Source organism: Flavobacterium sp. ZT3R18, from assembly GCF_007097385.1.
In the GTDB taxonomy this organism is placed as follows: domain Bacteria; phylum Bacteroidota; class Bacteroidia; order Flavobacteriales; family Flavobacteriaceae; genus Flavobacterium.
The window spans coordinates 212281-316785 of the sequence record NZ_VJZS01000003.1 but is presented as its reverse complement, the minus strand read 5'-3'; the positions used below and the strand labels follow the sequence as shown (position 1 = coordinate 316785).

General features: G+C 34.1%; 85 protein-coding genes. 38 read left to right on the top strand and 47 right to left on the bottom strand.

Features of this window, described 5'->3' with window-relative positions; genetic code table 11:
- The coding region (locus FNW52_RS05805) for a hypothetical protein (protein ID WP_143376518.1) at positions 1-1409 on the bottom strand (1409 nt) is incomplete at its 3' end.
- Positions 1410-2572: 1163 nt separating this feature from the next.
- On the opposite strand from FNW52_RS05805, the gene FNW52_RS21085 reads away from it, so the two are divergent.
- The gene (locus FNW52_RS21085) at positions 2573-2701 is read left to right on the top strand and encodes a hypothetical protein (RefSeq protein ID WP_255515506.1); all 129 of its coding nucleotides are present in this window, start codon (positions 2573-2575) and stop codon (positions 2699-2701) included.
- Positions 2702-2775: 74 nt separating this feature from the next.
- On the opposite strand, the gene FNW52_RS05800 is transcribed toward FNW52_RS21085, so the two are convergent.
- Complete coding sequence (locus FNW52_RS05800; protein ID WP_143376517.1) at positions 2776-3996, bottom strand: 3-oxoacyl-[acyl-carrier-protein] synthase III C-terminal domain-containing protein; 1221 nt, start codon at positions 3994-3996, stop codon at positions 2776-2778.
- A gap of 342 nt (positions 3997-4338) precedes the next feature.
- Here FNW52_RS05800 and FNW52_RS05795 point away from each other — a divergent pair, with 342 nt between their 5' ends.
- The 4 genes from FNW52_RS05795 to FNW52_RS05780 all read left to right on the top strand — a co-directional run bounded on the left by FNW52_RS05795 (position 4339) and on the right by FNW52_RS05780 (position 7786).
- Positions 4339-5223: an OmpA family protein gene (locus FNW52_RS05795; RefSeq protein WP_255515504.1), complete on the top strand. Its 885-nt coding sequence runs from the start codon at positions 4339-4341 to the stop codon at positions 5221-5223.
- 214 nt (positions 5224-5437) lie between these two features.
- Complete coding sequence (locus tag FNW52_RS05790) at positions 5438-6616, top strand: AIR synthase related protein (RefSeq protein WP_143376516.1); 1179 nt, start codon at positions 5438-5440, stop codon at positions 6614-6616.
- Between the two features lie 81 nt (positions 6617-6697).
- Positions 6698-7054, top strand: a complete 357-nt coding sequence (locus FNW52_RS05785; protein WP_143376515.1) for a hypothetical protein — start codon at positions 6698-6700, stop codon at positions 7052-7054.
- Positions 7055-7189: 135 nt separating this feature from the next.
- The gene (locus tag FNW52_RS05780; protein ID WP_143376514.1) at positions 7190-7786 is read left to right on the top strand and encodes a GNAT family N-acetyltransferase; all 597 of its coding nucleotides are present in this window, start codon (positions 7190-7192) and stop codon (positions 7784-7786) included.
- 146 nt (positions 7787-7932) lie between these two features.
- Here the strand turns inward: FNW52_RS05780 and FNW52_RS05775 are convergent, their stop codons facing one another.
- Together FNW52_RS05775 and FNW52_RS05770 are read right to left on the bottom strand one after the other, a co-directional pair.
- On the bottom strand, positions 7933-8328 hold the full coding sequence (locus FNW52_RS05775) for a hypothetical protein (protein WP_143376513.1): 396 nt from the start codon (positions 8326-8328) through the stop codon (positions 7933-7935).
- Positions 8329-8418: 90 nt separating this feature from the next.
- On the bottom strand, positions 8419-10332 hold the full coding sequence (locus tag FNW52_RS05770) for an ATP-binding protein (protein WP_143376512.1): 1914 nt from the start codon (positions 10330-10332) through the stop codon (positions 8419-8421).
- Positions 10333-11245: 913 nt separating this feature from the next.
- On the opposite strand from FNW52_RS05770, the gene FNW52_RS05765 reads away from it, so the two are divergent.
- On the top strand, positions 11246-11683 hold the full coding sequence (locus FNW52_RS05765; RefSeq protein WP_143376511.1) for a hypothetical protein: 438 nt from the start codon (positions 11246-11248) through the stop codon (positions 11681-11683).
- A 68-nt stretch (positions 11684-11751) separates the two neighbouring features.
- Here the strand turns inward: FNW52_RS05765 and FNW52_RS05760 are convergent, their stop codons facing one another.
- The 7 genes from FNW52_RS05760 to FNW52_RS05730 form a co-directional block, all read right to left on the bottom strand.
- The gene (locus FNW52_RS05760) at positions 11752-12945 is read right to left on the bottom strand and encodes a peptidylprolyl isomerase (RefSeq protein ID WP_143376510.1); all 1194 of its coding nucleotides are present in this window, start codon (positions 12943-12945) and stop codon (positions 11752-11754) included.
- Positions 12946-12977: 32 nt separating this feature from the next.
- The gene (locus FNW52_RS05755) at positions 12978-14102 is read right to left on the bottom strand and encodes a peptidylprolyl isomerase (protein ID WP_143376509.1); all 1125 of its coding nucleotides are present in this window, start codon (positions 14100-14102) and stop codon (positions 12978-12980) included.
- Positions 14103-14114: 12 nt separating this feature from the next.
- Positions 14115-14756, bottom strand: coding sequence for a gliding motility-associated peptidyl-prolyl isomerase GldI (gldI, locus tag FNW52_RS05750; protein ID WP_143376508.1), 642 nt, complete (start codon positions 14754-14756; stop codon positions 14115-14117).
- Positions 14757-14856: 100 nt separating this feature from the next.
- On the bottom strand, positions 14857-15861 hold the full coding sequence (locus FNW52_RS05745; RefSeq protein ID WP_143376507.1) for a bifunctional oligoribonuclease/PAP phosphatase NrnA: 1005 nt from the start codon (positions 15859-15861) through the stop codon (positions 14857-14859).
- 208 nt (positions 15862-16069) lie between these two features.
- Positions 16070-17326, bottom strand: coding sequence for a voltage-gated chloride channel family protein (locus FNW52_RS05740; RefSeq protein WP_143376506.1), 1257 nt, complete (start codon positions 17324-17326; stop codon positions 16070-16072).
- Positions 17327-17563: 237 nt separating this feature from the next.
- Positions 17564-17950, bottom strand: a complete 387-nt coding sequence (locus FNW52_RS05735; protein WP_143376505.1) for a RidA family protein — start codon at positions 17948-17950, stop codon at positions 17564-17566.
- 187 nt (positions 17951-18137) lie between these two features.
- Positions 18138-18713 (bottom strand): hypothetical protein, encoded by a 576-nt coding sequence (locus tag FNW52_RS05730; RefSeq protein WP_143376504.1) that lies wholly within the window; start codon positions 18711-18713, stop codon positions 18138-18140.
- 445 nt (positions 18714-19158) lie between these two features.
- Between FNW52_RS05730 and FNW52_RS05725 the strand changes: the two genes are divergently transcribed.
- Positions 19159-19833: a hypothetical protein gene (locus tag FNW52_RS05725; RefSeq protein WP_255515503.1), complete on the top strand. Its 675-nt coding sequence runs from the start codon at positions 19159-19161 to the stop codon at positions 19831-19833.
- A gap of 30 nt (positions 19834-19863) precedes the next feature.
- On the opposite strand, the gene FNW52_RS05720 is transcribed toward FNW52_RS05725, so the two are convergent.
- Complete coding sequence (locus FNW52_RS05720; RefSeq protein ID WP_143376503.1) at positions 19864-20391, bottom strand: hypothetical protein; 528 nt, start codon at positions 20389-20391, stop codon at positions 19864-19866.
- A gap of 323 nt (positions 20392-20714) precedes the next feature.
- Here FNW52_RS05720 and guaA point away from each other — a divergent pair, with 323 nt between their 5' ends.
- From guaA to FNW52_RS05645, 15 genes are all read left to right on the top strand, one after another.
- Entirely contained in the window at positions 20715-22244 is a 1530-nt protein-coding gene (guaA, locus tag FNW52_RS05715; RefSeq protein ID WP_143376502.1) for a glutamine-hydrolyzing GMP synthase, read from the top strand.
- A 59-nt stretch (positions 22245-22303) separates the two neighbouring features.
- A complete protein-coding gene (locus tag FNW52_RS05710; RefSeq protein WP_143376501.1) occupies positions 22304-24196 on the top strand; it encodes a LysM peptidoglycan-binding domain-containing protein in 1893 nt (630 codons plus the stop codon).
- A gap of 387 nt (positions 24197-24583) precedes the next feature.
- Complete coding sequence (locus FNW52_RS05705) at positions 24584-26524, top strand: LysM peptidoglycan-binding domain-containing protein (RefSeq protein ID WP_143376500.1); 1941 nt, start codon at positions 24584-24586, stop codon at positions 26522-26524.
- 155 nt (positions 26525-26679) lie between these two features.
- Positions 26680-27081: an OsmC family protein gene (locus FNW52_RS05700; RefSeq protein ID WP_143376499.1), complete on the top strand. Its 402-nt coding sequence runs from the start codon at positions 26680-26682 to the stop codon at positions 27079-27081.
- 79 nt (positions 27082-27160) lie between these two features.
- Positions 27161-28390, top strand: coding sequence for a hypothetical protein (locus tag FNW52_RS05695; protein WP_143376498.1), 1230 nt, complete (start codon positions 27161-27163; stop codon positions 28388-28390).
- Positions 28391-28395: 5 nt separating this feature from the next.
- Positions 28396-29211, top strand: a complete 816-nt coding sequence (locus FNW52_RS05690) for a hypothetical protein (RefSeq protein ID WP_143376497.1) — start codon at positions 28396-28398, stop codon at positions 29209-29211.
- The gene (locus FNW52_RS05685; protein WP_143376496.1) at positions 29208-29720 is read left to right on the top strand and encodes an endonuclease V; all 513 of its coding nucleotides are present in this window, start codon (positions 29208-29210) and stop codon (positions 29718-29720) included. Before FNW52_RS05690 ends, FNW52_RS05685 begins: the two co-directional genes overlap by 4 nt.
- Before the next feature lie 163 nt (positions 29721-29883).
- A complete protein-coding gene (locus tag FNW52_RS05680; protein ID WP_116764359.1) occupies positions 29884-30114 on the top strand; it encodes a DUF3820 family protein in 231 nt (76 codons plus the stop codon).
- 532 nt (positions 30115-30646) lie between these two features.
- Positions 30647-32260 (top strand): CTP synthase, encoded by a 1614-nt coding sequence (locus FNW52_RS05675; RefSeq protein ID WP_143376495.1) that lies wholly within the window; start codon positions 30647-30649, stop codon positions 32258-32260.
- Positions 32261-32418: 158 nt separating this feature from the next.
- Complete coding sequence (gene yidC, locus FNW52_RS05670; protein WP_143376494.1) at positions 32419-34317, top strand: membrane protein insertase YidC; 1899 nt, start codon at positions 32419-32421, stop codon at positions 34315-34317.
- Positions 34318-34506: 189 nt separating this feature from the next.
- Positions 34507-35175 carry a toxin-antitoxin system YwqK family antitoxin gene (locus FNW52_RS05665; protein ID WP_255515501.1) on the top strand — a complete coding sequence of 223 codons (669 nt, stop codon included), beginning with the start codon at positions 34507-34509 and terminating at the stop codon, positions 35173-35175.
- Positions 35176-35578: 403 nt separating this feature from the next.
- On the top strand, positions 35579-36766 hold the full coding sequence (gene mnmA / locus FNW52_RS05660) for a tRNA 2-thiouridine(34) synthase MnmA (RefSeq protein ID WP_143376492.1): 1188 nt from the start codon (positions 35579-35581) through the stop codon (positions 36764-36766).
- A gap of 284 nt (positions 36767-37050) precedes the next feature.
- A complete protein-coding gene (locus FNW52_RS05655; protein WP_143376491.1) occupies positions 37051-38664 on the top strand; it encodes a S8 family serine peptidase in 1614 nt (537 codons plus the stop codon).
- Between the two features lie 57 nt (positions 38665-38721).
- Positions 38722-39666, top strand: a complete 945-nt coding sequence (locus tag FNW52_RS05650; RefSeq protein WP_143376490.1) for a nitronate monooxygenase family protein — start codon at positions 38722-38724, stop codon at positions 39664-39666.
- A gap of 250 nt (positions 39667-39916) precedes the next feature.
- A complete protein-coding gene (locus FNW52_RS05645; protein WP_143376489.1) occupies positions 39917-40330 on the top strand; it encodes a hypothetical protein in 414 nt (137 codons plus the stop codon).
- Between the two features lie 12 nt (positions 40331-40342).
- Here FNW52_RS05645 and FNW52_RS05640 read toward each other — a convergent pair whose 3' ends face one another.
- The 10 genes from FNW52_RS05640 to FNW52_RS05595 form a co-directional block, all read right to left on the bottom strand.
- Positions 40343-41119 carry a class I SAM-dependent methyltransferase gene (locus tag FNW52_RS05640; protein ID WP_143376488.1) on the bottom strand — a complete coding sequence of 259 codons (777 nt, stop codon included), beginning with the start codon at positions 41117-41119 and terminating at the stop codon, positions 40343-40345.
- A 663-nt stretch (positions 41120-41782) separates the two neighbouring features.
- On the bottom strand, positions 41783-42100 hold the full coding sequence (locus FNW52_RS05635) for a hypothetical protein (RefSeq protein WP_143376487.1): 318 nt from the start codon (positions 42098-42100) through the stop codon (positions 41783-41785).
- Positions 42101-42169: 69 nt separating this feature from the next.
- Positions 42170-42418 carry a hypothetical protein gene (locus FNW52_RS05630; RefSeq protein ID WP_143376486.1) on the bottom strand — a complete coding sequence of 83 codons (249 nt, stop codon included), beginning with the start codon at positions 42416-42418 and terminating at the stop codon, positions 42170-42172.
- Complete coding sequence (locus FNW52_RS21280; protein ID WP_143376485.1) at positions 42415-42735, bottom strand: DUF2752 domain-containing protein; 321 nt, start codon at positions 42733-42735, stop codon at positions 42415-42417. Before FNW52_RS21280 ends, FNW52_RS05630 begins: the two co-directional genes overlap by 4 nt.
- A 133-nt stretch (positions 42736-42868) precedes the next feature.
- Positions 42869-43801 carry a hypothetical protein gene (locus FNW52_RS05620; protein ID WP_143376484.1) on the bottom strand — a complete coding sequence of 311 codons (933 nt, stop codon included), beginning with the start codon at positions 43799-43801 and terminating at the stop codon, positions 42869-42871.
- Between the two features lie 90 nt (positions 43802-43891).
- Complete coding sequence (locus tag FNW52_RS05615; protein ID WP_143376483.1) at positions 43892-44908, bottom strand: hypothetical protein; 1017 nt, start codon at positions 44906-44908, stop codon at positions 43892-43894.
- Positions 44909-44914: 6 nt separating this feature from the next.
- The gene (locus tag FNW52_RS05610) at positions 44915-45925 is read right to left on the bottom strand and encodes a hypothetical protein (protein WP_143376482.1); all 1011 of its coding nucleotides are present in this window, start codon (positions 45923-45925) and stop codon (positions 44915-44917) included.
- 3 nt (positions 45926-45928) lie between these two features.
- A complete protein-coding gene (locus FNW52_RS05605; protein ID WP_143376481.1) occupies positions 45929-48679 on the bottom strand; it encodes an OmpA family protein in 2751 nt (916 codons plus the stop codon).
- A 294-nt stretch (positions 48680-48973) separates the two neighbouring features.
- Entirely contained in the window at positions 48974-50167 is a 1194-nt protein-coding gene (locus FNW52_RS21275) for a DUF4280 domain-containing protein (protein WP_143376480.1), read from the bottom strand.
- 14 nt (positions 50168-50181) lie between these two features.
- Positions 50182-51390, bottom strand: a complete 1209-nt coding sequence (locus tag FNW52_RS05595; RefSeq protein WP_143376479.1) for a peptidoglycan-binding protein LysM — start codon at positions 51388-51390, stop codon at positions 50182-50184.
- A 425-nt stretch (positions 51391-51815) separates the two neighbouring features.
- On the opposite strand from FNW52_RS05595, the gene pafA reads away from it, so the two are divergent.
- Complete coding sequence (pafA, locus tag FNW52_RS05590; protein WP_143376478.1) at positions 51816-53432, top strand: alkaline phosphatase PafA; 1617 nt, start codon at positions 51816-51818, stop codon at positions 53430-53432.
- 136 nt (positions 53433-53568) lie between these two features.
- Here the strand turns inward: pafA and FNW52_RS05585 are convergent, their stop codons facing one another.
- From FNW52_RS05585 to FNW52_RS05565, 5 genes are all read right to left on the bottom strand, one after another.
- Positions 53569-54045, bottom strand: coding sequence for a nucleotidyltransferase (locus tag FNW52_RS05585; RefSeq protein WP_143376477.1), 477 nt, complete (start codon positions 54043-54045; stop codon positions 53569-53571).
- 1 nt (position 54046) lies between these two features.
- On the bottom strand, positions 54047-54229 hold the full coding sequence (locus FNW52_RS05580; protein ID WP_143376476.1) for a hypothetical protein: 183 nt from the start codon (positions 54227-54229) through the stop codon (positions 54047-54049).
- A gap of 154 nt (positions 54230-54383) precedes the next feature.
- Complete coding sequence (gene lysA / locus FNW52_RS05575; protein ID WP_143376475.1) at positions 54384-55601, bottom strand: diaminopimelate decarboxylase; 1218 nt, start codon at positions 55599-55601, stop codon at positions 54384-54386.
- 177 nt (positions 55602-55778) lie between these two features.
- Positions 55779-56348 (bottom strand): TetR/AcrR family transcriptional regulator, encoded by a 570-nt coding sequence (locus FNW52_RS05570; protein ID WP_143376474.1) that lies wholly within the window; start codon positions 56346-56348, stop codon positions 55779-55781.
- Entirely contained in the window at positions 56348-57004 is a 657-nt protein-coding gene (locus tag FNW52_RS05565) for a transglutaminase-like domain-containing protein (RefSeq protein WP_143376473.1), read from the bottom strand. Before FNW52_RS05565 ends, FNW52_RS05570 begins: the two co-directional genes overlap by 1 nt.
- Before the next feature lie 173 nt (positions 57005-57177).
- Here FNW52_RS05565 and FNW52_RS05560 point away from each other — a divergent pair, with 173 nt between their 5' ends.
- From FNW52_RS05560 to FNW52_RS05540, 5 genes are all read left to right on the top strand, one after another.
- Complete coding sequence (locus tag FNW52_RS05560; protein ID WP_143376472.1) at positions 57178-58377, top strand: acetyl-CoA C-acetyltransferase; 1200 nt, start codon at positions 57178-57180, stop codon at positions 58375-58377.
- A gap of 239 nt (positions 58378-58616) precedes the next feature.
- On the top strand, positions 58617-60767 hold the full coding sequence (locus FNW52_RS05555; protein WP_143376471.1) for a 3-hydroxyacyl-CoA dehydrogenase NAD-binding domain-containing protein: 2151 nt from the start codon (positions 58617-58619) through the stop codon (positions 60765-60767).
- A 28-nt stretch (positions 60768-60795) separates the two neighbouring features.
- Positions 60796-61968, top strand: coding sequence for an acyl-CoA dehydrogenase family protein (locus FNW52_RS05550; RefSeq protein ID WP_143376470.1), 1173 nt, complete (start codon positions 60796-60798; stop codon positions 61966-61968).
- On the top strand, positions 61968-62399 hold the full coding sequence (locus tag FNW52_RS05545; protein WP_143376469.1) for a thioesterase family protein: 432 nt from the start codon (positions 61968-61970) through the stop codon (positions 62397-62399). Before FNW52_RS05550 ends, FNW52_RS05545 begins: the two co-directional genes overlap by 1 nt.
- A 31-nt stretch (positions 62400-62430) precedes the next feature.
- Positions 62431-63495, top strand: coding sequence for a CaiB/BaiF CoA-transferase family protein (locus FNW52_RS05540; protein ID WP_143376468.1), 1065 nt, complete (start codon positions 62431-62433; stop codon positions 63493-63495).
- Between the two features lie 502 nt (positions 63496-63997).
- On the opposite strand, the gene FNW52_RS05535 is transcribed toward FNW52_RS05540, so the two are convergent.
- Together FNW52_RS05535 and gltB are read right to left on the bottom strand one after the other, a co-directional pair.
- Positions 63998-65452, bottom strand: coding sequence for a glutamate synthase subunit beta (locus FNW52_RS05535; protein ID WP_143376467.1), 1455 nt, complete (start codon positions 65450-65452; stop codon positions 63998-64000).
- Between the two features lie 2 nt (positions 65453-65454).
- On the bottom strand, positions 65455-69972 hold the full coding sequence (gltB, locus tag FNW52_RS05530) for a glutamate synthase large subunit (RefSeq protein WP_143376466.1): 4518 nt from the start codon (positions 69970-69972) through the stop codon (positions 65455-65457).
- 337 nt (positions 69973-70309) lie between these two features.
- Between gltB and FNW52_RS05525 the strand changes: the two genes are divergently transcribed.
- On the top strand, positions 70310-71857 hold the full coding sequence (locus FNW52_RS05525) for an FAD-dependent monooxygenase (RefSeq protein ID WP_143376465.1): 1548 nt from the start codon (positions 70310-70312) through the stop codon (positions 71855-71857).
- 133 nt (positions 71858-71990) lie between these two features.
- On the top strand, positions 71991-73184 hold the full coding sequence (gene sucC, locus FNW52_RS05520) for an ADP-forming succinate--CoA ligase subunit beta (protein WP_143376464.1): 1194 nt from the start codon (positions 71991-71993) through the stop codon (positions 73182-73184).
- A gap of 70 nt (positions 73185-73254) precedes the next feature.
- Here the strand turns inward: sucC and FNW52_RS05515 are convergent, their stop codons facing one another.
- Positions 73255-74058 (bottom strand): DUF5694 domain-containing protein, encoded by an 804-nt coding sequence (locus tag FNW52_RS05515; RefSeq protein WP_185965925.1) that lies wholly within the window; start codon positions 74056-74058, stop codon positions 73255-73257.
- Positions 74059-74309: 251 nt separating this feature from the next.
- Between FNW52_RS05515 and FNW52_RS20685 the strand changes: the two genes are divergently transcribed.
- From FNW52_RS20685 to FNW52_RS05505, 3 genes are read left to right on the top strand one after another with little or no spacing between them, the layout of a single operon-like run.
- Positions 74310-74537 carry a hypothetical protein gene (locus tag FNW52_RS20685; RefSeq protein WP_185965927.1) on the top strand — a complete coding sequence of 76 codons (228 nt, stop codon included), beginning with the start codon at positions 74310-74312 and terminating at the stop codon, positions 74535-74537.
- Positions 74473-75465 carry a sensor histidine kinase gene (locus tag FNW52_RS05510; protein ID WP_370511565.1) on the top strand — a complete coding sequence of 331 codons (993 nt, stop codon included), beginning with the start codon at positions 74473-74475 and terminating at the stop codon, positions 75463-75465. The genes FNW52_RS20685 and FNW52_RS05510 overlap by 65 nt, the downstream gene beginning before the upstream one ends.
- A 4-nt stretch (positions 75466-75469) precedes the next feature.
- Positions 75470-76174, top strand: a complete 705-nt coding sequence (locus tag FNW52_RS05505) for a LytTR family DNA-binding domain-containing protein (protein ID WP_143376461.1) — start codon at positions 75470-75472, stop codon at positions 76172-76174.
- A gap of 50 nt (positions 76175-76224) precedes the next feature.
- On the opposite strand, the gene FNW52_RS05500 is transcribed toward FNW52_RS05505, so the two are convergent.
- Complete coding sequence (locus tag FNW52_RS05500; RefSeq protein ID WP_143376460.1) at positions 76225-76593, bottom strand: type II toxin-antitoxin system HigA family antitoxin; 369 nt, start codon at positions 76591-76593, stop codon at positions 76225-76227.
- A gap of 412 nt (positions 76594-77005) precedes the next feature.
- Between FNW52_RS05500 and FNW52_RS05495 the strand changes: the two genes are divergently transcribed.
- Together FNW52_RS05495 and FNW52_RS05490 are read left to right on the top strand one after the other, a co-directional pair.
- A complete protein-coding gene (locus FNW52_RS05495) occupies positions 77006-78571 on the top strand; it encodes a YdiU family protein (protein ID WP_143376459.1) in 1566 nt (521 codons plus the stop codon).
- 258 nt (positions 78572-78829) lie between these two features.
- Complete coding sequence (locus FNW52_RS05490; protein WP_143376458.1) at positions 78830-79168, top strand: hypothetical protein; 339 nt, start codon at positions 78830-78832, stop codon at positions 79166-79168.
- Between the two features lie 219 nt (positions 79169-79387).
- Here FNW52_RS05490 and FNW52_RS05485 read toward each other — a convergent pair whose 3' ends face one another.
- The gene (locus tag FNW52_RS05485) at positions 79388-79852 is read right to left on the bottom strand and encodes a DUF1456 family protein (protein WP_143376457.1); all 465 of its coding nucleotides are present in this window, start codon (positions 79850-79852) and stop codon (positions 79388-79390) included.
- Positions 79853-80041: 189 nt separating this feature from the next.
- On the opposite strand from FNW52_RS05485, the gene FNW52_RS05480 reads away from it, so the two are divergent.
- Both FNW52_RS05480 and FNW52_RS20680 read left to right on the top strand, forming a co-directional pair.
- Complete coding sequence (locus FNW52_RS05480; protein ID WP_143376456.1) at positions 80042-81553, top strand: thioredoxin-like domain-containing protein; 1512 nt, start codon at positions 80042-80044, stop codon at positions 81551-81553.
- A gap of 166 nt (positions 81554-81719) precedes the next feature.
- On the top strand, positions 81720-81881 hold the full coding sequence (locus FNW52_RS20680; RefSeq protein ID WP_185965924.1) for a hypothetical protein: 162 nt from the start codon (positions 81720-81722) through the stop codon (positions 81879-81881).
- A gap of 94 nt (positions 81882-81975) precedes the next feature.
- Here the strand turns inward: FNW52_RS20680 and uvrB are convergent, their stop codons facing one another.
- From uvrB to FNW52_RS05420, 12 genes are all read right to left on the bottom strand, one after another.
- On the bottom strand, positions 81976-83964 hold the full coding sequence (gene uvrB, locus FNW52_RS05475; protein WP_143376455.1) for an excinuclease ABC subunit UvrB: 1989 nt from the start codon (positions 83962-83964) through the stop codon (positions 81976-81978).
- A 269-nt stretch (positions 83965-84233) separates the two neighbouring features.
- Positions 84234-87623 (bottom strand): TonB-dependent receptor domain-containing protein, encoded by a 3390-nt coding sequence (locus tag FNW52_RS05470; RefSeq protein WP_143376454.1) that lies wholly within the window; start codon positions 87621-87623, stop codon positions 84234-84236.
- A gap of 160 nt (positions 87624-87783) precedes the next feature.
- On the bottom strand, positions 87784-88884 hold the full coding sequence (locus FNW52_RS05465; protein ID WP_143376453.1) for a FecR family protein: 1101 nt from the start codon (positions 88882-88884) through the stop codon (positions 87784-87786).
- 77 nt (positions 88885-88961) lie between these two features.
- A complete protein-coding gene (locus FNW52_RS05460) occupies positions 88962-89570 on the bottom strand; it encodes an RNA polymerase sigma factor (RefSeq protein ID WP_143376452.1) in 609 nt (202 codons plus the stop codon).
- Positions 89571-90199: 629 nt separating this feature from the next.
- On the bottom strand, positions 90200-91153 hold the full coding sequence (rlmF, locus tag FNW52_RS05455) for a 23S rRNA (adenine(1618)-N(6))-methyltransferase RlmF (RefSeq protein WP_143376451.1): 954 nt from the start codon (positions 91151-91153) through the stop codon (positions 90200-90202).
- A gap of 76 nt (positions 91154-91229) precedes the next feature.
- Positions 91230-91892 (bottom strand): thiamine diphosphokinase, encoded by a 663-nt coding sequence (locus FNW52_RS05450; protein WP_143376450.1) that lies wholly within the window; start codon positions 91890-91892, stop codon positions 91230-91232.
- 138 nt (positions 91893-92030) lie between these two features.
- Positions 92031-92852 carry a DUF4249 domain-containing protein gene (locus FNW52_RS05445; protein WP_143376449.1) on the bottom strand — a complete coding sequence of 274 codons (822 nt, stop codon included), beginning with the start codon at positions 92850-92852 and terminating at the stop codon, positions 92031-92033.
- Positions 92853-92884: 32 nt separating this feature from the next.
- Positions 92885-95266 carry a TonB-dependent receptor gene (locus FNW52_RS05440; protein WP_143376528.1) on the bottom strand — a complete coding sequence of 794 codons (2382 nt, stop codon included), beginning with the start codon at positions 95264-95266 and terminating at the stop codon, positions 92885-92887.
- Positions 95267-95373: 107 nt separating this feature from the next.
- Positions 95374-96024, bottom strand: a complete 651-nt coding sequence (locus FNW52_RS05435; protein ID WP_143376448.1) for a DUF2306 domain-containing protein — start codon at positions 96022-96024, stop codon at positions 95374-95376.
- A 232-nt stretch (positions 96025-96256) separates the two neighbouring features.
- Complete coding sequence (locus FNW52_RS05430; protein ID WP_143376447.1) at positions 96257-97768, bottom strand: serine hydrolase; 1512 nt, start codon at positions 97766-97768, stop codon at positions 96257-96259.
- A 75-nt stretch (positions 97769-97843) separates the two neighbouring features.
- Positions 97844-98650 carry a helix-turn-helix domain-containing protein gene (locus FNW52_RS05425; protein WP_143376446.1) on the bottom strand — a complete coding sequence of 269 codons (807 nt, stop codon included), beginning with the start codon at positions 98648-98650 and terminating at the stop codon, positions 97844-97846.
- A 407-nt stretch (positions 98651-99057) separates the two neighbouring features.
- A complete protein-coding gene (locus FNW52_RS05420; protein ID WP_143376445.1) occupies positions 99058-99990 on the bottom strand; it encodes a peptidylprolyl isomerase in 933 nt (310 codons plus the stop codon).
- 273 nt (positions 99991-100263) lie between these two features.
- Between FNW52_RS05420 and FNW52_RS05415 the strand changes: the two genes are divergently transcribed.
- Positions 100264-100581: a panthothenate synthetase gene (locus FNW52_RS05415; RefSeq protein ID WP_143376444.1), complete on the top strand. Its 318-nt coding sequence runs from the start codon at positions 100264-100266 to the stop codon at positions 100579-100581.
- Positions 100582-100697: 116 nt separating this feature from the next.
- Here FNW52_RS05415 and FNW52_RS05410 read toward each other — a convergent pair whose 3' ends face one another.
- The 3 genes from FNW52_RS05410 to FNW52_RS05400 all read right to left on the bottom strand — a co-directional run bounded on the left by FNW52_RS05410 (position 100698) and on the right by FNW52_RS05400 (position 104256).
- Entirely contained in the window at positions 100698-102938 is a 2241-nt protein-coding gene (locus FNW52_RS05410) for an NADP-dependent isocitrate dehydrogenase (protein ID WP_143376443.1), read from the bottom strand.
- Between the two features lie 265 nt (positions 102939-103203).
- Positions 103204-103554 (bottom strand): 50S ribosomal protein L19, encoded by a 351-nt coding sequence (gene rplS, locus FNW52_RS05405; protein ID WP_111409294.1) that lies wholly within the window; start codon positions 103552-103554, stop codon positions 103204-103206.
- Positions 103555-103884: 330 nt separating this feature from the next.
- Positions 103885-104256, bottom strand: coding sequence for a four helix bundle protein (locus tag FNW52_RS05400; protein ID WP_143376442.1), 372 nt, complete (start codon positions 104254-104256; stop codon positions 103885-103887).
- Positions 104257-104505: the final 249 nt, after the last annotated feature.

The following is a 104505-nucleotide window of genomic DNA, read 5'->3' as shown; positions in this document are numbered from 1 at the left end:
TGCGCAAATACTGGCAAGGCTGGACAATCGATGGTTGTGGCTGCTGGTAAGGCTGCGATAACCGGTGCGGTAATGTCGTGAACATTGATGGTTTGCGTTGCTGAAGAATGGTTTCCACAATCATCAGTAGCAGTCCAAGTTCTGGTCACACTATAATTACCGGCACAGTTGCCATCGGTTCTTACATCGCCAAAGGTCAGTGATTTCACTTCACAATTGTCGGTTGCGGTTGGTGTTGCAAAAGACGGAATTGCAGGACATTCAACAGTTGTTGGACCTGGTAATTCTGAAATCACCGGAGGGATTCTATCCGAACACAAATTCAATTGAAAAGGTGCTCCAGGAAAATCCTTCAGTTCTGATTGACCGGAAGAACCAGAAGTTCTGGTTCTTACGAATAAGGTGCTAATTGTAAAACAAGGATCATTTTGAACTCCTAAAGCTTTAGTTATATTAACAGCTCCTTCTGCCCATTGATTTGCAGCATACGCCCACAAATTAGGATTGGTGGAAATAGGATCTTGATTGTAAACAGGATAAGGCACTATGGTTTGTCCTGTATTATTGGTACCAAAAACAGTCCCAGCAACAGGGGTAAAAGGATCACTATAAGCAGTTCCAAGCCATTTTCTAACAACAACATTTGCAGTTACCCCTCCTTGGGTAAACTCAATAGTTATTAAAAGATCATTAACTGTACGCCCGCTAGGAGTACCCGCCTCTGAGGTAAAGGTTCCAAAATTAAATCCTTTTGCGTCAGTTCCTGCCACGGTCATGGTTAACGATTTTTGCAAAATTTCAAAATCGATATAACTGCTCCCTTCCGTTACTTGACGGTCTGCAGCGAAAATCAACCATAAATCGTTAGCATCTCCACCCAAAGCAGGATCCCCATAAGTAAAATGAGCAATTGCATTTTGAATTTCATTTTTGTTTGGTGAAGATCCCACGCCCCACGTATAATCAGATACATTATCATTGATCTTATTGCTACTGGTGAAAGTAGTTGGATCATTATTTGTGATATTATCTCTGAAAAAGGTGGTGTTTGGATAAACATAGAATTCAGGTGGTAACGGCCCGTCCGGGTAAGTGTAAGGAGGTGGTACCGGTACAAATATTCCTCCTGGATTAGCTGTAATAGGGGCTGACTGATTCTCAAATAAAAAGTCTCCCCAAGTTGGATCATCTCCGGGAAACTTAACAAATGCATTTCCATCAATAGCAAACCCTCCTTTAGGGGCTATCACTGGCGCCCTTCCAAGAATGTTTTGAGCATTAGTAACATTCGTCGTCATAAGTAGTATCACTAATACAAGTGGTATCGCAAGTCTCAGGCACCAACAACAGGAAAAAGTGAAGCAATACTCTTGTACACTTTTTGTCGTATAAAAAATAATTTTTTTCATAATATTATGATTTTAAAACCATAATATTAATAAGAAAGGATTAGTAGAAAGTGGGTTTTCGAAAAACCAGAAGATGTTGTTTCATATGTTGCTATTTATATTTATTGTATTTATTTTTTTTTATTGGTTATATGTAATTGCTTCGCCTGTTCGCTACCGCTCGAGTCGCATATCATCATTGGTGTTTTCGACCAATTTTCGACCATGCTCATCTCATAGCGTGTAGTTTAACCATAAAATCAGAAATAATAGAAAATTTATAGACTTGGGCATCAAAATCAAGAAATCACAAGACCACCCTCATAAACACATTTATGAAGGACTCCATCTTTAAAAAGACATTCTATTGTGGGGAACAATAACGAATTCTTTCATTAACCCAAACGTTGCTTAAAGTGATCACTTAAAGCATTGAAATTAATAAAATGAGGTAAAAACAAAAGTTTTCAAACTCGGGGAGAAAACTTGCAGAAAAACGAAACACCTCCGTGAAATTAATTTCACGAAGTACTTGTCATCAAAAGGATATTCTATTGTGGGGAACAATAACTAAATTCTTTTATTAAACCAGATAGTTGCTAAAAAAAACAAACTTAAAAACTCTAATTAAAACAATTAGTATTGAAAATTATAAAAAGTAGGACAATACAAAAGTTTTCAGATTTGGAAAGAAAACTTAGAAAAAATAACACACCTCCTTAAAAATTAATTTTATGAAGTACCCCATCTCCAAAAGCAATTTTGTTAAGAAAAACAAAATAATAAATCCTTTTGTTAACTAAACTGTTGTTTTAAAAATAGCTTAAAAACAACTTAAAAATTAATCACTATTAAAAGTAATTTATTAACACAAGAGGGTGTAGAAATTAACAAAAAAAAACGACAATATTCAATTTTCATCGACTAACTACCTACTCTATAAGAATAGTATTATGCAGAAACAACAATTTCAAGATACTACTTTATTTGTTAATTTACTGGTTATCAAGTTATTAAGCATTGTATTACTAACGTTATCTAATAGCATTTTGTTAATTTAAGCACTATAAAATTAAATTTGAAGAGAAAAAAATCAATCCTTTAAGAAATAGAAAGAAAGATATATAACAACTAGTTGATACTAATCATTCTGCTTGTATGAACTTCTATAATTTATAGTTTGAATGAAAATTCATGAAAGAGATAAGCCAATGAATCTCTCTATTCATACAGATGAAGAATCTGCAAAAAAAGAAGAGATCAATTTTGTCTCATTCTCTTGTTCTATTTCTGCTTTGCAAAATAGTTTTTAAACAATACGAAACAAACTTGATAGTCAGTAGTTTAAAAAAAATAGCTATATTATGTAGATTAAAAAAAATAAAAACTACAACTTTTCCAGCAAGAGTCCAGTTGCGGTAAGACCTGGCCCAAATGCCATCGCTACAACTTTAGTTCCAGATTCTATGGCTGGATCATTAACAATTTCATTAAAAATATGTGGAATTGTAGCGGAAGACATGTTTCCATGAACACGTAAGACTTCATAAGACCAACGTGCCTGATCTTTTAACAGTCCTATTTCGCCTACTACATAATCAATAATTTTTGGCCCACCTGGATGAATGGCAAAATGCATCTTAGATTTCTGTTCTTCAAGATCAACACCTCCATTTTTACAAAGAGTTGTCAAAAAAGATTTGATGTTTTTACGAATAAAAACAGGAACCCGTTTAGAAAGAGTCATTAAAAAATTATACTCTCCTAAATCCCAGGACATATCTTCTAATGAATCCGGAATGATAACCTCATGAAAAGCTAAAATTCGTAATCCTTTTTTTTCTTGAATCGTATCATCAATCATAAATGCTTTTTCTTCATATAAAGAGTAGCCTATAAAGCCGTCTGCAAAAAGAGAACAAATCATGGTATTTGAAGGAGAGAACTCGGTCAAATTTAAGTGTGCAGTCAATAATTCCGTATGAACAACATCTGCTCTTCCGTTAATTAGACTGGCACATATTAAGCTACTAGCTGTCCGAATAGCAGGAAAAGCACCATAACATCCCATATGATATGAATGGGTTACTTGAACAGTATCCCAATTTCTTTCTATAACCGCTTTCTGGGCCACACTGGGAGAAGAATAGCCGGAACAAGTAACATGTACCAGGTTTTCGGGTCTAGTGACTGTATTGGAATAAAATTCATCAAAAACGTACCCCATTTTTCTTTTAAACCATTCCATTCGAACCTCAATTTTTGGTCCAAAAGAATTCCCTAACTTCACTTCAAAACCAAGAGGAAAATGATATTCTGAAGGAGATGTAACATCCATTATATTTTCAATAAAATCCTCAACTTCTTCAAAAATTATGCATTGTCTGCTATTAATGCTTTCAGAAGAAACAGAATACTTATCCACCTGATCCGATATAATCTTAAAATTAATTGATTCATCATCAATACTTTCAACATCTGCACTATTTAATTTTGGAAGATTCTGGAAATGATAATATAAAAACTTAGTGTACTGATTAAGCTTTGCTTGCTCAAATAATTTGCCAACTAGAATGGGATGAAAATTAGAAATAATAATACTTTTCATAACCTTTTAAATTAATTCCTTCAACAAAATTAAATTAAAAGATCTTAAAAAAAACAAGTCAAATAAAGAGAAAAAACAAACACGACATACATGTCTGATTTACAGCTATTTACGTATGTTGTTTTTTTGTTAAAATGCTAACAACCAGAACATTATGAGAAATAAACTACTTAAGTTTATTAACTGATATTCAGCGAATAACAAGACTTACCTGCCTTATTTTACTCCTCTACTATTTATTATTTTTTTTTAAATCAAAAAACAATATGTTGTTATTCCTGAAAAAGGTTTAGTTGCAATCCCTCTAGTTTTATTGTAGATTTGATAAAATAAAGCGACAATATGAAATTTTTAGCGACACTACTTTTTTTCTTTATGGTATCCTGTGTTTTTTCGCAAGAACAAGTCTCGTTTTATTTTGACAGTAATGCCTTTATCCTAAAAAAAGACGAATTGCTAAAGTTAAACCAATGGTTAGTGCAGCATAAAGAGACTAAAATTATAGGAGTTTATGGTTTTTGTGATGAAGAAGGATCTGTTGGTTATAATGATACTTTGGCTAGAAAACGCATAGATTATGTATTTAATGTCATAAAAGGGAAAGTGAAAATTAGGGAAGATTTTAAAACCAGAAGTTTTGGAGAGCTGCATACTTTGTCTAAAATAAAAGCCGAGAACAGAAAGGTAACGTTGTATTATATTCAGCCAAAAGATTTTGTCCATGAGGCAGAAATTATAAAGGAGAAGAAAGAAATTGAGGTTATAAAAAAAAAAGAAATTGTAAAATTCCCTGATAAATTAGCTTTTGAGAATCCAGATGGCTCCATTTCTGAGTTTAAAATGGATACCATTTTTATGAGAAAAGTAAGCGTGGCCAATGTAGGGGAGAAGCTAAAACTCCAAAACATGAATTTTTATGTTGATTCGTTTGGTATAATGCCGCAGTCCAGAGCAAAAATGTATGAATTGCTAACTGTGATGCAAAGTTATCCTGATTTAAAAATTCAAATTCAAGGGCATCTGTGCTGTGTGGGCATTGATATTAGAGATTTGTCTACCCAAAGAGCCAAAGCCATATATAAGTTTCTTGAATTTAATGGAATCGATAAAAGTAGAATGACTTTTAAAGGATATGGCAGTACAAAGCCACTATATCCATTACCTGAAAAATCTGAAGAAGAAAGAGAAGCAAACCGTCGGGTTGAAATTGAAATTATTTCGAATTAGAAAGGTTTAGAAAGTTTAGGGTTTAGAAAGTTTAGAGAGTTTAGAATTTAGAATTTTTTAGAATTTTGCATTTACCATTGAAATTGCCATTGCTATTGATATTGAAATTGCTATTGAATTTGCCATTGATATTGCCGTTGAAATTGATACCGTATATAATTGTATAATTGTTACATTAAAATTATCTTTGCCTAACATACACACAACTAAAAAAATGAGTTCAGATACTTCAAAAAGATATGCACAACGCGGTGTATCGGCATCCAAAGAAGATGTGCATAACGCCATTAAAAACATAGACAAAGGATTGTTTCCACAGGCATTTTGTAAAATTGTCCCAGATTATTTAACACAAGACGAAGACTATTGCCTCATTATGCACGCAGATGGTGCAGGTACAAAATCATCGTTGGCCTATATGTATTGGAAAGAAACTGGAGATATTTCGGTTTGGAAAGGAATTGCTCAGGATGCATTAATTATGAATATTGACGACTTATTGTGTGTAGGAGCTACAGATAATATCTTGCTTTCTTCTACAATTGGTAGAAACAAAAATTTGATTCCAGGCGAAGTTTTGTCTGCCATTATCAACGGAACCGAAGAACTCATAAAAGAACTAGATACATTTGGAGTAACCATACATTCTACAGGTGGCGAAACTGCCGACGTCGGCGATGTGGTAAGAACCATAATCGTAGATTCTACGGTAACAGCCAGAATGAAACGTTCTAAAGTAATTGATAATGCCAATATAAAAGCGGGCGATGTCATTGTGGGAATGGCCTCTTTTGGTCAGGCTACTTACGAGAAAAGTTACAATGGAGGAATGGGAAGCAACGGTTTGACCTCTGCTCGTCACGATGTTTTCGAAAAGTATTTGGCAACCAAATATCCAGAAAGTTTTGATTCCGCAGTGCCTCAAGAATTAATCTATTCTGGACAGGTAAAACTAACAGATCCCGTGGCCAATTCGCCTATAGATGCTGGGCAACTGGTGCTTTCGCCAACAAGAACCTATGCGCCAATTATCAAGAAAATTTTAGATAAATATACCTCTAGTGATATTCACGGAATGGTACATTGCAGTGGTGGAGCACAAACCAAAATTTTACATTTTGTGCAAAATCTGCATATTATAAAGGATAATTTATTTCCAGTACCACCATTATTTCAATTGATACAAGAGCAATCAAAAACCGATTGGAAAGAAATGTATCAAGTCTTCAATTGCGGACACCGTATGGAAGTGTATGTGTCCGAAGAGGTAGCTCAGGATATTATCGCCATTTCAAAGTCATTCAATGTCGATGCGCAAATTGTGGGTAGAGTAGAGGCTTCTGATATTAAAAAGTTAACAATTACTAGCGAATACGGTACTTTCGAGTATTAATTTTTTTATACCTGACGGGTTTTAAAAACCCGTCAGGTTTAAAAAAATACGGCTTCTCGTTAGGGTAAAATATAAACCATTATGTACGAATTAGTTTTTTGGAAATACCTAGACGAAATTTATTTAAACCACCACGAGGTTTACGAAGCCATAGACGAACAGCAAGAAGTCGAAGGTCTCGAAACGCTTCCTGTTGACGTAATCATGAATAGATTCAACACCGTGTTTTCAAAATGGGAAAAAGTAGATGAAAACAGTTGGAAAAACACCAATGGCAAAGGAGCTTTTCATATAAGAACCACTCCCCAAAGCATCAAAATTGACTGTTACGGCACCGAAGGAAAAACCATGAATTTATTGGTAGACACCATGGCCGAATTCAAATGCCCGCTGTATGACCCACAGGTTCCAGAGCGTTATGATGAAATGTGTGAGTAGTAGCATCAATTAAATTATTAATTCTATTTTTTACCATTAAGACATTAAGTTTATTGAGATATGGATCTTAATAAACTTAATGTCTTAATGGTTTTTATTTGTAAAACTTCGTTTCTTTGTAAAAAAAGACAGAAAATGAGTTTAGATTTCTCTAAAAATACAATCCTAGAAGACGAAATGGTTTTACTTCGTCCTTTGCAAGCAACCGATGTCGATAATCTATTGGATATTTCCCTCAATGAACCCGAAACTTGGGAATACTCCTTAGTTCGTGCCAACGGAAAGGAAAATCTAGAAAACTATATTCAGTTAGCTCTAAAAGGCAAAGAAAAGAAAACTGAATTTCCCTTTGTGGTTTTCGATAAGAAAACAGGAAAATACGCGGGAAGCACTCGTTTTTATGATATAAATGTTGCGTTTAAAACTTTGCAATTGGGCTACACTTGGTATGGAAAGGAGTTTAGAGGAACAGGACTCAATAAACATTGCAAGTATCTTTTATTGCAACATGCCTTCGAAACCCTTGGAATGGAGCGAGTAGAATTCCGTGCAGACAATAACAACCTCCGTAGCATAGCGGCCATGAAAAGTATTGGCTGTAAAGTTGAAGGTGTTTTGAGAAGTCACATGCCTACTTTAGGAAGTGAGGTACGTAGAGACAGTATTATTTTGAGTATCCTCAAAAACGAATGGTTTGATGAGGTAAAAGCAAAATTGAAAGCAAAATTATAATTCTTAAGCCAATCTCTATTAAATAATGTGAACAAAAAAAATAACTATATAAGTAATCAAGTTCATTTAAGTCTTGCGACCTTAACTTAAATGAACTTATATGGTTTAAATTTCATTCTAATATGTTTTGAAATTTTATTTTTTGTTTATTTTAATCTAGCGAATACAATTGTACCGTGTTTTCCTTGCTCATCTTGATAGGTTCCTCTAAGAGTATCCCCTTTTTTGTTTAAGGTTAGAAAGTGCTTTCCTTTGGTAGCCCAACCCGGAATAGCTTTGGTAACGATAACATCGTAGGAAATAGTGGTGTCTTTTATTTTTCCGATACCGTATTCAACCATTCCAATGCCTTTAAATTCAAGATAATGATTCATGATGATTTTATTTCCATCTTGAGCAATAATTACATAGCAATTTTTGAAATTACTGGAGTTTACATCAGTCCACAGTCCGCTTATATTGGTAACTGGACTATCTGTTTTAGAAGTGCATGAAGAAAGTGCTACAAAAAGCGTCAGAATAAAAAATGGTTTTTTAAGCATGGTTTTTGGTTTTGTATTAGAGACGCATAAAAATACAAAATGAATTGATTTTCGAACTATATGGATTAGAAATTGTTTTGTAACATGAATTTAAATAGAGCTGTATTTTTTGTTGGGGAAACTGATGTTAAACGTTGTTCCTTTTTCTTCCTCACTTTCTACCCAAATTTCTCCTCCATGTTTTTCTACAAATTCTTTGCAAAGAATCAATCCTAAACCAGTACTAGGTTCGTCATTGGTACCGTTTCTATTGGTTTCAACATCGAGTCTGAATAGGTTTTCGACCATTTTGGCACTCATTCCAATTCCTGTATCGGTTATAGAAATAGTGGTTTTTTTGTCGTCTTCCTTGGCCTTTATGCTTATGGTTCCTCTTTCGGGAGTGAATTTTACAGCGTTTGATACTAGGTTTCTTATCACAGAATGAATACTGTTGTTATCTGCAAAAACGGTAGTTTTTTCGGAAATTTCAATATTGATACTGATGTTTTTGTTGTTGGCTGCCTCTTGTATAGTGGTCATGCATTCGGCCACTATTGATACTACTAGTTTTTCCTGTGGTGCAAAGGGAATTAAACCTTGCTCCATTCTAGACCATTCCAGTAAGTTCTCTAATAGCTGAAATAAATTGGTAGCAGAACTTTTCATACTTACTGCAGCAAACTGAATTTCTTCTTTGGTCATATTGTCAAGATCCTCGGCTAATAATTCGGACAGACCAAGAAAACCGTTAAATGGGTCTCTTAAGTCGTGAGCAATAATAGAGAAGAACTTGTCTTTTTGACTGTTTATGGTAGAAATTATTTTGTTTTTATCATTCAGTAATTGGTTTGTTTTTCTTTTAGAAAGATAGAGCCATAAAAACAGTGCTAAAAGAATAAGTATTCCTATACTTATGGTAATTAATAAATATACTTTACGGGAAGCATTTTTTATTTTAAGGTCTTGAATCTCAATTTTTTTATCCCTTAATTCAATTTCTCTTTTTGACTCCAGTAGTGCTATTTGTATTTTATTTTTATTCGAAAAAATGGAGTCATTAAGATAGGTGTTTTTTTCAAAGAAGTATAGTGCATCCTCGTGTTTGCCTTGAGCTTTTTTTATTTTGGAGAGATACAAATAAGCATCTCTGATGTCTATTAAGGATTTGTGTTTTGTAAAGAGGAGCATCGCCTCATTTATATAATCTATTGATTTTTGTAATAACTTTTCTTTTTTTAATTTATTTTGTTCTTCTAAAGCCAGAAAATAATACGATTTTCCTAATTCTATTTTGTTAAAGCCATTAAATAAACTGGGATCATTTTTATTGATTAAAATCGATTTGGTGGTTGCTTTTATGGATTTTTCATATTGTTTTAAGTAGTTGTTTGTTATGCCAATATTAGTGTAGTTTAATCCAGATTCAAAACTGTTTTTCCTTATTCCGTTGGTAATCAAGGCTTTGTTGAAATAGAATAACGCTTTTGGATATTTTTTCATTTTTAAATAAACATCTCCAATGTTGTTTAGGTAAGTAGCAATAGATTCTTGGTCTTTTATTTCTTTACTTGTTTTTAATGCTTTGTTATAGCAGCTAAGAGCCAGTTTGTAATTTTTGAATTCTACATAGATGGTTCCAAGAGCGTTACTAGAACTAGCAATTCCATACTTGTTATTTCTATCTTCATGAATTTTTAGTGCTTTAAAAACATAATTCAAAGCCTTCGGGAAATCAGATTTTAACAAATAATATATTCCGATATTGTTGTAAGCATATGCTGTTCCTTTTTTATAACGCAGTTTTTGCGAAAGCAATAATGCTGATTTTGCATGTTTAAAACTTAAATTAGAATCTAGATAAAAGTTTAAGGCTGATAAATGATCTAGTATTTTTACCTTTAGGGTGTCTTCTTTAGCATGACTTAATTCTATTTCTAAGGAATCAATTTCTTTTTGTTTGCTTTTTTGAGAAAAAGAAAAATTGATGGAGAGAATTAAGAAAAATAAAATATATTTTTTCATTATTTTAAAAAATAAAGGCAATTATTGGGTTGGTTTTTTGGAAAGTTAGCTTGAAATATAGATTGTTTCTTTTGTTAATTTCTAACCTTATTCTTAGAGAACTTTTTGTGAGAGATCTATCAAAATGCATACTTGATTTATCATGGTAGGACTACTATATAACCAGTTGTTGATGGATTATAAGTTTTGATTTGGTAGAAAAGGGTATTGCTTAATATGAATAAGAATACAATTGTTGTTCTAGCTATAGATACCATAAATCTGAAATTATAAAAAATTGAACTGTTATAAGTTTATGAAGGACAAATGTAATTTTTTTTTGCTATAATAATGCGACAAAAGACGTATGAGAATCGATATAGCGCATTATAATAAAACATTATTAAGAAAAAGATGTGTTTATTTTTTATTGTATAATGATTGAATTATCTGCAAAAAAATAAATTATTTTGTGGGATTTAAATAGCTAAATCGTTGATTTTTAAAAGATAGTTGTAATAGTGTTAGTGCTAAAAGAATCAAAATGATTGCGCAATATTCATAATTTGAGTATTGAATAGACAAGATAAGCGCAGGAGTTGTTTTATGATAGATTTATATATTTTAACAAAAAATTCTATCGTTAATTAACCTCTTTTGGCGCAATCTGTGTAAATTAGTTTAGATAAAATCATAAAATTTGTCTTTAAAGAAATAAATCTACCCTCAAGCGATAACGAATAGACGAAGTAAGCTACACTCGTTTTTAAAACTCATGCATTTGCCTTGGCTGAATAGATGCAAAAGCTAGAAAACTATTCAAAGTAGTTTATTTCCTTTTTTGGTTTTTGCAATCAAAAAAAAGGGTTTCCTATAAAAAAGAATACCTTTGTAAAGCAGTAAAATAAATATTAAATATAAAAATAGATTGTTGATGAAAATAAATCCTAAAATCGGAATTGATAAACTCATTTTCGGAATGAAACAAAATGATGTTATAGCCATTTATGGTAAACCCAATAGAAATTACAAAGACGAAGACGATAATGTGATTTTTGCTTATAATGCGCTTAAAATACGTTTGACTTTTTATAAAGAGGAAGAGTTGAAATTAGGATACTTAGTAGCTTCAAGCCCAGATTTAGAACTGTTTGGTAATAAAGTAATCAACAGAAAAATAACGGATGTCAAAAAAGATTTGGCTCAAAAAGGAATAACGAAATTTACACAAGAAGAATTTGATACTTTCGAAAACTACTTTAATGAAGAGCATTGGATTATTCTTCAAACCGAATTTGAAGAGGTCGTAAAATTCGAAATTGGAGCGATAATCAATGACAAAGACGAATTTGATTGGAAGTTTAAGAAGTAGTTTTCAGTATTCAGTCTCAGTTTTCAGTCTAAACACTGAGACTGAAAACTGAAAACTGAGACTGAAAACTATTTTTTCTCAAACATCTCCAATTCGAAAATTAAATTGGTATTTGGCGGAATAACACCACCAGCTCCTCTTTCACCATAAGCCAAATTTGAAGGGATAAAAATGATAGCCTTTTCACCAAAAGACATATTACTTAGACCTTCGATAAAACCTTGTATCATACCCTCTTTTTTGCCAGCTTCAAAAGGGAATGGTTTGTAGCCGTTTTGAGCGGCTCTATTGGCATCAAATTTCCCATAGGCTTTGCTTACGTCTTCATAACTACTATCGAATAGTGTTCCGTCTTCAAAATAACCTGCATAATGAAAATAGAAAGTAGATCCGTCAACTGGTTTTACTCCAGTTCCTTTAGTAATCACACTGTATGCTAATCCTGATGGAGTTGTAGTTGCTTTTGCTTTTTCGGTTACAATATAGGCTGCTTTTGCTTTAATAGCTGGACCATAAGTTTCTAGGTACACTCTTTTTGCTTCGGCATCTATAGCTGCTTTTTTCTTTTGATTTTCAGCATCAATAGCCGCTTGTTTTTTTTGATCTTCGGCTTTGTTGTTAAAATAATCGGAGAACACTTTTACAGCATCAAATTTTTTGGCAGCTTCTCCTTTTCTAGAAATAGTGATTTTTGTAATAACATCATCTTGTGCAATGGTATTAACTACCGCCATTCCTTGCGTCACTTGACCGTATATGGTATGCTTTCCGTTTAACCAAGGCGTGTCTTTATGAGTAATAAAAAATTGACTTCCGTTAGTCGCTGGACCAGAATTTGCCATTGCTAATATACCTGCTTTGTCAAATTTAGAATCGGTAAACTCATCTTTGAAAGTGTAACCAGGTCCTCCAGAACCATTACCGTCTGGATCTCCACCCTGAATCATGAAATCTTTGATGACTCTATGGAATTTTAATCCGTCAAAAAATGGTTTCCCTTTTAGTTTCTCAATAGCCATAAATGGGTTTTTGCCTTCTGCTAGAGCTATAAAATTAGCTACTGTTACAGGTGTTTTTTTGTAAAATAACTCAACAATAATAGTGCCTTTGTTGGTAGCAATAGTTGCAAAAATACCTTCGGTAACAACTGGAGCTTTTACGGTTGTCGTTGTTTTTTTTGTTGTTGTAACAGGCTTTTTTGTGTTTTGCGCGTGTAAATTAAATAACCCTAAAAAGAGTAATAATGCGATTTTAGATTTCATTTGATATAATTTAAGTTTCAATTAGTTTTAAATTAATTAGGCATTTTTTCCATTAACTCAATTTCGAAAATGATATTGGTATTTGGCGGAATCACATCGCCAGCTCCGGCTTCTCCATAAGCAAGATGTGACGGGATAAAAAGAATTGCTTTGTCTCCAATTGCCATTTTTTCTATTCCTTCTATAAAACCAGGGATCAAACCGTCTTTTTTTCCAGCTTGAAAAGGTATTGGAATGTATTGATTGGCGGCAGCTCTTGCAGGATCAAATTTCCCAAAGGTTTTGGACGCTTCCTCAATACTAGTGTCAAACAAAGTGCCGTTTTCTAAAAATCCTGCATAATGAATATAAACGGTAGCGCCCATCGCTGGTTTTTTGCCACCCGATTTTTTAGTAATCACGTATTGAAGCCCAGTTGCTGTTTTTGTAGATTTGCTTTTTAATTCCGAAAAAGAAGCTACTTTTTGATCGCAAACGGCTTTGTATTTGGCCTCATATTCTGCTTTTGCTTTAGCCTCTGCTGCCACTGTTTGTTTTTGGCTTTCGGACTCTATTTTAAAATAATCATAAAAAGTTTTTTTAGCATCAAATTTCTTAGCTTCTTCACCATTTCTTATGATGGTTACGCTTTTTATATAATCATCTTGCTCTACTTTATTAACAACTTCTAAATTGTTATCGACTACATGACCAAAAATTGTGTGTTTTCCATCTAACCAAGGTGTCTCTAAATGAGTGATGAAAAACTGACTGCTATTGGTTCCTGGTCCATTATTGGCCATAGCCAAAATTCCGCCTTTGTCAAATTTCAAGTCGGTAATTTCGTCTTTGAATTTATAACCGGTATCTCCAGAACCTGTTCCCAGTGGATCTCCACCCTGAATCATAAAATCTTTGATTACTCTGTGAAATTTCAATCCGTTATAAAATGGTTTGCCTTTAAGAGTGTCATTGGTAATAAATTCATTTTCCCCTTCCGCCAATGTGATAAAGTTAGCTACAGTGACCGGGGCTTTTCTATAATCCAATTCAAGTAATATATTTCCTCTGTTGGTTTCAATTTCGGCATAGAGCCCATCGGGTAAATTATCGTGTTCTTTATTACAAGAAAATAGGGTGGTAATTAATAGTAATACCAATACAATGTTTTTTTTCATTCGGCAATGCTTTTAGTTTGTTAAGGAGTCTTTTGTTATTGATTTTGCTTTTATAGGTGTATTTACTTTTGCAACTGTGTTGGGTTGTATTTGCTCGTTATACTTAGATTCAGGCATGAAATCACGAAGTGTTACGGTGCAAAATAAAGGTTGGTTGGTACCAATTTTGTTGTTGTCTCCATGAAAACCGTATCCCATGTGTGAGGTAAAAAGGAAGTTTACTTTCTCGGTTTTACGCATCAGTTTTATTCCGTCGCGCAATCCCATCATGATCTCTTGCTTGTCAACTTTATAGACTTGGGGTTGTAATTCTTCTTGAGAGTAAATAACGTTGCCTTTTAAATCTTTTATTTCATAATCAAACAATGCAATATCTCCTTTTTTTGGAGTAAGACTGTCGGTAAGATTTCTAGATTCATAATAATACCAGTATCCTTTTTTTGAAGCAATATATTTTTTGGCAGGATTACTTTTTATGACAGCATCAATTTGATCTTCTTCTCCAGCAATTAATTTTTTATTTCTGGCTATAGACTGTTTCATAAAGCTTCCGGAAGATTGTGATACAGGTCTTCTCGCTTCCTGATGCTGTTTGCAACTCGTAAATAAAACGGTCGCAAAGAATGCAATCAGTATGATTTTTGAATAATTCATATATGTTAAAGTTATTTGTTATTGGTCATATATGTTGTCGCCTTTTACTTGTCGGTTTTTGCTTTTGCAAACTTGTTGTTAATGGCGATTTCATGGACTATTATATTTTTAAATTTTGTACTAAACTTTCAAATTTAAGTAATGTCTCTTCCATAGAAGTTTCTGATTTTCCTCCTGCCGCATTGCTATGTCCACCTCCTTGAAAGTGGTCTCTGGCAAACTGATTGACATCAAAATTACCTTGGGAACGGAAAGAAATTTTAATAATTCCTTCTTCTTTGTTTTCGATGAAAATGGCCGCAAAAACAATTCCTTTTATACTCAAACCATAATTGACAATGCCTTCGGTGTCGCCTTTTATATAGTCAAAAGAGTTTAATTCTTCTTGGGTCAATGAAGTGTAGGATGTTTTATGATCCATCATCACTTTCATGTTTTGCAAAGCTCTACCCAGTAATTGCAAACGACTGTACGAGCTATTATCAAAAAGCAACGTAGGAATTACAGTGTTCTCGACTCCAAGATCGATTAATTCTGCAATGATTCTATGTGTTGTGCCAGTTGTTTTTGGAAATCGGAATGAACCAGAATCGGTCAATATTCCGGTATAAATGCAAGTAGCTATAGTTTTGTCTAAGTCTTGTTTTTTATCTAAAAAAGAAATAAAGTTATAAACCATTTCGCAAGTAGAACCAAATGCGACATCCGAATAAGTGTAAGTAGCATAATCATCTGGTCTTTGATGATGATCAATCATGATAAACGGAGCGGTTAGTTTTTCTAAAACCTGTTCCATTTCTCCTACTCTGTGAAGTGCATTAAAATCTAAAGTAAAAATCAGTTCAGCTTCTTCAAGAAGCTTAGTGCAGTTTTCCTTGTCTTTTTCGTATATTTTGACGGTTTCAGAACCCGGCATCCAAGCTAGAAAATCGGGGAACTCATTGGGAGAAACCACCACTGGGTGTTGATTGTTTTTTAGTAAAAAATGATATAATGCTAAGGTAGAACCCATGGCGTCTCCGTCTGGACCTCTATGCGGAATTATGGCAATTTTTTTTGGAGTTGCTAATAACAACTGTATCGCTTGTATGTCTAGTGTATTCATATGCTGCGAAATTACTGTTTTTTAACTAAAAGTTGAAAACATTTAAGAAATTATAAAGAAATATAGATTAAGGGTACAATGTCGTTTCCTTAAGGTTTGTTTTTGTCATTTCTACGAAGGAGAAATCACATATCGATTACGTGATGTGATTTCTCCTTCGTCGAAATGACAAACTGGAGTGATCAAATTCTTAAGGAAACGACATTGATTAAAGATATTTCAATCCTTTTTTTCTAATGCTTTGGTATAAAATAGATTTAGGCCCTTTCACAATTTGTGATTTGTAAATCCCGATAGAGCCCGAAAAAAAATAAGCAATGGTGCAGGCAATACCAATGTAAAGACCACTATCCATACCAAAAAGTTCCATGCCCATTACGGTACAGGCAATAGGAGTGTGGGTTGCCCCCGAAAAAACAGCCACAAATCCCATTCCCGCCAATAAAGCAATTGGTAAAGGAATAACAACTGCCATAGCACTTCCTAATGTAGCACCCACGAAAAAAAGGGGAGTCACTTCGCCTCCTTTAAAGCCTGCTCCAAGGGTAAAACCGGTAAAAAGTATTTTTAAAAGGAAATCATAAGGAGCGTTAGGAGTAGAAAAGGCATCAACAATCATGGGGATTCCCAGTCCTATATATTTTGTGGTGCCTATAAAGTAAATTGCGACAGCGAGTATGATTCCGCCAATAAAAGGTCTTAATGGTGGATGTTTTATGTTTTTTGAAAATAATTTCCCCCAGAAATGAGTGCTTCTGGAAAAAAGTAAAGCTGCAAATCCAAATAAGATGCTGGCAATTAGTATCCAAAAGAGATTGGTAAAGGTCATTTCGGGTACCAAAGGGATGCTATAATGAGTGTGTTTTATTTCCCAAAATTCAACGGTAAAGTAAGCGATGTAGGCTACAAGAAAAGAAAGGATACTGCTTTTAAAACTGATTTTGCTAAAAAGAACAACTTCTAATGCGAATAGCGCTCCCGCTAATGGTGTACCAAAAACCGAAGCAAAACCTGCACTGATTCCTAAAATAATCAAGGTTCTTCTTTCGGATTTGTCCAGTTTGAAAAGATCGGTACATAAATCGGCAATGGCACCACCCATTTGTACCGCCGTACCTTCTCTACCGGCAGATCCTCCAAAAAGATGCGTAATCAATGTGCCCAAAAGAACCAGCGGAGCCATCATAAACGGAACTCTTTTTTCGGGTTTGTTGTATTCTTCCAATAGTAGATTGTTCCCTTTTGCAATTTTGGAATCATAGAAAAAATAGCCATATCCAATCAGTAAACCTCCAAGGGGTAAGAACCAAATAATCCAATTGTGCTGATTCCTAAATTGCGTAACAAATTCTAAGGAAACCAGAAAAAAGGCTGATGCAGACCCAGAAAAAAAGCCTATCAAACCACAAATGAGAAACCATTTGAGTGCGATAAGCATCGTTTTTTTTATTTTATTAAAATTCATCAGATCTCAACACTATGATTTAACAAGAATTTTTTTTTGCTAAAGTATTACAATCTGTTTTAATTTTAGAATTATTCCAGGGAATTCGATTTTTTAAAAAAAAATATGACACAGATTTCACAAATTTTCACAGATTAATTTGTGCGAATTTGTGAAATCTGTGTCAACTTTTATCCTTGTATTTACTGAAATAAATAATCTGCTTTTGTTTTGGCTTTAAAAGCGATTTCCTCTGAGTTATTCTGAAGCAATAGCGGTAAATTCTATTTCAACCAGATATTCAGGGGCAACCAATTGATTAATTCCGTAAAATCCTGTAGTTGGTTTGATGTCTTTAAAAAAAGAGGCATGTGCTGTAGCAACGGCTTCAAAGGTAGAAACATCTGTAGTGAAAATTCTCGTACGAATCACGTCTTTCATGCCTACGTTAAGATCTTCTAGCACTTTTTCTACTCTTTCTAGAATGTTTAATGTTTGTGCATGCGCATCATCGGCTCTTACTTTATTGCCGTCAACGATAGCAACAGTTCCAGATACTTCAATGATGTTTCCTATGCGAACCGCACGACAATATCCCATTTTGTCTTCCCAAGGTGATCCGGTTAAGATGTTTTCTCTTTTCATTATTTAGTTTTTTTGTTTGTTAATTGATAATTAATAGATTACTCTATTAGTTGAGTGAAATATTAAAGTTCGCAATTTATAAAATTAGAATTAAAAAAAAAGACCTCTTTTTATGGGAGAGGTCTTCTAGAGCGAGTATTCCGTTTTTTATAACAAAATGAGATGGATTTTTTAATTAAATTCCATCTTAATTCATTTCTCTGAGCTCGCCAAAGTATTTTTTTAGCTCATCGGTATGGGATTTGTAGGCGCTGAGTTCTAATGCTATAAAATCTTGGTCAAAAGTGGGGTTTGCTTTTAATCTTTTGATTGATGCATTTTCTTTTTCGGCTATTATTTTATCGACTTTTTTGATTTTGTTGAGAGCCGATATTTTCCCATAATCATAATCTACTTCAATAGCTGATTCTTTGGCTAGGAAATTATTTACATCAGATCCTATTCCGGTATATTGAATCGTTTCGCGGAAATTATTGGCATCCATTGTGACTTGTAAATTATATCCTTTTTTTAGGTAAATTTTAAAATACTCTGTCCCGTCAAACAATAAGTACATTCCGTTTTGTACGGACAAAGTGGCCTTAAAAAAGCCTTCACTATTGATGTCAATTATTTGTATCGTATTGTAATCGGTATCTTTAATGTAGAGATGATCCCAATTTCTGTTTTCTATTTTGGCTTGAAAAAGCACATCGTTTTTGGTTTGACCACTTGCATTAAAGAAAAACAGTAATGCGTAAATACTAAATAAAACAGTCTTCATTTTTAATTCAATTTATTTTTTTTCAAATCTATATTTTATATTAGGATGTACGAAATTAAGGACGTCAAAAAAAAGATATTAAATTGTTAAGGATTTGTATTTGTTTTAAAAAAACATAATGAAAATCTAAAGGTTGAGGATTTTACGCTTGGATTTTACTTAATATGTCTCTCGCAAAGGCGCAGGGACGCAAAGAAAAAGGTTTTAGACTTTGCGACTTTGCGGCTTTGCGAGAAAATGGGATTTATCTGAATTCATAAAAAAAAAACAAGTGTAAGTTATTTATAAAAATTTAGAATAAGTTAACAAGTGATCAAAAATAAATTATGTTAGTTTTGTGATTTTATAATATGTGTTTTTTTATTTTTGAAAATAGTATAAAAAGAGAAACAATTTTCGGACACTTATGAAACATTTTTATTTTTTTATTTTTCTAATGGGTTTCATGACTAGTAGTTATGCTCAATTTGAGTCTAATAAAAAGTTCAAGGCCATTCCGCCATCTAATACAAGTCCAAAGCCAGAAAAGAAGACAATACCTCCGCCTACAACCGATTTTCCGGTAATTATACCTCCTAATGTTTATAAAAGTCCGGATATTATAAAATCACCGCCCAATCCGGTATCGTCTTATCAAATTGGAAAGCCAAGTGAAATTTCTATGATTCCAAAAAATAATGGATTTATCAACCCCGGGGATGAGATAAGGGATAAGTTGAATAAGGATATGGATAGAACTTTAATTAGAGAAGGACTAAAAGAAGATTCTAGGTACTTAGTTAAAATAGATGTTAATTTTGGAAATATTAAGACAAAATCTGAATATTTTTTGATAAGATGTCGCGATTTTGGCGCTATTGATGGAGATTTGATCAAAGCTACTCTCAATTCAGATATAATAAGGGGTGGATTAGAATTGCAAAATGATTATCAAGAGTTTCGTATTTATTTCAAAGAAGGAATAAATATATTTGAACTAGAAGCTTTGAATAAAGGTTTATTAGGTGGTAACACTGGGGAATTTCAGTTTTATGATGCGGAAGGAAAATTTATTAGATCCGATTATTGGGAAAATTGGGATGCAGGAGTAAAAGGGAAATTTGTTATTATAAAAGAATAATTGAAACCTATTTCCCCTTAAGTGCTTAGATTAAAAAGGATCAGCAGTAACTCTAAATTTCATGTCTGCTTTTACTGCTATGTCTTGGGTAACGGTTTCTCTAGTTGTTACTTTGGTTCGTATTTTATAACTTGAAGCCTTGATGTACTTGTCTAATTTTTGATCGGTACACGTTAGGTTGAGCGTATTTGTGGTTGCATTAATATTATCTTGATAGGCTAATTCAATTTCATCATCGACAGTGGTAGAAATGAACAAATGAACTGATTTCAGAAAGCTAAATGTTTTATCAGTAGGGCTTGTAATGCTCAGTTTTAGTTCTTGTAGTTTTACGTCTTTAACTAAATCGACGTTAGTGTTGTTATTCTTAAATTCGGATGTAGAATTGCTGGTAACATCTGGAGTTGCGACTTCAAAAGGGGAATTAATCGGCAAACCGCTATTTATTTTGAATGTAGTTTGATTGGAAATGGTGAAAGTTAATAATTTATCGACTTCACTGCAAGAAACTATAAATAAGGATAAAATTGCTAAAACGGTAATTGCTTTTGTTTTCATAACTGTAGGTTTTTTTTAAAAAATTAGGGATATTGGTAAAAAAAAGATTTTATTGGGGAATTTATTTTTTTGCAAAAGTAGCATAAAATAAATTTACTCCAATTTTATTTATTCTGATTTTGAAGGGATAACCCAATAAGAATGTGGAATCAATGGTTTTTGTTAAATCATTAAAAGTCAAAATAGCTGATTTTTAATTGAAAAAACGTACTAAATATTTCAGATGGTATCAGGAGAAAATAAGATGTTCCTTATCTTTAAAATAAAATAAAAATTTTCGAAATTCAATTTTTGAAATCAAAATATAAAAAGTATTTTTGCACATGCAACACAACGTACTTATTTTAGATTTCGGATCGCAATATACTCAGCTTATTGCGCGTAGAGTTCGCGAATTAAATATATTCTGCGAAATTTTCCCATACAATCATTTTCCGAGTGATTTATCAAGTTATAAAGCCGTAATTCTTGGTGGAAGCCCATTCTCTGTTAGAGGAGAAGATGCGCCACATCCAGATTTATCTCAAATTAGAGGAAAGCTGCCTATGCTAGCCGTTTGTTACGGAGCACAATATTTATCTCATTTTAGTGGTGGGGAAGTAGCGGCTTCAAACACTAGAGAATATGGTAGAGCACATTTGTCTTATATCAAAGAGGACGAAATTTTCTTTGAAGGTGTTTCTGAAAACAGTCAAGTTTGGATGAGTCATAGTGATAGTATTAAAGCTTTGCCAACTAATGGTGTGAAGTTAGCCAGTACTCACGATGTGGAATTTGCTGCTTACAAAATTGAAGGCGAAACTACTTATGCCATTCAATATCATCCAGAAGTTTTTCACTCTACGGATGGAAAACAAATGTTAGAAAACTTTTTGGTAAAAATTGCAGACGTTCCTCAAAATTTCACCCCAAATGCTTTTGTTGAAGAAATGGTGGCTGAATTGAAAGAAAAGCTACAAGACGACAAAGTGGTTTTGGGACTTTCTGGAGGAGTAGATTCAACAGTAGCTGCGGTTTTATTGCATCAAGCTATTGGTAAAAACCTGTATTGTATTTTTGTAAATAATGGATTGCTTCGTAAAAACGAATTCCAAAGTGTATTAGATCAATACAAAGGAATGGGATTGAACGTAAAAGGAGTAGATTCTGGAGATCGCTTTTTGTCTGAATTAGCAGGAGTTAGCGACCCAGAAACCAAACGTAAAATTATTGGTCGTGTCTTTATTGAAGTTTTTGATGATGAATCACACTTGATTGAAGATGTAAAATGGTTGGCTCAAGGAACTATTTACCCTGATGTAATTGAATCAGTTTCGGTAAAAGGACCATCTGCCACTATTAAATCACACCATAATGTGGGTGGTTTGCCAGATTATATGAAATTAAAAATTGTTGAACCATTACGTATGCTTTTCAAAGATGAAGTGCGTAGAGTAGGGGCAACTTTAGGAATAGATCCAGAATTATTGGGTAGACATCCTTTCCCAGGACCTGGATTGTCTATTCGAATTTTAGGGGACATTACACCAGAGAAAGTTCAAATTTTACAAGATGTGGATAAAGTTTTTATTGACGGATTGAAATCTTGGGGATTGTACGATAAAGTTTGGCAAGCAGGTGCTATTTTGCTTCCTGTAAATAGTGTTGGAGTTATGGGGGATGAGCGTACTTATGAAAAAGTGGTTGCGCTTCGTGCCGTAGAATCTACCGATGGTATGACTGCTGACTGGGTGCATCTTCCTTATGATTTCTTGATGAAAGTCTCTAATGACATCATCAATAAAGTAAAAGGAGTTAATAGAGTGGTCTATGATATTAGTTCAAAACCACCAGCAACAATTGAGTGGGAATAGTATTATTTTTAACATTAAGTCGTTACATTTGTAACGACTTAATTTTTTAAATTCTACATATGAAAGATTTTTTAAGAGTTTTATTTTTTATTGGTTTTGTTTCAAATGTCTCTTTTTCACAAGAATCCGCAGCAAAACACACAGTTTTAAAAGGCGAAACAATTACCCAAATCGCCCAAAACTACAAAACTTCCCCTTCTGAAATTTATAGATTAAATCCAGAAACTCAAAATGGAATCGCAGAAAATCAAGTTATCTTGGTTCCAGAATTAATAAAAAATGCAGTTATCCATGTTGTTGCTCCAAAAGAAACTCTTTTCGGATTGGCGACCAAATACAATGTAAAAGTAGAGGCAATTCAAAATGCCAATGCACCCGCACTTGTAAATGGTTTGCAAATAGGACAAGAATTGATAATCCCACAAGAATCAGATCAAAAACCCGAAGTTTCGGCTGTAAAAACCAAACATACAGTTCAAGCCAAGGAATCTTTATTTAGTATTGCGAGACTTTATAATGTTTCGGTCGAAGATTTAGACAAAGCAAATACAGCCATTATTAAAAACGGTTTGCAAGTTGGTCAGGAGATAAATGTTCCCAACAAAAAGAAAACACTAGATGGTAGAGTAAGAGTTATAAACGGCGAAACCATTTTTTATACCGTACAATCCAAAGAAACTAAATATGCTATCGCAAAACAATTCGGGATAACAATTGAGCAATTAGAATCTCAAAATCCGGATATTGTAAACGGGTTGGTCGAAGGAAATATGCTGGCGATAAACGTCAAAGAAGTGAAACCAACCAATGAAAATGAAGAGTTGATGCTAGCTTTGGCTGAAAAACAAGTTGTTGTTGAGAAATCTAAAGCCAATGCAAAAGAAATTAATAGCTTAAAAGAAAAGCTAGTATTGCAAGAAGAAATCAATCAAAAGGTTATTAATGTAAATGGTCTTTTGGTCAATCTAAAAGAAATTGATAATACGAAGGAAGGTTCTGCAACAAAACTTAGAATGGTTTTAGAAGCCAATAAAAACATTCAAGAAATTCTTTTGGTTAAACTGGATTCATTGGTAAGCACGATGAATAAAGATTTGACGCAATTGAAAAAAACAGAATTGGTTGACCTTGATGAATCCATTCGTTTGCAAAAAATATCAAATGAAAATATAAATAAAACCAATGATCTTTCGCAACAACTTAAAAAACAATTAGCTGATAACAGAAAAGTGTATTCGGGTTTAATGGACAAAGCGGAACGAATTGCTGTAGAAGAAAATCAACAATACAAGAAAAGCATCCGCGAAAACAGTAAAGCAAAGCCAGCTGAAGCAAAAGCAGTAAAATTGACTCCAGGAGATTTGAAAAACATGGAAATGGAGCAACGAGTTCGCGATTTAAAGAACATTAGATTAATTACAAAATTAGATTCTTTAAATAGGGAAAGTAAATCGGAGTTAAGACTACATATTGGTAAAGCTACTTTTTATAGTAAACAAGCCCGACTATTTGATGATAATTTAGCTAAAGTAAAAAATCAAAGTTATCAAAACAAGGCCTATGAAGCTCAAGGCAAAAGTAAAAAAGGGGTAGCTGTAAAACCACTTACTTTAGACCAAATCAAAAAAGAGTTAGCCAAACAACCTAGTAAAGCCAAAACTGTAAGAATCACGATTTTAGACAATCTTAAGGATGTTAAGGTTGGGTATTACCTTGTTTTAGGACAGTATCAGGAAGCGGTAGTAAGGGATTCTTTTATTATGAAATTGACTGATTCAGGATCATTGGACGCTAATTTCTTTTATAATCTAAATGTTTTATCCTATGATGTGTACTCCAATTATTTTTCTTCAAAAGAGGAAGCCATTTATGAATACATTAAAAAACAAGGAAAGCCACTTTTTGAAAAAATGACGGTTGTTAATGTGGTAAACGAAAATGATATTAAGTAATAATCGCTAAATTCTATAATATGCAGCATTTTTAACTTATGTTGCTTTTAAGAAGAAAGTAAAAAACACTCCCGACTTGAGAAGCGTCGGAATCAAAAGATTTACCATATAAGAAATGTAAGAAAACACAAGACAAGGCTTTTTGCATCCCAGCTTAAATGTACTTATATTTCTTATATGGTTAAAATTTAATGCTGTTTATTTAGAATATAGCCGTAATAATTAACAGGTAAAAATGGCATTATTGACAACAACAATGGTATTTTTGCTAAAACAAAAAAACATAAATTTACTAACCTACTTGTGAAATCGTCATAACCCCAAATCTTCAAAAATGATGAAGAATGACGGCGTCATGTTTCTTTAAAAAACAAATATTACCTACGTATGAAATATTTTTCAGTATTATTTTGCTCTATTTTTTTAATTTCTATGTCTAGCTTTGCCCAAGATAAGATTGATAAATATGTTGTGAGTAAAGGAGAAACGATTAATCAAATTGCTCAAAAGTTTAAAATCACTCCATTCGATATTTACAAACTCAATCCGGATGCTCAAAATGGATTGAAACCCAATAGTGTTTTGCTGATTCCAAAAAACAGTGGGAAAAGTAATGTTGCTTTATCCAAAACGGTAAAGGGACAAGCTAAAACGCATGAAGTAATGGCGAAGGAAACTTTATTTGGTATCGAAAAAAAATACGATGTAACAGATGAAGCTTTGAAAAAAGCCAATCCAGATCTCGAAAAATACGGATTGAAAGTAGGTCAAGTTTTGAATATACCTTCTAAAAACACTGCTAAAGCTGCGGCTGTAAGCAAGGATGTAGCTGTTTTTCATACGGTACTTCCAAAGGAAACAAAGTATTCTATAGCCAAACAATACGGTATGACTATTGAAGAATTAGAAAAAAGAAATCCAGAAATAGTTGCCAGTTTGCCTGTTGGATATGAATTATTGATAAAAGGGAATAGGCCTAAAGCTGTTGCTAAAGTTGCCGCTGCCGAAACAAAAGTAGGAAGCAGTAAACCAATTGTACCAAAAGTTGAAAAAGTAGAAAAAGAAATAGCGTATGTTGACTATGCAGTAAAAGCAAAAGAGACTTTTTACAGTTTGTCTAAAATGTTTGGATTGACACAACCGCAATTAGTCGAATTGAATCCCGCTTTGTCTGGTGGAGTTGTAGAAGGTATGGTGTTGAAAGTGCCGTCAAAATCAAATCAGATTGCTTCGAATTCGGTTAAGCAAAAAGTGGTTTTGTCTCCAAAAAATAGTGCTGATAAAAAGACTTTAGTGTTGCTATTGCCTTTTAATGTGGCTAAAAATGAACCCGATATGGCAAATCAATTAAAGAATGATAAATTCCTTAATATGACATTAGATTTTTATTCGGGGGCTTTGGTGGCTATTGATTCCGCTAAACAAATGGGGATTTCTGTAGATGTTAAAATTTTCGATTCTAATGAAACAAAAACGGCTTCGAATGTTGCGGCTGTTTTTGCAGCAAATAATTTAGAAGACGTAGATGCAGTTGTAGGGCCTTTTTATCAAAGTAATGTAGAGAAAACAGCTGGTTTGTTTGCTCAGAATAATGTTCCAGTAATTTCGCCATTATCAAAAGATGCAGGTAATCCTTTTGAGAATTTATACCAATCTATTGTTGCTGCTCCAGTTTTAAAAACGGCAATGTTCGATTTCTTGAATGCCAAACAAGGAAATGTAATTGCGGTAATTGATAAGAAAAAAGAAACCATTAGAAAATACATTTTAGAAAATCAAGCAGCAGTTAAAATCGCTCCGTTGACCGAAACAGGTGGTTTGAATGTTGAAGGATTTAAAAAATTATTGGTAAAAGGTAAAATGAACTACGTTATTTTAGAAACGTCTAATACGGGCATGATAAAATATACGATGAATACAATGTTGGCTCTTATGGCTAATTATCAGGTGCAATTGGTGGTTTTAGAGTCTAATGAAACTTTGGATACCGATGAAATTAATTTTGAGGATTTAATGAAGTTGCATTTAATGTACCCTTCGGCAACTAGAGAAAACACCTCTCCAGAAGCGCAAATTTTCATGAAGAATTATAGAGCTAAGAATAAGGTAAATCCTAGCGCCTTTGCTATTCGTGGTTTTGATATTATTTTTGACACCATGATGCGTTTGTCACAAGATAAAACCTATCAAGAAACTGCCGAAACGATGATCACCGAACAGGTAGAAAACAAGTTTGAATATCGTAAAAAAACAGAAGGCGGTTATACCAATAACGGAACCTATATCTTGTATTATGATACTGATATGACTATTAAAGAAGCGAAGTAAGAAGTGTGTTCAGTGTTTAGTATTCAGTAGGTTGTTTTCGACTTTTTCTCAGTATTGTCATTCTGACGAAGGAAGAATCTTCGCAAGTAACTCCTCAATCCAGTCACTATAAAGAGGAAAAATAATCACATGCCTAACAATAATTTAAAACAATTATGACATCAAAAGTAACCTATTTAGGAGATTTAAGAACTTCATCGATACACCTACAATCGGGTAGTGAAATCATATCGGATGCTCCAGTTGATAATAACGGAAAAGGAGAAGCTTTTTCTCCAACGGATACAATTGCCAATGCTTTGGCTACTTGTATGATGACGATTATGGGGATAAAAGCAAGGGATATGAATGTTGATTTTAAAGGGTCAACAGCAGGGGTTACTAAAATTATGAATGCAGAGCCTAGACGCATCGGTGCTATCGAAATTGTTTTTGACATGCAGGGCGTCTCAGAATCAAAAGATAAAACCATTCTGGAAAGAGCCGCAATGACCTGTCCAGTTTTCTTGAGTTTGAATGCTGATATTGAGAAGAGAATTACTTTTAATTGGAAATAAAACGGTTATTGATTTTTTGTATATTCAATAGTTAGCCTCAATTTTGCAGAGTTGCTCTAAATGCCTAAAAATAATAGAAATGATAACATCACAACTTGAAAATCAAATTTCTAAAAACAAAAATGTACTTGTCGTTATAGGGAATAACGAAGATGGTAATATAGAACTTCAATATCTAATAGATAATTTTTGTGGGAAAGTAGTGTATAATCTTTCAGAAATACAGATTATCCAAAATGATGTTAAAATTTATGCTTGTGGAGATTTTTTAAATACCGAAATAACAAAAAGTCAGTTATATTTCATCCAAGAACTATCAATAAATCATGAAAATTGGATTAAGGATAATAATTTTATAGCTACGCTTGGCGAAGTTCCAATTATTATTAGCAATGCTGGTATTTACTTTAGAAACCTTTTCGGAAAGGGAGATTTTTTCAATAAAATTAAGTCTGAACATGAATTTCAACAATTAACTGAGTCGAATAAGGAATCAAAAGCATTTAGAAAAGGAATTTACATAACAGAAGTGCTGAAAGAAGAAAATGATAATTGTGAAACATTGCATTTTCATCTTTTACGATGTTCAAGTAATTTTACTGGACCTACTGATAATTTACGCCAAACAGACCGTTTTATAATTAATAAACTAAATGAGTCCGCTAAATATATTTTTGAAAATGAATCAAAATTGAATCATGTATTGGCACAAATTTATGAGAACATTGTTAAAACCGAAGGAAACAGAAAAGAAATTAAATCTAAAATAAAAGCCCATTCGGACAAAACTAAAGACATGCCCAAAGAGGCAATTATGGCTTTTTGTACTTTTTATGATGCATCCGAGTTTAAGCATTTGAACCTTTCAAGCACGGATAGATATGATTGGTGTTATAAACAGGTAACTGGATTAACAAAGCTTCACTTTAAATTGAAAAGTACAGTTACAGTTGATTCTTTAGAAAAAGAATTCACTGTAACCCTATATCCAAATTCTGCATTTTTTATACCACTTTCGACTAATAGATTATACACCCATGAAATTAGACCTTCTATGTTAAATGTTGAAAGAATTCCTGTTAGAATGGGTTACGTGGTACGATGTTCTAATTTGGAAGCAATATTTATGAATGAGCAAACCTACATAAAAGAAAATAGTCATTTAATCAAACTTGAGCCAATGACTTTGGAATCTAGCGAAAAATTGAAAACTTCGTATGTTGAAGAAAATAAAACAGAGAATTTAGTTGAATATGGAAAGGTATATTTTAGTATGAATTTAGGAGACTATGAGAAACCAATATTATAAAGGATATGACAAATGATTTAGATTTTCATAAAATCACCATTCCATTAGAAAAAAATCTATTCAAAGAATTATTTAATTCAATTGATTATGAACAAATAGCCAAAGGTAGAATTGCTAATCATTTAGTTCTAATGAAAAAAAAGCTTGTTCCAATTATAAGAACTACAAGTAAATACAATATACCTGTTCATAGTTTTTCTGTAATTCATAATTATATCGTTAGCACAATTAATCAAACAATTATAAATAATGACCTTAAAAATATTCCTTTTCAGCATTTTAACAATGCACTTATTGAGGTGTATGATTTCAGTTATTCAAAAATGAATTTTCATTCAGACCAGAGTATAGACTTAGAAAACAATTCATTTATCGGGTTGTTTTCTTGTTACGAAAATCCAGATAATCTTTCTGAGCAAAACATTAGAAAGCTTATAGTAAAAGACAAAGTAACAAATGAAGAGTTTGAGTTTTCATTAACACATAATTCAGTAATCTTATTTTCAACTGAAACTAATACGAAATTTCACCATAAAATTGTTTTAGATATTGATGTTAAATTAAAGATTCCTGTAAATGAAAATAAATGGTTAGGTATGACTTTTAGAACTTCAAAAACGTATCTAGACTTTAAAAACGACATTCCATTTTTTGCAAATGGAGAACAATTAAAATTAGCTAACTCAGAACAAGAAAGAGAATTTTTCAAATATAGACGAGAAGAAAATAAAAGTTTGAATTTTAATTATCCTTTTTTAAGTTATACAATTAGCTTGGCTGACACTTTATTCCCAAATAATTCTATAAATATTCCATTATGATTTTAGCGTTTGATACTTATTATTTTGAAAATAAAGCGAAAACTGTTTGTTTAGCTTTTGAAAGTTGGACAAATTGTGAAAAGCATGAAATTTACACCGAAATTCTTGAAGGTATAGAAGACTATATTTCTGGTGAATTTTATAAAAGGGAATTACCTTGTATTATGAGTTTATACGCAAAAATTAATATAGAAAATGTTGAAGCCATTATTATAGACGGTTTTGTTTTTTTAGATGACAATGAAAAAATGGGATTAGGAGGACACTTATATGAAATTTTAGATTCAAAAACACCAGTAATTGGTGTTGCAAAAACAAACTTCGCAACAATCAAAATCAATAAAAGAGAAGTTTTAAGAGGTAAAAGTATTAATCCTCTTTATATTACTGCAATTGGAATTGATCTTGAAAAAGCAAGTGAATTGATTAATAATATGAGTGGTCAAAATAGAATTCCAATAACACTAAAGAAATTAGACACCTTGACAAAAGAAAGAAATAGTGGCTAATAGCGTATTTGTAAAATGAAATGATTGGTGTTTAATTGAAAGATTGTTCCTGTTTGGGAATTATTTTTTTTAATTGAAGTTTGGGATTTATTCTTCTGCCATTTCGCAAATATTCAGAACTTTACTCTAAACTTAAAACAAACAACCTCACAACCTCACAACTTTGGATCAAAACCAAAAACAACTCATAAAACTAGCGCATACCAAAATGCCTTTTGGTAAATACGAAGGTTGGTTTCTTATCGATATTCCGGAATATTATATTGTTTGGTACAGCAATAAAGGTTTTCCCAAAGGGGAATTGGGCGAACAATTGAAATTGATTTACGAGTTAAAACTCAACGGACTCGAAGAGTTAATTCGAAATATAAAGAAGAACTATCCAAAACCGTAGTTTAGACAACTTAGATCATTTAGGCTTTAAATTTACTGTTATAAATTAATCTAACTGTATGCGTCAGTTCCGATAGCTATCGGAAGAGTGTTTTATTAAAAAATGCGATAGCTTTTTTTAATAAAATGTATCGAGAACCCTAACATTGTAAGCTTCTCGATACTCCCATAAGCTTTCGGGATTGAATGGTAAAGCTGTCGCATTACTATTCAAAATTACTCGAAGAGACGAGATGTTTTTTGTTCCAGTAAAATCAAAAGTAAAATGGTATTAGATCATTAGATTTTTAGACTTCTTGGATTTTTTCTAAAGATTTAAAAAATAGTTTACCAAGTTTAAGGAGTTTTGAATCTTTCTTTAAGGTATTGTCAAAAGAAATCTAATATTCTAAGACGTCCAAAAATCGAAATAGTCTAAATATTCTAAGAAGTCCAATATTCTAAAAATCTAATGATCTAAGAAGTTTAGTATTCCAATTAAATTTGTACTTTTGCCAAGTTTTTTACACAACTACAATACAAACAACAACAGAATGAATCAAACGAAATATATTTTTGTTACAGGCGGTGTGACTTCTTCTTTAGGAAAAGGAATTATAGCGGCATCTTTGGCAAAATTGTTACAAGCAAGAGGTTATAGGACTACTATTCAAAAATTTGATCCTTATCTTAATGTTGATCCGGGGACTTTGAACCCGTATGAACACGGAGAATGTTACGTAACCGATGATGGTGCAGAAACAGATTTAGATTTAGGACACTACGAACGTTTTTTGAATGTTCCAACTTCTCAGGCGAACAACGTTACTACAGGTAGAATTTATCTTTCGGTAATAGAAAAAGAACGCAGAGGAGAATTTTTAGGTAAAACGGTTCAAGTAGTACCGCATATCACCAACGAAATTAAAGAAAGAATGCAATTGCTTGGTAATTCAGGTGATTATGATATTGTTATTACCGAAATTGGTGGTACAGTAGGAGATATAGAATCATTACCTTATATAGAATCGGTTCGTCAATTGGTTTGGGATTTAGGAGAGCACAATGCTATCGTAATTCATCTTACTTTGGTGCCTTATTTGGCTGCTGCGGGAGAGTTGAAAACAAAACCAACTCAACACTCTGTAAAAACGTTGATGGAAAGCGGAATCAAAGCAGATATTTTGGTTTGTAGAACGGAGCATGAAATCTCAGATGAGATTCGCAATAAATTAGCATTGTTTTGTAATGTAAAAAGAGAAGCGGTTATTCAATCTATCGATGCTGCTACGATCTATGAAGTGCCTAATTTAATGTTGGAAGAAGGACTGGATGTAGTGGCGCTGAAAAAATTAGATTTACCTAAAAAAGCCGCTCCAGATTTAAAAAACTGGAATACGTTCTTGCGTAGATTGAAATTTCCGAAACATACCGTAAACATCGGTTTGATAGGGAAATATGTAGAAATGCAAGATTGTTACAAGTCTATTTTGGAAGCTTTTATTCATGCTGGTGCTGCAAATGAAACCAAAGTAAATGTCATTTCTATACATTCAGAATTCATAGATTCAGATAATATTAAAGAGAAATTGTCAGGTTTAGATGCAATCCTTGTTGCTCCAGGTTTTGGAGAAAGAGGTATTGAAGGTAAAATCGAAACCATTCGTTATGCACGTGAAAATAAAGTTCCGTTTTTCGGAATTTGTTTGGGTATGCAAATGGCAATTATCGAATATTCTAGAAATATATTAGGATATGTAGATGCCAATTCTACTGAGATGAATGAGAACACCAAACATCCTGTAGTGAATTTGATGGAAGATCAAAAAACTGTTACGGATAAAGGAGGAACAATGCGTCTTGGAGCTTGGAAATGTGATATCACGCCAGATTCATTAGCGTACAAAATTTACGGAAAGACATCTATTTCAGAGCGTCACCGTCACCGTTACGAGTACAACAGTCAATATGTTGACCAATTGCAAAAAGCGGGATTGATTTCTTCTGGTGTTAATCCAGATACAGGTTTGGTAGAAATTGTCGAATTAGAAGATCATCCTTTCTTTATTGGTGTGCAATACCATCCAGAATACAAAAGTACCGTGGCCAACCCACATCCAATTTTTGTAAGTTTTGTGGCAGCCGCAGTTAAGGCAAAAAAGAAATAGTATTCAGTCTCAGTATTCAGTTTTCAGTTTCCGATAATTATTGGGGGCAGTTTTCAGTACACTTGAATAATAAAAAGTTAATAACTCCAGACTCGGCTCCCTCTCCTTTGGAGAGTCCCGATAGTTATCGGGAGGGGTTGAATAAAAAAAAAAATAAAATGGAAGAAAAAAAATTAGACCTTAATTCGATTATAGGTTTTGTATTGATTTTTGGTATTTTGATTTGGATTATGTACCAAAACAAACCTTCAGAAGCAACTATTGCTGCGGATAAGGCTAAAAAAGAATTGGTTGCAAAAGAAGCTCAAGCAAAAGCGGTAGCGGTTAAAACAATTGCAACTCCTACAGCTGTTGTAGCTGGAGATTCTACTCAATTGGTTCAATTGCAAAAAACATTAGGTGGTTTTGCTTATTCTGCGACTTTACCTTCTGCAAAAAATGATATTACAACAATCGAAAATGATTTTGTAGTATTAAAAATTGCCAATAAAGGTGGGTATATCGTTGAAGCCACTTTGAAAAATTTCGAAAAATTCAAGAAAAATTCAGGTCAGTTGGTTTCTTTGATTAAAGACAACAATGCCGATTTGAACATTCAATTGCAAACGAATGACAATAGAACTTTAAATACAAAAGACTTGTATTTTGAACCTACATTGTCTAAAGTGGGTGCCGATCAAATGCTGTCGATGAAATTGAAGGCTGGAGCCAATGAATTTTTGGAATACAAATACATTTTGAAACCAAACGATTATATGGTTGGTTTCGATATTCGTTCTCAGGGATTGAATAAAGTTTTGAATACCGCTAAGCCATTAGACTTGCAATGGAATTTAAAAACCTATCGTACAGAGAAAAGTATCGCTATTGAAAATAGATTTACTGAAATTCATTTTGAATATGAAGACGGGAAAACTAATTACGTAGGCGACGGAAATAATAAAGAAGAAACTGCAGAGAAAGTAAGTTATATAGCGTTCAAACAGCATTTTTTCGCAACGGTTTTATTGACTAATACTCCGTTTGCTAAATCAGTAGTAAAGTCAAATAAATTAGTTGTAGATGAAAAAGTAGACACTACTTATATAAAACAATTTAAAGCGGATTTGCCTTTGGCCTTTACTAATGGTGAAGTAGATTATAAGATGAGTTGGTATTTTGGACCATCAGATTATAAAACTTTAAAGGCGTATGATCAAAATTTAGAAAAAATAATTCCACTAGGTTGGGGTATTTTTGGTTGGATTAATAAATTTATCTTTATTCCATTATTCGGATTTTTGAGTGGATATATTTCTTACGGAATTGCCATTATTATATTTACAATCATCATTAAGATTGCGATGTCGCCTATTACGTATAAATCATTCTTGTCTCAAGCCAAGATGAAAGTGTTGCGACCGGATATTACAGAATTGGGGGAAAAATTCAAAAAAGACCCAATGAAAAAGCAACAAGAAACCATGAAGTTGTATAATAAAGCAGGTGTGAATCCTATGGCGGGTTGTATTCCGGCCTTGATTCAGATTCCATTTATGTACGCCTCGTTTCAGTTCTTTCCTTCGGCATTTGAATTGAGACAAAAAGGATTCCTTTGGGCAGATGATTTGTCTTCATTTGACTCTGTTTATAAATTACCATTCCATGTTCCATTGTATGGTGATCATATTAGTTTGTTTCCTATATTGGCAGCCATTGCGATTTTCTTTTATATGAAAATGACTTCTGGGGACCAACAAATGGCGGCTCCTCAACAAGAAGGGATGCCAGATATGGCCAAAATGATGAAGATGATGATTTACATCTCGCCAATCATGATGTTAATTTTCTTCAATAGTTATGGTGCTGGATTGAGTTTGTATAACTTTATATCCAACTTAATTACCATTGGAATTATGTTTGTTATCAAAAACTACATTGTAGATTCTGATAAGATTCATGCGCAAATTCAAGAGAATAAGTTGAAAGAGCCTAAAAAACCTGGTAAATTTCAACAAAAATTACAAGATGCGATGGAACAAGCCGAAGCTCAAAAAGCTAAGGACAAAAAGAAATAAATAATAGATTTTATCACGCATTGAATAAAATATTTTAGCCACGTTTCGATATATTTCGGTACGTGGCTATTTTTTGGTTATACTATTTGAGTAGAATAGTAGTTATAGTGTTGTCTTTATATGTAAACTAATTAGAGTGTTATGTCTTTTATTTTTAGAATTTTTGTGTTTTTTCTTTGTTGTCAAACCATGTTTGCTCAAACCGATTTTAACGCCTTAGACGATAAGGGAAGAAAACACGGTGTTTGGAAAGGGGTGTATGAAGAATCGGGAAAACCCAGATATGAAGGGACTTTTGAGCATGGTGTTGAAGTAGGTGTTTTTAATTTTTTTGATGATACCAAAGCCAAATCTATTATTGCAACCAGAGCATTTAATCCCAAAGAAAATTCATGCTATACTATATTCTATGACCAAAAGAAAAATGTAGTTAGCGAAGGTAAAGAGATTAATAGATTGCGTGAAGGACAATGGAAATACTATCATAAAGCATCCAAAGCTATTATGACATTAGAAAATTACAAAAAAGGAAAGCTGGAAGGAACCCGTACGGTTTATTATCCTAGTGGGAAAGTTGTAGATGAGATACTTTATAAAAATGGATTGAAAGAAGGCGTTTATAAAAAGTATTCAGAGAATGGAATTGTTTTAGAAAACAGTTTTTTTAAAAATGGAGAATATGATGGGGAGGCGATCTACAAAGATCCCAATGATTTAGTTGTAGCCAAAGGGAAATTCAAGGATGGTAAAAAAGTAGGGAAGTGGCAGTTTTTTGTCAATGATAAATTGTCAAGTGAAGAGGATATGGATAAACCAAAAAAACCGATGCTTAAAAGGGATAAAGTGAAAGTTGATTGATTTTTTCGGTTATACCACGAATTGAGGGGGTAAAAAATTTTGCCACGAATTACACGAATGAACACTAATTTTCACACTTTTAAATTACACAAATTCATTTAAAATGCAATAAAATTCGTGTGAATTAATTTTTATTCTTTACTGATTTGTGTTAATTCGTGTAATTCTATCTAACTCTTTTCAAAATCCGTTTTTTTCTGCGTCTTGGCTTTAGCCAATCCGTGTCATCCGCGTTGCATTGACAAGGCTTTTCCCAGTTAGCAACTCTTTGTCAAAGTTTCAAACCACTTTCTTTAAATTCGTGGCTAAAATTTTTTAAAGGCGTTTGCCCTGGCTTTAATCTTCAAGTAGTCATAACTATGTATATTATTTGTACTTTTGCAAAAGATTAAAATGTAAACAAATGAAACGTGTAGTTGTAGGTCTTTCAGGTGGTGTAGATTCAAGTGTTGCGGCTTATTTGTTGCAACAGCAAGGGTATGAAGTAATAGGCCTTTTTATGAAGAATTGGCATGATGATTCAGTGACCATTTCAAACGATTGTCCTTGGTTGGAAGACAGTAATGATGCCTTATTGGTTGCCGAAAAATTAGGTATTCCTTTTCAAACGGTTGATTTAAGTGAAGAATACAAAGAAAAAATCGTTGACTATATGTTCAACGAATACGAAAAAGGGAGAACTCCAAATCCTGACGTGCTTTGTAATCGCGAAATAAAATTTGACGTTTTTATGAAAATCGCCTTGAGTCTTGGAGCCGATTATGTGGCTACAGGTCATTATTGCCGAAAAGGAGAAGTTGAAGTCAATGGAGAAAAGGTGTACCAACTCCTCGCTGGTGTTGACAATAATAAAGATCAGTCTTATTTTTTATGTCAATTGTCTCAGGAACAATTGTCTAAATCGTTGTTCCCAATAGGTGAATTAACCAAACCCGAAGTGCGAGAAATTGCGGCTCAAATGGAATTGGTTACTGCTGAAAAGAAAGATTCCCAAGGATTATGTTTTATCGGAAAAGTGCGTTTACCCGAATTTTTACAACAAAAATTGCAGCCCAAAGTAGGGGAGATTATCCAAATTGATAAAAATGATCCGGTATATTGTTATGAAATGCAGGCCGAATTATCACAGGAGGAACAATTGCTGTATGCTTCCAGAAAAATGCCCTATGCTCCAAAAATGGGGAAGGTAATGGGGAAACATCAGGGAGCACATTATTTTACAGTTGGTCAAAGAAAAGGGTTGAATGTAGGAGGTACGACGGATCCTTTATTTGTCATTGCTACAGATGTTGAAACCAATACTATTTATACGGGATTGTCTAGTATGCATCCCGGATTGTTCAAAAAAGCCTTGTTTATAGAAAAATCGGAAGTGCATTGGATTCGTAGAGATTTGGCTATAGCCAATGGAGAAACCATGGAAGTAATGGCGCGCATTCGATACAGACAGCCATTGCAAAAAGCAACTTTGCATCAATATGAAAACGGAATGTATATTTCGTTCGAAGAACCACAATCGGCCATTACTGAAGGGCAATTTGCTGCTTGGTATCATGGAGATGAGTTAATAGGTTCTGGGGTTATTTCATAGTCTAAAATTCTAAATAGTTAGGGATTAAATTTAAAACATATAAGTCATGCAAATTGTTAATTGAAGTAAAAATCTGACATTACTTGAATTAGACCTAACAGGTTTTAAAAACCTGTTAGGTCTGCGTAGAAGATCAATAAGTTGTAGATTCAACCCTTGTTCGCATAAGTCATATAAGTTTAGCGACTTTTCTGCAAACCGTATGACTTATATTACTTATATGTTTGTGTTTTTTTGATTATGTTTGTTTTTAATTAAATAGAACCTTTAAATTTGGACTAAACATGAAAAAAGCACTTCTAATTATTTTATTGGTTTCCAGTTTTGTTGGGTTTTCTCAAGAAGATGCTTGGGTGTATTTTAATGTCAAAAATAATTCGCAATCCTATTTTGACAATCCTTTGCTTATGCTTAACCAAAGAGCATTAGACCGAAGAACCAAACAAAATATGTCTTTAGATTCAAAAGATATTCCCATTGATAAAAGTTTAATTAACCAAGTCAAATCGGTTGCTGGAATTACCGTTATGGCTCAATCTAAATGGTTGAATGCCTTGCATATTCGAGGAACTCAATCGGTTATCAATTCCCTAAAATCTTTTGCGTTTGTGGATAAAGTTGATTTTGCCAATAAAGCACTCAATCAAACAGGTAAGAAAGCCTCGACTGCCAAGATCAAAGTGGTCAATAAGGTTTTGGAAACAGAGGTGAATTATGCTTATGGTAGTTCGCTAAACCAAATCCAAATGCTTAAAGGGGATCAATTACACCAACAAAATTATACCGGTTCCGGAAAAATAATCGCCGTTATGGATGCCGGTTTTCCCGGAGTGAACACGGCGCAACCTTTTCAACGGTTACAAGCTAATAATCAAATATTGGGCGGTTATGACTTTGTGAATAGAAATAACAATTTCTATACAGGAGATTCCCATGGTGCCATGGTGTTGTCTTGCATGGGTGGGTACCAAGCAAACGCCTTGGTAGGAACCGCTCCAGACGCTTCCTATTATTTATTTATAACTGAAAATGATGCTTCCGAAAATCCCGTTGAAGAATCTTTATGGGTAGAAGCGGCAGAGAAAGCCGATAGTCTTGGAGTCGATGTCATTAATACTTCATTAGGTTATTTCGAATTTGACAATGCAACATACAATCATACTTATAGTGATATGGATGGTAAAACGGCCTTTATGACTCGTGGTGCCGAAATCGCTTTTAGTCGAGGGATGATAGTAGTAGCCTCTGCTGGAAATGAAGGAGGAACTGCAAATCCGCACATTGGGGTACCAGCGGATGGGATATCTGTACTTGCGATTGGTGCGGTTACTGCAACAAAAACGGTGGCGAGCTTTAGTTCTATAGGCCCATCATTTGATGGGAGAGTAAAACCAGATGTAATGGCTCAGGGTCAAGCGGCCGTCTTGTCTAATCCATCGGGAAGTATTGTGACTGCAAATGGGACTTCATTTTCTGGCCCGATAATGGCGGGAATGGTGGCGTGTTTATGGCAAGCGTTTCCCAATAAAACCAATGCAGCAATTAAGGACTTAATTGTAAAATCGGCAGATCGATTTTTGGCTCCAACAACACAATATGGGTACGGAATTCCAGATTTTAGTCTGGCTTTGTCCAATGGTTTAGGAGTGAATGATTTTTCTAAAACAGATCTGTTTTTATACCCGAATCCAGTAAGTGATTTTAGCATGGTTTCTTTTTCAGAGAATTTCGACACTGGAGTTTTTCGTGTTTATACGATATTAGGACAGAAAATGATGGAGCAAACAATCACGAAATCATCGCCAACTATTTCATTAAAATCATTGCAATCCGGAGTCTATATGTATAAAATGGATTATAATGGAAGCACTAAAACAGGGAAACTGATCAAACAATAGTTACCCTTTTTTTTATCTCAAAATCTTAGTATCTTAGCCTCTTAGAACCTTTTTTATATGAACAAAATTACAAGCCTTTTCAATATTAAATATCCTATTATTCAAGCAGGAATGATCTGGAATAGTGGTTACAAATTAGCCAGTGCCGTGAGTAACGCAGGTGGATTGGGTTTGATAGGCGCAGGATCGATGTATCCGGAAGTATTGAGAGAACACATTCAGAAATGCAAAAAAGCAACGGATAAGCCATTTGGTGTCAATGTTCCGATGTTGTATCCTAACATCGAAGAAATAATGAAAATTATTGTTGATGAAGGAGTGAAAATCGTTTTTACATCGGCTGGAAATCCTAAAACATGGACTTCTTTTTTGAAAGAAAATGGGATAACGGTTGTACATGTAGTGAGTAGTTCTGTTTTTGCCTTAAAAGCACAGGAGGCAGGTGTAGACGCTGTCGTAGCCGAGGGGTTTGAAGCTGGTGGGCATAATGGGAGAGAGGAAACGACAACTTTTACTTTAATTCCGATGGTAAAGGATAAAATTTCGATTCCGCTTATTGCAGCGGGTGGAATTGCAACGGGTCGTGGTATGCTTGCCGCAATGGTTCTTGGAGCAGACGGTGTGCAGGTTGGGAGTCGATTTGCAGCTTCGTTAGAATCATCATCTCATGAGAATTTTAAACAAACCATTGTTGGTGTTAAAGAAGGAGATACGCAATTGACTTTGAAAGAGTTGGCACCTGTACGTTTAATAAAAAATAAATTTTACCAAGACGTACAAGAGTTATATGAAAAATGCCCTACCAAGGAAGAATTAGCGACTTTATTGGGGAGAGCAAGAGCCAAGCGAGGTATGTTTGAAGGCGATTTGATTGAAGGGGAGTTGGAAATTGGACAAATTGCGGGATTAATCAAAAAGATAGTTCCGGCAAAAGAGATTGTGATTGAAATGATAGTCGATTTTGAGCAAGCAAAGAAAGAAGTGGTTTTGTTTGGTTTTTAAGGCACTACCCCGAATTGTGTAGGTTTGTAAATTTTTAAAAAAAAGGTAGCCACTAATTGCACTAATTTGCACGAACAACGGAGTGTTTTAATTTCACAAATTTAAATAGCTATAATTTGTGTAATTCAATTTTGAAATTGAATATAATTTGTGATAGTTCGTGTAATTCGTGGCAAAATTTTACCCACTCAATTCGTGGTAGAATCGTTTTTAAAATGGTTATATTTGTTATTCCGCAAATTTCTTTAAAATGAATAAGGTTAAAATAGGTATTGTTTTCGTGTTTCTTTTTCTTGTATTTAATCAAGGATACAGCCAAACGTATAAATTCAAAACTACAGGTTTAAGCGTTTCCGAAAAAGAGGGAAATGGTAAATTTGGAGCTTGGAGTGATTTGAAATTGGTCAATATTGTGATCAATTTAGATACCACCAAAAATAGAATTGTGATTTATTCGGAAGCGATACAGTTATTTGAAATCGTAGAATACTTTCCTGTCGAAGAAAATGATACCGATATTGTTTATCCGTTTATTTGTAAAGATAACAATGGGGAAGACTGCACGATTTCTTTTATTACCCGAAAAAATCAAGAAAACAGAAAACAGCTCTATATCAAATATGAAGATAGAGTGCTGGTGTATAATATCGTTAATTTTGAATAGTAAGGGATTTTTCTATTTTTTAATCCTGATTTGCATAGCATAATCATAAGGGTCAAGTGCTGTGAATACTATATTTTCGGGTGCAACAAAAGGTAAATAGGCTTTGATTTTTTCTTGGGTAAATCGTTGCGACCAAAACAGCTCTTTGGTTGCCGTAAAACTATCGTTGGCATTTGTGATTACTTTCATTCCCATTTTTTGATAGGATTGCTCTTGTTTTTTTCGGGTGTTGTCGTTGTCGATGTAGCAGGCACCCAGAATTATTTCTCCTCCAGAATTGAGCAACGAATAGGCTTTTGAAAAAATAGTACTAAATTTTTCATTCTTGGATAAATCAAATCTTTTACTGGAGTCGTTATAGGAATCGAAAGAAAAATCATCAGGATAAAAATTACCAGGAGTAAACCAAGTGCAAATTATTAAATCATATTTTTTGTGCAATTGCTCTAAATGAATGGCATCCAGTAAATGTACTTTTAGCTTGTCTTCAATATGCAATTCTTTTGCAGTTGCTTGGGACAGTTTTATACAGGCTTCGGCGTTATCAGTGCCTTCGTAGGTTTCAATCATTTGCCACATTTCTGGAATGGCGCTTAGGTGTCTGGCTATTCTGGCGCTTCCTATTCCGATGTCCAAAAGGGTAAGCGGACTTCCTTTTTTAAGATATACTTCTGAGATGACTTTTTTGAGTTCCGTAAATTCGGCCCATTGGGCTTGTAATAAATCTTCGGATAAATACTGGTCGTCAAATGATTTTTGGACAGTGTTCTCGTTGTCGTACATGTTCATAATCAGTGGTTTGATACTCAAATTTAAGATTTATTTTTTTTAGTTTTCACAAAAATGATTAAGTTTTTTCACCACACCCGAGCGAAAGCGAACTGACGAATGGCCTGTAAGATTCTTGTTTATAGTGGATTGTAATAATGTAAGGCCGTTTTGTACTAAAGGTCTTGATAGCAGTGAGCGTGAGGGATAGACGGAAGCTACCGAAGTAGCCCATCCCGATAATTATCGGGAAGCCCGACCGCATTAGGGAGAGAGTCCGAATGAGCGCAATGTAAATTGGGCCTCTTTTTCTAATGGGGTGACGGTTTAGGACTATTCGTAAGGAATTAAGGAGTGTTTTGTTACACCATTGCTGCGCTATTTTGTAACGCTTCATTTGTTTTGCGAAAAAAAAGAACAAATACATTTGACGGTATCTGCTTTTCATTTTCTGTATTTAGAAACTCATTATTGTTTTTATCAAATAATTCTATTTTTAATCGCTATTAATTTAGTTAGAAAAACTCGTGATACTGAGTTAATTGTTCCGTCAAATTTTTGATATTGAAATTTGAACACTCTTGTTAAATACTTATTATTATAAAATCCTAACATTACATTTTCTAAACTAGAAATGCTTTAGTATTCTATTTTATAATCCTTCAAATTCTTTCTCATAACCGACTATCGTATCATTTGTATATACTCTAAACCTTCTCCTTTGGGAATATATAAGTAAAGAGCATGAAAATCGGCTCTAGTATTACCATCTTTATCTTTGAATTTTCCCCAAAGAGCAGATTGCTCTCTTAATCTTACATCGGTGCTAATTTGCCTTAAACAAACCAATCTATCATCCCCAAAAAATTCCATTTTGTAGTTCTCAAAAGGTTGTAGCTCACAAGTAGGATTGTCATAAACTGTAACAAACTCATTCCATTCCTCTTTTATATATGTGGAATCTCGATATTCAACTATAAATTGTTCCTTAAAAGACAACAACTTTGTTTCTTTAAAATTAAGTGATGCGTTTATTTCCTAATAAACATGCCTATTGGAAGTAAGAAAATTTTAAAAAACACCTCCACCTATGATTAGGCGAATAGAACCCAAAAATATAGCAATTGCACACATGACAATTCCACCTATCGCATTTCCTTTTGGGCTTTCGTCTTCTTCATTGTAAGCCAAAATGCTAATAATTAGTCCGATCATCGCAAAAGGTATATTTAGCCAATTGAAAATACCAAGGCAGGGAATGAAAGCGAATAACATTCCGAAAATTGATAAAATTCCTAAGACCAGGCTAGTTGTTTTCATAAAGTTAATTTGTTTAATTGATTTTTAAATAGGGTTATTGTAATTATGATTGTATTCAAAGTAATCAGGTTGTAAAGAAAAATGCTTCCCCTGTTTAAATAATAAGCTTTTTGGAAATTTAGTTTACTAATTTCAAAAAAAGCTCTAGTCATTCCGCAGAAAAAACATTCTTTCCTATTCAATTTGTATTCACACTGTATTGTAATAAATTCTTTAGTTTTAAATAATGTAACTAAGATGATTAAAATGAAAATCACAGAAAAGAAATACCAAACAATTTTTATTGCATTTTTCAATTCTGGATTTTCTGCGATCATCTTTTTTTTTATTGAATTTTTTAGTTGAATCTAAATCCCCGCTGGCAAAGACAGAGACATGTGTAGCGTGCATGACAAATTTATTTTTTTAAAGGATACTTTGAGAAGCGGGATATTATTTATTTTTAGTTTACTATCGCATCATTTGTATATACTCTAAACCTTCTCCTTTAGGAATATATAAATAGAGATTATGAAAATCTGCCCTAGTATTGCCATCTCCGTCTTTATATTTTCCAAAAAGAGCCGATTTTTCTTTATATCTAGGATCAGTGCTTATTTGTCTTAAACAAACCAATTTACCATCCCCGAAAAATTCCATTTTGTAGTTTTCAAAAGGTTCTAACTTATAAGTAGGATTGTCATAAGCTACAATAAATTCATCCCAAGCCTCTTTTATGTATGTTTTATCTTGATATTCTGCAATAAATTGCTCTTTTAAAGCTTGAAAAACTTGTCTTGCCAAAGCATCTTTATCTTTATTTTCAACTGTTTTTTTTCTTAAATTATAAAACTTAACTACCCATTCTTTTAGTAGAATGGGATCTATTTTTGTTAAATCTTCGCCATTGTTCCATCCCTCAATCTCACATGGCACTTCGGCATCAAAATAAAAACTATGCTCATAGTATTTCTGCCCTTTGGCTACAAATTCTTTTACTTTCTCAAACTCTTTGTCCCCCACTTGTATTTCATTTATGGGTAACTTTTCCTTTTTTACTAAAACTTCAGTATCTACATCAGGTCTTTTAAAATCCTGTTGATACACTCCTACATCGAACTGAGTATCTGAATCAAAAACATCACTACCGCCATTAAACTCTTTGGGGGCTGGATATATTCGATAAGTTATTTTTTGGCGTCCCGATTTTAGTATAGCACTATTTATATAGATAGGTGTAGCCATTTGCACGTATTTGTAATTTTGATGCACTGGGAAATCATTGACCAATATCTCATAGACACAAAGCGAATTGGCAACATATAAATAATAAATAGGTTCTTTTGGGTAATGCTTTACTTGTTCGGTAATTTTGCTAACTATATTGTTTGCTGTGATGTCCATATTTATGTCTTTTAAGTTGTCTGTGTTTTGTGAGCAAGAAACACAACAAACAAAAAGCATTGCAAACATCAAATTCTTTCTCATAACCAACTATCGTATCATTTGTATATACTCTAAACCTTCTCCTTTGGGAAGATAAAGATAGAGACGATGAAAGTCAGCTCTAGTATTCCCATTCTCATCTTTATATTTTCCAAAAAGAGCTGATTTTTCCCTATATCTTGCGTCATTACTAATTTGTCTCAAACAAACCAATCGACCATCTCCAAAAAACTCCATCTTGTAGTTTTCAAAAGGCTGTAATTGATAAGTGGGATTATCATATTTTGTAATAAATTCATTCCATGCATCCTTGATGTAATCTCTTTCTTGATATTCAGACACAAATTGTTCTTTTAGCCCTTCAAAAACTTGTCTTGCCAAAGCATCTTTATTGTTTTCCTCTACCGTTTTTTTTCTTAAATTATAAAATTTAACGACCCATTGTTTGAGTAAGTCTTGGTCAATTTTTCTTAAATCCTCCCCATTACTCCAGCCTTCATTTTCATAGGGTACTTCGGCATCAAAATAAAAACTATACTCATAATACTTTTGCCCTTTGGCTACAAATTCTTCTTTTGTTTGAGACTCTTTATCTCCTACTTGTATTTTCTTTATGGGTAATTTTTCTTCTTTTACCAAAACTTCGGTATCTGCATCAGGTCTTTTAAAATCCTGTTGATATACAGTTACATCAAACTGAGTATCTGAATCGAAAACATCGCTACCACCATTAAACTCTTTTGGAGCAGGATATAAACGATAGGTTATTTTTTGTCGCCCCGATTTTAGTATAGCTCTATTTATATAAATTGGCGTAGCCAATTGTTCGTATTTGTAATTTTGATGTACTGGTAAATCATTAACCAATATTTCATACACACAAAGCGAATTGGCAACATATAAATAATAAATAGGTTCTTTTGGGTAATGCTGTACTTGTTGTACTGTTTTTGCAACAATATTATTGGCTGTAATGCCCATATTTGTATCTTTAATTTGTTCTTTATTTTGGGAGCAAGAAACGCAACAAACAAAAAACATACTGTATATGAAATACTTTTTCATATCTAATTACCGTATTACTTGTAAATCAGATAGATTACCATTTAAGGGGAGGTAAAGATAAAGATTATGAAAATCTCCTCTAGTGTTGCCGTTTTCATCTTTATATTTTCCCCAAAGAGCCGATTTCTCTCTTAATCTTACATCAGTACTAATTTGTCTTAAACAAACGATTTTACCTTCTCCAAAAAGCACCATTTTATAGTTCTCAAATGGTTGAAACTGATATGTCATATTTTTATAAGTTGCTACATATTCATTCCATCCTTTTTTTATACGGTCTGTCTCTGAATATTCACTGATAAATTGTTCTTTAAGAGGCAGGTATGCAAGTCTTGCTATTGCGTCTAAATCTTTATTGTCAATTTCTTTTTTTCTAGAAAGATAAAATTTCAAGACCCATTCTTTAAGTAAATTTTGGTCTATTTCTCTTAAATCTTCACCATTGCTCCACCCCTCATTTTCATACGGTACTTCGGCGTCAAAATAAAAACTATATTCGTAATATTTCTTTCCTTTGCCTACAAATTCGATTTCTTTTTCATTTTCTCCATCACCTACCTTTATTTCTTTTATAGGTGTTTTTTCTTCTTTTATAACTTCATGCGAACCGCTTCTTTTTAAATCTTGCTTGCATACCTTTACATCAAATTTGGTGTCTAAATCAAAAACATCGCTACCCCCGTTAAATTCTGCAGGGGCAGGATACAAACGATAGGTTATTTTTTGTCGCCCTGATTTTAGGATGGCTTTGTTTATATAAATAGGTGTGGCTTCTTGCTCGTATTTATAATTTTTATGTATAGGATAATCATTTACTAAAATCTCATAAATACAAAGCGAATTGCTTGCATATAAATAATAAATGGGTTCTTTTGGATAGTGTTTTACTTGTTCTGTTATTTTATCTGCAATATTGTCTGAAGTGATATTCATGTTTATTTCTTTTAATTGTTCTTTTTTTTGGGAGCAAGAGTTAAGACTTGCTATTAATGCTAGGTAAACGAGCGCTTTTTTCATGTGTTAAAAATTAAAGTATACTACTTTTTTCAACTCTATCTTCTGCTTGCCAAATAAAGTAATTGGAGTTGTTTTACCAGTTGGGTTAGAATCAAAAAGTTCTGAGTCGTTATTAGTTGCAACAGCTCTCAATGTCATTTCCCCTTTAAGTCCCGAAAAAGTAGTAGTATCTTGATGGTACAATTGTCTGTTTTCTATGCCGTATTGCCTAGAAAAAGAAACATAACCCCCAAGGCTTGCCTTCCCTAATAATTCTACTTTTATGTGTTGTGGCGGAACAAGCGGTATCCAAGTTATTGTTTTGTCGACAACTCCATCAACTATTAACTCGGCACTTACCGTTATCACTGTACTGGCGTCATATGTTCCGTGGGAGTTTTTTAATTGGTTACTCGCTTTTTCAAAAATGGAATATTCTTTTGTAAGCGCATTATATGTAGCCGTATAGTCGGCATTTATTGTCCCTTTGAAATCTAGGGCTAGTGTCGCTTTTAACCCATAGTTGTCGAACAGTTTCTTTGCTCCTGCTGAATCTCCTGAATCTCTAGACAAATCGACTAGATTATGTACTTTGTTGTATTTTATACCAATAATCGGGTAAGCCATTATACGTACTTTGGTTACATTAGCAATACGCCCATCTTTTTGTTTCTCAAAATAATCCCCTTGAGACCATGAAATACTCGGGGTCATCAGTTCAAAACCCAATGCATCTAATTTTTTGGATGCTCTGGCTAGTTTTCTATACTTTCTTAATCGACCAAAAGAACCCTTACCTTTTGTAAGGTATAAAATAAGTAACTCTACAAGAACTACCGCAAGGCTCACTTCGGCTATATAAAGCTCAGCCATCCATCTGTACTTTTCCGTGTAATCTATACGTTCGGTAGGCGTTGTTGGATTAGAAAAATCATGTAGTGCATGAAACCCAACTGCAACGCTGTCTGGAATAGCTGTGAGAAAGTCAACAACTTCACCTACACTTTCTTCTGATTCTCCTGAAAGAAAGGGGATGTTTCCAATAAAACCTTTAATTTCTTCTTTTAGCTTTGTAAGAAACCTAATTCCAGTTGCTAAACTAACAGGAATATCTTTGTAAAACGGGGCTGATGGATAATCATAGCGAAAATGCCCCACCCAGTTAACGTCGGGATAGGCATTGATTACAAAGGTAGGATGCTCGGGTTTGGCAATAGAGTAATAAGCGCACGAGTGCACATAAAAACTATAGATATTCTTCCCTTTTCCCTTTACAAAAGCCTCTATTAGTTCGGGTATGCTTGGCGTTATGGAATGTACAGAGTGGGTTATTGAGTTATCGCCATCTTTTAAAGACTTTTTTCCTTTTTCTTTATAACTATCAACAAATGTTATTTCGTTTTTATGGTCGGCTGTTTTCACGCAACCTTTTCGAGTAAATCCGTTGATGTCTATTTTGAGTTTCTTCGGCATTTTGTAGCTAGGCACAATAACATCATGTACAAGGGCTTGAGCATCGTTTTCGAAAATTTTAAATTTTAAAGTAGTTCTCCTGTTCTGTTGGTGCAGTTCTTCTAAAATACCCTCTCCATGATTTATCAATCTTGATTTTCCGAAACCTTTTGACGAAATGTTAACGGGGTCAACTCCTTTTTTTATCAGATAATCTACTACGCTTTGCGCTCTTTTTTCTGACAATTTAAGATTATATTCATCTGTTCCTCTAATGTCAGTATGCGAACCTAATTCAACAGGCAATCGAGGTGGTTCGAGCAAGAATATTGCAATTTTTTCTAAAAATGGTTTTGCATCTTCCCGAATTTCCCATTTGTCATAATCATAGTGTATTCGTTCCAGTACAATAGATTTATCATTTGGGTTTAACTTTCTTATAAATTTGCCTTCATCAAAAAGCAGTGTTGGTTTATCATCTTTAGTGATGATAATTTTTTTGAACCTGCAATGCCCTGCATTTTTTAAATATTCATCTAATTTCCCTACTTTAAGAGGTGTTTGGTTTGTAGGTGGCTTTTGTGGACTAGGCTCGATTTTCTTTTTTATTTGCAGATAGCTTGCATGTATAGTCTCATTATTACTATTGGGTATGTATTCTTTAGTTACAGGGTTTTTGATTTTTACATAAAACTCTTCTACATCTTTAATCCCTTTTATTTGTCCATACCAAGAAAGAGTGTCCGAAAGAGAAAGATTTACCTCTCCATCTGCAACATCTACACTTGTATAAACTTTTATTGGTTTATCATCTTCCCCTTTTCTGTAAATATCAACAATCAGATTTGTGTATCCGTTAAGACCCTCGGTATCTAAATTAAGGTGTATGGTGTTTCCGTACGAAAAAACGTGAGATTTACCAACATCCTCCCCATCATTGGTTGTACTCCATTTACTGTGAATGATTTTTTGCTCGCACCATCCGCCTACGGCTAATCCTGCTTTTTTTGAATCACTCAAAGACGGAATACTGGCTTCTAAGTAATAGGCATAAGGCCCACAAAGTTTTTTAGGAATTTTTACACCATAATCTTCATTGTATGGTTTTGTCGTTTTTAGTACGGTTTCCCTTAAACGATAGCTTTGAAAATGCCAAAAAACATTTTTACCTTTTTCTAATTCTGTTGTACCCTCTTCCCATTCGCTTATTTTAAAATAGACGAATTGATTTCCTTTTGCAGTGAGTTTAACATCAGGTATGGAATATGTTTTAGAAACTTCCCCTTTACCTGTCCATTTAATTTTTTTTACGCCTTTTTTCATAGTGTTGATGTCTTTATATATCAGATTACATTTTACATTACTAATGCTTTCGATATATAATCGATTGTTAAATACAAAATGATTGAGTTTATTATTAGAAAAAACAAAGATGTTTTTATATTGACTCTAAAAATCAGATAAAATGCGAATATTAAAATCATTATACTGGGAATATAAATCCATAATATGTTCATTAACCAATCCCCCACATATTTCCATAAAAAAAAGAAATACATTAATGCAATTACAATAGATATTATATTTATTTTGACAACAATGTTGTATATTTTTTTATTATGCAATCTTCTCTCCATAGTTATGATTATTATATGAGATTTTTTTAGAGTTTGATTTTGCAGGGTCAAAAGTCGGTAATTTTCTGCTTTTGGCTAGTTTTACAGCCTCTTTGCCATTTATGAAATTCGTACAATCTTCTATCAAATAATTTTTTAAATCATTATCAATAGACCTGTGATTAGATCCTGGAGACAAGATATTTACTCCATTTGTGATTTTTGAATTTTCTATTTCTATCTGCTCGTTACCAATCCTTTCTCCTTCTTGATAATAATTGATAGCATTTTTAACATTAGCATTTATGTTATCATCATCGATACTAAAAGTACCACTTCTGGCGGCGTCTTTTATATCTAATGTAATGATAAAGTCGAATGTGATACTTGGATTTTCTTTTGTTAGTTCAATTATATTATCTGCACCCATACTATGACCAACCATAATTATCTTTACATTTCCATCTTTAGACCTAAAATCTTTTATCATTTTAAGAACTGCATTCTTCGTATTTTCGGTTCTGGAAGAAGAATAAACATAAACTTTAGTTTGTTCCGAGTTTAAATTGGTTAGTTTTCCTAATCCTCCATAATCAACAGAACTATATTTATCGTCTTTTGCTCTCTCTTTTCCATTCTCAGGGTTAGTACCGACTCCCTGTATCACAAATACAACGAACTCTGTTTTATTTCCTTGTCCACTCGCTTGCTCCATCCCTGTATGCTTCAGTTTGGGTTTATCCATACCTTTCAAATTCAATAACGGGTTTATTTTATTTTGAACATCAGGGTTTGCATTCTTTACATTTTGTTTACTGGCTTCTGTAATCTGTCCGTGTTTTGTGATTTCGATACAATCGGGCGCACCCATTGGGCAAGTGCCTTTACTGTCTTCTAGCAATGGTTTTCCTTTATTGGATAGAGTCATTTCTTCATAAAAACCACTCCATTTGGTAATCACAGCTTGGCAGGGTAAATAATCATTTCCTGCGGGTTGCATTTTGCATTTACCAAAAGTGTTTTTCTCTAGTGTTTGTCCTATGTCTTTATCGCTTGCAATTAATTTTTTTGAACCGTCTTTGTCATTTGCAAAATGCTTTGTTTGCGATTTTACTTTTAACTTATCAACTTTTGGCTCTACACTAAATTTGCATTTGCAGGTAGCACCTTGTACTACAATATGTTTTTCGCTCATAATTCTTTATTTTATTATCCTCTAAGAAGTCTTAGAACTCCTTTAAATAAACTTTCTTCCTTCTCTACTTCTCCTGCAAAAAAGCTTACGGTAGATTGTGTTCTTATTTCTTCATTGTCGTCTAAATTAGAAATTTGTACAGTCACTTTTTGAGGAACAGTAAGAGCTATGGTGCATTCCAAAAAGAGACTTTCCACACAATAGTTATTTGGATTCAAAAAATAAGTTGCGGTATAAGTCCCCTCAGCGTTTTCGGGTTCTTCGTTTGATAAAGTATCGTAAGGAAAATCAGTATCTCCTTCAAAATCTTCTCTTGTACGGGTATCAGCAAGTATGCCCTTTTGGGTTATATTAATTAGATTGTAAGAATCTAAATCAGGGTCTATTCTTTGCTCTACTTTAAACTTTACATCACTTGTTTTTGTCGATATTGGAAAGTAAACTTCGTTTTCAAATACTAATTCCTTATTGTATTGGGTGTTGATTCCGTTAAAAAAGGCTCTTAGAAACCAATCAGAACTAAGCGCTTTTATTATTGCGGATTTGTTTGCTATTTGTAAGTCATAAATATCCAACCATTCTTCTATCACTTCTCCCTGATATTCTTTTAGAATTTCAGTTTTCGTATTTTCCCATCGTTCTTTTATAGTGTCATAATTATGAATATCAACCCATTTGCCTTTTTCATTAACGATAACCGTTAACGGATAAAAAGCATAAGCCATTTTTTCTGCTAATTGGTCGGCTATTAAATCCGTTTCGTAACCATCAATATATACTTTCGAAAGTTTGTTGATTTCAAAAAACGAATATCCGTTATCGTTTATTGTTACCCATTTTACGAGTATTTCCTCTTTTATAGTAGTTTTTTTATCTCCATTCTCAATGGTGTACATTCCCAAATAATTGTTTTTTAGGCGTGCAGGTTTAAAAGGCAATTGATAAGCATCACTACTAAAACGCACGGGTTCTGGTGGGGCTTTTTCAGGTTCTCCGTTGGCTTGCAATTTTTCGGGTTTTAAAAGAAGGTATTCTAAATGACTCGGAAAATCATCTGGTATTACATCAGCATCTGGTATGCAATGCATATTGTGGTATGTTCTAAGACAATCCCTGTTTTTACCAAGCTTTTGAGCTACGCTATCTAAGATGTCTCCTTTTTCTATTTTGTAAGTATGATGTTCAACTGTATCCCAACAATCATAGGTTTCTTCAATAATCATGTATTTTGTAAGATTTATTTCAAAAACAAAACTAAAACTTTTTATTAAGATATACCATGTTGTAGGAAAAAAAATATTTTTTAGTTTCAGAGTTGCAAAAACTTTGCAAAACACTAGCAGCCATTATATAATTTAACGAAAAATACTCAAATCAAACGAAATCTAAACAAGAACTTTTGCAAAAGCTTTGCAAAGGTTTTGCAAAAAAAATAAAACAATACGAATTTTCAGATATCAAAATCAAACTCGGCTAGGTTTAAAAAGGTTTTTTTTTACGGAATCAGTTCTAATGCGGTAACGCGCTGATTATTTTGAGCATTTACTATTTTTTAGTTATGAATGGGTTAATTTATAGGTTTACTTATTTTGTTTTTGAACTTTTTTACGGGATAATGTGTATTTTTGTGTAAAATTTAAAATCTAGTATGAAAAAAATATTGTTGTTTTTAGTATGTGTTTTTTCTATTCATAGTCAAGCACAACAACGCCCGAAATTGGTGGTTGGAATTGTTGTCGATCAGATGAAAATGGAGTATTTGTATCGGTTTTCGGATGATTATTCTGCGAATGGTTTTAAGAGACTGATGGGCAAAGGGTTTACTTTTTACAACATGAATTATAATTATGTTCCTACATTTACGGCTCCTGGGCATGCATCAATCTATACGGGTACTACTCCCGCTACTCATGGAATTATGGGAAATGATTGGTTCATTCGTTCGACTGGGAAAAGTATGTATTGTACGGATGATGCTGGTGTAAAAACGCTGGTAGAAGGTACCGAAAAAGAAGGGGCCATGTCTCCGAAAAATCTTTTGAGTACTACGATTACGGATGAATTGCGTATGGCAACGAATTTTAAAGGGAAAGTGATTGGTTTGAGTATTAAGGATCGTGGCGCTATTTTGCCAGCGGGTCATTTTGCCAATTGGGCTTTTTGGTACACTAAATCGGGAGCGTTTATTTCGAGTACTTTTTATGGGGATAAATTACCGGATTGGGTGACGGCGTACAACAATGAAAAATCGTATATGAAGTATATTGAGAAGGGTTGGAGCTTGTTGCGTCCGCTTGATACGTACAACGAAAGTCTTCCAGATGATAACCCGTATGAAGGAAAGTTGGATAAAATAGCGAAGCCTGTTTTTCCTTATGATTTGAATAAAATTTATAAAGAAAACGGATTGGAAGTAATAAAAACTACTCCGTTTGGGAATGATATTTTGGCCGATTTTGCTATGAGAGCCATTGATAAAGAAGAATTAGGAAAAGATGATGTTACTGATTTTCTAACGGTAAGTTTTTCATCTCCTGATTATGTAGGGCATAACTTTGGACCAAGATCTATGGAAATGCAGGATACTTACTTGCGTTTGGACCTTACTATTGCGAAATTTTTAGACAATTTGGATGCAACTGTGGGTAAAGATAATTACTTGGTTTTCCTGACTGCGGATCATGCTGCTGCCGAAAACCCTATTTATATGAAAGATCATAAATACAATATTACCAATGTTCCGGGGAAAGATATTGTAAAATCTATGGAGAAATTTTCTATGGATACTTTTGGAGTTAATTTGGTTTTGAATTATTCTAACTTTAATCTTTATTTAAATCAAGTGCTTATAAAAGAGAAAGGATTGGAATTGCTTAAAGTGAAGAAAAGTTTTAAAGACTTTTTGATGACACAAGATCAAGTAAAAAGAGTCTATACCCAAGAGGATATTTTGGCTGCGACAGGGGAAGACTATTACTTGAATTTTATCTTTAAAGGATATGATCCGCAACAAAATGGCGATCTTGTTGTTCTTAACAAGACAGGTTATATGGAATATCAGGAAACTGGAACTACTCATGGAACGCCTAATAGTTATGATACTAATGTACCTTTGCTTTTTTACGGTTGGCATGTGCCACAAGGGGAGTCTTATAAAAAAGAGTACATCACATCGATTGCGCCTACGCTTTCGCAAATGCTGAAAATCACTTTCACGAATGGTACCGAAGCTGAAGTTTTGGAAGAATTATTGATTAAAAAATAATGTCTTTTTATAGAACCAAAAATCCCATCTCATTTAAAATGAGATGGGATTTTTATTTTAAGGTGTTACGATAATGGAATTGGAATTTAATTTTTTTAGAAAGTCTTCTGTAGTTTAGAAAGTTTTTATGGGTAAATTACTTTTTGTTTATTTCCCTTAGTTGTTGTATGTCTAATAAATCTTTAGGTCTATTGGATTTAATTTTGCTAGTGATCAAATCTTCAAGTGAAAGAACGTTCCATCTTAAAAAATTATTGCCATTAACTACAGCAACTTCACTATCATTATAGGCTTCTGAAAATGATTTGTTAACTGAAAAATTAGTTATCAATTCTAAATCTAAATCCAATGGGGAGAATTTAATGGAAATATTTTGTTGTTGTTGTCTTACCGCTAATGGAAAATCCTCTATTTCAAATCCCATTTCTTTAAAAACGAGAATTAATTTTTTAAAATTTTCTTCAGTGGTTTCTATCCAAAAATCAACGTCGGCTGAATGACGTTGGTATCCATGAAAATTTACTGCTCCTCCGCCAACCATTAGCATTCTAACCTGATGCATATTGGCTAACGTAACGAAACTGTTAATGTTTTCTTCCCAAGGTTGAAACATATTATTTTGCTTTAATTGTAATCAAAAAATTAGCCGATTTGTCTGTCTTTATTTTGGTAGGGAATTGATTTACTTTATACATAAGATTTAGAAAATCATAAATACGCTCAACTTTAGATAGTTTTAAAAAACTTTCTAGCTGTAGGGTATTGCTTTTTTCTTTGGTTTGAAATTGAATTTGCATAAGAATATCTTTTTACAAAATTAGACAAATTATGCCATTACTCATTATATTTTGCTATAATGGTTTTGCATAATGCCGTTTTATATTAAAAAATTCTTGAAACTTATACGAAACTAAAAATCCCATTTCAATGAAATGGGATTTTTAATTTATGTTAAACAGTTGCTTCTATAGGTAACGGAATTTGATTTTTCAATAAATCTTCAAACGTTTCATGTGCTCTTATTAAATGCCCTTTTCCGTTCATCCATAAAACTTCGGCTGGTTTGTAGCGCGAATTATAGTTGGATGCCATAGAGAAACAGTAAGCTCCCGCATTACGGAAACATAAAATGTCCCCTTCTTTTATTTCGGTAATTTTTCTGTTGGTCGCAAAAGTATCCGTCTCGCAAATGTATCCAACAACGGAATAAAAACGCTCTTTTCCTTTTGTATGAGAAATGTTTTCGATATGATGTTGTGAACCATAAAGCATTGGTCGAATTAAGTGATTGAATCCAGTGTCTATTCCCGCAAAAACGGTTGATGTAGTTTGTTTTACTACGTTTACTTTGGCCAAAAAGAAACCAGCTTCACTCACTAAAAATTTACCTGGTTCGAATATCAAGGTTAGATCTTTACCATATTCGGTACAGAATGCGTTGAATCTTTTGGATAATTTTTTACCTAATTCCTCAATATCAGTTTCGATATCATCTTTTTTGTAAGGTACTTTAAAGCCACTTCCGAAGTCTAAGAACTCCAAATCTTTGAAATTTTTTGCTGCGTCGAACAAAATTTCGGCAGCATATAAAAATACTTCAATGTCTAATATGTCTGAACCCGTATGCATGTGAATACCCACGATGTTCATATTGGTATTGTCAACGATACGTACCAAATGAGGCAATTGATGTACCGAAATACCAAATTTACTATCGATATGTCCTACCGAAATATTAGCGTTACCACCCGCCATTACGTGTGGGTTGATACGGATACAAACCGGTACGTGAGGATGTTTTGCGCCAAATTGCTCTAAGATAGACAAGTTGTCAATGTTGATTTGAACACCCAATGCATGTACCTCTTCAATTTCCTCAATAGAAACTCCATTTGGGGTGTAAAATATTTTTTCTGGTGCATAACCAGCATGTAATCCTAATAACACTTCTTGAATAGAAACGGTGTCTAATCCTGATCCCATATCTCTCAATAATTGAAGTATGGCAACATTAGACAATGCTTTCATCGCGTAGTTGATGCGTAAATTGGCTACTTTAGAAAAAGCCTTTGTTAATCTATTATACTGAGATTGTATTTTTTCGGCATCATAAACATAAAGTGGACTTCCAAATTGTTCTGCTAAGTGTAGTAAATCGTTTGCTTGCATCTTTCTATTTTTTTTACAAATTTATTGTTTTTAAGGTTACTGCCAAACTTACAGGAGTGATTTAACAAATTATAACAAATTGTTTTAAATGTAACTTTTAAGTTTTTTTGTGATCATCAAATGATAAAGGGAAGTTGGTTTTAAGATTTGGATCGCCTCCTATAAAATAATTCCATTTTATAGTTTACTAAACAGCTCTATTGTTTTTGCAATGGCATCATCAAAGTTTTCCCAAGTGGTCTCTGAGGTCAAATCGGTTGAAATAAATGTTTTGTTAAATTTAGACAGTAAAGTAAAATAAACATAACCGCCTATCATTAGCTGAAAGGCTGCATTCAGGGATTCGTCTTTTTCGTTTATTGTAAATGTTTTTCCTACTTGAGTGTTAAAATATTTAAAAAGACTTTTGGTGTCTTCGTTGTTTTCGATTAATTGCCAACGCAAAATTTCTTGCGTTAAAACGTTTTGACGCAATTCTTTAGTTCCTTCTTTTATAAAAAGTTTTAAATTCTCTATGTTGTCTTTTTTTTCGTCAATTGCCAAAAGAGATTTGAAAAAATCCCCTTTTTGGGCGAAACTTAGCAACAAACCTTTCATTCCCCCAAAATAGCGATAGATAAGTGTTTTTGAAACGCCTGCCTGTTTTGCAATAGCGTTAATCCCAATACCTTGAGGTCCCTTGTCTTTTAAAATATCCAAAAAAGCTTTGTAGATTTTTTCTTCTGTTGCAGCTCTGTCTTTTTTCATTACAAATTGGATAGGTTTAAAATGCTGCCTAATACAACTCCTTTTTCTTTAATTTTTGGATAATGATCGGTCATTAATTGAAACATAAAAGGCAAGGGAACTTCATTAAAAGTGCCGTAATCATCAAGATACTCCATGAAAACTTGGTTTCCGGTTTGGTCAAATTCTTGAAATATCGAATGGTTTTCCCCATCAAACTCGAGTACATGAACGTTTAATAATTGGCATAACTCCTTATTGAAAGCAGGAGTGGCTTTAATCCATTTATTGTTCAGGTAAATTTCTATATATCCGTGAGGCACCAATATATCCGAGCCAAATTTTTCGACTATGTGATCAATTGCAATGTGATTTTTTACTTTGGCCAATCCCAATCTTGCAGGAATATTCGCGGCTCGTAAAATGGCTATTAATATAACCACTTTGTCTATGCAATGCCCACTTTTATGTGTTATTAATTCCGAAGCTTTCCAATCTTCGTTTATTAAACTAAATCTGTTGGGATTATAAGGCCAAGTGTCGCGAACATGTAGATAGGCTTTTATGGCAAATTCTTTTTTTGTTACTGTTTCTCCTTTATTTAAAAAAGCAACGATGCTTTGTATTTTTTCATTTGAGATGTCGAAATGAAATGTTTCTTCGGTGTATTGTTTCATATAGTAAATGCAGCTTTTTAGGAGTACGTTTTTATTTATTTGATTGTAAATCAAAGTATTTAATACAAAAGTAAGGAAAAGTTAACTTTGAATGACTGTTTTTATTATATTTGTTACCGTATGGTAACATTTTTTTTATCAATGTAACCGTATGGTAACTTTAAAAACAAAAAATGGAAGCATATATTTATGATTCAGTAAGAACGCCTAGGGGAATAGGAAAAAACACAGGCTCTTTGGCGCAGCTTAGCCCAGTTCAATTACTAACTACATTATTAGAGGCACTAAAAGAAAGAAACAATTTAGACACAACCCTCGTGGAGGATTTAATCGTTGGTTGTGTTACCCAAATTGGCGAACAGGGAGGAAATATTGCAAAAGCGGCTGCTCAATGTTCGAATTATGGAGACCACTTATCAGCGGTTTCGTTAAATCGCTATTGCGCATCAGGCTTAGAGGCTGTTAATCAAGCGGCGGCAATGGTTAAATCTGGCTGGTCTAGTTTGATTATTGCTGGCGGAGTAGAATCGATGTCGCGGGTGCCTATGGGTATTGATGGTTCTGCGTGGGTAATGGAGCCCGAAGCAGCTTTTGGGAAATTTGTTCCTCAGGGAATCTCTGCCGACTTGATAGCGACAAAATTCGGATATTCTCGAAGCGATGTCGATAGTTTTGCCGTGGCTTCACAAAAACGAGCTGCAATTGCCCAGAAAAACGGGTTTTTTAATAAATCGTTAATTCCTGTTACGGATGTCAATGGGTTTGTGAATTTAGCAAACGACGAATACATTCGGGCTAATACTACGTTACAAACCTTATCAAACTTGTCTCCGGCTTTTGAGCAAATGGGAGAGATGTTGTTTGATCAAACTGCCATTGACAAATACTTAGAAATAGAAAAAATCAATCATGTGCATCATGCCGGCAACTCCTCTGGAATAGTGGATGGCGCAGCACTAATGCTGATTGGCTCTAAAGAAATTGGAGAGAAACTCGGATTAATACCTCGCGCAAAAATTAAAATGGGTTCCGTAATTGGCAGTGAACCGCTTATTATGTTAGAAGGTCCAATTCCGTCTACTGAAAAAGCATTACGCAATGCCAAAATGAGTGTGGGAGATATTGATATTTTTGAAGTTAATGAGGCTTTTGCGGTGGTTCCGTTACGTCTGATGGATCATTTCAATGTAGATCATTCAATAGTAAACGTCAACGGTGGCGCTATTGCTATGGGTCATCCTTTGGGAGCGACAGGCTGTATGATTCTAGGTACCGCTTTAGACGAATTGGAACGCCAAAATAAAAGTACCGCTTTAGCTACTTTATGTGTTGGGGGAGGAATGGGAATAGCAACAATTATTGAACGGATTTAAAAACTAAGTAACTATTTAGTTAGTTTTCAGTCTCAGTTTTCAGTTTTCAGCCCAAAAAGGATGTTAATTTTAAAGTATTTCTAAAATAGACTCCCTTTTTTATAAATATTGTTAAGAGAGCGAATAACAATGTTTATTGAAAACTCTGAAAACTCTGAAAACTGCCACTGCCACTGAGACTGAGACTGAGACTGAAAACTGTGAACGGAATAGTTATAAAACTAATTAATTATTAGATTATGAATAATGAGAAACATATAAAATATAATGTGGATAAAGACGGTATTGCATTTGTTACTTGGGATGTTGCCGACTCACCGGTTAACATAATGAATGAAAGTACCATACCAGAGTTCTTTTCAAGTATAAATAAAGCTATTGATGATGATGCCGTAAAAGGGATTGTTATTAATTCTGCCAAAAATGATTTTATAGCCGGCGGGGATTTAAAATGGTTTTTAAATTATGATAAATCCAAACAAGAATTTTTTGATATGCTCATGCAAACCCATATCAATTTACGGAAAATGGAAACCTGCGGAAAACCGGTTGTAGCAGCCATAAATGGTTTGGCTCTGGGTGGCGGTTGCGAAATTGCGTTGGCTTGCCATTATAGAATTATGGCCAACGACCCAAAAAACCGAATTGGATTGGTTGAGTGTTCAGTGGGCTTGATTCCGGGTGCGGGTGGTACGCAACGTTTTTTGAGAATGATTGGCGTCCAAAAAACCATTCAATATATCACACAGTCGAAAAAACTAACTGCTGAGCAAGCCTTGAAAGACGGACTTGTGGATGCCATTTGTGGCTTAGAAGAGGATATAAATTCAAAGGCTAAAAATTGGATATTAACAAGGGGAACAAGCGAACAGCCTTGGGATAATAAAAAATTCAAGGTTCCCGGAACTCCATTTGGCGTTGGGCAAATTTCGGGCGTGAATGAGTTTTTCAGCGTTTCCAATGCAATGGCTTATAAAACAACACACGGAAATTTGCCCCATATCAAAAATTTGCTGAGCACCATTTATTACGGCGGTCCTTGTAATATTGATAAAGCTTTGGAAATCGAATTGCGCTATTTTGTGGCTACCTTATACAGTAAAGAAACAAAAAACATCATTAGGTCTTCATTTATGTTTATTAACGATGCGGCCAAAGGAAAATCAAAACCCAAAGGATACGACAGCGTTTCGTTTAAAAAAGTGGGTGTTATAGGGGCTGGAATGATGGGAGCCGGCATTGCTTATGTAAATGCCAAGGCTGGACTAGATGTAGTTTTAAAAGATGTGAGTTTGGCAAAAGCGGAATCGGGTAAAGACTATGTTAAAAAACAAGAGGAAGAGAAACTAAAAAACGGATTGACAACTGATTTTAAAATGAATGCACTGCTTCAAAAAATCCAACCTTCTGAATCGGAAAATGATTTGTCCCCTTGTGATTTGATTATTGAAGCGGTTTTTGAGAACGAAAAACTAAAGAATTCGGTAACTATAGAAACCGAAAAAGTGATTCGTAACGAGGTGATTTATGCCTCTAACACTTCAACTATTCCAATAACGAAACTTGCGGAAGCATCGTTAAGGCCTGATAAATTTATAGGATTGCATTTTTTTTCGCCAGTAGAAAAAATGCCATTGGTTGAAGTTATTGTAGGCAAAGAAACAAGCGAAAAAACATTGGCAGCCGCTATTGATTATGTAACCTTTATTGGAAAAGTACCCATAATAGTAAATGATGGTCGGGGATTTTTTACTTCAAGAGTTTTCGGAAAATATGTAAATGAAGGAATTGCAATGCTTACAGAAGGGATTCCTCCGGCGGTAATAGAAAATGTGGCAAAAAAAATAGGAATGCCGGTAGGTCCTTTGGCTATTTCAGATGAAGTTAATTTGAAATTAATGTTGGCAATAATGAGCGAAGACCCAAATTTAACCGCTCATGAAATTCAATTGAAAAACACATTAATTGCTATTGTTGACATTCATGGCAGAACGGGCAAAAAAGAAGGAAAGGGTTTTTATGAGTATCCAAAAAACGAGAAAAAATCAATTTGGAAAGAATGGGCAAACATTTATCCACCTCAATCCAGTTATAATGAAGAGGAAGTTGGAAGAAGATTATTATTCGCAATGGTCATCGATTCGTATAAGTGTTTAGACTCGGGAGTTCTTCGAGAACCAAAAGATGCTGATGTTGGCTCTATTTTAGGGCTGGGATTTCCAATACATACCGGAGGCGTTATGTCGTATATCGATTATATAGGTGCGGCCGAGTTTGCTTTGTATAGTGAAAAGTTGGAGCACAAATATGGGGAACGATTTAAATTGCCTGAAAGTTTAAAAGAGCGAATTGAAAAAGCAGGAACTAACCGTGTTTTCTACAAAAATTAAAAAATTATAAACTATAAAAACCAAAAAAATGCTACAGAACATATTACTTGAACGAAAAATTTATGCATCCGAAGAACATAAAATGATGCAAAAAATGATACAGGAATTTATTTCAAACGAAATTATCGATCAGATAGACGAATGGGAGAAAAAGGGGATGGTAAGCCGGGAAATATGGAAGCGGGCCGGAGAATTAGGATTGTTGTGTATCGATATGCCGGAAATTTATGGTGGAGGCGGATTAGATTTTACATTTAATGCCTTGCTTATTGAAGAATTTGCGAAAAAGGGTATAAGCGGCCCTGGTTTTTCGTTGCATTCCGATATTATAGCGCCTTATTTATTGAATTATGGCACAGAAGCGCAAAAGCAAAAGTATTTGCCATTAATGGCTAAGGGGGAGATTATTACCGCTATAGGAATGACCGAGCCCAATTGTGGCAGTGACTTGCAAGCCATTCGAACCACGGCCGAAGACAAAGGAGATCACTATCTGGTAAATGGCCAAAAAACATTTATAACCAACGGCTATATGTGTGATATGGCTGTAGTTGCCGTGAGAACAAACCCGAAAACCGAAAATGAAGGGGTTACATTGCTTATTTTAGAATCATCAATGGAAGGTTTTACGAAAGGAATTCCCTTTAAAAAAATCGGAATGAAGTCCCAAGATACCGCTGAGCTATTTTTTGATAATGTAAAAGTTCCGAAGGAAAATAGACTAGGAGACGAAAAAATGGGGTTTAAAATTATGATGAAAGAATTGGCTAGAGAGCGACTAACGGTAGGTATTTTTGCCGTTGCAGGCGCAGAAGGGGCCATCGAAAATACTATTGCCTATACTACGCAAAGAACGGCTTTTAATACTCCTATAGCTGGATTTCAAAACACCCAATTTAAGTTAGCGGAATGCGCCTCGCAAATGCAGATACATCAGGCTTTTATGGACAGATGCATCGAATTATTGGCAGACCATAAATTATCAACAGAAAGCGCTTCTATGATTAAATATTCGGCAACCGATATGTGCAGTAAAGTTGTGGATGAGTGTTTGCAATTATTTGGCGGTTATGGTTATATGTGGGATTATCCAATTGCCAGAATGTACGCTGATAATCGTGTGGCACGCATTTATGCCGGCACGAATGAAATTATGAAAATAGTGATCGCACGTGGATTGCTCAAAGATCTTTTGAAGTAATGGAAGAATTATTGAAAGAGTACAAAGTAGTGTCAACTATCAAAGTACAGTGGGGCGATATGGATGCATTTCAACACGTGAATAATGTGGTTTATGTGAGATGGGGTGAAATTGCACGGATTGATTATTTTAATGCTTTTGGTGTATTTTCAGCTGATCCCGGAAAAATGGAATTTGCCCCAATTTTAGGTTTTCAATCGGTTAAATACATTGCCCCATTGGTGTATCCTGACACGATCCAAATTGGAACAAAAACCGAAGAAATTAAAGAGGATAGGATTGTGCTTAAATCTTTTTATTACAGTGAAAGCCAACAGAAATTGGTGGCGGTAAAAACACATGAGGTCATTATTTTTGATTACAAAACCCAAAAGAAAATACCGATTCCAAAAGGATTAATTCTTAAAATAAATAATTTAGAAGGCCTGTGATTTTTTATATAAAAACCAAAAACTAAACGATATGCAAGAAATTCTGCCATTAAAAGGAATGAAGATTTTGGATTTTACGCGTTTGTTGCCGGGACCCTTGGGTACCCATATTCTTAGCCAACTTGGGGCGGAAGTTATAAAAATAGAGAGCCCAAAAAGAATGGATTATTCGCGGTTTTATCAACCGCAAATTGATGGGGTTTCTACCTTATTCCATACTTTAAATCATGCCAAAAAACAAATGATAATAGATTATGAAACCCCGGAAGGGTATAGGCTAATTGTGGAAGAAATAAAAAAAGCTGACGTTTTGGTGGAGCAATTTCGTCCCGGAGCAATGGAAGGGTTTAATTTATCGTTTGAAACAGTCAGGAAAATTAATCCTAAAATAGTCTATATTTCGGTAACGGGTTATGGGCAAACTGGGGAGAAAAAAGATGCTGCAGGCCACGATTTAAATTACATGGCAGAAACCGGTTTGTTGAGTATGAATCGAGACGGGCAAGGAAGACCCATAATCCCAGGCTTTCAAGTGGCCGATATTGCTGGTGGTTCGTTTATGTTGGTTTCTGCCTGCACCTGTGGTTTGCTTGCGCAAAAAATGCAACAAAAAGCGCAGTATATTGATGTTTCGTTGTTTGACGCAACACTGGCTTTTGGAGCAATAGCACAAGGAATGTTACAAGGAAGTGCCGACTATAATCAAATGCCTTTTTTAAGTGGTTTAATGGTTAATTATAACCTCTATGAATGTTCCGATAAAAAATGGGTGGCTTTAGGCGCTTTGGAATTAAAGTTTTGGAATTCATTTTGCGAGATGGTAGAGCAGCCTTCATGGAAAACTTCTGAAAGTGCCGATTTAATGACTGGTGTTTTTGACAAGAAACAGCTTGAAGAATTATTTAAAACAAAAACAAGGGACGAGTGGATATCCAAGGCTGCAACTTTTGATGTATGCCTGTCTCCAGTGCTTGATTTAAAAGAAGTTTACGAACTAAAGCATACCAAAGACAGAGCTGTTTTTGAAGATGTTAAAATTGACGAAAAAAACATTAAAATTTATACGAAACCCTTCAAAACATATACGGGCTTGTAGTTTTTTGGCTCTCTAATAAATGGAATGGGTTAATTTTTTTTGCTCTATTCTAGAATATGCAGCATTGAATTTTAACCATATAAGAAATATAAGTTCATTCAAGCTAGGATGTAAAAAGCAAGGGCGCACGACAAATTGCATTTCTTAGGAAATTTTTAAAAATCTGCGAAAATCTGTGAAATCTGCGTGAAAAATTGGCACGCGGATTTCGCAGATTTACGCAGATTTGATAGGTTAATGTATCATAACAGCAATTATTTCTTAATCAAATTGATTGTGATTTTTGAAAAGATGCAATTTGTCGTGCACACAAAAAGCAATAACTTATATGTCCTTATATTTCTTATATGGTAAGCCTTTTCACAGCGCTATTTTTTTATTAGCTGGGTAAAAAGGAATGTAATTTGAAAAGGCTATTTATTATAGAATTAATCGATAATTAAAAAAAATCCCCTGACAAAAAAAATAATGCCAAGGGATTTAAAAAAAAAATAATTATTTGTTACAAAGCAGGCAAATCGCCTTTCCCTTTTGTTGGCAAATTGGTAAACCCCATTAAGTATAAATCTACTTCTCTTGCAGCCTCACGACCTTCAGAGATTGCCCAAACGATTAAAGATTGCCCTCTTCTCATATCCCCAGCGGTAAAAATATGAGGAACATTGGTTTGATAGTTGGTTGCTTTATAATTGCTGCGCATATCAATTTCTAGTCCTAATTGGTCGCTTAACGTTTTTTCAGGACCCGTAAATCCGAGTGCCAATAAAGCCAAATCACAAGGCCATATTTTCTCTGATCCTTCTTTCTCTATTAATTCAGGTCTTTGTCCTGGTGTCATTTTCCAAGCCACTTCAACGGTTTTTAATCCAACGAGTTCTCCTTTTTCGTTTGCAAGGAATTCTTTGGTATTAATCAACCAGTTTCTGTTGCAACCTTCTTCGTGTGATGAAGATGTTTTCAATTGCAACGGCCAAAATGGCCAAGGTGTAGTTTCGCTTCTTCCTACTGGAGGTTTAGGCATGATTTCAAAATTAGTCACGGATTTTGCTCCGTGTCTGTTTGAAGTTCCCACACAATCCGATCCTGTATCTCCACCACCAATCACGATGACATCTTTTCCTGTCGCCATTACTTGATCGGTAATTGTTTCTCCGAACAATACTTTGGTTTGTTGTGTCAAGAAATCCATTGCTTGAACAACTCCTTTGCTATCGGCACCTTTAGTTGGTAAGCCTCTTCTTTCGGTTGCACCACCGCATAATACGATAGAATCAAAAGCGTTTAATTGGTCTACACTATAATTAACTCCTACGTTTACATTGGTTTTAAAAACAACTCCTTCTGCTTCTAATACTTTTACACGTCTGTCGATAATTCCTTTTTCTAATTTGAAATTTGGAATTCCATAACGCAATAATCCACCGATTGCATTGTCTCTTTCAAAAACGGTAACGGTATGTCCAGCACGATTTAATTGTTGTGCTGCGGCCAATCCTGCAGGACCAGATCCGATTACAGCAACTGTTTTTCCTGTTCTTACTTCTGGTGTTTGTGGTTTGATCCAACCTTCTGCAAAACCTCTTTCGATAATATTCTTTTCAATATTTTCGATAGCTACAGGCTCACTGATAATTCCTAATACGCATGATTTTTCACAAGGTGCAGGACATAGACGGCCTGTAAATTCTGGGAAGTTGTTTGTCGATTGTAAGATCTTCAAAGCGCTTTCCCATTCTTCTTGATGCACCATGTCATTAAAATCAGGAATTAAATTCCCTAAAGGACAAGAGCTGTGACAAAAAGGAATTCCGCAATCCATACATCTGGAACCTTGTTCTTTGATTTTGTCTTTTGCTAACGGAACTGTAAATTCATTATAATTTGATACTCTTTCTAGAACAGCAACATTACTTTCGTCGGTTCTATTATATTCTTTAAATCCACCTATCTTTCCCATGACTATTGTGCTATTAGTTCTTCAATTTGCTTTTCTTCTGCCAATCTTTGCAATGCTTTTTTATAATCTGTTGGCATTACTTTGATGAAATGTTTGCTTTCGTTTTCCCAATCAGTCAAAATTCTTTTTGCTAAAGGACTGTTGGTGTACATAGAATGATTTCTGATTAATCGTCTTAATTTAGTTAAATCATCTTCTTCCAATGTTTCTAGGGCAACCATTTCCATGTTGCACAAACCGTCTTCAAATTTCTTTTTGGCATCATACACATAAGCAACGCCACCACTCATACCTGCTGCGAAGTTTCTACCTGTTTTTCCAAGAACCACTACAGTTCCGCCAGTCATGTATTCACAACCATGATCTCCAATTCCTTCAACAACGGCAGTTGCTCCCGAGTTTCTAACGGCAAAACGTTCTCCAGCCATACCATTAATGTAAGCTTCTCCAGTTATTGCACCATAAAGAGCCACGTTTCCAATAATAATATTGTCTTCCGGTTTGAAAGTGGCAGTAGGAGGAACTTTGATGATTAATTTAGCTCCGGAAAGTCCTTTTCCTAAATAATCATTACAGTTTCCGTGTATTTTGAATGATAATCCACTTGTTGCAAATGCACCAAAACTTTGTCCAGCAGATCCTGTAAAGTCAACAAGAATCGTATCATCAGGTAATCCTTGTGATCCGTAAATTTTTGAAATTTCATTACTCAAGATAGCACCAACGGAACGGTCTGTGTTTTTAATATCAAAGGTTACTCTTGTTCTTTCTTTTCTGTAAATAGAAGGAATAGCCGCTTTTATAATATCAAAATCCAATACATTTTCTAATGCGTGATCTTGGGTTGTTGTATTATGATTTGGAACCGTTTTTGCTTTTTCTGGTTTATAAAGGATAGAAGACAAATCCAATCCGCTTGCTTTATAATGTTTAATCGCTTTGTTGACATTTAATTTTTGCGATTGTCCCACCATTTCTTTCAATGTTCTAAAACCAAGTTGAGCCATGATTTCTCTTAACTCTTCGGCAATAAAATACATGAAGTTAATAATGTGTTCTGGCGTTCCTTTGAAGTTTTTTCTCAATTCTGGATCTTGTGTTGCAATACCTACTGGGCAAGTATTCAAGTGACAAGCTCTCATCATGATACAACCCGATGCCACAAGAGGCGCAGTTGCAAAACCAAATTCTTCGGCTCCTAGTAATGCTGCAATAGCTACATCACGTCCTGTTTTTAATTGACCGTCACATTCTAAAACCACACGACTTCTTAAATCATTTAAGATTAAGGTTTGTTGTGCTTCGGCAAGACCCAATTCCCATGGAATACCTGTGTGCTGTAAAGATGTTAATGGTGCAGCACCTGTTCCTCCATCATATCCTGAAATCAAGATTACATCAGCTTTTGCTTTGGCAACACCTGCAGCGATTGTTCCAACCCCAACTTCGGCAACCAACTTCACGTTGATTCTTGCTTCACGATTGGCATTTTTTAAATCAAAAATCAATTGAGATAAATCCTCGATAGAATAAATGTCATGGTGAGGCGGAGGAGAAATAAGTCCTACATAAGGTGTAGAATTTCTTGTTTCTGCAATCCAAGGCACCACTTTTTCGCCTGGTAACTGTCCACCTTCTCCAGGTTTTGCACCTTGAGCCATTTTTATCTGAATTTCTTTGGCATTCGTCAAATAATTGATCGATACTCCAAATCTTCCAGAAGCGACTTGTTTGATGGCACTATTTCTAGAGTCTCCATTCATGTCTTTTTGAAAACGTTGTGGGTTTTCTCCACCTTCTCCAGAATTACTTTTTCCACCAATTCTGTTCATGGCAATCGCTAGATTTTCATGCGCTTCCTGGCTGATAGAACCGTAAGACATGGCTCCAGTTTTGAATTTTTTCACAATCTCTGTCCAAGGCTCTACTTCGTCAATAGAAATTGGATCCAGGTTGTTGAATTCGAATAATCCTCTAATGGTCATCAAGTTTTCACTTTGATCGTTTACCATATTAGAGTATTCTTTGTAGCTTTCAGGGCTGTTCAAACGAACGGCTTGTTGTAATTTTGAAATGGTAGTTGGGTTGAACATGTGTTTTTCGCCATTTCTTCTCCATCTGTAGATTCCTCCAATTTCTAAAGGCAATAAGTTTGCAATTTCCGATTTTGGAAAAGCATTTTGATATCTTTTCTTAACTTCTCTTTCAATTTCCATCAATCCAATACCTTCAATTCGAGAAGGAGTGTATGGGAAATATTTAGAGCTGAATGTTTTGTTTAAACCTAAAATCTCAAAAATTTGTGCGGCTCTATACGAATGTAAAGTAGAGATACCAATTTTATTCATGATTTTAAGGATCCCTTTTGCAATAGCTTTATTGTAATTTTTAACCGCATAATCCCCTTTTACACCAGTGATAAAACCTTGGTTCACTTGGTCGTGAATGATTTCATTGACCATATACGGATTGATGGCACTAGCTCCATATCCAAATAATAATGCAAAATGATGTGGCTCACGTGGTTCTGCCGATTCGATTATGATTCCGAATTTCGAACGAACTTTTAGAATATTCAAAGAGTGATGAATATAAGAAGTTGCCAATAACATAGGTATCGGTGCCAATTCTTTGCTAACGCCTCTGTCCGAAAGGATAACAATATTGCACCCCTCAGAAACGGCTTTGAAAGTCGCTTGAACGCATTTTTCTAAAGCACGCTCTAAACCATTTACTCCTTTTTCTATTTTGTATAAAGTAGAAATAGTAACCGATTTGAAATCATCGTGTGAAATATTTTTTAATTTATCTAAATCCTCATTTGATATAACAGGATTTTGGATTTTTATCTTTTTACAATGAATATCAGTGATGTCAAAAAGATTGTAGTCTCCACCAATTGCCAAACTAGTGTCAGTGATTATTTCTTCACGAATACCGTCCAAAGGTGGGTTGGTTACTTGTGCAAATAATTGTTTGAAATAGTTGTACAACAGTTGTGGCTGATCTGATAATACCGCAAGAGGAGTGTCATTACCCATTGAACTCAAGGCTTCATTACCTTGACCTCCCATTGGGTTGATGATTGTTTTTAAATCCTCAATAGTATAACCGAACAAACGTTGTCTGGTTTCAAAATCAATTTTTTCTGTTGGAATAGGATTGTTCGTATAAGGGATTTTAGCCAATTGCAATAGATTTTTATCTAACCATTCTCTGTAAGGACGTTTGGTTACTACTGAATTTTTGATTTCTTCATCTTCGATAATACGACCTTCGTTCATGTCAACAAGGAACATTTTCCCTGGCTCCAATCTTCCGTGTTGTACTACATCTTCTGGTTTAATATCAAGTACTCCAATTTCGGATGACATGATAACAAAACCACTTTTTGTTAAGGTATAACGAGAAGGACGCAATCCATTTCTGTCCAATAATGCTCCAATTACGTTTCCGTCTGTAAACGGAATAGACGCTGGACCATCCCAAGGCTCCATGATGCAAGCATTGTATTCGTAGAACGCTTTCTTTTCATCCGACATTGTTTGGTGTTTTTCCCAAGCTTCAGGAACCACCATCATCATTACTTCTGGCAAAGAACGGCCAGTCATTAATAATAACTCCACGACCATGTCCATAGAAGCCGAATCTGATTTTCCTTCTAATATAATTGGGAATAATTTTTTTAGATCCTCTCCAAAAACATCGCTTTGCATCAATTCTTCACGAGCACGCATTCTGCTTACGTTTCCTCTTAAAGTATTGATTTCTCCATTGTGACACATGTATCTAAAAGGTTGTGCCAAATCCCAAGAAGGGAATGTATTGGTAGAAAAACGCTGATGAACAAGAGCTAGTCGAGTCACTAAGTCGGTATCTAATAAATCAGTATAATATCTGCTGATGTCTTCTGGCATCAACAAACCTTTGTATATAATTGTCGTAGTGGAACAACTTGAAAAGTAGAACATATGACTTTCCGAAGTTCTAGAATTTCGAATAGTGTGTTCTGCAATTTTTCTAGCCATAAAAAGTTTGGCATTGAATTGTTGCTCTGTAATATCCATTCCGTTTTTACCAACAAAAACTTGTTTAACGGTTGGTTCTTTTTCGGCGGCAATTTGACCAAGATTAGAAACATCAACAGGGACATCTCTCCATCCTAAAACAGATAGGTTTTGATCTTTTATAGCAGCTTCAAAAGTGTTTTTACAGAAAGTAACTTGGTTCTGGCTTTTTGGCATAAAAGTCATACCTACAGCATATTCTCTAACTTCTGGAATTTCAAAATCACAAACCTTCTTAAAAAAAGTATGTGGAATGTCAAAAAGGATTCCAGCTCCATCTCCAGTTCTTCCATCAGCACTTACCGCACCACGATGTTCTAACTTTATTAAAATATCTAAAGCCTTATGAATAATGTCATTAGACTTAATTCCATTCAAATTACATATAAATCCTGCGCCACAGTTGTCGTGTTCAAATTCCGGCAAATAAAGGCCTTGTTCTTTAACTCTCATGTTTATATTTTTTTTACAAATTTAAAGATTTCGTTAAATATAATGCATCAGAAATGCTGTAACGCTCTTATTTTTGTGATAAAACGATAAAAACGTTTGATAAATATCGATAATATGATTAAAACATATCGAAATTGATAATCTGACAATAATGTTTTTTCTAGATTTTATAAAACCGCTATAATCGGCTACAATAGCGACTTTAAGTCATTGTAATCTCAAACGTTATAGTAACTTTGAATTTAAAGATTTAAGGCAATGGATTTCTGTTTTTGATTTGTATAATGGTTATCTTTAATATTGCATCGCATTCCGTAATATTTAAAAACTCTGACTTATGAGTACTCAAGTAGTAATAGTGGGCGCAGGACCAACAGGATTAATGGCTGCCAATCAATTGCATCGTTTCGGAATTGATTTTGTTATTATTGATTCAAAGTCGGGTCCAACTAAAGAATCCAGAGCCATTGCAGTTACCGCTAGAAGTTTAGAAATATACCAACAATTAGGGCTGTCAAAAACAGTTGTTGAAAATGGCATTAAAATGAATTCATTTAATTTATTTTCCGAAGGAAGCCGAAAAGCAAAAGTTGAAATTGATGAAATTGGAAAAGGAATGACTGATTTTCCTTATTTACTGGCTTATGAGCAAAGTGAAAATGAAAAGTTGCTTTATGAAAATTTAAAGAATAACGGAAAGAGCGTTGAATGGGAAACCGAATTTGTTTCATTACAAGAATATGAAAAGGAAATAGTCGTTTTGGCTAAAAAGAACAACGAAACTTTTGAAATAAAAGCGGAATATCTCATAGGTTGTGATGGCGCATCAAGCCCAATTAGACATCAATTGAACTTCAATTTTCATGGTGGTACTTATGAGAATAAGTTTTTTGTGGCAGATGTTATTATGAACTGGAAAGTGCCTCACGATAATCTTGTAATCGCGCCATCGGATAAAAATTTCTGTGGATTCTTTCCATTAAAAGGAGATCGATATTATCGTGTTTTGGGAAGTTTGCCCAGAGTGTATTTTAATAAAGAAAATATCAGTTTTGAAGATATTGAAAATGATGTTATAAAAACGATTGGAATTCCTATTGATTTCGAAAAAGTAAATTGGTTTTCCGTTTACAATTTGCACCATCGTTGTGTGGATAATTTTAGTTCGGGAAGATTGCATTTGGCAGGCGATAGTGCTCACATTCACAGCCCAGCAGGGGGACAAGGCATGAATACCGGTTTGCAAGATACCTATAATATTGCCTGGAAACTGGCATTTGTATTAAAAAAACAGGCAAAAAGTGATTTGCTAAATACCTACAACGAAGAACGATTGCCGTTTGCGCAGTGGCTGATGAAATTTACCGATAGAATGTTCAATATCATGACTAGCGATAATTGGTTTATTGCAAAATTCAGAATGTATGTTGTTCTTAATAGTATTGCAACAATTTTTAGTTTTAGAAAAATTCGCCCAATTATGTTTAGGACTGTTTCCCAAATTTGGTATTCTTATAATGGCAAATCATTATCCTTGTCAGCGAGCAAACAAAAACTGCTTTTTCATGCTGGAGATCGATTGCCTTATATTTCGGATGCGCATTTAACAACTCCTTTTTACGAATTGTTTACGGAACCTACCTTTCATCTTTTGCATATTTCAAATGTGGGTTTGGAAAAGGAAATGATTGAAAAAATTAAAAAATCGTTCACTTTTCCAATAAAAATAGTTGAATACAATCTAACCGAAAGTTGGGTAAAGTTAGGCGTTACAGATACCCTTTTTATTTTGGTCAGACCTGACAATTATATCGCTTATCTGTTCGATTCTTTTCGAGAATTAGAAGTTGAAAATTATTTGAATACTTATTTTTATTCGAATTAGTAAATGGAATCCAGAACCAGTTATAAGAGTGCCAAATAAAATGATAAAATACTTTCGCACATTAGATGAAATTTGCTATTTTTGTGCCACTTTTATTCTGAAATAGATTCAGAAACCAGACAAATTCTATATTATGAACATACACGAATATCAAGGAAAAGAGATTTTAGCTAGCTACGGAGTTCGCATTCAACGCGGAATTGTTGCTAATAGTCCTGTAGAAGCTGTTGCTGCTGCAAAACAATTAACTGCCGAAACTGGAACAAGTTGGTATGTTATAAAAGCCCAAGTTCACGCAGGTGGTCGTGGTAAAGGTGGTGGGGTTAAGCTTGCCAAAGGAATTGACAAAGTAGAAGGAATTGCAAGCGAAATCATCGGAATGCAATTGGTAACGCCTCAAACTTCTGCTGAAGGTAAAAAAGTTCACAAAGTTTTGGTTGCTGAGGATGTGTACTATCCTGGTGAAAGTGAAACATCTGAGTTTTATGTTTCTGTATTATTGAATAGAGCAACTGGACGTAATATGATTATGTATTCTACTGAAGGTGGAATGGATATCGAAGAAGTGGCGGAACATACTCCACACTTAATTTTTACAGAAGAAGTTGATCCAGCTGTTGGATTGCAAGGTTTTCAAGCAAGAAGAATTGCTTTTAACTTAGGTCTTTCTGGAAATGCTTTCAAAGAAATGGTTAAATTCATCGATTCATTATACAATGCTTACATTGGTTCCGATGCTTCTATGTTTGAGATCAACCCAGTTTTGAAAACATCTGATAATAAAATTTTAGCTGTTGATGCTAAAGTAAATATCGACGATAACGCTTTATACAGACAAAAAGCTTATGCTGAGATGCGTGATATTCTTGAAGAAAATCCAATCGAAGTTGAAGCAAAAGAAGTAGGATTGAACTATGTAGATCTTGACGGTACTGTAGGATGTATGGTAAACGGTGCAGGTCTTGCAATGGCGACTATGGATTTAATTAAGTATGCTGGTTTTGAACCTGCAAACTTCCTTGACGTAGGTGGAACTGCTGATGCAAAACGTGTTGAAACGGCTTTCCGTATTATCTTGAAAGATCAAAACGTAAAAGCAATTTTAATCAATATTTTTGGAGGAATCGTTCGTTGTGACCGTGTGGCGCAAGGAGTTGTTGATGCTTACAAAAATATGGGTGATGCTATAAATGTGCCAATCATTGTTCGTTTACAAGGTACGAATGCAGCAATCGCAAAAGAATTAATTGATAATTCAGGAATGCCAATTTTATCTGCTGTTGAATTTCAAGAAGCAGCTGATCAAGTAACGGCAGCGCTTTCTTAATTAGGAAAAAAGTTTATATATTAAAAATCCTGAGTGAAAGCTCAGGATTTTTTTTGGATTAATTTTTTAATTATTTTAAAACATCTTTTAACTCTATAATTTCAAAGTCTGAATCGTATTTTATAAACTCGCGCAGCATAGCAGTGTGAGACGCTCCGAGCAATACCATTATTTTATCATCTTTATTTTCTGTTAATTTTTGAATTAAAGAGTACATATAAAGGTTTCTTTTGTACCATTCTGAAACTAAATAAGCGCCCACAAAATTGTCTTTTTTTCCAGCTTTGTTGCATGTTTCAAGATACCACTTTACATTTTCGGCATTTGATTCTTCTGCATTGTAATCTATAAGTAGTTCGGTTAAGGAATATTTTGCAATCTTTTGATTTTGAGATTTTTCATGAGCAACCAATTCTTCTTTGTTCTTTTTAATCAAATCAAGTTGATTGGCTTCTTGCATGCCTTTTACTAAACTATCGTATGGAAATTCAGTTTGATTGTAATCAATTGCAAATAGCTTTTTATGACCTAATTTTTTAGCGGATCTTATTGCCAATTGCACCAATTCGTCGGCATCATTATGAAATAAACTGTCTGTATTTTTAGCGTAGAATTTGTCTAATTTGTCTTGTTTCTCATATTTCCATTCTACGAAAATTTTGTCTGGACCAAACTTTTTAATTTTGTCTGTAATGTTTTCCAACTCTTTCTGACTTTTGTTTGTCATCACATTAAAAGTATTTATCTGAGCAACATCGAGTCCTGGATTTTCAAAATGAAAGGTTCCCAATAAAAGAATTTGTTTTTTTGTTGATTGTGCAAATACGGGATTAGAGGAAACTGTTAATAAAGCTAGGAGAAGTAATTTTTTCATAATTTTTAGGTTTTAAATTCTTGCCGAAAGTAGAACAGTTCTTAAGGCTAATTTTGAATTTTTGACGAATATCGAATAGCATATTGTAAACTGTGAAAATCAGTTGACAAAAAATTTTGTGTACTGATTATTGCAGTTCATCCCATAAAAATAGGATTTCCTATAAATAATGGTTTTGATTAAAGACATAATTGTATTTTTGAATATGTTAGACTCCCATTATGAAATCGCCATGACAACAGTTGTCGCAATTGAAAATCATCGAATACCAAAATATAATAGTAACCGATGAGATAAACACCAATGAAGATCTGGCGATACCTCCCGATAGCTATCGGGATCCAACAAAAACAATATTATCTACATATGAAATTAAAGATCCCTTTTTATTATCACATTATTCTATTTTTAGGATTGTTTTTTACCTTTTATCTATGGGATATTGGGGTCAACAAAATGGAAATATCACTCATTTTTAATAGGATAGATTTTTTGTTTTCGGCAAGTGGATTTATGTCGATTTTTGTAATTTACATCCTGAATTTTTATACTTTTTGTAATTGGTTTTTAAGCAAAAAAAGGATTTTCTTTTACTTGTTAAGTATTCCCGTTTCATTATTTATTTTTGCTGGGGTAAGATATTTTTTTCAAGAGATTGTTCTTTTTGAAATCACTGGAATTCATAATTATGTTGAAAAATCAAGAGAAATCGAATTCTATGTTCGGGATAATTTTTTCTTTGGATTGCCATCTGTAATTATAAGTACTTTGGCTTATTTGTTTTGGCAATTTCAAGAGGCTGAAAAACAAAATCAGCAATTGCTTTTAGAGAATAAAAAGGCCGAATTTCAGTTGTTGAAATCACAAGTTAGTCCACATTTTTTGTTCAATACCTTAAATTGTTTTTATAGTGATTGGATTGAAAAAGACGTAGAAACAGCATCTGATTTATTGATTTTATCTGATTTGCTTCGGTATGTAATCACCGAGACTGAAAAGGAATTGGTGTTAGTTTCTAAAGAAATTCAATTTGTAGAAAACTATATTCATTTACAGAAAAAGAGATTTGAAGATCAGCTTTTTTTAGATTTTGAAATTGAAGGGGATTATTTGACTGAAAAAATCATTCCGTCAGCTTTAATTCATTTCGTCGAAAATGTTTTTAAACACGGAAAACTTAATAATCCTGCTGAAAAAGCGATTATTTCTATAAAAATAAAAGAAGGTTTCTTAGAAGTTTTTACCTTTAATTATAATGTTGAAGGAGAAAATTATTCCTCGACTGGAATTGGTTTTGAAAACCTGACCAAACGTTTAGAATATGCTTATCAAGATCGTTTTCTGCTTGAAAAAACAACAGAAAATTATACCTTTAAAACATATTTAAAAATTCCTTTAAACAAATAATTTCATGAAAATTAAATGTATCATTGTCGATGACGAACCGCCTGCAATTCGCATCTTGGAAAATTATCTCGAAAAAGTTTCTTTCCTTGAAAAAGTAGGTGTTTTTAATGATTCGATGAAAGCTTTAGAGTTTATAAATTCTCAAAGTGTAGATTTGGTTTTTTTAGACATTCAGATGCCACAATTAACAGGTTTGCAGCTTTCAAAAATCATTTCTAAAGATATAAAAGTTATTTTTACAACGGCTTATCCTGATTTTGCTTTAGAAGGTTTTGAGCTAAATGCGATTGATTATTTGCTAAAACCAATTTCTTTTGAGCGCTTTTATCAAGCAGCTTCAAAGGTAAGTATTGTTCCAAAACAAGAGATTAAAAGCAGTAATCAACTTGATTTTGTTTTTATTAAAACAGATGGTAAAAATAAATTTTCGAAAATATTTTTAAATGATATTCTGTATGTAGAAAGTCTTCAAAATTATGTTTGTATTCATACTGCTGTTCAAAAAATCATCACGCATTCATCGTTGAAAAACGTAATTGAATCATTGCCAAAAAGCGAATTTGTTCAGATTCATAAATCGTATGTGATTTCTTTAAAACAAATTGAAATGACTGATAATTTTTCTGTCTTTATCAATAATAAGGAATTGCCAATTGGCGCTACCTTTAAAGATGCTTTTTTTGAACGTATTGATGAAAATAAAATATAAGAAATCAGGATTTTCAAAACTTAGGACTTTTTTGCTTTAAGGGATGTCTTTTACCTCGTTAATTCATAATCATTAATCAATACACTTGGAGATAGATTTAGACGTACTGTTAAATTGCGAATCATTTCAACAGTTAATTTTCGTTTGCGATTTAAGATTTCTGAAACCCTGCTTTTTCCTCCTATGGCGTCAACTAAATCAATCTGTTTTAGATGCATTTCTTCCATTCTTATTTTTATGGCTTCTATTGGATCTGGCGCTTCTATTGGATAATGTGTGTTTTCATATTCATCTATCAATAGGGCAAGGATTTCTGCATCATCGCCTTCTGGAGTTCCAATTGTAGCATCAAAAAGGAGTTTAAATCTTTTTAATGCTTTTCTGTAATCGATTTCTGTTTTTATTGGAGTGATTTTCATTTTATTTTATATTTTGTTCCCGCTCAATTGTGTGGGTTGTCTTAATTTCAAAAACGAAATAAGAATTTTATTTAATAAACTATTACGCATTTTTGTCATTCCGACGGAGGAGGAATCGCATAATGTGAGCAACAAATGTGATTCCTCCTCCATCGGAATGACAAATAAACCCAAAAATTAGTGGTAGAACCTGAATTCTATAACAAAGACATATGTAAATTCTCGATTTGGGAACTTTTGTTTAGGTATATGTTTTTTACTGCCGAAAGCCCAGTTTTGTTTTCAATTTTATAAACAAAACGGCTTTGGCTATAAAATAAAATTATGACAACAGTTCAAATATGTCTTAGGTATCGAATACCTTTGTGGTTTATTTGTCTTTATACTTTAGTTTATATAAATCAGTTACGAAATGAACCTCCATATACAAAATAATTTTACTGCCGAATTGCCTGCTGACCCGAACGAAACTAATATTCCGAGACAGGTACAGCAAGCTTGTTTTTCGTATGTAATACCAAAGAAACCTTCAAATCCATCTTTGATTCATGCTTCAGAGGAAGTGGCTAGTTCTTTAGGATTATCCCAAGAAGATATTGTTTCGGATGATTTTTTAAATACTTTTTCAGGCAATACGGTTTATCCAGATACCAAACCCTATGCGATGCCTTATGCGGGACATCAATTTGGGAATTGGGCTGGGCAATTGGGAGATGGACGTGCCATCAATCTAACCGAAGTTGTTCATGATGATAAGTCATATACCTTGCAATTAAAAGGAGCAGGACCTACACCGTATTCTCGTACAGCAGATGGTTTTGCAGTATTGCGATCTTCCATACGCGAGCATTTGTGTGCCGAGGCTATGCATTATTTGGGTGTGTCAACAACACGTTCGCTTTCGCTAATGCTTTCTGGCGATCAAGTTTTACGGGATGTATTGTACAATGGAAATCCAGCCTATGAGAAAGGAGCAATCGTTTGTAGAGTAGCACCTTCGTTTATTCGTTTTGGTAATTTTGAATTGTTTGCATCCAGAAAAGACCATGTTACGCTGCAACTATTAACGGATTATACCATTAAACACCATTTTCCAGATATTAAAGAAGAAGGAGTCGAAAAATATCTCGCCTTTTTTCAAGCGGTAACCCAAACTACACTTGAAATGATTGTGAATTGGCAACGTGTAGGTTTTGTTCATGGCGTTATGAATACCGATAATATGTCTATTCATGGCATCACAATAGATTATGGCCCTTATGGATGGTTGGAAGATTACAACCCCAATTGGACACCCAATACAACCGATGTCCAACATAAAAGATACCGATTTGGGAATCAACCCGAAATTGCTTTGTGGAATTTATACCAACTAGCCAATGCGTTGTATCCTTTGATAAATGATGCCAAGCCGCTAGAAGCAATTTTAGATGCCTTTAGTGTTGGTTATGAAAAGGAGTATTTGAATATGATGCAAAATAAACTCGGTTTGATGACAAAAACGGCTGACGATGCTGTTTTGATCGAAAGTCTAACCGAACTGCTTCAATTGGTTGAAACCGATATGACTATTTTCTTTAGAAATCTGAGTAATGTTCAAAAAGGAGATACTCCAGAAGTGGCTTTGAATACAATTGCAGCAGCTTTTTATAATGAAAAGGATCTTAATGAAGCTGTTTTGAATAATTGGTATGCATGGCTGGAGAGTTATGGTAACCGTATCAATCAAGAATCTTTTTCGGATGCCGAAAGGAAAGAACAGATGAATAAAGTAAATCCAAAATATGTGTTGCGGAACTATATGGCGCAGTTAAGTATTGATGCAGCCGATAAAGGAGATTATTCTTTAGTGAATGAATTGTATGAATTACTCAAAAAACCGTATGATGAACAAGCAGATAGTCAAAAATGGTTTGCCAAAAGGCCTGATTGGGCGAGAGATAAAGTAGGTTGCTCTATGTTAAGTTGTAGTTCTTAGGGGGCTTTTTAATCCCAATGTTACCAAAAAAGGGTTTTAGATTTAAATAAGGAAAATTGCTTTTTTGTTGCTGTTTTCTTAGTTTTTTAGGGTTAAAATTCAAAAGTATTTATTTTTAATAGCTGCGTAATATTGGGAATATAAAAGGGGATTTGATCGAATGTTTTTCATGTTTTAAGAATAGGTTAAGTGATTGATAAAGTGTTTTTTATGTGGGTATTGTGTGTAATTTTGGCATATAATCTTAAAACAAAAACCATGAAAAAATTATTGTTATCCGCTATTGTTTCTTTATTCGCAAGTGTAACATTTGCTTCTACAACGAATGAAGATCCTACTGTTGTTTTATTCAAAACGAATAAAGAATTATCTCAATTGCTAAACATGCCTTATTCTGAGAACATTTTAGAAAAAGAGGAATTAGTTAAAGTCTCTTTTACGGTCAATGAATTACACCAACTTGTAGTGTTACAAGTGAATTCTAATAATTCTGAGATTCAAACTTATGTTAAGCAAGCGCTTAATTATAAAAAACTGTCTTCGAATGAGCTAACTGTTGGGAAAGATTATGTTTTTGAAGTAAGATTCAAAAACTAGAGAATTGCAATAAAGAAGTAGGCTTGTTCTCGAGCTTACTTATCGATTAGGGATGTATTTGATGTTTATGAAATGTCAATCAAAGGAAGCCAAATAGGTTTCCTTTGTTATTTGGGGTGGTCATTAAGCATAAAAAAACCTGAACTTTCATTCAGGTTGCTTTTTTATCATTTTCTTGTATTCTATCGGATTCAATAAACTGTAAAACGGGATGGATTACTATTTCTTGTTTTTACCAAAATTAAATTTAACTTTCTCTACGACTTGTATTTTGTCGTTTCCTTTTGGATATTGCTTTTTGGTAGGTCTTTTTGCAGCGGGTTTCGATTTTGAAGGGCTTTCGTCTCCTCTTGACCTTTCTTCGTCTTTCGCTTTTGGCTTGAATTCAGCTCTTTCAGAAGAACCTTCTTTCACTGGAATTTGGGCTTTGTGTTTGGCCAAAACGTCATTCGGATTTTTTGGATTTTCTTTGGTTCCTCTCAAGTGAATTACCAATCCGTTTAGGAAATTACGCAACACTTGATCTCCGCATTCCATGTAGTTTTCGTGTTTTTCGTCACGGAAAAAAGCACCCAATTCTGATTTTGTAATTCTAAAATCTACCAATTCCAGAATTTCTACTATTTGATCATCGCGTAACATCAAGGCTACTCGAAGTTTTTTGAATATATCGTTATTTGTCATTTTTAAGTATTTAAAGTGCAAAGATACGCATTTAGAAAATAAATTTCTGTTTATTGTTTTCTTGCAGGCAAAAACACTTTGCTAATTTTTTGATATTAGATTTAAATTCAATTATTTTTGGATATTGTAATGAGATTTATTCCTTAAAAAAGTTTCGCGCAAAAAAACACCTAAAGATTATTATTGATTATGAAGAAAATTATAATAAGTTTCGTTCTCTTTTTTGGTTTAATGACCACACAAGCTCAAACGGGGCATGAAATCAAGATTAATTTAAAGAACTGTAAAGACACCATTGCTTATCTGGCTTTTTATCAATTTGACAAATTGTATATCTCGGACACCTGCAAAAAAGTGATCAACGGAAACATTGTCTTCAAAGGAAAGAAAAATTTAGACAAAGGAGTTTATTTCTTACTCAGTCAGGCAAAAGGTAGTTATTTTGATTTTATAATAGACGAGCAATCTCAAAAGCAACAAATCAATTCGGATAAATCCAATTTGTTAGAGAATTTGACCGCGGTTAACTCCAAACAAAATCAAAATTTCTTCAACTACATTCGTTTTGTAACAAGCAAGAATAAAGAATTCGAAGGTTTTAAAAAATCAATAAACGAACAAAAAAAATCGGATTCCACATCGCTTTTAACCAAAGAATACAAAGTTTTGAATGATGCTATTCTAGATAATGATGTAAATTGTATAGCTCAAAATAAAGGAGCCTATCTCTCGGAGATAATCAATTTAAAAACCGATAAAGTAGCCAAAGATATTCCCAAGGCTTCGAACGGCAGGCCCGATAGTGTTTTTGCCTATAACTATTACAAAAAACATTTTTGGGATGGAGTCAGTTTTCTGGATGATGCCATGTTGCGCAACCCGTTTTTCACCAATAAAATAAAGCAATATTTTAATACCGTTGTCGTGCAACAGCCCGATTCGGTTTGTGTGGAGATTGATCGCATGATGCTCAAAACCAAGCAAGGCACCAAAATGAACATGCTTTTATTGGCGTATTTTACCCAAACCTACGAAATCCCTAAAATTATGGGTATGGACAAAGTATTTGTGTATATGGTTGATAATTATTTTAAAACAGGAAAAGCTAAGGGTGTTTATGACGAAAGTGTAATAGAAATTATCATAAATAGAGGTAATACTTTAGCGCCATTGCAACTTGGGAAAACAGCTCCTGAACTCTATATGATAGATATTCCAGCTCATGATAAAATTGCGAAAATGGGTTTTGACACCGCCAAAACCAGCGAAGAAATTACCAAAATCTACTATAGCAATAAGCCCGAAATAGAAAAAACGTATGTGTCTTTGTCCAGTATAAAAGCGGATTACTTGATTCTCCTTTTTTGGGATGTAGACTGTGGACATTGTCAAAAAGAAGTGCCGAAAATACTTGAAATATACCACGATTTGCTCAAAGAGAAGAAAGATGTCAAAGTATTTAGTGTATATACCCAAAATGAATTTGAGAAATACAGCAAATACATCATTGACAATAAATTGGATTGGATCAATGTTTATGACGGGGTTCACATCAATGATCTCAAGACAAAATACGATGTGGTAACCACTCCAGTTATGTTTATCCTAGACAAAAATAAAGTCATCAAAGCCAAAGGTATTGGTTCCGAAGCTATAAAAAGTATCATTACCCAAATGGAAAAAGAGTATTCAAAGAAATAGAAAAATTATTTGGGCGTGCCACCATTAGGAAAAAGGGCCTATTTTAGATTCCGCTTATTCGGCCCCTTTTCCTAATGCTGTCGGGCTATCTGGGCTACTTCGGTAGCTTCCGTCTATCCCTCACGTACGTAATCAAGACGTTTAGTGGAATTAATAACCAGATGGGGTGTTACACCAAAAAGAAGAAGAGGCTATTCGCCAAATTGCTATCAATATGGGGTTAAATCCAAGTGCAACTAATCGTATTCTTAAGTTGATGAAAGCGTCTTCCAATGCTATGATTTCTCCACAAGTATTATTGGGGCATTTTCAGGAACAATTGAATTAATGGGTTTGAGATTGTAATCTTTTAAGTTGAGTACAAAGTTTTCTTGGTGTGAATGGTTTTGTTTGCTTGTTTGCATAATCAATAATCTGTTTTTCTAAAGCTTCCCTTGCAAAGCCTTAATCTCATCCCTAAGTTTCGCTGCTTGCATGAAGTCCAAATCTTTCGCTGCTTTTTCCATAGCTTTTCGTTTTTCACGAATGAGTTTTTCCAAATCGGGTTTAGACATATAGGCCGTTTCGGGTTCTGCAGCAGTATTCATAATATGCCCCAATTCATATTCTACCAATTTATTATTGGTAAAGGCACTTTCTATTTTTTTGTTTAACGCTTGCGGAACTATATTATTCTCGGTGTTGAAATTGATTTGCTTGGTTCTTCTGTAATTGGTTTCATCAATAGTTTTTTGCATACTATTGGTGATTTTATCGGCATACATTATCGCTTTTCCGTTTAAGTTTCTAGCCGCACGACCTATGGTTTGGGTTAATGATCTATGGCTTCTCAAGAAACCTTCCTTATCGGCATCGAGTATGGCAACCAATGAAACCTCGGGTAAATCCAATCCTTCGCGTAATAAATTAACTCCAATCAGAACATCAAATATGCCTTTTCGTAAATCTTGCATGATTTCGATGCGTTCCAGCGTATCTACATCTGAGTGAATGTAGCGACAACGAATGGAAACTTTCGTCAGGTATTTGGCCAGTTCTTCTGCCATTCTTTTGGTCAAAGTAGTGACCAAAACCCTTTCGTCCAATTCACAACGTTGTTGAATTTCTTCAATCAAATCATCAATCTGGTTTAGACTCGGACGTATTTCAATTACGGGATCCAGTAAACCTGTTGGGCGAATCACTTGTTCTACGTAAACACCATCACATTTTTGTAACTCATAGTCGGCAGGAGTGGCAGATACATAGATAACTTGGTTTTGCATCGCCTCAAATTCGTCAAATTTCAAAGGACGGTTGTCCATTGCAGCGGGCAGGCGGAAACCATATTCCACTAAATTCTCTTTCCGACTTCTATCGCCTCCATACATGGCGTGTACTTGTGATAAGGTTACGTGGCTTTCGTCAACGACCATCAGATAATCTTTTGGGAAATAATCCAATAAACAGAAAGGTCTTGAACCTGATTCTCTTCCGTCAAGGTAGCGCGAATAATTTTCGATTCCAGAGCAATAACCCAATTCCCGAATCATTTCCAGATCAAAATTGGTGCGTTCTTCGAGTCGTTTGGCTTCAAGGTGCTTGCCTATTTCTTTGAAATAATCGACTTGCTTGACCAAATCCTGTTGAATTTCCCAAATTGCATTTTGCAACACATCGGGCGAAGTCACAAACATATTGGCGGGATATATAGTGAGTTTTTCGAATCGCTCAATAACTTTAGACGTTTTTACATCGAAGCTTTCCATTTCTTCAATCTCGTCCCCAAAAAAATGAATCCGAAAAGCATCATCGGCATAACTCGGATATATTTCGACAGTATCGCCTTTTATACGAAAATTTCCGGGAGTAAAATCGGCTTCGGTTCTGGAATACAGACTTTGAACCAAACTGTGTAATAATTTGGTTCGGGAAATCATTTGGTTTTTCTCGATGGCAATGACGTTCTTCTGAAATTCCACGGGATTTCCAATACCATAAATACAGGAAACAGAAGCGACCACTATTATGTCTCTTCGACCAGAGAGGAGGGAAGAGGAAGTGCTTAAACGCATTTTCTCCAGTTCCTCGTTGATAGATAAATCTTTTTCTATGAAAACACCAGTAACCGGCATGAATGCTTCGGGTTGGTAATAATCGTAATAGGATACGAAATACTCCACGGCATTATTGGGAAAAAATTGCTTGAACTCCGAATACAATTGTGCCGCCAAGGTTTTATTGTGTGCCAAGACCAATGTTGGGCGTTGCACTTCCTGAATGACATTGGCTACTGTAAATGTTTTTCCAGACCCCGTTACCCCCAGTAAAGTTTGAAATTGTTCGCCAGCAAGTATGCCTTGAGTTAACTTTTCAATGGCTTGTGGTTGGTCCCCTTTGGGTTGGTATTCGGATATGACTTGGAAATTCATTTGTTTTTATTCAGAAGTGCAAAGTTAATTATTTTGTGGGCAAAATATTTATAACATTTGTTAATTTGATTCTTATCATTTTCTATTTCAAAAGGATATAAGTAATAGAAATAAAATAATGTCGTATTTCGATTTAGTAAAGACCTCAATGCTTACTGAAATTTATCATTATAAAATACGACAACATATTTTTCTTATTACTTATTGGTAATTAAGCACAAAAAAACCATCAACAAAAGCTGATGGTTTTAATACTAAAAAAAAAACAATTAAAACTTGTAACTCAATCTAGCAAAGACGAAACGTCCGTTTTGACCAAATTGGGATACATTTCTTGAATATATAAATTGCCCGTTATTTGTTAAATCAATAGTAGATGGTGCTGCTGTATAATCAATAGCTCCAGATACTAATCTAGGGCGTATTACTGTTTGTTTAGTAGTATTTGTATCAGGATAAATATCAAAAATATTATTAGCGCCGATAACAATTTTTGCTGCTTTGGTAATGTTAAAACCAACAGATAAATCAGTAATAACTTTACCACCCCAAACAGGATGCTCTATCTCTACTACTTGATTATTAATTATGGCTCCTTCAACTCTTCCATCACCATTTACATCAGCTGTATTTGGGTCAGTAACTTGGCCAAAATATACGTTTCTTAAGAAAAAATCAAACTTTTTATAGGTAAGCGTATTGGTTAAATTGGCTTTTACTCTTGGTACAGCTTCTTCTAGGTATATTCTGCTAGATTCAGAATAGTATCTGTTTACTTGACCAGCGGCTTCTAAAATAGGAGATGCGTGAATATCACCGACTCTTTTTGTGTTGGAAATAGTTCCTGATAAGTCATTTTTTAGCGTTAAGCCTTCTCCTAAATTTACTTTATTACTAATTACCACATCAATCCCTTTTGATTCAGTATCAATGGCGTTGGCAAAGAAAGTTGCTGCTGTTGCTCCAGCTTGATCAAATAATCCATTCAAGATATCATTTGGAGTTCCTGGCGCTGGAGTTCCACCAGGTCTAGAAAACTGATCGGTAAGAACAACTCTGTCTTTTATTTTTACGTAATAAGCATCAGCTGTAAAAGTAATATTGGCAGCAGGAATCTTAGCCGTAAATCCAATACTTCCACTTTGAGACTCTTCTTGTTTCAATTTAGGAATTCCTAATAATTGTGCGGCTTGCGAATCATTATTGAAAGTCCCAACTTCAAATGGCACACCACCTACGAATTGTGTAGAGGTCGAGTTAAAATAGATTTGATGTAACGATGGTGCTCTGAATCCCGTAGAAACGGCACCGCGTAAGTTGATATTTTCTGTTATTTTGTAACGAGATGCCAATTTATAAGTGGTTGTATTTCCGAAATCTGAGTAATTCTCATAACGGATTGCTCCATTTACCAACCATTTATCGGTTACGTCATATTCTAAATCTCCGTACACAGCAACACTGTTTCTTCCTTTGTCAATGGCATTAACTGGTTTGTAGCCAGGGAATACTTGAGATCCACCGGGTCTTCCGGCACCAAAAAAGTCAGTAACCAGAAGGTTGTTTTCTGATGGTAAACCAGAAGCTACATTACCATTAATATCATATTTATTGTATGAATATGGTTCGCCAGCATTTATTTTATAGTTTTCATGTCTGTATTCTGCTCCAAAAGCTACGTTTAATGTTCCGAATTTTTTAGTCACATCAAAATTGGTCGTATTTTGAGAAAATCCTAAACCTCCAGCATCAAATTTAGTTGGAGAATTTTCTCTTAAAGATGCATTTACGGTATTTTCGATATTGTAATCAAAAGTGTTTTTCCCGAAAGTATTGCTTAAATCAAAATCCCAATTACCAAATAGTTTACCTCTAAGACCTGCAGCTACAGATAAATCGTTTATAGTAGAATGTATTTCTGGTAAAAAGCCGTTTGGATATAAACCAGTGTACGATCTAGCTTGGTTGGGTTTTCTGTAAAAACCTGCCGATTCGCCAGTTCTATAGCTGGTACCACCAAAAGTATATACTTCGAGCTTGTCGGTTATTGGATAAGCGGCATTCAAAAAGAATTGTGCACTTTGCAAAGAAGACTGTCCCACATTCATGTTAAAATCTTTTCTGACAAGATTTCTATAGGCTAATTCTCCCGCTGTGGCATCAAAGTTTAATGCTGTTTGCATGGCTCCTACAGTGTTCGCATTGCTTATGGCTGTTTGTTGTGCAGCTGTAAAATAACTCACTTGTGGGGCATACGTTTTTATGGCAGAAAGAATTTCTGTTGTATTTGGTGTATTCGTAATATTGCCAAATAAAGAGTTAATATTTACTCCTGCACCTGCAGCTCTTTGCTCAACAGCGTTGTAGGCATTAAATATTGTATTTGTTTCTTCACCTGCTCTACTGGTAGCGTCACGCAACTGAAAACTACCGGTCAGATTTATAAAACTTTTTTCTTTACCAAGACCCGTTCCGTAGTTCATGTCCAGTTGGTAATTGTTGCCGTCATTTCCTCCAGTGTGATCGTTTGCATTTTTAGAGAAGTTGCTGCCGGCAAAAAGAGCAATATCAAATTTATTGGTGTTTTTCTTCGCATTGATATTGATTACACCCGCAATGGCATCAGAGCCATATTGTGCCGAAGCACCGTCTCTTAAGACCTCAATTTTTTCGATTGCAAAAGCTGGTAGCGCATTCAAATCCGTGCCTACCGATCCTCTTCCTGGAGTTCCATTAATGTTGACTAAAGAAGAAGTGTGTCTTCTTTTTCCGTTTACCAATACCAAAACTTGGTCGGGTCCTAAACCTCTTAACTGTGCAGGATCTATATGGTCAGTTCCGTCTGCAACGGTTTGGGTGTTTGAGGTAAATGAAGGAGCAACCATGTTCATGATTTGATTCAGGTTGACTTGTGGTCCTTGCGAAGCAATATCTTTCATGTTAATTACATCAATTGGAACAGCAGATTCGGTTACGGTTCTGGCAGGATTACGAGATCCAACGATTACAACATCATGAAGTACTTCGCCACTAGCTATTAGCGTAACATTTACCGTGTCTCCTGTTACTGTTACCGATTTGGTCTCTAAACCAATATACGAAAACTGCAAAACATCTCCTGTTTTTGCACTGATGGTATAACTACCGTCAACGTCTGTGCTTGTTCCGGTTTGTGTCCCTTTTACAAGTACGGTTACGCCTGATAATGGCTCTCCTTTTTCATTAACTACTTTTCCTTTTACAGGATTTTCGTCTATCATACTCAAAACTACTCCATTAATCCCTACTTTTTGATTTGTTTCCTTTTGCAAAACAATTTGATTGCTTACTTCGGTATAATTAATTTTAAGGGGTTTCAAAATGCGAGTGAGCACACTTGACAATGTTTCATTATTGGCATTGATACTCACTTTTTGGTTCAATTGTGTCATTCTCGAATTATAGGAAAACTTCACATTTGCTAATTTCTCAAGTTTGTTTAACGCAAGATCCAAGCTCAAATCGTTAAGGCTAACAGATATCTTTGTGTCTAGTTTTTTTTGTCCTCTCATATCATTTGCTGTCGCAACACTTGAAAAAACAAGTGCGAGGACAAATTGGAATAAGGTTATTTTCATAATTCGGAGGAGTAATCGTTGTTTAACAATCGTTTTTTTCATAGTTTTGGTTGGTTTTATTAATATTCTTAGATTGGTTATTGGTGGAACACAGCAATTATTCTTTACAGAGAAGTAATTGATTTAATTCAAGACGTCGAGAATGTTACAGCATTTTCGGCGTTTTTTTGTTTTTAGACTTTAATTCATAGGCAAAATAGGGTTAGTTACATCCATCTGACATAATAATAATTTGGTTTCCATTCATCTCGTAACTGGTATTATTTCCAAGGCTTTTACAAATGATTTTGAGTTTTTCAGGCAAAGGCTGATCTCCTAATGACGTTGTAAGATAACAGTCTTTTAATTTTGCTTGTGGGAAATCAATTTTTACCAAATAAGCTTGTTCAATGGTTTTAAAAATTTGGGAAACAGGAATATCTGCAAATTCAAATCCCAATTGTTCAATATTGCTTGCTGAATGACTTAAAGACTCATCTTGTGTTATGTCGGTAATTTTATTAAAAGTTAGATTCTGACGTGTGAATCGTAGTGCTTGATTAGGAAGCAGAACAATCAATTCGTCTTTTGAGTTTGCGATTAATTGGTTAGACCGTACCTTAACTTTACCTGTACGAACCACCACTTCTACATTTGGCTGATTGGCGTATGCTTTTATTCTAAAACTGGTGCCAACAACTTTAGTAACAATCTCATTGGCAAATACAAAGAATGGTTTTTCTGGATTTTTACTTATTTCAAAAAAACCTTCACCGGATAAGTACACTTTTCGTTCGTTTCCAACAAATATTTTAGGGTAACTCAGTTTGCTATTGGGCTGTAATAATACAGAACTACCGTCCGATAAGGTTATTGTTTGTGGTTTATCTGAATTGTTTGTTTGTTCAACCAGACCTTCCTCAGTTTTATTGATTAGTTCATTGTAGGTAAGCACTGATTTTGTAGAAGCAATGTGATTGTTGTATAACCAACCGGACAAAAGACCGAATACCAAAATGGCTGCAACTCGGCTAAGCCAATGGTTTTTCCAAAGTTTTGTTACTGGTTTGTTGCTTCTTCTTTTTTCAATTTTCCCCCAAGTGGCTTCTAGGGCTGATTGAACGGCTTCATGCGATAAATCGGGTTTTGGAAATTTCATCGCCAATACCCATAGTCGTGCTTCTTCTACGAGTTTGGCACGACTTGAATTTTCTAAAGTCCATTCTTCCCAACCTTGATGATTCTCATCAAAAAGCACCCATGATTTAAACGATTCGTCGTCTAAAAATTCTTCTATTTCTGTATAATTGTTACGCTGTTGCATCAAAAAAAAAGGTTACAAAAGCATAGAGGACATTTTTTTTAAAGGATACTCACTAAATTTATATTTTTTTTAAAAAATTAGAAAAGAGGCAATGATAAAAGAAGAACAACAGAGGTATTTCCTTTCCATTCTTTGCGTAAACTTAACAAAGCACGGTGCAAAAGATTATTTGCCGATTGATAATTAACATCCAAAATGTCAGCAACTTGATCTACGGTAAGTCCTTGGTTATAACGAAGATATAAAGCTTCTTTTTGTCGGGCAGGCAAATCATTAATTAGTTTGTTGAGATGCGAGACTTTGGCTGTTGTAGTCTCATCGGCAATAAGATTATGTTCGATAGAGAAATCAAACAAAAAATTTACGGAATCCATAGAAGTGCTTTTGCGAAAAATATGGTCCCGTTCTTGTGATCTTGCAATACGTTTGCGAACACTTGATAATAAATAGGCTTTTACAACCACATCATTATTTAGTTTATTTCTATAAATCCAAATATCTGTAAAAACATCTTGGACGCAATCTTGCACTCTTTCAGGAAAAGGAATAAACGAATTTCCATAGCGGATTAAATGGGGATAGTACTTTTTGAAAAGTGTAGAAAAAGCCTTTTCATTTCCCGTTTTTATACAACTCCAAAGGGCGGAATCATCTATTTTGCTGGTATTTAATATTTGACTTTCCACAATTTGGTTTGGATTAGTTGGTGTTTTTCAATGCAAAATTTTGATAAACTTAGTTTTTTTTTATCGATTAATGAATAAATTACAATTAAAAAAGACAATGTAGGTGCTATTGTGCGTTTATTTTTAGGTATTTATAGTGTTTAGTGTTAAAAACAAGGATTTTTTGGTAATGGTTTCATGAAGGGAAATATTATTTGAGATTTAATGTCGTTTCCTTAAGGGAATAATGTTTGTCATTTTTTGTCATTTCGACGAAGGAGAAATCACACGCAGCTTTCGTTATGTGATTTCTCCTTCGTCGAAATGACAAAATCAAGCTTAAGGAAATGACATTGTTTTAAGATTTCATAACAAACTCGTCAGTTCGAAAACTAAATTTCAGAAGTCAAATGGTAGATTTAATTATTAAAGTCAATATATTTCCTTAGTGCGTTTTGGTCTAATTGTTCGGGTGTAAACCAAAGTAAAATTGGCTTAATACTCTCAATATATCAGAAGTATTAAGCCAATTTTAAATTGCAAATGGGTAAAATAAATAATTTTGTATAATGAAAAATGATTAGAGTACATCATTTTTCATTACTATTTGAAGAGATTTAAGAGGTATTTAAACCTAAACTTAAAAACGTTTATTCTTGAAACTTCCAAGCTTTCTGTTGTGCCTCAGTCATAAAAGTCCAAGCAACGATACGGCTATTTTTTTGACCTTGCGCCATGTCTATGGTTTTATGAATGGCCGCCACATTATTTAGTGTTTTGTAAATAGTGGGTAAGTTGGATTGTTTCGATACTAATGTGGTAAACCAAAGACATTGCATTGGGTATTTGGCACTTTCGTAAATCATTTGTTTGATAAAACCGAGTTCTCCACCTTCACACCAAAGTTCGGCATTATGACCGCCAAAATTAAGAACCGGTTTTGCGGTTTTAGGAGCATTTGGTACCAAATTAGTTACTTTTCGAACCGTACTTTTCGTAGCTTCTTCTGGTGAAGAATGAAAAGGAGGATTGCAGATAGTAAATGTAAATTTATCTTCGGGCTCAATTATGTTTTTAAAAATAAAACGCGGGTTTACTTGTAATTGTAAACTGATGGCTTCTATTAATTTTGGGTTTTGCTCTATGATTTTTTTGCAATTTTGTATCGCCTTTTCATCAATGTCAGTGCCTACGAATGACCAACCGTAAATGGCATTTCCAAGAATAGGATAAATACAATTGGCACCAATACCAATGTCCAGACCTACAATTGTTTCTCCTTGCGGAATTACGCCATTGTTTGTAGTTGCCAATAAATCGGCTAGATAGTGTATGTAATCAGCTCTACCGGGAATTGGAGGGCACAAAAAGTTTTCTGGTATATCCCAGTTTTGAATCCCGTAGTCAGTAATTAATAAAGAATTATTAAGCGTTTTTACGGCATCAGGATTACTAAAATCAATTGTTTCTATGTTGTGTTCATTAACAAAAACAAATTTTCCTAATTCGGGATTGTTTTGTGTTAATAATTCAAAGTCATATCCAAATCGATGTAGATTCCTTGGATGTAAATTTGTTTTCTCGGTATTCTTTGTAGATTTCATTTTCTAAATTTCGGTGCAAAGATAGTGATTCCTTTCTTGTAAACAGTAGAACTACAGGGTAAACGCATGAGTTTTGCTAATCCAGGCATTCCATCAATAGCAAATCGCCATCAGTGTGAATGATGGTAACGATTCCATCATTGGAGACGGCATTACTACTGCCGGTTCTATAACCCATGGTGAGTGTGTCGTTTTCTAAAGGATAGACTAAATTTTTAGAAGATATTCCGCTGACAACTCCAATGGGTATTAACGAAATAGGAGTAGCTGCAGTGTACCATTTTTCAAATTTATTGGGCAACAAAAATATTTTGGAATGGTCATCTAGAATAACGATTTTTATTAAATTTCTATAACGAACGATATTCGTGAGATTCGTTATTGTATGATCGGCTCTTCTACCAGTCGCCCAAACGACATTTACGGCGGGAATTTTTCTTTCGATAAGGTAATCAAAGGCTTTCTCTAAGTCGGTTTTGTTTTGATCGGGAGTATGGACAATCTCTAATGGATATTGAGAAGTTTGGTACTTTTCGGGATCAAACCCTCTATCAAAATCACCCAATAATACGTCGACTTTTATGTCAAGTTCCATAACACGTTCTATGGCTGAGTCCAAAACAATAACCAAAGGCGACCATTCTAGTAATTGCCCTAGTAATTCTGGGTGACAAGCGGCTCCGTTTGCAATTATTAAAGCAGGTTCTTGGTCGTCGCGAACAATATGGTGTGAAGACATTTAGATTTTAGATTTTAGATTTTAGATTTTAGATTTTAGATTTTTTGAATTGTAAAAAATCGGACAGAACTAAAAACTGTTAGTTTTCTTATTTGCTGTAAATGTATGAAAAATCTAAAATCTAAAATCACTTGCTTCTTACTGAATAGTGTATTCCTTAGCGTCGATTTCGCTTACCGAAAAATAGCCTAAAGGATAATTTTCTGGATTGGTGGTGTTGACTACATTGCCTCTTATCGTTGAAGGAGGAGATTGAAACGGCCCGCCACCATTATCCCCCGCCAAGCTTATAATGATAGACATGTAATTGAAATAACTTTTTGAAATACCCAAGTGCGTAATGTTGATTTTATTGCCGACTTTTAAAGAGTCATTTTGTGTGACACTAAAAAATTCGTTCCCGTTAAAAAAGAGGTCTTCGCTAGTATATAGGTCCGTTTTCTTTAGATTTTTATATTCATAACGGTACATGTAATAATTGTCCTCATCGGCTGGATCATTATAGTATGCTTTTACCTCTATGTTTTTTCCTGTAAATCCACCTTTGTCATTTTGAATCAATTTGGTAATTGGCGCTACTGAACGCATGGTTTCGGTCGCGGTGTAAGTTTGTCCATTAGTTGTAATGGTTAAGGTGTAGGTTTCGTTTATTACGGGTATAAAATCAGAACAGGTGTAGATTCCTGTTTTCGGGGTTTCTATAAAATTAAAAACGGTGTTAGAACTGTTTTTAATATAAACGACAGCTCCTGAAACGACAGGGATTTTGGATTCAAAATACCCTGCTGTCGAGCTTAATTTTATGGTTTGAATGTTTCCATCGCTTCCTTTTTGCCAGTTAATGGCTGCTTCAACAGCCAGTCGGGGTGGAGCCGTAATTGTATCAACCTGAATAACTTCTTCGCAGCTTGTAAAAAAGAAAGAGCTGATAACTAGGAATAGTATAATTAATTTTTTCATTTTTTCTATGTTTTATAAACAACTGTGTTTTTTTAAAATTTAAAATTATAGCTTATTGCAGGTACTATTCCAAAAATAGATGTTTTTACGGCTTCGTTTGCACCGGTATCGACATTTTCTCTGAAACCTACTGAGGCTGCATTTTTTCGGTTATAGACATTGTAAATGCTAAAAACCCATTCGCCTCTCCAGCTTTTATTGGCATCGTGTTTTGGGGTTAATGTTGCCGCAATATCCAAATGGTTGAACGATGGTAGTCGGTTTTCATTTCGCAATCCGTAAATTGGGATAGTCATTCCAAGGTATTCGTATTGCCCATTAGGATACGTGGTTGGTTGCCCAGTTTGGTAAATAAAGTTGGCTCCAAATGTCCATTTCGGATTCAAATAATAAGATCCGGTTACCGCTAAGTTATTTACTTTATCATAAACGGTATTGTACCATTGTCCGTTGTTTATACCTGTTTCTCCGGCTGTTCTGCCTGGGGTTTTTTGTTCTGATTTTGAAAGGGTATAGGAAATCCATCCAGTTAGGTTTCCTTCGTTCTTTTTGAACATAAATTCTAAACCGTACGATCGCAATTGCCCGTTTAAAATAACTTGTTCAATAGCTTCATTAGCAATTAGATTGGCTCCGTCTATATAATCCAATCTGTTTTGAACCTCTTTGTAAAAAGAACTCACCTCGGCTGAATAGGCTCCTTCTTTGAATTTTCTAAAATAACCTATCGCTACTTGGTCTGCAATTTGTGGTTTTATATAGGTTCCGCTTGGCGTCCAAACATCCAATGGAGTAGGAGAGGATGTATTAGAAATTAATTGTAAATATTGTACCATCCTGTTGTAACTTACCTGAAAGGATTGGTTGTCGTTGAGCTGATAATTAACGCTTAAACGCGGTTCTAAGTAGTCGAAGCTTTTGACAACTTCATTTTTATTGTAATACTTTGTACCAATAGGAGTTGCTTTTTCATAGATTTGAAACTGAGAATTAAACAGTACTGGATTGTTATTCTCATACAAATTTACAGTCGAAGTTCCAACGTTGTAAAATAAGCTGTAGCGTAATCCGTAATTGATGTCAATCTTTTCAGTAACCTTTTGTTCGGCATTGATGTAAATGGCGGGTTCAAAAGCATATTTTTTTTCTAATTGATCAAAGTTGATTCCTGAATCTGGGCTAGAAGGCCTGATTGTTCCAGGGTTGAAATCGTAATAAATACCATTTACACCATAATTCAATTTTAATTTATCGGATACATAACTTCTGAAATCGTATTTGATGTTAAAGTTTTTAATGCCTGATCTCCATTCAAAACCAACAAAATCTAGATCTAAGCCATAGTAATAATCGCTGTAAATCAGAGATAAATTGGAAAATAATTTATCTGAGAACAGATGATTCCAGCGGGTGTTAAAAGTGGTGTTTCCGTAAATATTGGTAAAGGCTTTGCTTAATTGAAAGACATCTCTACCAAAATAACCGGACATGTATAGGTTATTGTTCGCATTTAATTTATAGCTCAATTTTGCATTCAAATCATAAAAATAGGCCGCATCATCTTTTAGATCTTCCTTAAATTTCAGAAATAAATGTGCATAAGAAGCACGACCGGCAATAAGAAAGGATCCTTTGTCTTTTACGATAGGACCTTCGGCCAAAAGGCGGCTAGTGATTAGTCCGATTCCACCATTCATGTGAAATTTATTGCTATTTCCGTCTTTTTGATAAATATCCAAAACAGAAGAAGCCCTTCCGCCATATCGGGCAGGAATTCCGCCTTTGTAGAGTTTTAAATCTTTGATGGCATCAGGATTAAATATCGAAAAGAATCCAAAAACGTGAGAGGAATTAAAAATATTAGCTTCGTCCATTAAAATTAAATTCTGGTCGGCACCACCTCCACGAACGTTAAATCCAGAGGCTGCTTCACCCGCATTGGTAACTCCAGGAAGTAATAGTATCGATTTGATAATATCGACTTCGCCAAGCACAACAGGCATCTTTTTTATGGTAGAAACAGAAAGTTTGTTGACGCTCATTTCTGGTTTCCTGTTTTCGGTTTTACTGTCGTTACTATTTATAACGATCTCTTGTAAGACATTTTCGGTGCTGGAAAGTTTAAAATTCTTTTTGGTGTTTTTGTTTAAGTCTATTGTTTCTTCAACAGTTTGAAAACTCAAATACGTAATTTGAACTTTGTAAATCCCCTTGGGTACGGTGATGGAATAAAAACCATATTCATTTGTAGTTACCCCAGTTTTTAATTCGGGGATTAGAACATTAACCCCAATTACGGTTTCGTTACTGTTGGCATCAGATATGGTACCGCTAAGCGTGAATTTCTCTTGGGAGAATGAATGTAGAGTAGATAACAATAGAACGAATAAAAATGTAATTTTCTTTGAAGTCATTGTTTGAATTTTCATGCAAAATAAATGGATTTATTATTAGCATGAAAGGTATCGGGTGTTAAACTTATGTTATTAGTTTTAGTGTTGATTTAGATTTTTAGGAATAGCTACCCTTGCCGGTAGTAGGAATTTTTATTCAATTTTTTCATCCAGTGGGTAATGTAAATCCCGCCAATTATTCCAGGTACAAACCAACCATAAAAACTAGGGAAAAATTCATTTACAACTACAAATGCTGTTGTTGCAGAAATATAACCGCCAATCATTTTTCCTAAATGTAGTTTCAACCAATTTTTATTTAGATTATCTATTTTTTTGAATAGTATTAAGTCTCTTATAGAAAAAATTAATCCGATAGTTCCAAAAGCGGTCAAAACAATGTTGATTTTTTGATTTACAATTGGATTGTATAAAAGCATCAAAATGGCTGTAATTACCATAATCCAAGAAATTATTATGTCTGTTTTTAAATTGGGGTTTTTATTTTTGAAGTTTAATGCTCTGTAGCCTGTTATGATAAAATAAGAGCTAAAAATTCCAATAGAAAATAAAAATGGATTTTCGTGTTTGGGTAATATAGAGATTATCAATGCTGTTAATGCTGAGGAGAGCATGGAATAGAAAAAGAATTTTCCCGATTTTCGATGTGTAATTTTTCCTTTTTTTGCAATTAATGATACCAATCCCGAAATAAGTGCAATTCCGCCAAAGAAGGCATGAGAATAAATTAGTATTTGTATTGTTTTTTCTGTTTCCATTACGGTTTTTCAAGATTAGAGCTAACATCAGTTTGTAAAAAAAACTCTAACCGAACTTATTTTTGTGAGTTAAAAAGCAAATATAGTAGAATTAAACTACAACAAAAGGACTTATTAGAAAAAGACAACTTGAAAAACGGAAATTTCTTAATTCTAAGTTTGAAGTAAAAAACAACCTCGTTTAAAAGTCTTTAAACGAGGTTGTTGCTATGTTGTTTTTGTGTTTTTCTTATTATTTTGTCTCTATTTCAATTATTTTTTTTCCGCTTTCACCTAGATAATGAGTTAATAATTTTTCATAAACTTTGTAACCATCGTCAACGTTTGTAAATATAATTAACCCTTTTTTTGATTTAGGAAATAAGAAAAAAATGGTTTGAACTCCGTTGTCTGCACCACCATGTGAAAGTGCTATTTCTCCATTCCCTAAAGTATAGATTTCAAAACCCAACCCAAAATGTTTTCCGTTTTTCGTTGCTACTTGATTGGTTATCATATCATCAAAAACTTTTTCGGATAATCCTTCACCATTTAGAACACTTACTGAAAATTTTCCGTAATCTTCAACGGTTGTCAATAGATCGTCTGCAGCGTTTGCGGTTGTGTTTTTTTTTGTTTCGTATGCAGCTCCTTTGTTATCATAGCCAATTGCAAATCTGCTTTCGTCTGTTTTTTTAGTCCAAAAGAATTCGGTATCATTCATCTTCAACGGCGTAAAAATTAATTCATTTGCCAATTGGTCGAGCGTTTTATGAAATTTATGCTCTAATGCTTTTCGCAAATATTCTAACCCTTCGCCTGAATATTGATATTTAGTTCCAGGTTCAAATTCAAAATGTAGTTTTCCGTCTTTGTTGTTTCCCCTCCAATTTGAAAAACCAGTTTGATGGCTTAAAATAATTCTTGTGGTCAATTTTTTGAGATTTGGATCTTTAGCGATCTCTGGGTCAATCCAATAATGGTAAATTGGTTCGTCCAAATTCCATTTTCCTAAACTCACTAATTTTAAAGTGACTATCGCTGTCACTGGTTTGGTTAACGAAGCCACATTAAATATTGTGTTATAAGGGGCGCTGACTCCTTTTTTTAATGCGCCAAATACTTTTACCTGTTGTAATTTCCCATCGTTGATGACTCCAATTCCTAAAGTTGGAACTTTATTTTCGGTAAGCCATTTTTCGATTTCGGTATCATTATCAAAAATGGATGATGTTGTTGTGTCAAGCAAGTGAACCTGATGGTCGTAACTTAATGATCTTGATAGTTTCCAAACTCCATTTTCCAGAAGCCATACATGAGTGAATTTGGCTGAACTTCCAAATACTTCTTTTCTTTTTTCTACTGTTTCATAAAACTGATGAACTCCAATTTGGATGGCTCCGTAAAGTTTATCTTTTTTGTAAAGCGGATAAATCTCCGTGCTTTCGGGTAATAATTCTCTTCTGGATTGATAGGTTGTAGGTGAAATACATAACCCATTTCGGAGATTGTGAAGAAACTGTTTCTTGTTGGAAATACTGTCCTTGTCGTGATAAAATTCAAATTTTTCGCTTAATAAGTTTTCAAACTGACTGATGTTGCAAGTATTGAAACCTACATTGAAAAGTAAACTGTCTTTTAAAATTATGGTTTTAAATAATTCTGAATTCTTTTCCACTTGAGAATATCCTGCTTGTATAGAAAAAAATAAAATTGCAATTAAAACTGTTTTTAACTGGAGAACGGATTGTTTTGATTGATTCATTTTTGAGTGATTGATGTTATTGATGCTACAATATTAACTCAATCCTTGTTTAAAGAATTGTAAAAAAGCGAAACGTCATCTTTTTTTTGAAAGAAAATACAAATCGGGATTGAACATCTTGGGTGTTATTTTTGTTACATCTTTAAAATCTTTTATAAAATGAGATTGATCAAAATATTGATTACTAAGAGCAATATTGGTTAGGTTAAGCCTCTCTAGATTAGAACTGACCATTTGATCTATGGATTTTCTGAATTTCAGAATCTTGATGTATTTTTTAATAGTAAGCCCTGTGGCACTTTTGAATTTAATTTGCAATAATCTTTGAGAGGAATTCAAACTTGTTCCAATTTCAGAAACAATAATTTCTTCATTGCAAAGTTGAATCATTTCACATATTTTTTCGATTACATTTTTATTGGGGTTTAAAAAGGATAATTCTTCAAAATAGCTATTCATACAATCTAATAAATCGGAAGTGTTACTATCTAAAGTAGGTTCAATTATGTTTTTGAACGGCAAGTCTTTTGGGTTTATTTTAAGTATTGAATCGCTGAAATTATTTAAATTGTAATTTGGAAACATCGAAATCGTCCAAGCGTGAAATTGAACTATTGTAACTTTAGTTTTAGGTTCAATATTGACCAAAACGGTATTGGTCATTTGGGAACAAAAATAAAAACCGTTATCCATTGCATACTTTTTCTTACTGGTATGAACTTCTATAGATTTACCGCTTACAATGGCTAAATTGAAACAACCATTAGGTACTATTAATTTGTTTTCGATCGTAGTTTCTCCAATACTATTATCCAAGCACCAAATTTTATTTACAAATCTCTCGCATTTTTTACTCACATAATATTCTGAATATAAGTCCATTTTTTATGATAATTGCGCACAAAGTCAGTTCGTTTAAGTCTCTAAACGAATCGATTTTTGTTAATTAGAAAGTAAATATAGTAGAATTAAACTGCAATAAAAGTGCTTATTATAAAAAGACACTTTGCTGAACAGTAATTTCTTGATTTTAAGTTTTAAATAAAGCAACAGCCTCGTCTAAAATTAATTAAACGAGGCTGCTATTATACTATTTTGTACTGATTTGGTTTTTTTAGGAGGTTGTGTAATAGTTATCTTGTTCGTTCTTCGGTCAAGTTATACATTCCAATTTTGTGTTTTTTTATATTGCTTTCAATATTGTTGGAATAATTTAATTTGGGTAAAGATCGAATAGATGATAAATGTTTTCTATAATCACTGATCATTAAAGAACCATTGTCACTCAGTTATTTTACTTCCATTAATTCTACGTCGAAAATCAAAGTAGCGTTTGGTGGAATTGCTCCTCCTGCACCACGAGATCCGTACCCTAATTCAGATGGGATAACAAAACGTGCTTTGTCTCCTACTCTTAATAAAGCGATACCTTCGTCCCAACCTTCAATTACCTGACCTTGACCTAATCTAAATTCGATTGGTTTTTTTCTTGGGTAAGAAGAATCAAAAACTTTACCATTTTCTAATGAACCTTCATAGTGAACAGCAACAGTTTTTCCGCTTTCTGCTTGTTTACCGTCTCCTTTTTGGATGAATTGGTAACGCAAACCACTTTCTGTTTTTTCGAAACCAGCCGCTAATTTTTCCATTTTTGCTTCTGACTCTGCTTTCAAAACTGCATCACGTTTAAGACGAGCCCCTTTCAATCCAACAAAAGCTTCAATAGCATTCCATTTTTGAGCTTCTTCACCAACTCTGATAATCTCAAGAGTTTCAAGAATATCATTCCCTTCAACCGCATCAACAACATCTTGTCCTTCGATAACGTGACCAAAAACAGTGTGTTTGTTATCCAACCAATCTGTTGGGATGTGCGTGATAAAAAACTGAGACCCGTTTGATCCTGGACCAGAATTTGCCATAGAAAGTACTCCTGGACGGTCGTGTTTTAAAGAAGGATGAAATTCATCATCAAATTTGTACCCTGGATCTCCAGTACCTGTACCAAGAGGACAACCACCTTGAATCATGAAATTTGGGATAACTCTGTGAAAATTTAATCCGTCATAGAATTTAGTTCCTTGAGGTTTAATTTTGTTTTCCATATTCCCTTCTGCAAGAGCTACAAAGTTCCCTACAGTTCCTGGTGTTAAATCGTGTGTTAGTTTTACTAAAATCGACCCTTTTGCGGTGTTGAATTTAGCGTATATTCCGTTTTCCATTGTGTTTATTTTTTATTAAGGTGCAAATTTACGAAATTAATTAGAGAATGGGAAAATTTGATGATTTGGAAATTTAGTTATTCTATTAGGGTTCGAATATTTAATGGATAAAAAATGAAATGCACAACATTATATAGAATTAAAGATCTTTACTATCCAGCAACATTACCACTATATGAAAACACATTTAAGTGCTAATTATCAGGTAGTTATATTGTTTTGTGATTAAATTATTCTGTATCTTTAGACCTATTAACTTTAAATCCTATTACAATGAAAATGTTAGTTAATGTTATCTTTCCTATTGAGCCTTTTAACTCAATGGTTAGAAATGGTACAGCGGGTGAAATCATCGGTCGAGTAATTGATGACATCAAACCTGAAAGCGTTTATTTTTGTGAACAAGAAGGAAGTCGATCTGCAGTCATGTTTGTTGAAGTTCCTGATGCTTCTGCCGTTCCTGCTATTGCAGAACCGTGGTTTTTGAATTTTGAAGCCCATTGCGAATTTAGAATTGCAATGACCCCCGATGATTTACAGCGAGCCAACCTCACCAAAATCGCTGAGAAATGGAATCATGTTCCTGTCTAATTATGGGATAAACCAATTAAAAAGAACCATTTCTTATAAAATAGGAGGTGTTTTTTTTATGAACAAAAAAAGACAACTGTTTCCAGTTGTCTTTTGTATAAAAGTAAGCGATTTGATTAAGCGATTTTTGCCAAAACATCAATTTTAGATAAAATAGCATTAAAAGTTTCACTTGGTCGCATTGCTTTATTTGTTAATGCTGGATTCGGTTGGTAATAACCACCAATAGTTTGTGGTTTACCTTGAGCTCCTATCAATTCTTCATTGATTTTGGCTTCATTCTCGATAAACTCAGCCGCGATAGGTGCGAAAATTGCTTTTAAATCAGCATCTTTATCTTGAGCTGCCAAGGCTTCTGCCCAATACATTGCTAGATAAAAATGAGATCCACGGTTGTCAATTTGACCAATTTTACGGGAAGGTGATTTATCATTTGCCAAGAATTTTTCGGTAGCCACATCTAGTGTTTCTGCTAGAACAATCGCTTTAGAATTGTTTAACGTTTGTCCTAAATGCTCTAATGAAGCACCTAAAGCCAAAAATTCACCTAGAGAATCCCAACGTAAATAGCCTTCTTGTATAAATTGCTCCACGTGTTTTGGAGCTGATCCACCTGCACCAGTTTCAAATAAACCGCCACCATTCATTAAAGGAACGATAGATAGCATTTTTGCAGAAGTTCCTACTTCTAATATTGGGAATAAATCCGTTAAATAATCACGCAATACGTTTCCAGTTACCGATATCGTATCTAATCCTTTGATGATTCTTTCTAATGTAAAATTGGTTGCTTCAATTGGATTCAAGATTTGAATATCTAAACCAGTAGTATCGTACTCTTTTAAATATTTTTTTACTTTAACGATCAATTCTCTATCGTGTGCTCTGTTGTCATCCAGCCAGAAAACAGCTGGAGTACTAGACAAACGCGCTCTGTTTACGGCTAGTTTTACCCAGTCTTGAATTGGAGCATCTTTTGCTTGGCACATTCTGAAAATATCATTTTTCTCGACTGCTTGTTCCATCAAAACAATTCCGTTTGCATCAACAACACGTACCACTCCATCTCCTTGCATTTGGAAAGTTTTGTCATGTGATCCGTATTCTTCTGCTTTTTGCGCCATCAAACCTACGTTTGGAACACTTCCCATTGTAGTTGGAACAAAAGCACCGTGTTTTTTACAAAAATCAATGGTTGCAGTATAAACACCAGCATAACATCTGTCTGGGATAATCGCTACGGTATCTTGTTGCTTTCCTTCTTTGTCGAACATCTGTCCAGAAGTACGAATCATAGCTGGCATAGACGCATCTACAATCACATCTGAAGGAACGTGAAGATTGGTAATTCCTTTATCCGAATTTACCATAGCCAAAGCGGGTCCATTGGCTATGGCTTGATTTATGGCAGCTTCAACTTCGGCTTGCATAGGATGTCCCGCAATTTTTGCATACACATCTCCCAAACCATTGCGAGTATCGATATTCAATTCGGCAAATAAAGTAGCATATTTTTCGAATACTACTGCAAAATATACTTCTACAATTGCACCAAAAATAATAGGATCGGAAACCTTCATCATGGTTGCTTTCAAGTGAACCGAAAGTAAGATGTTTTGTTCTTTAGCTTCTTTGATTGTTTTTGCTACAAAAGATTTTAAGGCGTTTATATTTAAAACTGAACTATCAATTATTTCGCCCGATTTTAATGGAGTACTTGCTTTTAATACTGTACTTGCTCCATCTTTACCAACGAATTCAATTTTCACATCGGTAACATCTGAAACGGTAATTGATTTTTCACTTCCGTAAAAATCACCGCTTTCCATAGAAGCTACGTGTGTTTTTGAATCAGCAGACCAAGCACCCATAGAGTGTGGATTGGCTTTAGCATAATTCTTAACTGCTTTTGGTGCTCTACGATCTGAATTACCTTCACGTAAAACAGGATTAACTGCAGACCCTAAAACTTTAGAGTATTTAGCTTTACTATTTTTTTCTTCCTCATTTTGCGGATCTTCCGGAAAATCAGGCAAGGCGTAACCGTGAGATTGTAATTCTGCAATTGCCGCTTTTAATTGCGGTACAGAGGCCGAAACATTCGGTAATTTTATAATGTTTGCTTCTGGAGTAGTGGCCAATTTTCCTAATTCTAATAAAGCATCTCCTGTTTTTTGATCTTCTTTCAAAAATTCAGGGAAATTAGATAAGATTCGTGCTGCAAGCGATATATCCCTCGTTTCAATTTCAATGTCTGAAGTAGAAGTAAATGCTTGAACAATAGGTAAAAAAGAATAAGTAGCCAATAAAGGAGCCTCATCTGTCAGTGTGTAAAAAATTTTTGCTTTTTGTGTCATTTTTTTATTTTTAATCTAAATCACTATTCATTAGGCCTTAAAGATAATTATACCGACTAAAATAAGGCTCACAAATATATGAAAATCAGCTGTAATTAATGTTGCTTTTAGATATAAAAAACAACTTTGAAGTTTTTGTGTCCCATATTCTGAATTTGATATTTTTAGTAGCTTTTATTTTTTAAATTGAAAATTTAAAGGGCATAAAATTATCAAAAAAAAAGCCCCAACAATGTTGGGGCTTTTATCTTCAAGAAATAGTAAACTATCTTCTTTTATCTCTAATCTTAGCTTTTTTACCAGTAAGTTCTCTGAAGTAGAAAATTCTAGCTCTACGAACTGCACCTTTTTTGTTGATTTCAATTTTTTGCAAAGCTGGCAAGTTTACTGGGAAGATACGCTCTACTCCAATAGCTCCTGACATTTTACGGATAGTAAAAGTTTCTGTGTTAGCAGAACCTCTTCTTTGAATTACAACACCTTTAAAAAACTGTGTTCTTGTTTTTTCACCCTCTTTAATTTCGTAGTAAACCGTGATTGTGTCTCCAGCTCCAAATACAGGGAAATCTTTTCTTGTTACGAATTCGTCTTGAACGAATTTCATTAAATCTGCCATGATGTTTTTTTATTATGGTTTTTATCAAATCAACATTCGCGTACTTCGCCAGAGGTTGGTCTGAATTTGGGTGCAAAACTACAACTTTTGTTTTAAACTACAAACTTTATTTTAAGTGTTCAGTCGCAGTCGAAGTTTTCAGTCTCAGTCTCAGTCTCAGTCTCAGTCTCAGTCTCAGTCTCAGTCTCAGTCTCAGTCTCAGTCTCAGTCTCAGTCTTCGGTTTTGTAATACTTATAGTAAAAATATTTTATTTATTTAAATACTGAAAACTGTGACTGCAAACTTTTTTACTCTTTCCCACATTGAAAACTGAAAACTGCGACTGAAAACTATTTCCCTTCGCAACCAAATTTCCCAGGATTATTAATCATATAGTTGATTAGTCTTCCTATTTCAATAGTTTGATTATTCAAATCATTAAAGGTTTCAAGATTTAGATATTCACATTCTAAAGAAAAATTCAGCCAAACATTGGTTTCTGAATTTTCGCCATCACTATCCGTTAATTTACTTACAAAATGATTAGGGTAGCGTCTTTTTCTGTAAGCTTCCGCAATGTTAGCAGCAACACTTCTAGAAGAACGGCGAATTTGATCAGTTAGAGAGTATTTTTCTTCTTGGGGGAATGATTTAGATATTTTAAAAATAGCCATTGCCAACTGAAACGATTTTTGATAGGCTAATAATTCTTTGAAATCCATATTTTTTTAGTTTACAGTCTCAGTCCCAGTTTTCAGTCCCGTAGTGCTAGAGTATTTTTTTTCTATTTCAAAGCTACAAGTTTTTTATTTATTCCAACACTGAAAACTGAAAACTGCGACTGAAAACTTTTTTATTTATTCCAACACTGAAAACTGAAAACTGCGACTGAAAACTTTTTTATTTATTCCAACACTGAAAACTGAAAACTGCGACTGAAAACTTTTTTATTTATTCCAACACTGAACACT

What these genes read in the sequence shown, in the direction of transcription:
- FNW52_RS21085 (WP_255515506.1), top strand. Translation starts at nt 2,573, where the DNA reads ATGAAAATTCATGAAAGAGATAAGCCAATGAATCTCTCTATTCATACA.
- FNW52_RS05800 (WP_143376517.1), bottom strand. Translation starts at nt 3,996, where the DNA reads ATGAAAAGTATTATTATTTCTAATTTTCATCCCATTCTAGTTGGCAAA.
- FNW52_RS05795 (WP_255515504.1), top strand. Translation starts at nt 4,339, where the DNA reads ATGAAATTTTTAGCGACACTACTTTTTTTCTTTATGGTATCCTGTGTT.
- FNW52_RS05790 (WP_143376516.1), top strand. Translation starts at nt 5,438, where the DNA reads ATGAGTTCAGATACTTCAAAAAGATATGCACAACGCGGTGTATCGGCA.
- FNW52_RS05785 (WP_143376515.1), top strand. Translation starts at nt 6,698, where the DNA reads ATGTACGAATTAGTTTTTTGGAAATACCTAGACGAAATTTATTTAAAC.
- FNW52_RS05780 (WP_143376514.1), top strand. Translation starts at nt 7,190, where the DNA reads ATGAGTTTAGATTTCTCTAAAAATACAATCCTAGAAGACGAAATGGTT.
- FNW52_RS05775 (WP_143376513.1), bottom strand. Translation starts at nt 8,328, where the DNA reads ATGCTTAAAAAACCATTTTTTATTCTGACGCTTTTTGTAGCACTTTCT.
- FNW52_RS05770 (WP_143376512.1), bottom strand. Translation starts at nt 10,332, where the DNA reads ATGAAAAAATATATTTTATTTTTCTTAATTCTCTCCATCAATTTTTCT.
- FNW52_RS05765 (WP_143376511.1), top strand. Translation starts at nt 11,246, where the DNA reads ATGAAAATAAATCCTAAAATCGGAATTGATAAACTCATTTTCGGAATG.
- FNW52_RS05760 (WP_143376510.1), bottom strand. Translation starts at nt 12,945, where the DNA reads ATGAAATCTAAAATCGCATTATTACTCTTTTTAGGGTTATTTAATTTA.
- FNW52_RS05755 (WP_143376509.1), bottom strand. Translation starts at nt 14,102, where the DNA reads ATGAAAAAAAACATTGTATTGGTATTACTATTAATTACCACCCTATTT.
- gldI (WP_143376508.1), bottom strand. Translation starts at nt 14,756, where the DNA reads ATGAATTATTCAAAAATCATACTGATTGCATTCTTTGCGACCGTTTTA.
- FNW52_RS05745 (WP_143376507.1), bottom strand. Translation starts at nt 15,861, where the DNA reads ATGAATACACTAGACATACAAGCGATACAGTTGTTATTAGCAACTCCA.
- FNW52_RS05740 (WP_143376506.1), bottom strand. Translation starts at nt 17,326, where the DNA reads ATGAATTTTAATAAAATAAAAAAAACGATGCTTATCGCACTCAAATGG.
- FNW52_RS05735 (WP_143376505.1), bottom strand. Translation starts at nt 17,950, where the DNA reads ATGAAAAGAGAAAACATCTTAACCGGATCACCTTGGGAAGACAAAATG.
- FNW52_RS05730 (WP_143376504.1), bottom strand. Translation starts at nt 18,713, where the DNA reads ATGAAGACTGTTTTATTTAGTATTTACGCATTACTGTTTTTCTTTAAT.
- FNW52_RS05725 (WP_255515503.1), top strand. Translation starts at nt 19,159, where the DNA reads ATGACTAGTAGTTATGCTCAATTTGAGTCTAATAAAAAGTTCAAGGCC.
- FNW52_RS05720 (WP_143376503.1), bottom strand. Translation starts at nt 20,391, where the DNA reads ATGAAAACAAAAGCAATTACCGTTTTAGCAATTTTATCCTTATTTATA.
- guaA (WP_143376502.1), top strand. Translation starts at nt 20,715, where the DNA reads ATGCAACACAACGTACTTATTTTAGATTTCGGATCGCAATATACTCAG.
- FNW52_RS05710 (WP_143376501.1), top strand. Translation starts at nt 22,304, where the DNA reads ATGAAAGATTTTTTAAGAGTTTTATTTTTTATTGGTTTTGTTTCAAAT.
- FNW52_RS05705 (WP_143376500.1), top strand. Translation starts at nt 24,584, where the DNA reads ATGAAATATTTTTCAGTATTATTTTGCTCTATTTTTTTAATTTCTATG.
- FNW52_RS05700 (WP_143376499.1), top strand. Translation starts at nt 26,680, where the DNA reads ATGACATCAAAAGTAACCTATTTAGGAGATTTAAGAACTTCATCGATA.
- FNW52_RS05695 (WP_143376498.1), top strand. Translation starts at nt 27,161, where the DNA reads ATGATAACATCACAACTTGAAAATCAAATTTCTAAAAACAAAAATGTA.
- FNW52_RS05690 (WP_143376497.1), top strand. Translation starts at nt 28,396, where the DNA reads ATGACAAATGATTTAGATTTTCATAAAATCACCATTCCATTAGAAAAA.
- FNW52_RS05685 (WP_143376496.1), top strand. Translation starts at nt 29,208, where the DNA reads ATGATTTTAGCGTTTGATACTTATTATTTTGAAAATAAAGCGAAAACT.
- FNW52_RS05675 (WP_143376495.1), top strand. Translation starts at nt 30,647, where the DNA reads ATGAATCAAACGAAATATATTTTTGTTACAGGCGGTGTGACTTCTTCT.
- yidC (WP_143376494.1), top strand. Translation starts at nt 32,419, where the DNA reads ATGGAAGAAAAAAAATTAGACCTTAATTCGATTATAGGTTTTGTATTG.
- FNW52_RS05665 (WP_255515501.1), top strand. Translation starts at nt 34,507, where the DNA reads ATGTTTGCTCAAACCGATTTTAACGCCTTAGACGATAAGGGAAGAAAA.
- mnmA (WP_143376492.1), top strand. Translation starts at nt 35,579, where the DNA reads ATGAAACGTGTAGTTGTAGGTCTTTCAGGTGGTGTAGATTCAAGTGTT.
- FNW52_RS05655 (WP_143376491.1), top strand. Translation starts at nt 37,051, where the DNA reads ATGAAAAAAGCACTTCTAATTATTTTATTGGTTTCCAGTTTTGTTGGG.
- FNW52_RS05650 (WP_143376490.1), top strand. Translation starts at nt 38,722, where the DNA reads ATGAACAAAATTACAAGCCTTTTCAATATTAAATATCCTATTATTCAA.
- FNW52_RS05645 (WP_143376489.1), top strand. Translation starts at nt 39,917, where the DNA reads ATGAATAAGGTTAAAATAGGTATTGTTTTCGTGTTTCTTTTTCTTGTA.
- FNW52_RS05640 (WP_143376488.1), bottom strand. Translation starts at nt 41,119, where the DNA reads ATGAACATGTACGACAACGAGAACACTGTCCAAAAATCATTTGACGAC.
- FNW52_RS05630 (WP_143376486.1), bottom strand. Translation starts at nt 42,418, where the DNA reads ATGAAAACAACTAGCCTGGTCTTAGGAATTTTATCAATTTTCGGAATG.
- FNW52_RS21280 (WP_143376485.1), bottom strand. Translation starts at nt 42,735, where the DNA reads ATGATCGCAGAAAATCCAGAATTGAAAAATGCAATAAAAATTGTTTGG.
- FNW52_RS05620 (WP_143376484.1), bottom strand. Translation starts at nt 43,801, where the DNA reads ATGGACATCACAGCAAACAATATAGTTAGCAAAATTACCGAACAAGTA.
- FNW52_RS05615 (WP_143376483.1), bottom strand. Translation starts at nt 44,908, where the DNA reads ATGAAAAAGTATTTCATATACAGTATGTTTTTTGTTTGTTGCGTTTCT.
- FNW52_RS05610 (WP_143376482.1), bottom strand. Translation starts at nt 45,925, where the DNA reads ATGAAAAAAGCGCTCGTTTACCTAGCATTAATAGCAAGTCTTAACTCT.
- FNW52_RS05605 (WP_143376481.1), bottom strand. Translation starts at nt 48,679, where the DNA reads ATGAAAAAAGGCGTAAAAAAAATTAAATGGACAGGTAAAGGGGAAGTT.
- FNW52_RS21275 (WP_143376480.1), bottom strand. Translation starts at nt 50,167, where the DNA reads ATGAGCGAAAAACATATTGTAGTACAAGGTGCTACCTGCAAATGCAAA.
- FNW52_RS05595 (WP_143376479.1), bottom strand. Translation starts at nt 51,390, where the DNA reads ATGATTATTGAAGAAACCTATGATTGTTGGGATACAGTTGAACATCAT.
- pafA (WP_143376478.1), top strand. Translation starts at nt 51,816, where the DNA reads ATGAAAAAAATATTGTTGTTTTTAGTATGTGTTTTTTCTATTCATAGT.
- FNW52_RS05585 (WP_143376477.1), bottom strand. Translation starts at nt 54,045, where the DNA reads ATGTTTCAACCTTGGGAAGAAAACATTAACAGTTTCGTTACGTTAGCC.
- FNW52_RS05580 (WP_143376476.1), bottom strand. Translation starts at nt 54,229, where the DNA reads ATGCAAATTCAATTTCAAACCAAAGAAAAAAGCAATACCCTACAGCTA.
- lysA (WP_143376475.1), bottom strand. Translation starts at nt 55,601, where the DNA reads ATGCAAGCAAACGATTTACTACACTTAGCAGAACAATTTGGAAGTCCA.
- FNW52_RS05570 (WP_143376474.1), bottom strand. Translation starts at nt 56,348, where the DNA reads ATGAAAAAAGACAGAGCTGCAACAGAAGAAAAAATCTACAAAGCTTTT.
- FNW52_RS05565 (WP_143376473.1), bottom strand. Translation starts at nt 57,004, where the DNA reads ATGAAACAATACACCGAAGAAACATTTCATTTCGACATCTCAAATGAA.
- FNW52_RS05560 (WP_143376472.1), top strand. Translation starts at nt 57,178, where the DNA reads ATGGAAGCATATATTTATGATTCAGTAAGAACGCCTAGGGGAATAGGA.
- FNW52_RS05555 (WP_143376471.1), top strand. Translation starts at nt 58,617, where the DNA reads ATGAATAATGAGAAACATATAAAATATAATGTGGATAAAGACGGTATT.
- FNW52_RS05550 (WP_143376470.1), top strand. Translation starts at nt 60,796, where the DNA reads ATGCTACAGAACATATTACTTGAACGAAAAATTTATGCATCCGAAGAA.
- FNW52_RS05545 (WP_143376469.1), top strand. Translation starts at nt 61,968, where the DNA reads ATGGAAGAATTATTGAAAGAGTACAAAGTAGTGTCAACTATCAAAGTA.
- FNW52_RS05540 (WP_143376468.1), top strand. Translation starts at nt 62,431, where the DNA reads ATGCAAGAAATTCTGCCATTAAAAGGAATGAAGATTTTGGATTTTACG.
- FNW52_RS05535 (WP_143376467.1), bottom strand. Translation starts at nt 65,452, where the DNA reads ATGGGAAAGATAGGTGGATTTAAAGAATATAATAGAACCGACGAAAGT.
- gltB (WP_143376466.1), bottom strand. Translation starts at nt 69,972, where the DNA reads ATGAGAGTTAAAGAACAAGGCCTTTATTTGCCGGAATTTGAACACGAC.
- FNW52_RS05525 (WP_143376465.1), top strand. Translation starts at nt 70,310, where the DNA reads ATGAGTACTCAAGTAGTAATAGTGGGCGCAGGACCAACAGGATTAATG.
- sucC (WP_143376464.1), top strand. Translation starts at nt 71,991, where the DNA reads ATGAACATACACGAATATCAAGGAAAAGAGATTTTAGCTAGCTACGGA.
- FNW52_RS05515 (WP_185965925.1), bottom strand. Translation starts at nt 74,058, where the DNA reads ATGAAAAAATTACTTCTCCTAGCTTTATTAACAGTTTCCTCTAATCCC.
- FNW52_RS05505 (WP_143376461.1), top strand. Translation starts at nt 75,470, where the DNA reads ATGAAAATTAAATGTATCATTGTCGATGACGAACCGCCTGCAATTCGC.
- FNW52_RS05500 (WP_143376460.1), bottom strand. Translation starts at nt 76,593, where the DNA reads ATGAAAATCACTCCAATAAAAACAGAAATCGATTACAGAAAAGCATTA.
- FNW52_RS05495 (WP_143376459.1), top strand. Translation starts at nt 77,006, where the DNA reads ATGAACCTCCATATACAAAATAATTTTACTGCCGAATTGCCTGCTGAC.
- FNW52_RS05490 (WP_143376458.1), top strand. Translation starts at nt 78,830, where the DNA reads ATGAAAAAATTATTGTTATCCGCTATTGTTTCTTTATTCGCAAGTGTA.
- FNW52_RS05485 (WP_143376457.1), bottom strand. Translation starts at nt 79,852, where the DNA reads ATGACAAATAACGATATATTCAAAAAACTTCGAGTAGCCTTGATGTTA.
- FNW52_RS05480 (WP_143376456.1), top strand. Translation starts at nt 80,042, where the DNA reads ATGAAGAAAATTATAATAAGTTTCGTTCTCTTTTTTGGTTTAATGACC.
- uvrB (WP_143376455.1), bottom strand. Translation starts at nt 83,964, where the DNA reads ATGAATTTCCAAGTCATATCCGAATACCAACCCAAAGGGGACCAACCA.
- FNW52_RS05470 (WP_143376454.1), bottom strand. Translation starts at nt 87,623, where the DNA reads ATGAAAAAAACGATTGTTAAACAACGATTACTCCTCCGAATTATGAAA.
- FNW52_RS05465 (WP_143376453.1), bottom strand. Translation starts at nt 88,884, where the DNA reads ATGCAACAGCGTAACAATTATACAGAAATAGAAGAATTTTTAGACGAC.
- rlmF (WP_143376451.1), bottom strand. Translation starts at nt 91,153, where the DNA reads ATGAAATCTACAAAGAATACCGAGAAAACAAATTTACATCCAAGGAAT.
- FNW52_RS05450 (WP_143376450.1), bottom strand. Translation starts at nt 91,892, where the DNA reads ATGTCTTCACACCATATTGTTCGCGACGACCAAGAACCTGCTTTAATA.
- FNW52_RS05445 (WP_143376449.1), bottom strand. Translation starts at nt 92,852, where the DNA reads ATGAAAAAATTAATTATACTATTCCTAGTTATCAGCTCTTTCTTTTTT.
- FNW52_RS05440 (WP_143376528.1), bottom strand. Translation starts at nt 95,266, where the DNA reads ATGACTTCAAAGAAAATTACATTTTTATTCGTTCTATTGTTATCTACT.
- FNW52_RS05435 (WP_143376448.1), bottom strand. Translation starts at nt 96,024, where the DNA reads ATGGAAACAGAAAAAACAATACAAATACTAATTTATTCTCATGCCTTC.
- FNW52_RS05430 (WP_143376447.1), bottom strand. Translation starts at nt 97,768, where the DNA reads ATGAATCAATCAAAACAATCCGTTCTCCAGTTAAAAACAGTTTTAATT.
- FNW52_RS05425 (WP_143376446.1), bottom strand. Translation starts at nt 98,650, where the DNA reads ATGGACTTATATTCAGAATATTATGTGAGTAAAAAATGCGAGAGATTT.
- FNW52_RS05420 (WP_143376445.1), bottom strand. Translation starts at nt 99,990, where the DNA reads ATGGAAAACGGAATATACGCTAAATTCAACACCGCAAAAGGGTCGATT.
- FNW52_RS05415 (WP_143376444.1), top strand. Translation starts at nt 100,264, where the DNA reads ATGAAAATGTTAGTTAATGTTATCTTTCCTATTGAGCCTTTTAACTCA.
- FNW52_RS05410 (WP_143376443.1), bottom strand. Translation starts at nt 102,938, where the DNA reads ATGACACAAAAAGCAAAAATTTTTTACACACTGACAGATGAGGCTCCT.
- rplS (WP_111409294.1), bottom strand. Translation starts at nt 103,554, where the DNA reads ATGGCAGATTTAATGAAATTCGTTCAAGACGAATTCGTAACAAGAAAA.
- FNW52_RS05400 (WP_143376442.1), bottom strand. Translation starts at nt 104,256, where the DNA reads ATGGATTTCAAAGAATTATTAGCCTATCAAAAATCGTTTCAGTTGGCA.